Annotated in this window: 105 protein-coding genes, 1 tRNA gene and 1 pseudogene (1 of these 107 cut by a window edge); 57 read left to right on the top strand and 50 right to left on the bottom strand. The window is 69.2% G+C overall.

The features are described 5' to 3' along the window. Together pnp and rpsO are read right to left on the bottom strand one after the other, a co-directional pair. A protein-coding gene (gene pnp / locus E8D38_RS03190) for a polyribonucleotide nucleotidyltransferase (RefSeq protein ID WP_140626287.1) crosses the window boundary here: on the bottom strand, positions 1–457 show its 5' end (the start). The gene continues 1,685 nt to the left of window position 1, outside the view; only the first 457 of its 2,142 coding nucleotides appear in the window; its start codon is at positions 455–457; its stop codon lies off the left edge, out of view. A gap of 232 nt (positions 458–689) precedes the next feature. After that, positions 690–959 carry a 30S ribosomal protein S15 gene (gene rpsO / locus E8D38_RS03185; protein WP_140626286.1) on the bottom strand — a complete coding sequence of 90 codons (270 nt, stop codon included), beginning with the start codon at positions 957–959 and terminating at the stop codon, positions 690–692. Between the two features lie 267 nt (positions 960–1,226). Between rpsO and E8D38_RS03180 the strand changes: the two genes are divergently transcribed. Next, the gene (locus tag E8D38_RS03180; RefSeq protein ID WP_140626285.1) at positions 1,227–1,679 is read left to right on the top strand and encodes an Hsp20/alpha crystallin family protein; all 453 of its coding nucleotides are present in this window, start codon (positions 1,227–1,229) and stop codon (positions 1,677–1,679) included. A gap of 36 nt (positions 1,680–1,715) precedes the next feature. Here the strand turns inward: E8D38_RS03180 and tsaD are convergent, their stop codons facing one another. Further along, a complete protein-coding gene (tsaD, locus tag E8D38_RS03175; RefSeq protein WP_140626284.1) occupies positions 1,716–2,747 on the bottom strand; it encodes a tRNA (adenosine(37)-N6)-threonylcarbamoyltransferase complex transferase subunit TsaD in 1,032 nt (343 codons plus the stop codon). Positions 2,748–2,945: 198 nt separating this feature from the next. On the opposite strand from tsaD, the gene E8D38_RS03170 reads away from it, so the two are divergent. The 5 genes from E8D38_RS03170 (at position 2,946) to E8D38_RS03150 (ending at position 7,198) form a co-directional block, all read left to right on the top strand. Then, the gene (locus tag E8D38_RS03170; RefSeq protein ID WP_140626283.1) at positions 2,946–3,227 is read left to right on the top strand and encodes a hypothetical protein; all 282 of its coding nucleotides are present in this window, start codon (positions 2,946–2,948) and stop codon (positions 3,225–3,227) included. 110 nt (positions 3,228–3,337) lie between these two features. Beyond that, on the top strand, positions 3,338–3,970 hold the full coding sequence (locus E8D38_RS03165) for an ANTAR domain-containing response regulator (RefSeq protein ID WP_140626282.1): 633 nt from the start codon (positions 3,338–3,340) through the stop codon (positions 3,968–3,970). 259 nt (positions 3,971–4,229) lie between these two features. Further along, positions 4,230–5,453 (top strand): CmpA/NrtA family ABC transporter substrate-binding protein, encoded by a 1,224-nt coding sequence (locus tag E8D38_RS03160; protein ID WP_246099333.1) that lies wholly within the window; start codon positions 4,230–4,232, stop codon positions 5,451–5,453. Between the two features lie 18 nt (positions 5,454–5,471). Next, positions 5,472–6,380 carry a nitrate ABC transporter permease gene (gene ntrB / locus E8D38_RS03155; protein ID WP_140626280.1) on the top strand — a complete coding sequence of 303 codons (909 nt, stop codon included), beginning with the start codon at positions 5,472–5,474 and terminating at the stop codon, positions 6,378–6,380. Positions 6,381–6,397: 17 nt separating this feature from the next. Next, positions 6,398–7,198, top strand: coding sequence for an ABC transporter ATP-binding protein (locus E8D38_RS03150; protein WP_140626279.1), 801 nt, complete (start codon positions 6,398–6,400; stop codon positions 7,196–7,198). Positions 7,199–7,337: 139 nt separating this feature from the next. Here the strand turns inward: E8D38_RS03150 and lgt are convergent, their stop codons facing one another. After that, positions 7,338–8,135 (bottom strand): prolipoprotein diacylglyceryl transferase, encoded by a 798-nt coding sequence (gene lgt / locus E8D38_RS03145; RefSeq protein ID WP_140626278.1) that lies wholly within the window; start codon positions 8,133–8,135, stop codon positions 7,338–7,340. 44 nt (positions 8,136–8,179) lie between these two features. Next, on the bottom strand, positions 8,180–9,091 hold the full coding sequence (locus E8D38_RS03140) for a LysR family transcriptional regulator (RefSeq protein WP_140626277.1): 912 nt from the start codon (positions 9,089–9,091) through the stop codon (positions 8,180–8,182). Between the two features lie 92 nt (positions 9,092–9,183). On the opposite strand from E8D38_RS03140, the gene ilvD reads away from it, so the two are divergent. Next, the gene (ilvD, locus tag E8D38_RS03135) at positions 9,184–10,860 is read left to right on the top strand and encodes a dihydroxy-acid dehydratase (RefSeq protein WP_140626276.1); all 1,677 of its coding nucleotides are present in this window, start codon (positions 9,184–9,186) and stop codon (positions 10,858–10,860) included. A 58-nt stretch (positions 10,861–10,918) separates the two neighbouring features. Here ilvD and E8D38_RS03130 read toward each other — a convergent pair whose 3' ends face one another. Beyond that, positions 10,919–11,167 carry a TIGR04438 family Trp-rich protein gene (locus E8D38_RS03130; protein WP_140626275.1) on the bottom strand — a complete coding sequence of 83 codons (249 nt, stop codon included), beginning with the start codon at positions 11,165–11,167 and terminating at the stop codon, positions 10,919–10,921. Positions 11,168–11,276: 109 nt separating this feature from the next. Between E8D38_RS03130 and E8D38_RS03125 the strand changes: the two genes are divergently transcribed. After that, positions 11,277–11,579 carry a c-type cytochrome gene (locus E8D38_RS03125; RefSeq protein WP_140626274.1) on the top strand — a complete coding sequence of 101 codons (303 nt, stop codon included), beginning with the start codon at positions 11,277–11,279 and terminating at the stop codon, positions 11,577–11,579. A gap of 206 nt (positions 11,580–11,785) precedes the next feature. Here E8D38_RS03125 and acs read toward each other — a convergent pair whose 3' ends face one another. Further along, positions 11,786–13,762, bottom strand: a complete 1,977-nt coding sequence (gene acs, locus E8D38_RS03120; protein ID WP_140626273.1) for an acetate--CoA ligase — start codon at positions 13,760–13,762, stop codon at positions 11,786–11,788. 194 nt (positions 13,763–13,956) lie between these two features. Here acs and E8D38_RS03115 point away from each other — a divergent pair, with 194 nt between their 5' ends. Beyond that, positions 13,957–14,562, top strand: a complete 606-nt coding sequence (locus E8D38_RS03115; RefSeq protein ID WP_140626272.1) for a TIGR00645 family protein — start codon at positions 13,957–13,959, stop codon at positions 14,560–14,562. Between the two features lie 13 nt (positions 14,563–14,575). On the opposite strand, the gene E8D38_RS03110 is transcribed toward E8D38_RS03115, so the two are convergent. Both E8D38_RS03110 and nhaA read right to left on the bottom strand, forming a co-directional pair. Next, entirely contained in the window at positions 14,576–15,967 is a 1,392-nt protein-coding gene (locus E8D38_RS03110) for a CoA transferase (protein ID WP_140626271.1), read from the bottom strand. Next, a complete protein-coding gene (gene nhaA / locus E8D38_RS03105; RefSeq protein WP_246099332.1) occupies positions 15,964–17,118 on the bottom strand; it encodes a Na+/H+ antiporter NhaA in 1,155 nt (384 codons plus the stop codon). Before nhaA ends, E8D38_RS03110 begins: the two co-directional genes overlap by 4 nt. Before the next feature lie 143 nt (positions 17,119–17,261). On the opposite strand from nhaA, the gene E8D38_RS03100 reads away from it, so the two are divergent. After that, positions 17,262–18,791, top strand: a complete 1,530-nt coding sequence (locus E8D38_RS03100; protein WP_140626269.1) for a fumarate hydratase — start codon at positions 17,262–17,264, stop codon at positions 18,789–18,791. 48 nt (positions 18,792–18,839) lie between these two features. On the opposite strand, the gene E8D38_RS03095 is transcribed toward E8D38_RS03100, so the two are convergent. The 3 genes from E8D38_RS03095 to E8D38_RS03085 all read right to left on the bottom strand — a co-directional run bounded on the left by E8D38_RS03095 (position 18,840) and on the right by E8D38_RS03085 (position 23,526). Beyond that, a complete protein-coding gene (locus tag E8D38_RS03095; RefSeq protein WP_140626268.1) occupies positions 18,840–20,939 on the bottom strand; it encodes a lytic polysaccharide monooxygenase in 2,100 nt (699 codons plus the stop codon). A gap of 281 nt (positions 20,940–21,220) precedes the next feature. Then, positions 21,221–22,507 (bottom strand): mechanosensitive ion channel family protein, encoded by a 1,287-nt coding sequence (locus E8D38_RS03090; protein WP_140626267.1) that lies wholly within the window; start codon positions 22,505–22,507, stop codon positions 21,221–21,223. Between the two features lie 80 nt (positions 22,508–22,587). Then, positions 22,588–23,526, bottom strand: a complete 939-nt coding sequence (locus E8D38_RS03085; protein ID WP_140626266.1) for a histone deacetylase family protein — start codon at positions 23,524–23,526, stop codon at positions 22,588–22,590. Between the two features lie 55 nt (positions 23,527–23,581). Between E8D38_RS03085 and E8D38_RS03080 the strand changes: the two genes are divergently transcribed. Genes E8D38_RS03080 through mltB form a run of 4 tightly spaced genes read left to right on the top strand, consistent with a single transcriptional unit; the run spans position 23,582 to position 28,811 of the window. After that, the gene (locus E8D38_RS03080) at positions 23,582–24,508 is read left to right on the top strand and encodes an AAA family ATPase (protein ID WP_425462740.1); all 927 of its coding nucleotides are present in this window, start codon (positions 23,582–23,584) and stop codon (positions 24,506–24,508) included. A 14-nt stretch (positions 24,509–24,522) separates the two neighbouring features. After that, positions 24,523–25,521, top strand: coding sequence for a DUF58 domain-containing protein (locus E8D38_RS03075; protein ID WP_140626265.1), 999 nt, complete (start codon positions 24,523–24,525; stop codon positions 25,519–25,521). Further along, positions 25,518–27,641 carry a transglutaminase TgpA family protein gene (locus E8D38_RS03070; protein WP_140626264.1) on the top strand — a complete coding sequence of 708 codons (2,124 nt, stop codon included), beginning with the start codon at positions 25,518–25,520 and terminating at the stop codon, positions 27,639–27,641. Before E8D38_RS03075 ends, E8D38_RS03070 begins: the two co-directional genes overlap by 4 nt. Positions 27,642–27,674: 33 nt before the next feature. Continuing rightward, positions 27,675–28,811: a lytic murein transglycosylase B gene (gene mltB, locus E8D38_RS03065; protein WP_140626263.1), complete on the top strand. Its 1,137-nt coding sequence runs from the start codon at positions 27,675–27,677 to the stop codon at positions 28,809–28,811. Here the strand turns inward: mltB and trhA are convergent, their stop codons facing one another. The 8 genes from trhA to E8D38_RS03025 form a co-directional block, all read right to left on the bottom strand. Further along, a complete protein-coding gene (trhA, locus tag E8D38_RS03060; protein ID WP_140626262.1) occupies positions 28,812–29,474 on the bottom strand; it encodes a PAQR family membrane homeostasis protein TrhA in 663 nt (220 codons plus the stop codon). It abuts the gene before it with no gap. Between the two features lie 31 nt (positions 29,475–29,505). Further along, positions 29,506–30,300, bottom strand: coding sequence for a transglutaminase family protein (locus E8D38_RS03055; RefSeq protein WP_140626261.1), 795 nt, complete (start codon positions 30,298–30,300; stop codon positions 29,506–29,508). 11 nt (positions 30,301–30,311) lie between these two features. Further along, positions 30,312–31,274: an alpha-E domain-containing protein gene (locus tag E8D38_RS03050; RefSeq protein ID WP_140626260.1), complete on the bottom strand. Its 963-nt coding sequence runs from the start codon at positions 31,272–31,274 to the stop codon at positions 30,312–30,314. Positions 31,275–31,276: 2 nt separating this feature from the next. Then, a complete protein-coding gene (locus E8D38_RS03045) occupies positions 31,277–32,710 on the bottom strand; it encodes a circularly permuted type 2 ATP-grasp protein (RefSeq protein WP_140626259.1) in 1,434 nt (477 codons plus the stop codon). Between the two features lie 58 nt (positions 32,711–32,768). Beyond that, positions 32,769–33,731, bottom strand: a complete 963-nt coding sequence (locus tag E8D38_RS03040; RefSeq protein ID WP_140626258.1) for a transglutaminase family protein — start codon at positions 33,729–33,731, stop codon at positions 32,769–32,771. Further along, positions 33,697–36,318 carry a circularly permuted type 2 ATP-grasp protein gene (locus E8D38_RS03035; protein ID WP_140626257.1) on the bottom strand — a complete coding sequence of 874 codons (2,622 nt, stop codon included), beginning with the start codon at positions 36,316–36,318 and terminating at the stop codon, positions 33,697–33,699. The genes E8D38_RS03040 and E8D38_RS03035 overlap by 35 nt, the downstream gene beginning before the upstream one ends. Positions 36,319–36,333: 15 nt before the next feature. Then, positions 36,334–39,729 carry a transglutaminase family protein gene (locus E8D38_RS03030; RefSeq protein ID WP_140626256.1) on the bottom strand — a complete coding sequence of 1,132 codons (3,396 nt, stop codon included), beginning with the start codon at positions 39,727–39,729 and terminating at the stop codon, positions 36,334–36,336. Positions 39,730–39,849: 120 nt separating this feature from the next. After that, positions 39,850–41,982: a glycoside hydrolase family 52 protein gene (locus E8D38_RS03025; protein WP_181178907.1), complete on the bottom strand. Its 2,133-nt coding sequence runs from the start codon at positions 41,980–41,982 to the stop codon at positions 39,850–39,852. 128 nt (positions 41,983–42,110) lie between these two features. Between E8D38_RS03025 and E8D38_RS03020 the strand changes: the two genes are divergently transcribed. Beyond that, entirely contained in the window at positions 42,111–43,001 is an 891-nt protein-coding gene (locus E8D38_RS03020) for a helix-turn-helix domain-containing protein (protein ID WP_181178906.1), read from the top strand. A gap of 9 nt (positions 43,002–43,010) precedes the next feature. Here the strand turns inward: E8D38_RS03020 and E8D38_RS03015 are convergent, their stop codons facing one another. Then, on the bottom strand, positions 43,011–43,475 hold the full coding sequence (locus tag E8D38_RS03015) for an Lrp/AsnC family transcriptional regulator (RefSeq protein ID WP_219851629.1): 465 nt from the start codon (positions 43,473–43,475) through the stop codon (positions 43,011–43,013). 118 nt (positions 43,476–43,593) lie between these two features. Here E8D38_RS03015 and E8D38_RS03010 point away from each other — a divergent pair, with 118 nt between their 5' ends. After that, a complete protein-coding gene (locus E8D38_RS03010; RefSeq protein ID WP_140626252.1) occupies positions 43,594–44,580 on the top strand; it encodes a threonine ammonia-lyase in 987 nt (328 codons plus the stop codon). A gap of 25 nt (positions 44,581–44,605) precedes the next feature. Beyond that, positions 44,606–44,974: a VOC family protein gene (locus E8D38_RS03005; protein ID WP_140626251.1), complete on the top strand. Its 369-nt coding sequence runs from the start codon at positions 44,606–44,608 to the stop codon at positions 44,972–44,974. Between the two features lie 9 nt (positions 44,975–44,983). Here E8D38_RS03005 and E8D38_RS03000 read toward each other — a convergent pair whose 3' ends face one another. After that, positions 44,984–47,416, bottom strand: a complete 2,433-nt coding sequence (locus tag E8D38_RS03000) for a DNA internalization-related competence protein ComEC/Rec2 (protein WP_246099330.1) — start codon at positions 47,414–47,416, stop codon at positions 44,984–44,986. A gap of 151 nt (positions 47,417–47,567) precedes the next feature. Between E8D38_RS03000 and E8D38_RS02995 the strand changes: the two genes are divergently transcribed. The 7 genes from E8D38_RS02995 to E8D38_RS02965 all read left to right on the top strand — a co-directional run bounded on the left by E8D38_RS02995 (position 47,568) and on the right by E8D38_RS02965 (position 54,274). Further along, the gene (locus E8D38_RS02995; RefSeq protein ID WP_140626249.1) at positions 47,568–48,032 is read left to right on the top strand and encodes a RidA family protein; all 465 of its coding nucleotides are present in this window, start codon (positions 47,568–47,570) and stop codon (positions 48,030–48,032) included. Further along, entirely contained in the window at positions 48,029–48,517 is a 489-nt protein-coding gene (locus E8D38_RS02990) for a disulfide bond formation protein B (protein WP_140626248.1), read from the top strand. Before E8D38_RS02995 ends, E8D38_RS02990 begins: the two co-directional genes overlap by 4 nt. 131 nt (positions 48,518–48,648) lie before the next feature. After that, complete coding sequence (gene pabB, locus E8D38_RS02985) at positions 48,649–50,412, top strand: aminodeoxychorismate synthase component I (RefSeq protein ID WP_140626247.1); 1,764 nt, start codon at positions 48,649–48,651, stop codon at positions 50,410–50,412. A 64-nt stretch (positions 50,413–50,476) separates the two neighbouring features. Then, a complete protein-coding gene (locus E8D38_RS02980; RefSeq protein WP_140626246.1) occupies positions 50,477–50,857 on the top strand; it encodes a hypothetical protein in 381 nt (126 codons plus the stop codon). Positions 50,858–50,971: 114 nt separating this feature from the next. Continuing rightward, positions 50,972–51,355 carry a hypothetical protein gene (locus E8D38_RS02975; RefSeq protein ID WP_140626245.1) on the top strand — a complete coding sequence of 128 codons (384 nt, stop codon included), beginning with the start codon at positions 50,972–50,974 and terminating at the stop codon, positions 51,353–51,355. Positions 51,356–51,480: 125 nt separating this feature from the next. Continuing rightward, complete coding sequence (locus E8D38_RS02970) at positions 51,481–53,049, top strand: methyl-accepting chemotaxis protein (protein WP_140626244.1); 1,569 nt, start codon at positions 51,481–51,483, stop codon at positions 53,047–53,049. A gap of 52 nt (positions 53,050–53,101) precedes the next feature. After that, on the top strand, positions 53,102–54,274 hold the full coding sequence (locus E8D38_RS02965; protein WP_140626243.1) for an NAD(P)/FAD-dependent oxidoreductase: 1,173 nt from the start codon (positions 53,102–53,104) through the stop codon (positions 54,272–54,274). Here the strand turns inward: E8D38_RS02965 and E8D38_RS02960 are convergent. The 9 genes from E8D38_RS02960 to E8D38_RS02920 all read right to left on the bottom strand — a co-directional run bounded on the left by E8D38_RS02960 (position 54,267) and on the right by E8D38_RS02920 (position 64,366). Beyond that, positions 54,267–54,629, bottom strand: coding sequence for a cytochrome C oxidase subunit IV family protein (locus E8D38_RS02960; RefSeq protein WP_181178905.1), 363 nt, complete (start codon positions 54,627–54,629; stop codon positions 54,267–54,269). The two genes, E8D38_RS02965 and E8D38_RS02960, sit on opposite strands and share 8 nt — an antisense overlap. A gap of 11 nt (positions 54,630–54,640) precedes the next feature. Then, complete coding sequence (locus tag E8D38_RS02955; RefSeq protein WP_140626242.1) at positions 54,641–55,333, bottom strand: heme-copper oxidase subunit III family protein; 693 nt, start codon at positions 55,331–55,333, stop codon at positions 54,641–54,643. Continuing rightward, positions 55,330–55,959 (bottom strand): cytochrome c oxidase subunit 3 family protein, encoded by a 630-nt coding sequence (locus E8D38_RS02950; protein WP_425462739.1) that lies wholly within the window; start codon positions 55,957–55,959, stop codon positions 55,330–55,332. The genes E8D38_RS02955 and E8D38_RS02950 overlap by 4 nt, the downstream gene beginning before the upstream one ends. After that, entirely contained in the window at positions 55,956–57,716 is a 1,761-nt protein-coding gene (locus E8D38_RS02945) for a cytochrome c oxidase subunit I (RefSeq protein ID WP_140626241.1), read from the bottom strand. Before E8D38_RS02945 ends, E8D38_RS02950 begins: the two co-directional genes overlap by 4 nt. Positions 57,717–57,727: 11 nt before the next feature. After that, positions 57,728–58,846 (bottom strand): cytochrome c oxidase subunit II, encoded by a 1,119-nt coding sequence (locus E8D38_RS02940; protein ID WP_140626240.1) that lies wholly within the window; start codon positions 58,844–58,846, stop codon positions 57,728–57,730. A gap of 51 nt (positions 58,847–58,897) precedes the next feature. After that, entirely contained in the window at positions 58,898–59,413 is a 516-nt protein-coding gene (locus E8D38_RS02935; RefSeq protein ID WP_140626239.1) for a hypothetical protein, read from the bottom strand. Positions 59,414–59,508: 95 nt separating this feature from the next. Beyond that, positions 59,509–61,842, bottom strand: coding sequence for a DNA topoisomerase IV subunit A (gene parC / locus E8D38_RS02930; protein WP_140626238.1), 2,334 nt, complete (start codon positions 61,840–61,842; stop codon positions 59,509–59,511). Positions 61,843–61,854: 12 nt separating this feature from the next. After that, entirely contained in the window at positions 61,855–62,379 is a 525-nt protein-coding gene (locus E8D38_RS02925; protein ID WP_140626237.1) for a GNAT family N-acetyltransferase, read from the bottom strand. A gap of 1 nt (position 62,380) precedes the next feature. Then, a complete protein-coding gene (locus tag E8D38_RS02920) occupies positions 62,381–64,366 on the bottom strand; it encodes a DNA topoisomerase IV subunit B (protein WP_140626236.1) in 1,986 nt (661 codons plus the stop codon). 110 nt (positions 64,367–64,476) lie between these two features. Between E8D38_RS02920 and E8D38_RS02915 the strand changes: the two genes are divergently transcribed. The 7 genes from E8D38_RS02915 (at position 64,477) to E8D38_RS02890 (ending at position 70,161) form a co-directional block, all read left to right on the top strand. After that, positions 64,477–65,706, top strand: coding sequence for an MFS transporter (locus E8D38_RS02915; protein ID WP_140626235.1), 1,230 nt, complete (start codon positions 64,477–64,479; stop codon positions 65,704–65,706). A gap of 7 nt (positions 65,707–65,713) precedes the next feature. Continuing rightward, positions 65,714–65,848, top strand: a complete 135-nt coding sequence (locus E8D38_RS29255; protein WP_281286078.1) for a hypothetical protein — start codon at positions 65,714–65,716, stop codon at positions 65,846–65,848. Next, positions 65,849–66,655 carry an SDR family oxidoreductase gene (locus E8D38_RS02910; protein WP_140626234.1) on the top strand — a complete coding sequence of 269 codons (807 nt, stop codon included), beginning with the start codon at positions 65,849–65,851 and terminating at the stop codon, positions 66,653–66,655. Next, on the top strand, positions 66,652–67,203 hold the full coding sequence (locus E8D38_RS02905; protein WP_140626233.1) for a class I SAM-dependent methyltransferase: 552 nt from the start codon (positions 66,652–66,654) through the stop codon (positions 67,201–67,203). The genes E8D38_RS02910 and E8D38_RS02905 overlap by 4 nt, the downstream gene beginning before the upstream one ends. A gap of 62 nt (positions 67,204–67,265) precedes the next feature. Next, a complete protein-coding gene (dapA, locus tag E8D38_RS02900; RefSeq protein WP_140626232.1) occupies positions 67,266–68,147 on the top strand; it encodes a 4-hydroxy-tetrahydrodipicolinate synthase in 882 nt (293 codons plus the stop codon). 74 nt (positions 68,148–68,221) lie between these two features. Beyond that, positions 68,222–69,349 carry an outer membrane protein assembly factor BamC gene (bamC, locus tag E8D38_RS02895; RefSeq protein ID WP_246099329.1) on the top strand — a complete coding sequence of 376 codons (1,128 nt, stop codon included), beginning with the start codon at positions 68,222–68,224 and terminating at the stop codon, positions 69,347–69,349. Positions 69,350–69,390: 41 nt separating this feature from the next. Next, positions 69,391–70,161, top strand: coding sequence for an MBL fold metallo-hydrolase (locus tag E8D38_RS02890; RefSeq protein WP_140626376.1), 771 nt, complete (start codon positions 69,391–69,393; stop codon positions 70,159–70,161). Between the two features lie 81 nt (positions 70,162–70,242). Here the strand turns inward: E8D38_RS02890 and E8D38_RS02885 are convergent, their stop codons facing one another. From E8D38_RS02885 to E8D38_RS02875, 3 genes are all read right to left on the bottom strand, one after another. Beyond that, the gene (locus E8D38_RS02885) at positions 70,243–70,473 is read right to left on the bottom strand and encodes a hypothetical protein (RefSeq protein WP_140626375.1); all 231 of its coding nucleotides are present in this window, start codon (positions 70,471–70,473) and stop codon (positions 70,243–70,245) included. 143 nt (positions 70,474–70,616) lie between these two features. Then, a complete protein-coding gene (locus E8D38_RS02880) occupies positions 70,617–71,120 on the bottom strand; it encodes a DUF7931 domain-containing protein (protein ID WP_140626231.1) in 504 nt (167 codons plus the stop codon). Then, entirely contained in the window at positions 71,113–72,288 is a 1,176-nt protein-coding gene (locus E8D38_RS02875; RefSeq protein ID WP_140626230.1) for a cupin domain-containing protein, read from the bottom strand. Before E8D38_RS02875 ends, E8D38_RS02880 begins: the two co-directional genes overlap by 8 nt. A 48-nt stretch (positions 72,289–72,336) precedes the next feature. Here E8D38_RS02875 and E8D38_RS02870 point away from each other — a divergent pair, with 48 nt between their 5' ends. After that, positions 72,337–72,858, top strand: a complete 522-nt coding sequence (locus E8D38_RS02870) for an FKBP-type peptidyl-prolyl cis-trans isomerase (protein ID WP_140626229.1) — start codon at positions 72,337–72,339, stop codon at positions 72,856–72,858. Positions 72,859–72,886: 28 nt separating this feature from the next. On the opposite strand, the gene dut is transcribed toward E8D38_RS02870, so the two are convergent. From dut to E8D38_RS02840, 6 genes are read right to left on the bottom strand one after another with little or no spacing between them, the layout of a single operon-like run. Continuing rightward, positions 72,887–73,336 carry a dUTP diphosphatase gene (gene dut, locus E8D38_RS02865; protein WP_140626228.1) on the bottom strand — a complete coding sequence of 150 codons (450 nt, stop codon included), beginning with the start codon at positions 73,334–73,336 and terminating at the stop codon, positions 72,887–72,889. Positions 73,337–73,388: 52 nt separating this feature from the next. Beyond that, positions 73,389–74,621 carry a bifunctional phosphopantothenoylcysteine decarboxylase/phosphopantothenate--cysteine ligase CoaBC gene (coaBC, locus tag E8D38_RS02860; RefSeq protein ID WP_140626227.1) on the bottom strand — a complete coding sequence of 411 codons (1,233 nt, stop codon included), beginning with the start codon at positions 74,619–74,621 and terminating at the stop codon, positions 73,389–73,391. 2 nt (positions 74,622–74,623) lie between these two features. Then, entirely contained in the window at positions 74,624–75,745 is a 1,122-nt protein-coding gene (locus E8D38_RS02855; protein ID WP_140626226.1) for a transglutaminase-like domain-containing protein, read from the bottom strand. Positions 75,746–75,783: 38 nt separating this feature from the next. Continuing rightward, positions 75,784–76,332 carry a TlpA family protein disulfide reductase gene (locus tag E8D38_RS02850; protein ID WP_181178903.1) on the bottom strand — a complete coding sequence of 183 codons (549 nt, stop codon included), beginning with the start codon at positions 76,330–76,332 and terminating at the stop codon, positions 75,784–75,786. A gap of 21 nt (positions 76,333–76,353) precedes the next feature. Then, a complete protein-coding gene (locus E8D38_RS02845) occupies positions 76,354–77,202 on the bottom strand; it encodes a dienelactone hydrolase family protein (RefSeq protein WP_140626224.1) in 849 nt (282 codons plus the stop codon). Next, the gene (locus tag E8D38_RS02840) at positions 77,199–77,720 is read right to left on the bottom strand and encodes a GNAT family N-acetyltransferase (protein WP_140626223.1); all 522 of its coding nucleotides are present in this window, start codon (positions 77,718–77,720) and stop codon (positions 77,199–77,201) included. The genes E8D38_RS02845 and E8D38_RS02840 overlap by 4 nt, the downstream gene beginning before the upstream one ends. 342 nt (positions 77,721–78,062) lie before the next feature. Here E8D38_RS02840 and E8D38_RS02835 point away from each other — a divergent pair, with 342 nt between their 5' ends. From E8D38_RS02835 to E8D38_RS02780, 12 genes are all read left to right on the top strand, one after another. Further along, complete coding sequence (locus E8D38_RS02835; protein WP_140626222.1) at positions 78,063–78,353, top strand: RebB family R body protein; 291 nt, start codon at positions 78,063–78,065, stop codon at positions 78,351–78,353. A 65-nt stretch (positions 78,354–78,418) separates the two neighbouring features. Then, a complete protein-coding gene (locus E8D38_RS02830; protein ID WP_140626221.1) occupies positions 78,419–78,688 on the top strand; it encodes a RebB family R body protein in 270 nt (89 codons plus the stop codon). 37 nt (positions 78,689–78,725) lie between these two features. Then, positions 78,726–78,992 carry a RebB family R body protein gene (locus E8D38_RS02825; protein ID WP_140626220.1) on the top strand — a complete coding sequence of 89 codons (267 nt, stop codon included), beginning with the start codon at positions 78,726–78,728 and terminating at the stop codon, positions 78,990–78,992. A 61-nt stretch (positions 78,993–79,053) separates the two neighbouring features. Further along, positions 79,054–79,326: a RebB family R body protein gene (locus E8D38_RS02820; protein ID WP_140626219.1), complete on the top strand. Its 273-nt coding sequence runs from the start codon at positions 79,054–79,056 to the stop codon at positions 79,324–79,326. A gap of 38 nt (positions 79,327–79,364) precedes the next feature. Next, positions 79,365–79,601 carry a RebB family R body protein gene (locus tag E8D38_RS28770; protein ID WP_246099328.1) on the top strand — a complete coding sequence of 79 codons (237 nt, stop codon included), beginning with the start codon at positions 79,365–79,367 and terminating at the stop codon, positions 79,599–79,601. Further along, on the top strand, positions 79,598–80,188 hold the full coding sequence (locus E8D38_RS29250) for a RebB family R body protein (protein ID WP_140626218.1): 591 nt from the start codon (positions 79,598–79,600) through the stop codon (positions 80,186–80,188). Before E8D38_RS28770 ends, E8D38_RS29250 begins: the two co-directional genes overlap by 4 nt. Positions 80,189–80,212: 24 nt before the next feature. Then, a complete protein-coding gene (locus tag E8D38_RS02805; RefSeq protein WP_140626217.1) occupies positions 80,213–80,560 on the top strand; it encodes a hypothetical protein in 348 nt (115 codons plus the stop codon). A gap of 28 nt (positions 80,561–80,588) precedes the next feature. Continuing rightward, a complete protein-coding gene (locus tag E8D38_RS02800) occupies positions 80,589–81,689 on the top strand; it encodes a hypothetical protein (protein WP_140626216.1) in 1,101 nt (366 codons plus the stop codon). Then, positions 81,686–82,096: a hypothetical protein gene (locus E8D38_RS02795; RefSeq protein ID WP_181178902.1), complete on the top strand. Its 411-nt coding sequence runs from the start codon at positions 81,686–81,688 to the stop codon at positions 82,094–82,096. The genes E8D38_RS02800 and E8D38_RS02795 overlap by 4 nt, the downstream gene beginning before the upstream one ends. A gap of 76 nt (positions 82,097–82,172) precedes the next feature. Then, positions 82,173–84,047 (top strand): hypothetical protein, encoded by a 1,875-nt coding sequence (locus E8D38_RS02790; protein WP_246099327.1) that lies wholly within the window; start codon positions 82,173–82,175, stop codon positions 84,045–84,047. Between the two features lie 61 nt (positions 84,048–84,108). Further along, the gene (locus E8D38_RS02785; protein WP_140626215.1) at positions 84,109–84,372 is read left to right on the top strand and encodes a hypothetical protein; all 264 of its coding nucleotides are present in this window, start codon (positions 84,109–84,111) and stop codon (positions 84,370–84,372) included. Next, positions 84,372–85,136 (top strand): glycoside hydrolase family 25 protein, encoded by a 765-nt coding sequence (locus E8D38_RS02780; RefSeq protein WP_140626214.1) that lies wholly within the window; start codon positions 84,372–84,374, stop codon positions 85,134–85,136. Before E8D38_RS02785 ends, E8D38_RS02780 begins: the two co-directional genes overlap by 1 nt. 1 nt (position 85,137) lies before the next feature. Here E8D38_RS02780 and E8D38_RS02775 read toward each other — a convergent pair whose 3' ends face one another. The 4 genes from E8D38_RS02775 to E8D38_RS02760 form a co-directional block, all read right to left on the bottom strand. After that, entirely contained in the window at positions 85,138–86,472 is a 1,335-nt protein-coding gene (locus tag E8D38_RS02775; protein ID WP_246099326.1) for a helix-turn-helix domain-containing protein, read from the bottom strand. 559 nt (positions 86,473–87,031) lie between these two features. Then, positions 87,032–87,649 (bottom strand): NMCC_0638 family (lipo)protein, encoded by a 618-nt coding sequence (locus E8D38_RS02770; RefSeq protein ID WP_140626212.1) that lies wholly within the window; start codon positions 87,647–87,649, stop codon positions 87,032–87,034. Positions 87,650–87,674: 25 nt separating this feature from the next. Beyond that, on the bottom strand, positions 87,675–90,302 hold the full coding sequence (gene alaS, locus E8D38_RS02765) for an alanine--tRNA ligase (protein WP_140626211.1): 2,628 nt from the start codon (positions 90,300–90,302) through the stop codon (positions 87,675–87,677). 108 nt (positions 90,303–90,410) lie between these two features. Next, on the bottom strand, positions 90,411–91,826 hold the full coding sequence (locus E8D38_RS02760) for an aminotransferase-like domain-containing protein (protein ID WP_140626210.1): 1,416 nt from the start codon (positions 91,824–91,826) through the stop codon (positions 90,411–90,413). A gap of 156 nt (positions 91,827–91,982) precedes the next feature. On the opposite strand from E8D38_RS02760, the gene gabT reads away from it, so the two are divergent. The 8 genes from gabT (at position 91,983) to E8D38_RS02720 (ending at position 101,270) form a co-directional block, all read left to right on the top strand. Then, positions 91,983–93,278, top strand: coding sequence for a 4-aminobutyrate--2-oxoglutarate transaminase (gene gabT, locus E8D38_RS02755; RefSeq protein WP_140626209.1), 1,296 nt, complete (start codon positions 91,983–91,985; stop codon positions 93,276–93,278). Continuing rightward, the gene (locus tag E8D38_RS02750) at positions 93,278–94,417 is read left to right on the top strand and encodes an ABC transporter ATP-binding protein (RefSeq protein ID WP_140626371.1); all 1,140 of its coding nucleotides are present in this window, start codon (positions 93,278–93,280) and stop codon (positions 94,415–94,417) included. Before gabT ends, E8D38_RS02750 begins: the two co-directional genes overlap by 1 nt. 39 nt (positions 94,418–94,456) lie before the next feature. Beyond that, positions 94,457–95,482 (top strand): ABC transporter substrate-binding protein, encoded by a 1,026-nt coding sequence (locus E8D38_RS02745; protein WP_140626208.1) that lies wholly within the window; start codon positions 94,457–94,459, stop codon positions 95,480–95,482. Between the two features lie 159 nt (positions 95,483–95,641). Continuing rightward, entirely contained in the window at positions 95,642–96,901 is a 1,260-nt protein-coding gene (locus tag E8D38_RS02740; RefSeq protein ID WP_246099325.1) for an ABC transporter permease, read from the top strand. Positions 96,902–96,908: 7 nt separating this feature from the next. Next, positions 96,909–97,733, top strand: coding sequence for an ABC transporter permease (locus E8D38_RS02735; protein ID WP_140626207.1), 825 nt, complete (start codon positions 96,909–96,911; stop codon positions 97,731–97,733). A 6-nt stretch (positions 97,734–97,739) separates the two neighbouring features. Then, positions 97,740–98,696, top strand: coding sequence for an agmatinase (speB, locus tag E8D38_RS02730; protein ID WP_140626206.1), 957 nt, complete (start codon positions 97,740–97,742; stop codon positions 98,694–98,696). A gap of 107 nt (positions 98,697–98,803) precedes the next feature. Next, positions 98,804–100,282: an NAD-dependent succinate-semialdehyde dehydrogenase gene (locus E8D38_RS02725; protein ID WP_140626205.1), complete on the top strand. Its 1,479-nt coding sequence runs from the start codon at positions 98,804–98,806 to the stop codon at positions 100,280–100,282. A 70-nt stretch (positions 100,283–100,352) separates the two neighbouring features. Then, positions 100,353–101,270, top strand: coding sequence for an aspartyl/asparaginyl beta-hydroxylase domain-containing protein (locus E8D38_RS02720; protein WP_140626204.1), 918 nt, complete (start codon positions 100,353–100,355; stop codon positions 101,268–101,270). A gap of 34 nt (positions 101,271–101,304) precedes the next feature. On the opposite strand, the gene E8D38_RS02715 is transcribed toward E8D38_RS02720, so the two are convergent. The 6 genes and pseudogenes from E8D38_RS02715 to E8D38_RS02690 form a co-directional block, all read right to left on the bottom strand. Then, entirely contained in the window at positions 101,305–101,616 is a 312-nt protein-coding gene (locus tag E8D38_RS02715) for a hypothetical protein (protein WP_140626203.1), read from the bottom strand. 3 nt (positions 101,617–101,619) lie between these two features. Beyond that, positions 101,620–102,837: a hypothetical protein gene (locus E8D38_RS02710; RefSeq protein WP_140626202.1), complete on the bottom strand. Its 1,218-nt coding sequence runs from the start codon at positions 102,835–102,837 to the stop codon at positions 101,620–101,622. Between the two features lie 126 nt (positions 102,838–102,963). Beyond that, complete coding sequence (locus E8D38_RS02705) at positions 102,964–104,538, bottom strand: phospholipase D-like domain-containing protein (RefSeq protein WP_140626201.1); 1,575 nt, start codon at positions 104,536–104,538, stop codon at positions 102,964–102,966. 124 nt (positions 104,539–104,662) lie between these two features. Next, positions 104,663–105,799 carry a DNA alkylation repair protein gene (locus tag E8D38_RS02700; RefSeq protein ID WP_140626200.1) on the bottom strand — a complete coding sequence of 379 codons (1,137 nt, stop codon included), beginning with the start codon at positions 105,797–105,799 and terminating at the stop codon, positions 104,663–104,665. A gap of 18 nt (positions 105,800–105,817) precedes the next feature. Beyond that, positions 105,818–105,931 (bottom strand): annotated as a pseudogene (locus tag E8D38_RS02695) (DUF2164 family protein); the annotation flags it as partial. 66 nt (positions 105,932–105,997) lie between these two features. After that, on the bottom strand, positions 105,998–107,641 hold the full coding sequence (locus tag E8D38_RS02690; RefSeq protein ID WP_140626198.1) for a M28 family metallopeptidase: 1,644 nt from the start codon (positions 107,639–107,641) through the stop codon (positions 105,998–106,000). A gap of 178 nt (positions 107,642–107,819) precedes the next feature. On the opposite strand from E8D38_RS02690, the gene E8D38_RS02685 reads away from it, so the two are divergent. The 5 genes from E8D38_RS02685 (at position 107,820) to E8D38_RS02665 (ending at position 112,454) form a co-directional block, all read left to right on the top strand. Continuing rightward, positions 107,820–107,893: transfer RNA gene (locus E8D38_RS02685), tRNA-Gly, on the top strand. A 70-nt stretch (positions 107,894–107,963) separates the two neighbouring features. Continuing rightward, on the top strand, positions 107,964–108,671 hold the full coding sequence (gene trmB / locus E8D38_RS02680) for a tRNA (guanosine(46)-N7)-methyltransferase TrmB (protein WP_140626197.1): 708 nt from the start codon (positions 107,964–107,966) through the stop codon (positions 108,669–108,671). Between the two features lie 228 nt (positions 108,672–108,899). Then, the gene (adh, locus tag E8D38_RS02675) at positions 108,900–110,420 is read left to right on the top strand and encodes an aldehyde dehydrogenase (protein ID WP_140626196.1); all 1,521 of its coding nucleotides are present in this window, start codon (positions 108,900–108,902) and stop codon (positions 110,418–110,420) included. A 118-nt stretch (positions 110,421–110,538) separates the two neighbouring features. Continuing rightward, positions 110,539–110,922, top strand: coding sequence for a DUF779 domain-containing protein (locus E8D38_RS02670; protein ID WP_140626195.1), 384 nt, complete (start codon positions 110,539–110,541; stop codon positions 110,920–110,922). Between the two features lie 83 nt (positions 110,923–111,005). Further along, positions 111,006–112,454, top strand: a complete 1,449-nt coding sequence (locus E8D38_RS02665) for a methyl-accepting chemotaxis protein (RefSeq protein WP_140626194.1) — start codon at positions 111,006–111,008, stop codon at positions 112,452–112,454. The last annotated feature ends 287 nt before the right edge of the window (positions 112,455–112,741 follow it).

Here is a 112,741-nt window from a genome sequence, read left to right as displayed (position 1 = left end):
CGCCGATCGGGCCATTGAACGGGATGCCAGAGACGGCCAGCGCGGCGCTCGAGGCGATGAGCGCGGCGATGTCGGCCTCGACCTCGGGGTTGAGCGACAGCACGTGCACGACCACCTGCACTTCATTGAAGAAGCCGTCCGGGAAGAGCGGGCGGATCGGGCGGTCGATCAGACGGGAGGTCAGCGTCTCGAGTTCGCTCGGGCGGCCTTCACGCTTGAAGAAGCTGCCGGGGATCTTGCCGGCGGCGTAGGTCTTCTCGATGTAGTCGACCGTCAGCGGAAAGAAGTCCTGGCCGGGCTTGGCGTTCTTGGCGGCCACCACGGTGGCGAGCACCACGGTGTCCTCGATGTTGACCAGCACCGCACCGGTCGCCTGGCGAGCGATCTCGCCGGTTTCCATCGTGACGGTGTGCTGGCCCCACTGGAAGGTCTTGGTGACTTTGTTGAACATGCTCATGGGTGTCTCCAGTTCAGCGTGCGTTCTGGCCGCACGGCTATGAAACGCACGCGTTGGGCCGCGTGCTTGGCCTGGAGCCCGGCACCTGAGCGGTATGCCATTCCAGCGCAACTGCCGCGTTCAGCGGCGCTGGAATGACACTGCCACACTCGCATCGTGTCCGGCTCCAAAAACAAAGAGCCTGTGCTGGACGCTGGTCGCTCCAGACAGGCTCTTCGTCATCTCGGCGACCTTACTTGCGCAGGCCCAGTTTCTGGATCAGCGCGGTGTAGCGGTCGGCATCCTTGTTCTTCAGGTAGTCCAGCAGCTTGCGGCGGCGGCTCACCATCTTGAGCAGGCCGCGGCGGCCATGGTGGTCCTTCAGGTGGGCCTTGAAGTGCGGGGTCAGCTCGTTGATGCGAGCGGTCAGCAGGGCCACCTGCACTTCGGGGGAGCCGGTGTCTCCAGTGCTGCGGGCGTTGGACTTGACGATCTCGGCGGTGTTGATGTCGGCGACGGACATGATGTGTCGATTTCCTATGTCGTGAAACCGGCACGGCCGCTTGGAGGACGTGAACGGTTTCGTTTTCACTTGCGGTCGCGGGTGAAACCTACCCGCGCCGTGCCTGTTTCGAGCCCCCTGGTCGGAAGCCGAAGCCGCGGATTATAGACCGAGTGCGGCCCGAGGCCGGCAGCCCCCACCCGCCCCTTGAAATGAAAACGGCCGCTCTCAATTCGAGCCGCATGGGGCGCTGCGAGCGTGCAGACCCCGCAAATCGTGGAGTCCGACATGTTCCTGATCCCCGCCACCCGCCGCGGCCATGGCCGCACCCTCTATGTGAACGGCGCGCTCGACCGACTGTTCGACGATGCCCTGGCCCATGCTTTCGGCCAGCGCGCACCCGCCCGCACCGCAGCCCGCACCCCTGCCCTCGACCTGAGCGAAACCGACACCGCCTACACGGTGACGGTGGACCTCCCCGGCGTGACCAAGGACGACGTGAAGGTGTCCGTCGACGGCCGCCAGGTCACCCTGGAAGCGCAAGCACAGGCCCCCCAGGAAAGGAAGGAAGGCGAGCGCACCGTCCACCGCGAGCGCTCCACCGTCAGCTATTCGCGCAGCTTCACGCTGCCCGTCGAAGTGGACGACGCAGCCTCCCAGGCGAAGCTCGACAACGGCGTGCTGACGCTGACACTGGCCAAGAAGGTGGCACCGGCCGCCTCGCGCATCACCGTCAACTGAGTTGAGCCGCGCCAACGCACCGCCCCTGCCCTTTCTTCAGGCGGTGCCGAGCTCCCAGCGCGGCTTCACGTCGAAGGCGTAGTCGCGCCGGGCCTCGGCCCGGCCCGACTCCAGCCGCATGGCCGCGGCGAGCGCGATCATGGCGCCGTTGTCGGTGCACAGGTGCAGCTCCGGGTAGTGCACGCGCACGCCGCGCTTGCGGCATTCGGCATCGAGCCGATCGCGCAGCGCCCGGTTCGCCCCCACCCCCCCTGCAACCACCAGCCGCTTCAGTCCGCTCGCCTTGAGCGCAGCCAGCGACTTGGCCACGAGCACATCGACGATCGCCGCCTGGGTGGCGGCGGCCAGGTCTGCCCTTGATTGCTCGCAGACATTGGGGCCCAGCTTGCCGAGCTGCACCCTCACCGCCGTCTTGAGGCCGGCAAACGAGAAGTCCAGCTTGCCGCTGTGGAGCAGCGGCCTGGGCAGGGCGAACGACGCGGCGTCGCCGAATTCGGCCAGCCGCGCCAGCGCCGGTCCGCCCGGGTAGCCCAGGCCGAGCAGCTTGGCCGACTTGTCGAAAGCCTCGCCCGCGGCGTCGTCGATGGTTTCGCCCAGCAGCTCATAGGCACCGACGCCGTCCACCCGCATCAGCTGGGTGTGGCCGCCGGATACGAGCAGCGCAATGAACGGGAACTCCGGCGGATCAGCCGACAGGAAGGGCGACAGCAGGTGGCCCTCGAGGTGGTGCACGCCGACGACCGGCCGGTCGAGGGCGGCGCCGAGCGCGCAGGCCACCCCCGCGCCCACCAGCAGCGCACCGGCCAGGCCCGGCCCGCGGGTGTAGGCCACCACCTCCACCGCATCCAGCGGCAGCCCGGCCGCGCCGAGCACCTGCTGCGCCAGCGGCAGCACGCGGCGGATGTGGTCACGCGACGCCAGCTCGGGCACCACGCCGCCATAGGCCTGGTGCATGTCGATCTGGCTGTGCAATGCATGGGCGAGCAGGCGCGGCACCGGTTGGTCGCCGGCCTTGACCAGGGCCACCCCGGTTTCGTCGCAGGAGGATTCGATGCCGAGCACGTACATGAGGCCCGCAGTGTAGCCACCGGGTCCCGGCCACCTCTTTCTGTCGCTCGCCCATCGTTGCGTGCCAAAAGTGTTGGTGAATACCCGAAAAAAACTCCGACCCCCCTTCCGCTTGTCACAAACTGGTACTACTCTGCGCCCGAAATGGGAAAACTGGCCAACAGGCCATCCCCAGACAACAAGAAAGTCGTTGGAGCCATGAAGGCCTACAAACTCATGGGCTGGCCGGACCTGCCGGCTGCCTATCACCGCACCGCCTACCGGCGCATGCTGCACGAGATGTCGCAGCGGCACGTGTCGGTCGTCCAGCTCATGCATGCCAGCGGACTCGCCCGGAACATGGTGAAGGAGTTCGTCGACATGCTGAGCGAGCACGGCGTGCTCGACGAACGCGGCACGGCGGAGCCCGACTCGCTGTTCGGCAGCCTCATGCCGCTGGGCTGGATCCGCCGCGCGCGCAACACCGTCGACCCGAACTGAATCGTGCGGCAGGCTGCGCCTGCACCAACAACGAGCAAGGGCCCCGAGCGGGCCCTTGTGCATTTGTGCACGGTTGCGGGCATTGGCGCAGATGTTGCTGCGCCAGTCGCATGACCCCGGTCCTTGCCCTGCGCATCGTCATCGTTGCACCAGATTCGCTCGCGCCCGACCCCGCGGACACGCAAGCGTGGTGGGAGGCGGAGCGTTCGCGCAGCCTGCGCATCGGCCTGCTCGAGAACGGCTACAACATCGTGGCGGTGCTGCCGGTCGACGCCTTCCTGCCCGACCGCATCTCGCAGATCCAGCCCGACATGATCATCGTCGACGCCGAAAGCCAGGCGCGCGACACGCTGGAGCATGTGGTCATGGCCACGCGGGAAGAGCGCCGCCCCATCGTGCTGTTCACCGACGACGACGACACCAGCCATGTGAAGGACGCCATCGCCGCAGGCGTGACGGCCTATGTGGTCGCCGGCCTGGCCTCGGACCGCGTGAAGCCGGTGCTCGAAGTGGCCATGGCCCGCTTCCAGCACGAGGAGACGATGCGCCGCGAACTCGCGGATGCACGCACGCAGCTCACCGAGCGCAAGGTGATCGATCGGGCCAAGGGCCTGCTGATGACCCGCAACGGGCTCAGCGAGGAAGAGGCGTATGCCCGGCTGCGCAAGACCGCCATGGACCGCGGCCTGCGACTGGCCGACGTGGCGCAGCGCCTGATCGACGTGGCCGACGTGCTCATGTGAGCTCACGCGGGGTGCGCCCGGGCATGCACATCTTTTGTGCGCAGCCGCACCGGATTCACTGGCACACCTCTTGCTCGCCTAGCGCCCAGGGATCAACGGCGATCCCTACCCCAAGAGCTCCTCGACGTTGAGGGCTCTTCGACAACGGCGTCTTCGCCCCGCTGCCTTCGCAGCGGGAGCGACGACGCCGTTTTTCATTGGTTCACGGGTGCTACTGGAGAGAGAGCAGATGTCCACCGAGTTCAAACCGAAGGCCAACATGGGACGCCGCAAATTGATCAAAGCCACTGCCGCCGTGGGCGCCACCAGCATGGTGCCGGGCCTGCATACCGCCGTCTGGGCTGCCGGGTCCGACAAGCCCGAGAAGGAAGAGGTCCGGATCGGCTTCATCCCGCTGACCGACTGCGCCTCGGTGGTGATGGCCTCGGTGCTCGGCATCGACAAGAAGTACGGCATCAAGATCGTGCCGACCAAGGAAGCCTCCTGGGCCGGCGTGCGCGACAAGCTGGTCAACGGCGAGCTCGACATGGCGCATGTGCTGTGGGGCCTCATCTATGGCGTGCAGCTCGGCGTGGGCGGCCCGAAGAAGGACATGGCCATCCTGATGAACCTCAACCACAACGGCCAGGCCATCACGCTGTCGAAGAAGCTGTCCGACAAGGGCGCGGTGGACGGCCCCAGCCTCGCCAAGCTGATGGCCACCGACAAGCGCGACTACACCTTCGCGCAGACCTTCCCCACCGGCACGCACGCCATGTGGCTGTACTACTGGCTCGCGACCTACGGCGTGAACCCGATGAAGGACGCCAAGGTCATCACCGTGCCGCCGCCGCAGATGGTGGCCAACATGCGGGTGGGCAACATGGACGGCTACTGCGTCGGCGAACCCTGGGGCCACCGGGCCATCGCCGACGGCATCGGCATCACCGCAGTCACCACCCAGGACATCTGGAAGGACCACCCCGAGAAGGCCCTGGGCACCACGTCCGAGTTCGTGAAGAAGTACCCCAACACCGCGCGCGCGGTGGTGGCGGCCATCCTCGAAGCGAGCAAGTGGATCGACGCCGGCCTGCAGAACAAGCTGAAGATGGCCGAGACGGTGGCCGACAAGGCCTACGTCAACACCAGCGTGGACGTGATCAACCAGCGCATCCTGGGTCGCTACCAGAACGGCCTGGGCAAGACCTGGGACGACCCGAACCACATGAAGTTCTACAACGACGGCCTGGTGAACTTCCCGTACCTCAGCGACGGCATGTGGTTCCTCACCCAGCACAAGCGCTGGGGCCTGCTGAAGGACCATCCCGACTACCTGGGCGTGGCAAAGCAGGTCAACCAGATCGAGATCTACAAGCAGGGCGCGGCCCTGGCCAAGGTCAACGTGCCCAAGGAGCCGATGCGCAGCAGCAAGCTGATCGACGGCACCGTGTGGGACGGCAAGGACCCGGCCAAGTACGCCGACGGCTTCAAGGCCAAGGTCTGACGCGAAAGGAGCACTGCCATGGTGAGCGCTGTCTTCCACAATCCCACCGGCGCGTCGGCCCCCGACACGCCGGCACGGCCCGCTGCCACCTCCGCACGCGCGGCTGCACCTGCTGCCGCGCCGGCGCAGGCCAGGCCCGCCCGCTCGCCGATCGACTGGCGCGCGGTGTCGCTCAAGGTGCTGCCGCCCATCTTCGGTCTCGCCCTGCTGATCGGCATCTGGGCGCTGCTCACGATGAGCGGTGCCAGCGGGTTTCCCACGCCGGCTGCCACCTTCGATGCCGCCGTCAAGCTCTTTGGCGATCCGTTCTACCGCAACGGGCCGAACGACCAGGGCATCGGCTGGAACGTGCTGAACTCGCTGCAGCGGGTGGGCCTGGGCTTCGGCCTGGCCGCGCTGGTCGGCATCCCGATGGGCTTCATGATCGGCCGCTTCGCCGTGCTCAACAGCATGGTGTCGCCGCTCATCAGCCTGTTGCGGCCGGTGTCGCCGCTGGCCTGGCTGCCCATCGGCCTCATGGTGTTCAAGTCGGCCAACCCGGCCGCCATCTGGACCATCTTCATCTGCTCCATCTGGCCGATGATCATCAACACCGCGGTGGGCGTGCAGCGGGTGCCGCAGGACTACCTCAACGTGGCGCGCGTGCTCAACCTGAACGAATGGAAGGTCATCACCAAGATCCTCTTCCCTGCGGTGCTGCCCTACATGCTGACCGGCGTGCGCCTGTCGGTGGGCACGGCCTGGCTGGTGATCGTGGCGGCCGAGATGCTGACCGGCGGCGTCGGCATCGGCTTCTGGGTGTGGGACGAGTGGAACAACCTCAACGTCGCCCACATCATCATCGCCATCTTCGTAATCGGCATCGTCGGCCTGCTGCTCGAGCAGCTGCTGATGGCGGTGGCCCGGCGTTTCTCGTTCGAAGACTGATGAAGGACCTGCCCATCATGAAAAACTTCATCGCCGTCCAGCGCACCGAGATGGTGTTCACCACCAAGAAGGGGCGTTTCCACGCACTGCGCGACATCAACCTGCAGGTCGCGCGCGGCGAGTTCGTCACGCTGATCGGCCATTCGGGTTGCGGCAAGTCCACGCTGCTGAACCTCATCGCCGGCCTGCTGACGCCCACCGAGGGCGGGCTGCTGTGCGACAACAAGGAGATCGCTGCCCCCGGCCCCGAGCGCGCGGTGGTCTTCCAGAACCACTCCCTGCTGCCCTGGCTCACCTGCTTCGAGAACGTCTACCTCGCGGTGGAGCGTGTGTTCGGCCATGTGGAACCCAAGGCACGGCTGAAGGAGCGCACCCAGGAAGCACTGGCCCTGGTGAACATGGCACATGCGGCCGGCAAGCGCCCGCACGAGGTCTCGGGCGGCATGAAGCAGCGGGTGGGCATTGCGCGCGCCCTGGCCATGGAGCCCAAGGTGCTGCTGATGGACGAGCCATTCGGCGCCCTCGACGCGCTGACCCGCGCCCACCTGCAGGACGAGCTGCTCAAGATCGTGGCCCGCACCAAGAGCACGGTGGTGATGGTCACCCACGACGTCGACGAGGCGGTGCTGCTGTCCGACCGCATCGTGATGATGACCAACGGGCCGGCCGCCACCATCGGCGAGATCCTGGAGGTGAACCTGCCGCGCCCGCGCAACCGGGTGGCGCTGGCCGAGGACCCGCAGTACGTGCACTGCCGCAAGGAGGTGCTGGACTTCCTTTACACCCGGCACGGCCACGTCGAGAAGGAAGCGGCCTGAGCGGCCCGCGCCACGAAGTGGCATGGGCCTTGCATCGGAGCAAGGCGTGACTGTTGTCAGTCACCTATCTCCTCAGTAGGGCCCAGCCCTTTGTCCAGCCTCCCGGCCGCAAGACCGGGAGGTTTTCTTTTGCACCCCTTCAGTGCGCTCGGCGGCCGGCCCACCACCAGATCGCAACGCCCAGCAGCACCATCGGCACGCACAGCCACTGGCCCATGCTCATGTTCAGCGCCAGCAGCCCCAGGAAGCTGTCGGGCTCGCGGAAGTACTCGGCAATGAAGCGGAAGCTGCCGTAGCCCACCAGGAAGGCACCCGACACCTGGCCGGTCGCACGCGGCTTGCGCGCATACAGCCACAGCAGCACGAACAGCAGCAGCCCCTCGAGCGCGAACTGGTACAGCGGCGACGGATGGCGCGGGATGTCGGTGCCCGACTGCGGATAGACCATCGCCCAGGGCAGCGACGGATCGGCCGCCCGCCCCCACAGCTCGCCGTTGATGAAGTTGCCGATGCGGCCGCTGGCAAGGCCGGTGGGCACGCACGGTGCGATCAGGTCGGTCACCTCGAAGAAGCGCCGGCCCTTGAAGTGCGCATAGAGCGCCATGGCAGCCATCACGCCCAACAGGCCGCCGTGAAACGCCATGCCGCCCTTCCACACCGCGAAGATCTCCAGCGGGTGGCTGGCGTAGTAGCCGGGCTTGTAGAAGAGCACGTAGCCGAGACGCCCGCCGATCACCACGCCGAGCACGCCGAAGAACAGCAGGTCCTCGACGTCGCGGCGCGTCCAGCCGGCCTGGGCATGCTGCGGCTGCCTGACCCGCAACGACGCGAGCCAGAGGAAAAGGCCAAAGGCGACCAGGTAGGTCAGCCCGTACCAGTGGATGGCCAGCGGGCCGAGCTTGATGGCGATGGGGTCGAACTGGGGATGGACGAGCATGGTGTGGCAAGACGCGATGAGCGCCGAACGATACCCGAGTCTTCTCAACGTTCGGGCTGGGCGCGAATGAAGTCGATGAAGCGCTGCAGTGCAGGCGGTGCAGGCTCGCGCCACACCAGGCTGGTTTCGCAGCGCGGCGCGCCCCCCGCCAGTGACGCAGGCAGCGGCCGGTAGGTGACGCCGGTGCGCTGCAGCTCGGTCACCACCTCCGGCACCCAGGCCAGGCCCAGCCCCGCCGACACGAGGTTGACGATGGTCTGCATCTGGATCGCCTCCTGGGCGATGGCCGGCGCGGCGCCATGGTGGTGGTAGAAGGCCAGCACCGCGTCGTACAGCGACGCGGCAATGCCGCGCGGAAAGATCACCAGCGGCTCGGCCAGCAGTGCCTTCAGTGACAGACGCGTCGCCGAGGCGAGCGGGTGCGCCTCGGGCAGGGCCAGCACCAGCGGTTCGCGCCTCACCAGCAGCCGCTCATAGCCCGGCGGGGCCATGCCCGGTGCATGGAGCACGAAGCCGGCGTCGATCTCGCCGGCCTCGAAGGCCGCCAGCTGCACGTCGGTGGTGGCTTCGCGCAGCGCCACGTTGACGCGCGGCTCGGCTTCGCGAAAGGCGCGCAGCCAGCGCGGCAGCGGGTCGAACCCGACGGTGGAGACGAACGCCAGCCGCAGCCGGCCCACCTCGCCTTCCCCCGCGGCTCGGGCCAGCGCCGGCAGGGCGTCTGCCTGGGCGAGCAACGCCTTCACCGGCACCACCAGGGCCGCACCGGCCGGCGTCAGCGCCACGGCGCGGCGCGTGCGCTCGAACAGCATCACGCCCAGCCGGCGCTCCAGCTGCTGGATGGCCTGCGTGAGCGGCGGCTGCGTCATGTGCAGCCGCTGTGCCGCGCGGCCGTAGTGCAGCGTCTCGGCCAGCACGAGAAACTGGCGCCAGGCTCGCAGGTCGATCGACTCATTCATTCGACAAGCGTATCAAACCACCATCAAACATATATTGGACTCGCATCTGCAGGTTGCCGATACTTCGCTGGCGAATCAACAAAGGAACCCCGATGAGCTTCAACCGCCGCTCCAGGAACATCACCGAGGGCGTGGCCCGCGCGCCCAACCGCTCCATGTACTACGGCATGGGCTACAAGGACGAAGACTTCGGCAAACCGATGATCGGGGTGGCCAATGGCCACTCCACCATCACGCCTTGCAACTCCGGCCTGCAGCGCCTGGCCGATGCGGCGGTCGAAGGCCTGAAGGCCGCGGGCGCCAACCCGCAGATCTTCGGCACGCCCACCATCAGCGACGGCATGGCCATGGGCACCGAGGGCATGAAGTACTCGCTGGTCTCACGCGAGGTCATCGCTGACTGCGTGGAAACCTGCGTCGGCGGCCAGTGGATGGACGGCGTGATCGTCATCGGCGGTTGCGACAAGAACATGCCCGGCGGCATGATGGGCATGCTGCGCGCCAACGTGCCGAGCCTGTACGTCTACGGCGGCACCATCCTGCCGGGCAAGTACAAGGGCCAGGACCTCAACATCGTCAGCGTGTTCGAGGCCGTGGGCCAGTTCACCGCCGGCAAGATGAGCGAAGAGGACTTCTGCGAGATCGAGCACCGCGCCATTCCCGGCAGCGGCTCGTGCGGCGGCATGTACACCGCCAACACGATGAGCTCCTCGTTCGAGGCCCTGGGCATGAGCCTGCCCTACTCGTCGACCATGGCCAACGTGGAAGACGAGGTGGTCGCCAACGTGAAGCAGGCCGCGGCCGTGCTGGTGGAGGCGGTGAAGAAGGACCTGAAGCCCCGTGACATCGTCACCAAGGAAGCCATCGAGAACGCGGTGGCGGTGATCATGGCCACCGGCGGCTCCACCAATGCAGTGCTGCATTTCCTGGCGATCGCCCATGCCGCCGGCGTCGAGTGGACCATCGACGACTTCGAGCGCGTGCGCCGCCGCACCCCGGTGCTGTGCGACCTCAAGCCCAGCGGCAAGTACCTGGCCATAGACCTGCACCGCGCCGGCGGCATTCCGCAGGTGATGAAGGTGCTGCTCAAGGCCGGCCTGCTGCACGGCGACTGCATGACCATCACCGGCAAGACGGTGGCCGAGAACCTGGCCGGCGTGCCGGACGCCCCCCGCGCCGACCAGGACGTGATCCGCCCGATCGACAAGCCCCTCTACGCCGAAGGCCACCTCGCCATCCTGCGCGGCAACCTGGCCACCGAAGGCTGCGTGGCCAAGATCACCGGCCTCAAGAACCCGGTGATCACAGGGCCGGCACGCGTGTTCGACGACGAGCAGTCGGCACTCGCCGCCATCATGGCCGGCCAGATCAAGGCCGGCGACGTGATGGTGCTGCGCTACCTGGGCCCCAAGGGCGGCCCGGGCATGCCGGAGATGCTGGCGCCCACCGGTGCGCTCATCGGCCAGGGGCTCGGCGAAAGCGTGGGCCTCATCACCGACGGCCGCTTCTCCGGCGGCACCTGGGGCATGGTGGTCGGGCACGTGGCCCCCGAGGCCTATGAAGGCGGCACCATCGCGCTGGTGCAGGAGGGTGACTCGATCACCATCGACGCGCACCAGTTGCTGCTGCAGCTCAACGTGGCCGACGACGAACTCGCCAGGCGCCGCACGGCCTGGAAGGCACCGGCCCCGCGCTACACCCGCGGCGTGCTGGCCAAGTTCGCGAAGAATGCCTCGAGCGCCAGTTCAGGGGCTGTTCTCGACAAGTGAGGCCATCGAGGCCCATGAAAAAAGGTCCCGCGAGGGACCTTTTTTCATGGGCGCGGCTTCAGCGCTTCTTGCGCTTGCGCGGCTCCATGCCCAGCGCGGCCATCTGGCTCTTGCGGCGTTCCGCCCGCTTGGCGTCCATCTTTTCCATCTGGCGCCGCTTGGTGAAGCCGGTGGCATCGGCCCAGGCCCACCACACCACCGCGGCCCCGAACGGGGCCAGGATCCACAACCATGACCACGCGCCCACCGGCCCGAAGTCGGTCATCTTCATCAGCAGAAGCAGCACACCCAGAACAACGAACCACATGACATCAGGACCCTTGGAATTGGCGAATCCGCACGGATGTGCCAGTCAACCCGCCTCACTAGAATGCGTTGAGACTGTAAACGAACCCCCCACGATCCGAAAGGAACCCATGAAACGCCTGCTCGCCCTCCTCGTCGCAGCGATGACTGTCGGCCCCGTGCTCGCCAATGCAGACCTCGCCCAGAAGAAGAATTGCATGGCCTGCCATGCCGTCGACAAGAAGCTGGTCGGCCCCTCGTACAAGGACGTGGCCGCCAAGTACGCCGGCCAGAAGGATGCCGCTGCCAAGCTGACCCAGAAGGTCATGAAGGGCGGCGTGGGCGCATGGGGCCAGGTGCCGATGCCCGCCAACCCGCAGGTCTCGGAAGCCGAAGCCAAGCAACTGGTGCAGTGGGTGCTGAGCCAGAAGTAAGCCCGCCCGGCATCAAGCTGAAGACACAAGGCCCGCCGTCGAGCGGGCCTTGTTCTTTTGCCGCGGCTCGGGGCTTGATCAGTTGGTCTGAGCCAACTGATCCAGGATCGCCGGGTTCTGGTGAACACATCACGTCGCACCGCGACATGAGTGCTCCCCGTCCCCGGCGCTGCGGCGCTCGCGCCGCGCCCCCTGCGGGGGCAGGATCAGTTGGTCTGAGCCAACTGATCCAGGATCGCCGGGTTCTCCAGGGTGGAGGTGTCCTGGGTGATCTGCTCGCCCTTGGCGATGGAACGCAGCAGGCGCCGCATGATCTTGCCGCTGCGCGTCTTGGGCAGGTTGTCGCCGAAGCGGATGTCCTTCGGCTTGGCGATCGGTCCGATCTCCTTGGCCACCCAGTTGCGCAGCTCGGCGGCGATCTTCCTTGCCTCTTCGCCGGTGGGGCGCGGGCGCTTGAGCACCACGAAGGCACAGATCGCCTCGCCCGTGGTCTCGTCGGGCCGGCCCACCACGGCGGCCTCGGCCACCAGCTCGGTGCAGCTCACCAGGGCCGACTCGATCTCCATCGTGCCCATGCGGTGTCCGCTCACGTTGAGCACGTCGTCGATGCGGCCGGTGATGGTGAAGTAGCCGCGCTCGGCGTCGCGGCTGGCGCCGTCGCCCGCCAGGTAGTAGCCCTTGAGTTCGGGCGGGTAGTAGCTCTTCTTGAAGCGCTCGGGGTCGCCCCAGATCGTGCGGATCATGCTGGGCCACGGCTTCTTGACGACGAGGATGCCGCCCTGGCCGTTCGGCACGTCATGGCCGGTCTCGTCGACGATGGCCGCGGTGATGCCGGGGAAGGGCAGCGTGCATGAGCCCGGCACCAGCGGCGTGGCACCCGGCAGCGGCGTGATCATGTGGCCGCCGGTTTCGGTCTGCCACCAGGTGTCGACGATCGGGCAGCGGCCGCCGCCGATGTTCTGGTGGTACCACTCCCAGGCCGCCGGGTTGATGGGCTCGCCCACCGAGCCGAGCAGGCGCAGGCTGGACAGGTCGTAGTTCTTCGGGTGCACCGCGGGGTTGGTCTCGGCCGCCTTGATGAGCGAGCGGATGGCCGTGGGCGCGGTGTAGAAGATCGTGACCTTGTGGTCCTGGATCATCTTCCAGAAGCGGCCGGCGTCCGGATAGGTGGGAATGCCCTCGAACACCACCTCGGTGCCGCCCAGCGCGAGCGGCCCATAGGTGATGTAGGTGTGGCCGGTGACCCAGCCGATGTCGGCCGTGCACCAGAAGACGTCGTCGTCCTTCAGGTCGAAGGTCCACTTGGTGGTGAGCGCCGCATGCAGCAGGTAGCCGCCGGTGGCGTGCTGCACGCCCTTGGGCTTGCCGGTCGAGCCCGAGGTGTAGAGCAGGAACAGCGGGTGTTCCGCTTCCACCCATTCGGGCTCGCAGGTGGCCGGCTGGCTGGCCACCACCTCGTGCAGCCACTTGTCGTGCGCGCTGTTCCAGGCCACCTTGCCGCCGGTGCGCTGGTAGACGATGACGTTCCTGATGGAGTCGCAGCCGCCCAGCGACAGCGCCTCGTCGACGATGGACTTCAGCGGCAGTGCCTTGCCGCCGCGCATCTGCTCGTCGGCGGTGATGACCATCACCGCGCCGGCGTCCTCGATGCGGTCGCGCAGCGACTGGGCAGAGAAGCCGCCGAACACCACCGAGTGGGTGGCCCCGATGCGGGCGCAGGCCTGCATGGCCACCACGCCTTCCACCGACATGGGCATGTAGATGACGACGCGGTCGCCCTTCTTCACGCCCTGCGCCTTCAGCGCATTGGCCAGCTGGCTGGTGCGCGAGAGCAGCTCCTTGTAGCTGACCCGGCTGACCTTGCCGTCGTCGGTCTCGAAGATGATGGCCGTCTTGTCGCCCAGGCCGCGCTCGACGTTGCGGTCGAGGCAGTTGTACGAGACGTTGAGCTTGCCGTCCTCGAACCACTTGAAGAACGGCGCATCGGACTCGTTGAGCACCTTGGTGAAGGGCTGCTTCCAGGTGAGGAACTCGCGCGCGAGCCGCGCCCAGTAGCCCTGGTAGTCGGCTTCGGCCTCGGCCTCGAGCTTCTTGTAGGCCTCCATGCCCGAGACATGGGCGCCTTTCACGGCGGCCTCGGGCGGCGAGTAGAGCTTGAGCTCGTGGGCGTCTTGGGTGGACATGCTGTCTCCTCAGTAGTGGCGAATTGAGAATCTGGACGCTCGAATTGCCCTGCACCTTAGAAAGGCGCTCTTACGAACCCCTTACTGTGGCAGCGCGCGGGCGAGCTGTCACTGGGGCCGCGCCCTTTGCCGGCCGGGCCTCCCGAGGCTTCTAGAATCCGCCGGTTCCGTTTGTGCCACCTCAAAGACCCAAGATGTCCCAGCCCGCCCCCCACGGCAGCGCCCGCCTGCGCCTGCTCCCCAACCTGATCTTCAGCAGCCGCTGGCTGCAGCTGCCGCTGTACCTGGGGCTGATCCTGGCGCAGTGCGTCTACGTGTTCCATTTCTGGGTCGAGCTGGTGCACCTCATCGAGGCCGCATTCGGCGACAGACAGGCGCTCGACATCCTCATCAAGAGCATCGGCTACGCCAGCGAGGCGGAGCCCAAGCTCAACGAGACGGTGATCATGCTGGTGGTCCTGGGCCTCATCGACGTGGTGATGATCTCCAACCTGCTGATCATGGTGATCGTGGGCGGCTACGAGACCTTCGTGTCGCGCATGGACCTCGAAGGCCACCCCGACCAGCCCGAATGGCTGAGCCACGTGAACGCCTCGGTGCTCAAGGTGAAGCTGGCCACCGCCATCATCGGCATCAGCTCGATCCACCTGCTCAAGACCTTCATCAACGCCTCCAACTACAGCGACAAGGTGCTGCTCTGGCAGACGGCCATCCACATCGCCTTCCTGCTGTCGGCCATGGCCATCGCCGCCACCGACCGCATCCTGGCCGGCGGCGCCAAGGCCTCCAACGGCCACTGAGCCGTGCAACGCGCTACGACCAGCGCGCAGCGTGCGTGCCCAGCGGCACGGCCGGGCGGTCCCAGCCCGGCGGCGTGACGTCCAGGCGCCCGGAGTGCCGCACCGCCTGCAGCCGGCCGAAGCCCGAGTCGCTGTGCTCCATCAGGTCCAGCACGTCCGCCAGCGTCGGGTCGGCCGCGGCAGGCCCGTCGGGCAGGCGCCCCAGGCTGCGCAGCCAATGCCCCGTCTGCGCAAGCGAGACCCGCACATGCCAGCTGCCGCCTTCTCGGGCACGGCGCAGCAAGGCCAGCTGCACAGCCAGTGCCAGCAGGTAGCCCGTCCCATGGTCGAGCGCCTGCGCGGGCAGCGGCCTGGGCTCGGCCACGCCGGCCGCCTGCGCCTCTGCCACGTTGAACCCGCTGGCGGTCTGCACCAGCGAGTCGAAGCCGCGGCGCCCGGCCCACGGCCCGACGTGGCCGTAGGCAGACAGGCTCGCGCACACGATGCCTGGCCGCAGACGGGCCAGCTCCGGCGGTGAGAAGCCCAGCGCGGCCAGCCCGCCCGGCCGGTACCCCTGCACGAACACGTCGGTCCCGCGCACCAGGGCGGCCAGCGCTTCGCGCCCCTGCGCGTCTCGCAGGTCGAGCTGCGCCGAGCGCTTGCCGCGCCCGGTGTCGATGACCAGCGACGCGATCGACGGCAGGCGCGGCGATGTGACCAGCATGACGTCGGCGCCTTGCGCGGCCAGTGCGCGGCCGCAGACCGGGCCCGCGATGACGCGGGTGAGGTCGAGCACCCTGAGCCCGTGCAGCGGGCGCGCGCCCGCCGGCAGCGCCGGCCACTTCGGCACGGGGGCCTCGCCGATGCGCTCGATCTCCAGTACCGGCAGCGCGGCCACCGCCCGGCCCTGAGGATGGGCGTCCCATTGCTCGAAGCTGCGCAGCGCCGTCACCACCAGCCCGGCTTCCGCGGCGGCGGTTTCGAAGTCCCCGGCCTTCCAGCCCTCGAGGGTGGCCGCCACCGCGGCGCGCTCGTTCGCGCAGCCGAGCAGGCGCAGCACGCCGTCGCGGTGATGGGCGAAGTTGGTGTGCAGGCGCACCCAGCCGTCCGCCGTGCGGTAGATCCCGGCGATGCGGTCCCAGGGATCCGGGGCCGGCGCACCGTTGACCTGCAAGTAGCGCTCGCTGCGGAATTCGATCTCCGCGTGGCGCATGTCTACCCGGACCCGCTGCTCGGGCCCGCCGCGCGCGCGGCCGATTTCTCGCGCGGCCAGCGTGGTGGCCGCGATGCAGGCCTGTGCCGCCGTGCCGACGGCAAACGACGAAGGCAGCACCGGCCCGAGGCCGGTCAGCTCGACAGCTTCCAGGGCCCGTGCCTCGCCGCCCTGCCCCAGCCACAGTTCGCGCAGCGCCGCCAGCGCCGTCATGCCTTGCCCCTGCCGCGCCACAGGATCATCGTGCCGAGCACGCCGGCCACGATGGAGCCGCCCAGCACGCCGAGCTTGAGCTGGGTTTCGTACAGCGGGCCTTGCCCGTCGAACGCCAGGCCGCCGATGAACAGGCTCATCGTGAAGCCGATGCCGCACAGCACGCACACGCCGAACAGCTGCATCCAGCTTGCGCCGCCGGGTGGCGCAGCCCATCCAAGGCGCACCAGCAGCCACGAGGTGCCGAACACGCCGATGGCCTTGCCGGCCACCAGGCCGACGGCAATGCCCAGCGGCAGCGGCGACAGCAGCGTCTGCAGCGACACGCCGGCCAGCGACACGCCGGCATTGGCGAATGCGAACATGGGCAGCACCAGGAAGGCGACCCACGGGTGCAGGCCGTGCTCGAGCGCCTCGAGCGGCGAGTCGCCGTGCTCGTCGCGCAGCGGGATCGCCAGCGCCGTGACCACGCCGGCCAGGGTGGCATGCACGCCCGACTTCAGCACGCACAGCCACATAACCAGGCCCACCACGATGTAAAGGTCCGCCCGCATCACCTTCTGCCGGTTCAGCACGGCCAGCAGCAGGCCGGCGAGGCCGGCGCCCAGCAGCATCGTCCCCGAAAGCTGGTGCGTGTAGAACAGCGCGATCACGACGATGGCGCCCAGGTCGTCGATGATGGCTACCGCGGTGAGGAACACCTTCAGCGATGCCGGCACGCGCGAGCCCAGCAGCATGACGATGCCGATGGCGAAGGCGATGTCGGTCGCCGCCGGGATGGCCCAGCCGCGCAGGGCCACCGGGTCGCCGGCGTTGATGGCCGCATACAGGAGCGCCGGCACCACCATGCCGCCCAGCGCCGCCGCCGCCGGCAGCACCGCCTGCGCACGCGAGGCGAGCTCCCCCTCGACGAACTCGCGCTTGATCTCCAGGCCCACGAGGAAGAAGAACACCGCCATCCAGAGGTCGTTGACCCACAGGATGAGCGGCTTGGCGAGCACCAGCGTTTCTGCGCCGATGCGCACTTCGCCGGGGAAGGTGAGGAAGCTCTGGTACCAGCCGCCGAGCGTTGAATTGCTCACGACCAGCGCCAGCACCGCGGCCATGGCGAGCACGATGCCGCCGGCGGACTCGCTGGCGAAAAAGCGCATGAAGGCGCTGTCCGGGTGTTTGTGTGGGTACCCCTCAGCCATGCGTCAGCCTCCCTTCACTAAAATCGCATTCTTGCCCGGATCGGCGTGCGGCCTTCGCACACACAGGGCAAGCCCCACGAGTCCGCTGCGAGAACCTCCTCATGACGACCACGACGATCCGCTACAACGACCTGGTGGAAAGCGTTGCCGCTGCCCTGCAGTACATCAGCTACTACCACCCCGCCGACTACATCGCCCACCTGGCCCGCGCCTACGAGCGCGAGGAAAGCGCCGCCGCCAAGGACGCGATCGCGCAGATCCTCACCAACTCGAAGATGAGCGCCGAAGGCAAGCGCCCGATCTGCCAGGACACCGGCATCGTCAACGTGTTCCTGAAGATCGGCATGGACGTGAAGTGGGAAGGCTTCGCCGGCTCCATCGCCGACGCGGTGAACGAAGGCGTGCGCCAGGGCTACCTCAACCCCGACAACAAGCTGCGCGCCTCGGTGCTCGACGACCCGCACTTCCTGCGCAAGAACACCAAGGACAACACGCCCGCCGTCATCCACATGGAAGTCGTGCCGGGCAACACGGTCGACGTGACCGTGGCCGCCAAGGGCGGCGGCTCCGAGAACAAGAGCAAGTTCGTGATGATGAACCCGAGCGACTCCCTGGTGGACTGGGTGCTCAAGACGGTGCCCACCATGGGCGCCGGCTGGTGCCCGCCGGGCATGCTGGGCATCGGCATCGGCGGCACCGCCGAGAAGGCGATGCTGCTGGCCAAGGAGTCGTTGATGGAAGACATCGACATGTACGAACTTCTGCAGCGCGGCCCGCAGAACAAGCTCGAGGAGCTGCGCATCGAGCTGTACGAGAAGGTCAACGCGCTGGGCATCGGCGCGCAGGGCCTGGGCGGCCTCACCACCGTGCTCGACATCAAGATCAAGACCTACCCGACGCATGCCGCATCCAAGCCGGTGGCGATGATCCCGAACTGCGCGGCCACCCGCCATGCGCACTTCGTGCTCGACGGTTCGGGCCCGGCCTACCTCGAGCCGCCCAGCCTCGACCTCTGGCCCGACGTGCACTGGGCGCCCGACTACAACAAGAGCAAGCGCGTCGACCTCAACACGCTCACGCGCGAGGAAGTGGCGAGCTGGAAGCCCGGCGACACGCTGCTGCTCAACGGCAAGATGCTCACCGGCCGCGATGCCGCGCACAAGCGCATCCAGGACATGCTGGCCAAGGGCGAGAAGCTGCCGGTGGACTTCACCAACCGCGTGATCTACTACGTCGGTCCGGTGGACCCGGTGCGCGACGAAGTGATGGGACCGGCCGGCCCCACCACCGCCACCCGCATGGACAAGTTCACCGACATGATGCTCAGCGCCACCGGCCTGATCGCGATGATCGGCAAGGCCGAGCGCGGCCCGGTGGCCATCGAGGCGATCAAGAAGCACAAGAGCGCCTACCTCATGGCGGTGGGCGGCGCGGCCTATCTCGTGTCCAAGGCGATCAAGGGCGCCAAGGTGGTCGGCTTCGAAGACCTCGGCATGGAAGCCATCTACGAATTCGACGTGACCGACATGCCGGTCACGGTGGCGGTGGACGCAGGCGGCACCTCGGCCCACGTCACCGGCCCGAAGGAGTGGCAGGCGAAGATCGGCAAGATCCCGCTCGTGGCGGCCTGAAGCCGGGGCACACGCCCCGGCTTCGCGCTCCCAACGCGTCGTCGTCGATCAGCGGAAGTCCGCCGACTGCAGGGCCGGGTCGTCGGTCAGGCCGAACGAGTTGGCCACCCGCCGGCCGATGGCCCCGGGCGAGGCCAGCGCGGCGCTGCCGCAGCTGCCGTTGGCCGGCTTCAGGATGGACCACAGCATCGCGCCGTCACGCGGGTTCTCGACCGGCGAGGTCGCCAGCACCGCGCCGGTGTAGCGCTCCACCGAGTACGGCAGGTTCAGGTTGTTGTTGTACTGGTCCAGCAGGATCACCGAGCCGGTGCACTGGGCGTCCGCGTTGTTGACCACCAGCTGCGCGCCGGCCCAGCCTTCCGGCGCAGGCTGCAGGCCGACCGAGACGATGGTGTGGGCGGGGAACAGCGCGCGGTACTGGTGGTAGGCCACCACGCCGTCATAGTGCTCGAAGCGGGCGTCGTAGGTCATGATGTTGACCAGGTCGAACATGTTGGCCACTGCCGGGTAGCGCATCTTCAGCAGCCGCTCGCGACCGGCCGCCCCGCCCCAGTACGACACGTTGCCCGCGCAGGCCGGGTCGGCCGCGGTGGCTGCGGTGCAGTCGGCGCCGGTGGACCAGGCCGCCAGCGACAGGGTGCGGCCGCCGCCTGCGAGGTTCACCGCGTTGCGCAGCGCCTTGGTCACGTTGGCCAGCGTCTCCATGCTCTCGAGCTCGTAGTCGTTGTCGAGCCCGTCGAAGCCGAGGTCGCGCTGGATCTGCGCCAAGGCATTGGTGATCGGCCCGCCGCCGGCCGCACCTTCGGCCGCCAGCGCGCCCCAGTTGTTGTAGGTCGCGCCGCCCACCGCCAGGATCACCTTGATGTTGCGCTGGTGCAGCACGTCGATCGCAGCCTTGATGTCCTGCGGCGTGGCGGTGAAGTTGAGGCCTGTGCCCGACCAGCTGTTGGCGGCCAGCCCGGCCCACGAGAAGTCGGGCTGGGCGAACGACGCCATCACATGGGTGTAGTTGGCCGGGATGCGGGCGAACTTGCTTTCGCGGAACACCTGGTTCGCCGTCTTGCCGGCGGCGCTGAACCAGCTGTCGCTCCAGCTCGGGTAGTAGCCCACGTAGACGCGCCGGTTCTGCACCGCCTTCAGCGCGGCCGGGTCGGTGAGCGTGCCGCCGGGTGATGGGGTGGGAGCCGGGGTGGGTGCAGGTGTTGGTGCCGGCGTGGGCGCAGGCGTCGGTGCGGGCGTCGGGGCCGGCGTGGGCGACGGGTTGCCCGCGGCGAGCTTCCACAGTGTGGGCGTGGTGGCAGGCGTCCAGCCCGCCCCGACCCAGGCGGTGTGCGCCTGGATGCATTCGTAGACCTTGCCGCCGTAGGTCACGCGCTGGCCGACGGAGTAGCTCGTGCCTTCCTGCCATGCGGGCGCGCCGGGTTGTGGTGCCGGCGTGGGCCCGGGCGTCGGGGCCGGGGTGGGTGCCGGCGTCGGTGCCGGCGTGGGTGCAGGGGTGGGAGCCGGCGTCGGCGTGGTGCCGGTGCCGCTCACGATCACGTCGCTGCACGAGTAGAAGGCTTCGGGGCTGTCGGCCCGCTGCCACACCATGTAGATCACGTGGCGACCGCTGCGGTCGGCGGGCACCCGCACGTTGAGGTTGTACTTGCGGTCGGAGGTGAGCGGCACGCCCGGGATGCTGGCGATCTTGTCGAGCTGGCTCCAGGCGATGGGAGCGCCTGGGTTCCACCCGTTGCGCGTCATGTAGACGTCGAAGTAGCGCGTCGAATGCGCGGCGGTGGCCCGGTAGCGCATGTTGAGGATGCCGCCGTTGGCCGCCGGGTTGATGGTGGTGGCCGGCCAGTCGCTGCGCGCCTGCGAGAAGCCGACGTACTTGTCGCGCCCGCCGGAGCACAGCATGCCGTCGCGGACCACCGCCTGGTGGTTGCCGTTGGCCTGGCCCTGGTTCACCTCGTTCCAGTCGTAGAAGGGCTGCGTGCCGCCCATGTTCCTGGCGGTGACGCAGGCGGCCGAGCGCGGGTTCTCCGGCCCCTCGAGGAAGCAGCCGTACACACGATCGACCGGGAATTCCATCGCGCCATGCGCGAACGCCCCCGAACATGCCCCCCAGGCCGCCAGCGAGACGGCGGTCAAACGACCCAGCTTCATAGGTTGGTCCTCACTGAATGACTTCTCGACACATCGCAGCGTGTCGGGCCGCGACGACCCGACATGGGCCGCCAAGCTCCGGGCAACGGCACCCCGAAGGCGGGCGCAGTCTAGTGAGGGCGAACGGGCGTTCGGAGGGCTTGCTTGCGCGGCGCCCAACTTGTTACGAGTTGGAGCCTATTGCAACACTCCTGGTACCAAGTGGTATGCATCCACGCTCGAATGGCGCACGCCTCGCCATAGCGGAAATGACAGCGCCACCCCGGTGCATACCAGTTGAATCAAGCGGCCGGCGCTGAAACATTGCGAAGCACACGCTGGGGGTACGGAATCTCGACCCCCTCCGCTTCGAGCGTGCGCAGGATCGCCAGGTTGACCTCCGAGCGGGCGCTCGACAGGCCGTTCTCCGGGTCCCGGATCCAGAACCACACGGTGAGCTCCAGCCCGCTGTCGGCAAAGGCGGTGAGGTGCACCGAAGGCCCCGGATCGGGCATCACACGCGGCACCCGGCCGATCTCGGCCAGGAGCTTCTGGCTGATGGCCGGCACATCGGTGCCGTAGGCCACCTGCACAGTGGTCGACAGCATCAGCGACGAGTCGGCCAGCGAGGCGTTTTCGATGCGCTGGGTGATGAGCAGCTCATTGGGCACGATGGACTCGCGGCCGTTGGCCGCGCGCACCACGGTGTAGCGCGTGTTGATGTCGGTGATGCGTCCCTCGAAGTTGTCGACCTTCACCAGGTCGCCGATGCGCAGCGAGCGCTCGGCCAGGATCACGAAGCCGCTCACGTAGTTGGACGCGAGCTTCTGCAGGCCGAAGCCGAGCCCCACACCCACCGCGCCGCCCAGCACGCTCAGGGCCGTGAGGTCGATGCCGGCAGCCGACAGCGCCACCAGCAGGCCGACGAAAAGCAGCAGCGCGCGGGTGGCGTTGGCCGCGATCTTGCGCAGCGACAGGTTGTCGGTGGCCCCCTTGAGCAGTTGCGCCTCGATGGCGGCCGAGATCCACAGCGACACCACCAGCACGACGATGGCGCTCAGCGACCCCTCGATGAGATTGCGCAGCGAGATGCGGGTGGTCCCCATCTTCCAGCTGATGCCGTCGAGCTCGGCCATCAGCAGGGGCAGCACGCCGGTGAGCCACAGCACCACGGTGATCCATGCCAGCCACGACACGCTGCGCTCGACCACCCGCATGACCTTGGAGCCCGGGAAGGCCGCCGTGAGCACGCGCACGACGAGGCGGATAACCATCAGCGACAGCAGGATCGGCATGGCGAGCCGGAACACTGCGATCGGCACCACGCCATGCAGCACGCGGCTGGCCACGAAGGCGAGCACGAAGGCCAGCACCGGGAACAGCACGCCGCCGACCACCCCTTCGCCGAACCACACCGAACCCGGCTTGGGGTTCGGCCCCCGCAGCAGGCGCACGATGGCCCAGGCCGCGCCCAGGCAGCCGGCCAGCACGGCGAGTTCGATGAAGGCGGTGGGCTGGGTGAGCGAATCGAGCAGGCGGCTGAGCTCCTGCGGGCTCAGGTGGGGAGTGTCTGCGCTGGGTGTTGCCATGTTGATGTCGAAAATAGGCCGTGGCGGTTCGCCCCGAAGGCCGAACGGCCGGATTCTTGCGCGGGTTGGTGCCGCCGGGTTCAGGCCACGCCGGCAAGCACCCGCAGGTGCGCGCCGACGCTGCGCGCAAGAGCGCCCAGGTTGTAGCCGCCCTCCAGGCAGGACACGACACGGCCGTTCGCATGGCGCTCGGCCACGTCGACGATGCGGCGCGTGATCCATTCGTAGTCGGCCTCGACGAGGCCGAGCTGGCCCAGGTCGTCGTCGCGGTGCGCGTCGAAGCCGGCCGACACGAAGATCATCTGCGGCTTGAAGGCTTCGAGCCGCGGCATCCACATGGCCTCGATCAGCTCGCGGATCTCCATGCCGCGCGTGTACGGCGGGATCGGCAGGTTGATCATGTTCTCGCCCTTGGGCACAGCACCGGAGCCGGGGTACAGCGGATGCTGGAAGAAGCTCACCATCAGCACGCGGTCATCGTTCGCGATGATGTCTTCGGTGCCGTTGCCGTGATGCACGTCGAAGTCGACGATGGCCACCCGCTTCAGGCCGCGCACGTCGAGCGCATGCCGCGCCGCGATGGCCACGTTGTTGAAGAAGCAGAAGCCCATGGCCGCGCTGCGGGTGGCGTGGTGGCCCGGCGGGCGCACTGCGCAGAAGGCGTTGTGCACCTCGCCGTCGATCACCGCGTCGGTGGCCGCCACCGCCGCGCCGGCGGCGCGCACCGCGGCCCGCCAGCTGTGCCGGCAGACCATGGTGTCGGGGTCGAGGGCGCGCGGCTGGCCGCCTTCCTGCACCTGCAGCATGAAGTCCTTCAGCTCGGCGACGTAGCCGCCCGTGTGCGCCAGCGCCACGTCGGACAGGTCGACCTCCGGCGCGTCGCAGCGCTGCAGCGCCACGTCGAGGCCGGTGCCGATGAGGTGGTCCTCGATCGCGTCGAGGCGCTGCGGGCATTCGGGATGGCCGGCACCCATGTCGTGCAGGCGGCAATCGGGGTGGCTGTAGAAGGCGGTGGCCATGCCGTTCCCTTGTCTTCCTCTTTGGTGCTTCGACTTTGAGCTAAGGTGCGGGCCTATGACGACACCGCTGCACACCCAACTCAAACAACTCGTTGATCAGATTAGCACGATCATCGTCGGCAAACGCCGGCAGATCGAGGACAGCGTGGCCTGCCTGCTGGCCGGCGGCCACCTGCTCATCGAAGACGTGCCGGGTGTGGGCAAGACGACCCTGGCCCATGCGCTGGCGGTGTCGCTGGGACTCAAGTTCTCGCGCGTGCAGTTCACTGCCGACCTCATGCCCAGCGACCTCATCGGCGTGAGCATCTACGAGCGCGGCAAGGAAGCCTTCGTCTTCCACGGCGGTCCGGTCTTCGCGCAGGTGCTGCTGGCCGACGAGATCAACCGCGCGGGGCCCAAGACGCAGAGCGCCCTGCTCGAGGCGATGGAGGAACACCAGGTCACCGTCGAAGGCGAGACGCGCAAGCTGCCCGAACCGTTTTTCGTGATCGCCACGCAGAACCCGACCGACCAGCTGGGCACCTACCCGCTGCCGGAGAGCCAGCTCGACCGCTTCCTGATGTGCATCACGCTGGGTTACCCCGACCGCCTGTCCGAGCGCGCGCTGCTGGCCGGCCGCGACCGGCGCGAGGCGATCCACGACTTGCGTCCGGTGATGTCCGCGGCAGAGCTGCAGGCAGTGCAGCGTGCCGTGCTGAACATCCACGCTTCCGAGCCGCTGCTGGACTACCTGCAGGCACTCATCGCCGCCACCCGGTCGGGTCATTGGTTCGTCGAGGGGCTGAGCCCGCGTGCCGGGATCGCGGTACTGCGTGCCGCCCGGGCGCGCGCGCTGCTCGATGCACGCGAATACGTGGCCCCCGACGACATCCAGGCCATCCTGCCGCAGGCCATCGCCCACCGGCTCGTGCCGGTGGCCGGTGCCGGCCGCGGCCGGCTGGAGCAGGTGCGGGCCATGATCGAAGCCACGCCACTGCCCTGAAGACGCAAGCTGCCATGCAACTGGCCCTGCCCCATCCGGCGCGTGCGGTGCGAGCACGCTGGCGCAACTGGTGGGAAGCGCGCCTGCCGCGCACCGACACCCTCACGCTCACCCAGCGCAATGTCTACATCCTGCCCACGCGCGCAGGGCTGATGTTCGGCGTCACGCTGCTGGTGCTGCTGGTGGCTTCCATCAACTACCAGCTCAACCTCGGCTATGTGCTCACCTTCCTGCTTGCAGGGGCTGGCGTGGTGTCGATGCACGTGACGCACGGCACCCTGCGCGGCCTCACGCTGCACCTGCGGCCAGCTGCGGCGGTATTCGCGGGCGACGCCGCGGTCCTGGAGGTGTCATTGCGCAGCACGACGAACCGGCCTCGATACGGCATCGGGATGCGCGTCGACGGCGAAGGCCAGGCCCGCGCGTGGAGCTGGAGTGACGTGCCCTCCGGTGGCCATGCCACCACTCACGTGAGCTTCGTGCCGCCGCGACGCGGCCGGCATCCCGTGCCCACACTGAAAGCCGAAACCCGCTTTCCGCTCGGCCTGTTCCGCGCCTGGACGAACTGGCGGCCGGTGGCCCAGGTGCTGGTCTACCCCAAACCGGAGCGTCCCGCGCCCCCGGTGCCGGCCGCTCGCGCCATGCCGGGCGGCCCCACCCTGGCGCGCAGCCAGGATGGTGGAGAAGTCGAAGGCGTGCGCGGCTATCGTCGCGGCGATCCGATGAAGCTCGTGGTGTGGAAGAAGGCCGCAAGGGCCCTGGAGACCGGCGGAGAACTCGTGACGCGCGACACCGCCTCGTCGGCACGGCTCGAGCTGTGGCTGGACTGGCAGCACACCGTGGGCCTCGCGCCGGAGGACCGCCTGTCGCGATTGACCGCCTGGGTGCTGGCGGCCGATCGTGCCGGCGCCGCCTACGGACTGCGGTTGCCCGGAAGCGAGCTTGCGCCCGACCATGGCGAGCAGCACCGCCGGGCTTGCCTCGAACTGCTGGCGACCTGGGGCCTGAGATGAAGACGCCCCTCACCCTGGCCGGCAGGTTCGCCGCACGGCTCGGCCATCTGCCGCGCGAAGCGCGCGACACCCTGTTCCTGCTGGCCGTGATCGCATGGACGCTGCTGCCGCACGCCGGCCGGTTGCCGCTGTGGTGTTCGCTGCTGGCAGGCTCCGTCCTTTTGTGGCGCACGCAGCTCGCCTTGAACAATGCCGCCCTGCCCGGCCGCTGGTGGCTGGCGATCGTCCTGGCGGCGGCCGCGGTGCTCACGTTCTGGAGCCACCGCACGTTGCTGGGCAAGGAGGCCGGTGTCACGCTGATCGTGGTGCTCACCGCGTTGAAGACGCTGGAACTCAGGGCAAGGCGCGATGCCTTCGTCATCTTCTTCCTGGGCTTTTTTCTGATCCTCACCCACTTCCTGTATTCGCAGTCGATGCTCACCGCGGCGGCGATGCTGATCTCTATCTGGGGCCTGCTCACCGCACTGGTGCTGGCCCACATGCCGGTGGGCCAGCCGGCGCTCAAGCAGGCCGGCACGCTGGCCGCCAAGGCGGCCCTGCTGGGCGCCCCGCTGATGGTGCTGCTGTTCGTGCTGTTTCCGCGGGTCGGGCCCCTGTGGGGCGTGCCGCAGGATGCCTCGGGCCGTACCGGGCTTTCGAACGAAATGCGTTTCGGCACCGTCAACGAGCTGGCCACGGACGACCGGGTCGCCATGGTGCTGCAGTTCCCCGCCGGCCGCGCACCGTCGATCCAGTCTCTGTACTTTCGCGGACCGGTGTTCGGGCAGTTCGACGGCAAGGAGTGGCGCCCGGTCGACGCGCATTTCAGTTCTCGCGACAGCAGCGCGCGCGCGCCGGTGCAGCTGCTGGGCACACCGACGAGCTACGAGGCCGTCATCGAGCCCCAGCGCTCGGCCATCCTGCCGCTGCTCGACCTGACACCCGAGGCGCCGACCATCGAGGGCGGGCCGGACAATCTGCGAGCCCTCAGGCGTGATGACCTGCAGTGGCTCACCAACCGCGCGATCACCGAGCGCCTTCGCGTAAGCGCCAGAGCCTGGACTGATTTCCGCCACGGCCCGTTGCAACCCGAACCCGGGCTGGCCACGTTCCTCGACCTGCCGGCCAATTTCAACCCTCGCACGCTCGCCTGGGCAAAGGCCCTGCGGGCGGAGCCGCGCCTGGCGAACGCCGACGCGCGCGGCCTCGCAGGCGCGGTGATGCAGCACATCCGCACCGCCGGCTTCAGCTACACCCTCACGCCCGGCCTCTACGGCGAGGACGGCAGCCCTGACCTGATCGACGAGTTCTGGCTCGACCGCAAGCTCGGCTTCTGCGAACATTTCGCGGCTGCCTTCGTGGTGGTGATGCGCGCCATGGACGTACCCGCTCGCGTCGTCACCGGCTACCAGGGTGCAGAGATCAACCCCTTCGACGGGACCTACGTCGTGCGCAACAGCTTCGCGCATGCCTGGGCCGAATACTGGCAGCGGGGCGTGGGCTGGCAACGCGCCGACCCCACCGCCGCCGTGGCGCCCGACCGCGTCGAACGCGCACGCAATCTGCGACCGCCCCCCGGGCTGGTGGCCAGCGCCATCGGCACCATGAACCCCGCCTTGCTGCAGCAGATGCGCGAGTTCTGGGAAGCGGTCAACAACCAGTGGAACCGCTGGGTGCTCAGCTACTCGCGCGGCTCGCAACTCGGCCTGCTGAAGCAGCTCGGGTTCGAATCGCCCAGTTGGTCCGACCTGGCACACCTGCTGATCGGTGCGCTCGCGGCGCTGAGCCTCGCCGGAGCCGCCTGGGCATGGTGGGACCAGCGGCGCATGGACCCCTGGCTGCGCGCCTACGGGCAGGTGCGCAGGGCACTGGAACGGTCCGCCGGCCTTCAAGCGCCGCCCCATCTGCCGCCACGCGGCCTGGCTGCCGAAGTGCTGCGGGTGCATGGCGCCAGCGGCAACGACCTGGCGCATGCGCTGCAGGCATTCGAAGGCCTGCGTTACGGTCCGCAGCCGGCGGGCCGCAGCGCCCGGGAGACCGCTACACTGGCCCGCAGCCTCGCACGCGGCATTGCTGTCCTGGCCGGCAAATTGCCAGCTCTGGAAGAGCCGCCATCGCAGGCGGCCGTTGCTCCGCGCTGAAGACCACGTTCCCCCTTAGCTCGCTCCGTCCCGATGTCTCCGCTCACGCGTTTGCGCCTTGCGCTCGTCCTCGGCCTGGCTGCGGCACTGACCGCCCCAGTGCTGACGCAGGCAGCCCCAAAGAAGCAGCCACGCCACAAGGTGCAAAGCGACCAGGCGCCCGACGTGGTGACCTACGGACGGCGCGACGACGTGATGGCTCTGGCGCGCCACATCGCCGAACGGCAGAACCTCGAGGTGCAGTGGGTGAGCGACACGCTGGCGCAGGCGCGCTACCTGCCGAATGTGGCCAAGCTCATCATGCCGCCGCCGGCGGGCACTGCAAAGGACTGGTCGGCCTACCGCGCACGCTTCATCGAGCCGACGCGGCTGCGTGCCGGCGTCGAGTTCTGGCGCGACAACGAACGCTGGCTGCGGGCGGCCGAAGAAAAGTACGGCGTGCCCGCGGACATCGTGGTCGGCATCGTCGGCGTCGAGACGCTGTACGGGCGCCACATGGGCGGCTTCCGCGTCATCGATGCGCTGGCCACGCTGAGCTTCGACTTCCCCACCGGCCGCAAGGACCGCAGCCCGTTCTTCCGCGATGAACTGGAGCAGTTCTTCGTGCTGTGCCACAAGGGTGGCATCGACCCGCTCTCGCTGAAGGGCTCGTATGCCGGCGCACTGGGCATGCCGCAATTCATGCCCAGCTCCTGGAACAAGTACGCGGTGGACTTCGACGGCGACGGCCGTGTGGACCTGCATGCGAGCAGCGCCGACGTGATCGGCTCGGTGGCGCACTACCTGGCCGAGTTCGGCTGGCAGCGCGGCATGCCCACCCACTACGAGGTTGCCGCGCCGGTCGAGGTGGTCGACCGTGCCGTGCTGCTGGTGCCGGACATCGTGCCCAGCTTCACGCCAGCGCAATTTGCTGAACGAGGCGCCGCGCTGCCCGAGGCCGCGCGGCAGCACAACGGCCTGCTCGCGCTGGTGGAGCTGCAGAACGGCGACGCCGCGCCCAGCTACGTGGCGGGCACCGCGAACTTCTACGCGGTGACGCGCTACAACTGGTCGAGCTACTACGCGCTCGCGGTCATCGAGCTCGGCCGTGCGGTGGCGAACATCGTCGCCGCCACGGTGCCGGAACCCCAGCAACAGCCACCGCAGCCGCAGCAGCCGCCTTCGTCGTAGTCACACCGGATACCACAGCACCGCAAGGAAGTGGCAGGTGCTGCCCGCCATCACGAACAGGTGCCAGACCAGGTGGCCGAAGCGCAGCTTCGAATCGAGCATGAAGAACACCACGCCGATGGTGTAGGCCACGCCCCCGCCGAGCAGCCAGAACAGGCCCGAAGGCGGCATGCGCTGCAGGATGGGGTAGGCCGCGACCAGCACCAGCCAGCCCATCGCCACGTACAGCCCGGTCGACAGCAGCGGATGCGTCAGGCGGTTCATCGCCTTCATGGCCGCACCGATCATCGCCAGGCCCCACACCAGTCCGAAGGCAGCCGCCCCCCAGGCCTCGTGCAGAGCGCCGAGCGCGAACGGCGTGTAGCTGCCGGCCATGAACAGGAAGATCGCGATGTGGTCGAGCCGCACCCAGAGCTTCTTGGCCCGGCCGGGGGGCAGCGCGTGGTAGCACATGGAGCACAGGTACAGCAGCACCATGGTGGCGGAGAACACGCTCACGCCGATGAGCTGGGAGGTGTTGCCGTTGCGGGCGTTCGTGGCCACCAGGAGGATGGGCACGGCGGCCAATGCGGCCAGGAAGCCGAGCCCGTGGCTCACGCTGTTGGCGACCTCTTCGACTTCACTCTGAGGACGCTCTTCGATCTCAAGTTCCAGGGCAGTCATGACGGCCTCCTGCTCCACAGGAGGCCACCGACTACACAGGTCGAATGTCCACCTGCACTTCCATCGTCTCACTGCCCCCACCCATGCGCACTCCCTTGATCGGGGGGCAGGCCGCGTAGTCGGGTCCCACCGCCAGGCGCACGTGGCGTTCGTCCATCAGGCATTGATGCGTGATGTCGATGCTCAGCCAGCGCCCGGCCTGCGGGTCCACGCACACATCGGCCCATGCGTGGCTCGCGAGCTCGGGCGCATCGGCGGCGTAGAAATACCCGCTCACATAACGCGCCGGCACGCCGTGCGTACGGCAGGCCGCAATGAAGACGTGTGCCTGATCCTGGCAAACACCATGCCCCCAGTCGAAGGCCTCGAGCGCCGTGGTGCCCACGTCGGTCTTGCCGGGCCGATAGCTCACCTGCTCGTTGACCGCTCCCGCGAGCGACATCAGCGTGGCCTCGTTCACCCCCTTGTCGAGGTGATGGGCTGCGAACTCCGCAAGGCGCTGGTGGCCTTCTGCCAGCGGCGTGGGCCGCAGGTAGAGCCAGGGCGACAACGCACCCGGGGCGTCGGTCACGCCGGCATCCGCATGCGTCTCGACCACGCCATAAGCCCGCACCGTGCCTCGCATCATCGGCCGCTTGATGGTGTAGGTATGCGCGAGGTTGCCGTAGCCATCGACCGACTCGAACAGCGTACCCGGCGCCTGAACGTGCCATTGCTGCACGGTCTGCTGCGCAGACTTCTGGGGCGTGAGGCGCAGCGTCTGGATCGCATGCTGCACCACGTGGCTGTAGCCGTAGTGGGTGCTGTGCTCGATGCGCAGACGCATCTCGCTCCCTTTCAGGCGTTCACGGGCACCAGGAAGTCACGGCTGATGCCGAGACCGAGGTCACCCACTCGATCGAGAAACTGCGTGAGGAAAGCATGCAGGCCGGTGGCAAGAATTTCGTCGATGCGGCCGAAGCGCAGGTCGGCGCGCAACCGGCCCGCCCGCCGCAGCGTCTCATGGCTCTGGTCGTTGGCCACCATGCGCAGGTTGTCGACCACCTCGTTCATGCAGGCGGCCAGCGAACGCGGCATGTCCGGCCGCAGGATGAGCAGCTCGGCCACGCGTTCGGGGCGGATGACGTTGCGGTAGACCTTGCGATAGACCTCGAAGCCCGACACCGACCGCAGGATGGCCGACCAGTGATAGAAGTCCACCTCCTGCTGGTCGCGCGGCTGGCCGGCGCCGAAGAACTCGCTCTGTGCCGAGTGGAACTTCACGTCGAGCAGGCGCGCGGTGTTGTCGGCCCGCTCGAGGAAGGTGCCGATGCGCAGGAAGTGGAAGGCCTCGTCCTGGAGCATGGTGCCCAGGGTGACGCCGCGCGACAGGTGGGAGCGGAATTTCACCCATTCGAAGAACTCGCCGGGGTCGCGCTGCAGCGTGCCCGACTTGAGCATGCGGTTGAACTCGAGCCAGGTCTGGTTCTGCATCTCCCAGACTTCGGTGGTGAGTGCGCCGCGCACGGCTCGTGCGTTCTCTCGCGCGGAGCGCAGGCAGGTGACGATGCTCGACGAGTTGTCCTCGTCGCTCACCATGAAGTCCATCACCGTGCGCGCGTTCACCGTATCGTGCCGCTTGTGGAACTCGTGCAGCAGCTCCGAGATGCTCAACAGGCCCCGCCAGCCCTGCTCCGCCGCCGCGGCCGACTGGGGCAGCAGCGCGGTCTGGTAGTTGACGTCGAGCATGCGCGCTGTGTTCTCGGCCCGTTCCATGTACCGAGCCATCCAGAACAAGTGATCTGCAGTCCGCGACAGCATCGTCATGCCTCCAGCACCCAGGTGTCTTTCGTGCCGCCGCCCTGGCTGCTGTTGACCACCAGGGAGCCTTCCTTCAAGGCCACGCGTGTCAACCCGCCGGGCACCATCTGCACCGTCTTGCCCGACAGCACGAAGGGCCGCAGGTCGATGTGGCGCGGCGCGATGCCGCTTTCCACGAAGGTGGGGCAGGTGGACAGGCTCAGCGTGGGCTGCGCGATGTAGTTGCTCGGGTTGAGCAGGAGCTGCTCGCGGAAGGCGGCGATCTCGTCCTTGGTGGCCGCCGGCCCCACCAGCATGCCGTAGCCGCCCGCGCCGTGCACTTCCTTGACCACCAGTTCGGGCAGGTGCGCGAGCACGTACTTGAGGTCCTCGGGCTCGCGGCACAGGTGCGTCGGCACGTTGTGCAGGATGGGCTTTTCGCCGAGGTAGAACTCGATCATCTTCGGCACGTACGGGTAGATCGACTTGTCGTCGGCCACCCCGGTGCCGATGGCGTTGCACAACGCCACGTTGCCGGCGCGGTACACGCTCAGCAGGCCCGCGCAGCCGAGCGTCGAATCGGGCCGGAACACCAGCGGGTCGAGGAAATCGTCGTCCACCCGGCGGTAGATCACGTCCACCCGCTTCGGGCCCTGCGTGGTGCGCATGTAGAGGTAGTTGTCGCGCACGAAGAGGTCCTGCCCCTCCACCAGCTCCACGCCCATCTGCTGGGCGAGGAAGGCGTGCTCGAAATAGGCCGAGTTGTACATGCCGGGCGTGAGCACCACCACGGTGGGCTCGTTCACGCCGGCCGGCGCCACGGCGCGCAGCGTTTCGAGCAGCAGGTCGGGATAGTGCGCCACCGGGGCCACGCGGTGCTCGCCGAAGAGGTCGGGGAACAGCCGCATCATCATCTTGCGGTTCTCGAGCATGTAGCTCACGCCGCTGGGCACCCGCAGGTTGTCCTCGAGCACGTAGTAGCTGCCGGAGCCGTCGGGGTTGGCGGCGCGCACGATGTCGATGCCGGCGATGTGCGAGTAGATGTTGCCCGGCACGTCCACGCCCATCATCTCGGGCCGGAACTGGGCGTTCTTGAACACCTGCTCCGCCGGCACCAGACCTGCCTTGATGATCTCCTGGTCGTGGTAGACGTCGTGGATGAAGCGGTTGAGCGCAGTGACCCGCTGGCGCAGGCCGCGCTCCATCTCCCGCCATTCGTGCGACGGGATGATGCGCGGGATCAGGTCGAACGGAATGAGGCGCTCGGTGCCTGCGCCGTCTTCGTCTTTCGTGCCGTAGACGGCGAAGGTGATGCCGACGCGACGGAAGATCATCTCGGCTTCGTCGCGCCGGATCCTCATCATCTCGCGCGGCTGGCGTGCGAGCCAGCGGTCGTACTGGCTGTAGTGGTCACGCACCCGAGTGCTGCTGGCGTGCATCTCGTCGTACGGCTGCATCAGCTTCCCCTTTCGTTGCACTGCCTATGCAGGGATTGTGCCAATTTGGGGCTTCGGCTCATACCCATTGCGGCACCGACTCCGTGCTCACCCGCACCGTGAGCGTGTGCTGCCCGCCGCCGCGGATCACGCCCTTCAGGGGCGTCACGTCGCCGTAGTCGCGCCCGACTGCCAATCGCACATGCGAGGTCCCCGGCACGCAGTCGTTCGTCGGGTCGAGGTCGAGCCAGCCGCCGGAGGCCAACGCGCCGGGTGCGTACACCGACACCCAGGCATGCGAGGCGTCGGCTCCCTGCAGGCGCGGCTGCCCGGGCGGCGGTTCGGTGAGCAGGTAGCCGCTCACGTAGCGCGCGGCCAGCCCCAGGCTGCGCAGGCAGCCGATCATCACGTGGGCGAAGTCCTGGCAGACGCCGCGCTTCTGCATGAAGGCCTGCAGGACCGGGGTGTTGACCTGGGTGCTCTGCGGTTCATAGCGGAAGTCGCGATGCACCCGCTGCATCAGCTCGATGGCCGCCTCGGCCACCGGCCGGCCCGGCCAGAACGAAGGCTTGGCATAGGCGTGGAGCTCCCGGTGCAGCGGCGCCATCGGCGACGGGAACACGAACTCGGCGGCCGGTTCGTAGCGCTCCCCGGCAATGAAGCGCAGCCGCTCGCGCAGCAGTTCCCAGGCGGGCGATGCCGCCGGGCGCAGGGCCGCATGGCGGGCCGCCACCCGCACCAGGCTGCGGGCCCGCACGCACAGCGACTCGTGCGGCATGGTGATGCTGAAGAAGCCGCGGCTGTTGCCGAAGGTGTCGCGCCCGGTGGTGTGGTGACCGGGCGCGGGCTCGACCTGCATCTCGAACACCTCGACGCGCTGGTGCTCGTCTTCGAGCGGCCGCAGGAAGGTCATGTGGTGGGCCAGCTCCACCGGGCTGGTGTACTGGTAGCGGGTCTCGTGCTCCACCCGCAGCAGCACCGGCCCAGGCGCCGTGCCCGCCGCGGCCTCAGGCGCTGAGGTGCTGCTCGTATCCATCGGCATGGGCGAAGTAGCGGCGGCCGACTTCGTCGGACAGTCGCGCGCCGGCCTCCATGAGGCGCTCGCACAGGGCGAGGATGCGGTCGTCGTGTGCGTCGCCGCTGGGCGCGCGCGGATCGGTCTCGCGATCACGCCGGCCCTGCAGTTCGTCGAGCGTGGCGCCGGCGCCTTCCTGCGGCAGCAGCGCCAGCAGCCCCTCGACCGGGCCGCCGGCCTGCGGCAGCTTGCGCAGCTCGGCACGCAGGCGGCGCAGCACGCAGGCCAGCGCGCGGGGGTTCGATTCGTCCATCACCACCAGGTCGACCAGTGCCAGCAGGTCCTGGCGGCGCTGGTAGCGAGCCCGGAAGGTGATGGTGCTGTCGAACAGGGACAGCAGCATGTCGAAGCCCTGCACGCCGTACACCGCGCGGCCGGCAAAGAAGGCCTGCAGCGTGCTGGCCATGCCCACCAGCCGTTCGGTCAGGCGGCCCACCGTGAGCAGCCGCCAGCCGTCGTCGCGCGTCATGCGGTCGGTCTGCGCGCCGGTCACCGCGGCCAGCTGGTCGGCCAGGTGTTCGAGCGCTTCCTGCAGCTCGGCGGCGGCAAAGCCGGCGCCGCCAGGGACTTCCGAAGCCGCGACCCAGGCCATGCGCGCCTCGAAGTCTTCGCCCATCTTGCGCACGAGGCGCCAGTGCTCGGGCGAGAGCCGGTCGCGCAGGGCGCCGGCGGCGCGCTCCAGCGACGCGAGGTTGAAGGCGATGCTGCGCTCGCCCTGCGCGTCGGCCAGCGCGGCGACCACCGCACGCTCGAAGATGCGCGGCGCCTGCGTCAGGCTGGGCGAACCGAAGGGCGCGAGGCCGGTGTTGCGCGCGAGCTCCGTCACGGCGTCGAGCAGGGCCTCGGGTGTGTCGTCGTCTTCATCGACGAGCGTCGAGGTGGCCAGGGTCAGGCGCACCAGCTGCTCGGTGCGCTCGGTGTAGCGGCCCATCCAGAACAGGTTCTCGGCGGTGCGGCTGGACACCGGCCGGGCACGGCCCGCCAGGTCGTCGATGCGCAGGCGCTGCTGCAGCATCGAGAAGGTGTCGACCGGGCCGTCGGTCATGACCCAGGTGTCGAGGCTGCTGCCGCCGTGCTGCATCGACACCACGTCGGGGTCGTGCTGCGCGATGCGGGTCATGCCGCCGGGCAGCACCTTCCAGCCGCCCTGGGCGTCGGCGATGGCATAGACGCGCAACATGGCCGTGCGCGGCAGGAACTGGCCCGCGGCCCACCAGGGCGTCTGGGAAAACGGCAGATAGCCGCGCAGGGTGTAGGCGTCGGGATCGGCCTCGATGCGCCGGCGCCACTCGGCGCGCGTGGCTTCGTTCAGGGGCGCACCGATGCCCGGGTCCACGCCGCGCCCGGTGGCACGCGGATAGGTGGCTCGAACCACGCCCACCTGGCCTGAATCGCGGGCTGCATCCCAGGCGGCCCGCTCGCCGCACCACCAGGTCGGCAGGCCCGGCAGGGAGAGCGGCGCGCCGAGCAGACGCTCGGCGACGGCCGGCAGGAAACCCTGCACCGCGGGCGACTCCAGGAAGCCGGCGCCCAGCGCATTGGTCACCACCACCCGTCCGGCACGGATCACCTGCAGCAGCCCCGGCACGCCCAGCGTCGAATCGGCGCGCAGCTCCAGCGGGTCGCAGTAGTCGTCGTCGAGCCTGCGCAGCAGGCCATGCACCGGCTCCAGCCCCTGCACCGTCTTGAGGTAAAGCCGGTCGTCGCGCACCGTGAGGTCGCCGCCTTCGACCAGCGGCAGGCCCAGGTAGCGCGCGAGGTAGGCATGCTCGAAATACGTCTCGCTGTAGGGGCCTGGCGTCAGCAGCGCGAGGCGCGGCGCATGGCCGTCGGCGCAGGGCGTGGCCAGTTGCTGCAGCGTGTCGAGCAGGCGGCGGTAGCCCGAGGCCAGGTGCTGCACCCGCAGCTCGCGGAAGGCTTCGGGGAACAGGCGCGAGGTGATGAGCCGGTTTTCCATCACGTAGCCCAGGCCAGAGGGCGACTGGGTGCGCTGGCCCACCACCCACCAGCTGGCGTCGGGTCCGCGTGCCAGGTCGAAGGCCACGATGTGCAGGTGCTGGCCGCCCACCGGCACCACGCCCTGCAGCGCACGCAGGTAGCCGGGGTGCCCCTGCACCAGGGCGCTGGGCAGCAGGCCTTCGTGCAGCAGCTGCTGCGGCCCGTACACGTCGGCCAGCACCGCCTGCAGCAGCTCGGCGCGCTGCGCCACGCCGGCTTCTATGTGCCGCCAGTCGGCTGGCTCGATGAGGAAGGGCAGCAGCCCCAGCGACCACGGCCGCGTGGGGCCGCCGCTGTCGGAGAAGACGTTGTAGGTGACGCCGTTCTCGTGGATCTGCCGCTCGATCTGCGCATGGCGCCGCTCCATGCTGCCGAGCCCCTCGGGCCCGAGCAGGCTCACGAATTCGCGCCAGGCCGGACGCAGCGCCAGGCCGCTCGCGTCGATCAGCTCGTCGTAGTGGCCGGCGTCGGCCGCCTTGGCCGCATGCAGCACGGCATGCGCTGCGGCATCGGCAAAGCTGGCGGTGGTGTCGAATTCGAGAGTGGACTGCTGCATCCCGTGCGCCGGTGATCAGGAAACATGGCGCAGGTCGACGGTGAAGGGGAACTCCTGGCTGGGCACGGCATGCTGCACCTGCAGCTGCCCCGGGGTGTGACCCAGCTTGAAGAAGCGCGCCAAGCGTCGGCTCTCCGCCTCATAGGCATTGACCGGGAAGGTGTCGTAGTTGCGCCCGCCCGGGTGCGAAACATGATAGCGGCAGCCCCCGATCGAACGCTGCAGCCAGGTGTCGACCACGTCGAAGGTGAGCGGCGCATGCACGCCGATGGTGGGGTGCAGCGCCGAGGCCGGCTGCCAGGCGCGAAAGCGCACGCCGGCCACGTGTTCGGCCACGCGGCCGGTGGGCTGCAGCGCCAGCGCCTGGCCGTTCACCGTGACCACATGGCGGTTGCCGTTGAGCCCGCTGGCCTTGACCTCCAGCCGCTCGAGCGACGAATCCACATAGCGCACCGTGCCCCCGGCCGCGCCCTCCTCGCCCATCACGTGCCAGGGCTCCAGCGCGTTGCGCAGCGTCAGGTGGATGCCCGCGACGCTGACCTCGCCCACCATCGGGAAGCGGAACTCGAAGTGCGGCGCGAACCAGGCTTCCTCGAAGGCAAAGCCGGCGCGCCCCAGCTCGGCCAGCACGTCGTGGAAGTCCATCTGCACGAAGGTGGGCAGCAGGAAGCGATCGTGCAGCCCGGTGCCCCAGCGGGTGAGCCGGGTGGCGCCACGGCCGGTATAGGGCTCGCGCCAGAACCAGGCCACCAGCGCGCGCAGCAGCAGCTGCTGCACCAGGCTCATGCGGGCATGCGGCGGCATCTCGAAGGCCCGCAGCTCCAGCAGGCCCAGGCGGCCGGTGGGACCGTCGGGCGAATACAGCTTGTCGATGCAGAACTCGGCGCGGTGGGTGTTGCCGCTCACGTCGATGAGCAGGTTGCGCAGCGTGCGGTCGATGACCCAGGGCGGCGTTTCGGCGGTGAGGCCGGCCTGCCGCTCGATCTCGCGCAACGCGATCTCGACCTCGTAGACCTGGTCGTCACGCGCCTCGTCGATGCGCGGCGCCTGGCTGGTGGGGCCGATGAACAGGCCCGAGAACAGGTAGCTCAGCGACGGATGGTTGTGCCAGTAGGTGAGCAGGCTGGCCAGCAGGTCGGGCCGGCGCAGGAACGGGCTGTTGCCCGGCGTGGCGCCGCCCAGCACGAAGTGGTTGCCGCCGCCGGTGCCGGTGTGGCGGCCGTCGACCATGAACTTCTCGCTGGACAGCCGCGACTCGTGCGCGGCCTGGTACAGGAACTCGGTGTGGTCCACGAGTTCGTCCCAGTTCGAGGCCGGGTGGATGTTGACCTCGATGACGCCCGGGTCCGGCGTCACCTGCAGCATCTTCAGCCGCGGGTCGCGCGGCGGCGGATAGCCTTCGAGCACGATCTTCAGGCCCAGCTCGGCGGTGGTGGACTCCACCGCGGCCAGCAGGTCGAGGTAGTCGTCGAGCTCGGCGAGCGGCGGCATGAAGACGTAGAGCACGCCGTCGCGCGACTCGACGCACATGGCGGTGCGGGTGATCCAGGATGCCGACTCGTGGCGCTGCGGCTTGTCGTCCGCCGCGCGAAGCCCGGGCGAGACCGGCGAATGGCCGGCGGCGGGCACGCCGATGCGGCCGCGCCAGTCGGTGCTCGGGGCGCCCTTGGGCGGCGCATAGCCGGCGTACTGGCTGCGGATCTCGGCCGCGGGCCGCAGGCGGTCGCGCGGCGCGTACGGGTCCTGCTCGATCTGGTAGGGCCGGTCGGCCTCGTTCACCCAGGGCAGCGAATCGAGCGGCAGCCGGTAGCCCATCGGCGAATCGCCTGGAAAGAGGTACATGCGCTCGTCGCGGAAGAACCACGGGCCGGTGACCCAGGCCGGTCCGTTCAGGCCGACGGACCATTCGCGCTTGAGGGGCAGCATGTAGCCCACCACCTTGTCGAGCCCCTGGGAGAACACGCGGCGCAGGCGCTCGCGTTCCAGCTCGTCGTCGAGCCGGGCGTCGAACGGATCCACGTTGACCGGCAGCCTGCGCTCGCGCCACAGGTAGTACCAGGTGTCTTCATAACCGGGCTGGATGTACTGCGGCCCCAGGCCCAGCTTGCCGGTCAGCGTGTGGATGAAGCGCTGTGCGTCGCGCTCGGTGCAGCCGCCGGGTTCGCGCTCGTCGGCAAACAGGCCGGGGTCATGCCAGCAGGGTTCGCCGTCGGTGCGCCAGCAGACCGACAGCGCCCAGCGCGGCAACTGCTCGCCCGGGTACCACTTGCCCTGGCCGAAGTGCAGGAAGCCGCCCTCGCCGTACTTGCTGCGCAGCTTCTGCACCAGCTCGGTGGCGTAGCCGCGCTTGGTAGGGCCGAGCGCGGCAGTGTTCCATTCGGCGCCTTCGCGGTCTTCCACCGACACGAAGGTGGGCTCGCCGCCCATCGTGAGGCGCACGTCCATCGCATCGAGTTCGTGGTCCACGGCGTGGCCCAGCTCGAGGACCTGCGCCCACTGCTCTTCGGTGTAGGGCTTCGTGACGCGCGGCGACTCGTAGACGCGGGTGACCGACATCTCGTGGCCGAACTCGACCTCGGACTCGTCCACCGCACCGGTGACCGGCGCCGCGCTCGAAGGCTCCGGCGTGCAGGCCACCGGGATGTGGCCCTCGCCGGCCAGCAGGCCGGAGGTGGGGTCCAGCCCGATCCAGCCGGCCCCCGGCAGGTAGACCTCGCACCAGGCATGCAGGTCGGTGAAGTCGGACTCCGCGCCCGAAGGACCGTCGAGCGCCTTCACGTCGGGCTTGAGCTGGATGAGATAGCCCGACACGAAACGCGCCGCGAGCCCCAGGTGGCGCAACGCCTGCACCAGCAGCCAGCCGGTGTCGCGGCAGGAGCCCGCGGCCAGCTCGAGAGTCTGCTCCGGTGTCTGCACGCCCGGCTCCATGCGGATGAGGTAGCGGATGTCCTTCTGAAGCCGCTGGTTGAGGCCCACCAGGAAGTCGATCGTGCGCACCTGCTCGCGCGGGATGCTTTCGACGAAGGCGGCGAAACGCGGCGTGAGCGGATCGCAGGCCAGGTAGGGCGCGAGGTCGTGCGCCAGCGCCTTTTCGTAGGTGAACGGATAGTTCTCGGCGCTGGGCTCGAGAAAGAAGTCGAACGGGTTGTAGACCGACATCTCGGCCACCAGGTCGACGGTGATCTTGAACTCGGTGGTCTTGTCGGGAAAGACCAGGCGCGCGAGGTAGTTGGAGAACGGGTCCTGCTGCCAGTTGATGAAGTGCTCGCCCGGCTCGATGCGCAGCGAATACGACAGGATGGGCGTGCGGCAATGCGGCGCGGGGCGCAGTCGCACCACCTGGGGCGACAGCCCGACGCGGCGGTCGTAGCGGTAGTGCGTGACGTGGTTCAGCGCGACATGGATGGCCACGAGTTCCTCCTCTGAGCCGTGGTGAGCCCCCCGCTCGATGCAAGACCCGGGCCATCATGCCATCGGATCCGCCACGGGACCACCATGCCGCCCACCCGCGGCGCCAGAGGAGGAACGCGCTCAACCCTGCGGGCGCTCCTCGGTCAGCCACACGTTGCTGCTCACGCCGCGCGGGTAGTAGCGGGCCGCGAATGCGATGCCGTTGTCCACCTGCTCGGTCCAGCAGTGCACGCTGTGCTCCGGGTGCATCTGCCAGCGCGCATGGGCCTCGTCGGCCCGGGCGCCGAGCGCGCCCAGGTCCATGCGCAGGATCTCCCGCGCCACGAACTGGCACACGTACACCTTGGCCGGGAAGGTGTTGCTGCTGGTCGAGGTGATGCGCCAGCCGCCGTCCGGGAAGAGGCAGGTGTCCTCGCGCAGCACCTGGTCGGCCATGTGGCGCTTCAAGGCAGCCAGGTAGGCCGCGTATTCGCCGTCGAGGGCCAGCGCATCGCGGCAGCCGCCGAACCACGCATAGGCCAGGCCCTCGATCACCGGCAGGATCACCGCATCGCCCGAGCCTTGCAGCAGCGCCGGGATGCGGCCGTCGGCCCCCGCGCTGGCCGCCACCGTGGCGGCGGCCCGCTGCGCGAGGCGTTGCGCACGCCGGGCGTCCGCCTGCCGGTCGACCTGCAGGAACAGCCGCTGCAGCACCAGGCCCGCCGCGAATGCCTTGCCGCCGATGTAGGTGTTGCCGCTGGCCTGGCCGAGCGAGGCATCGAGGCAGTCGTAGGTGGTGATCTCGCGGCCGCCCGCGCAGCGGCTGCTGTCGGCGCGCGGCACGCCGATGCGCTGCCGGTCGTCGGGGTGGTCGCGCTGCTCGAGGCTGAACAGGCAGCGCTCCAGCAGTTCGGCCCGCTGCCCGAGCCAGGCGAGGTCCTGCGAGCTGTGCACATAGATGCCGGCGCACAGCACCCAGTTCAGCAATTCCTCGGTGCTCATGTACGAGAACACGCCAGTCAGCCCGGCCAGCTCGTAGGCCGAATGCCCGGGTGCTGCGAAGTGGCCGTGCGCACCCATGTCGTGGTTGAACGCGATGCCGCCGGGCGCGGTTTCGCCGCTCGAAGCGAAGTGCAGCGTGTCCTCGTAGGCATGGCGCCGCGCGTACTGCTCCAGCAGGTTGCGGATCACCCAGGGGTGGTGCTGCGACTCGTACAGCGCATGGTCGGCCGCGAGGTCGAGGGTGTTGATCATGTTGTATTCGCCCTCGTTCACCACCCACAGCGGCGCACCCTCGTGCTCGAGCATCTGGGTGGAATAGAGATACGAACGGGTGGTGTGGGCCACGGTGAACTGCTGCGCGTCGCTCAGCGCACGCGCCTGCAGCTCGCTGTCGGCGCGCCGGCAGGCGGACACCGCCTCTTCGAAGTCGGACAGCGCATAGGCCCCCACCGATTCCACCGAGTCGAACCAGCGGGTGTAGTAGTAGCGCGCCGGCAGCCCCGAGGTCACCACGCCCGGGCGGTGGAAGCACCAGGCCAGGCGCAGCGTGCGGCGCTCGCCCGCCGGCACCTCGAACACCAGCGCGCCCCAGGGGCCGAGCATGGCCTTGCGGTTGAGCTCGGCGTGCGGGTCGTCGATGGATCCCAACGGATGAAAACCGATGAAGGAACGCGCGCCGGGCGCATCGGTCAGGAGGCCCATGTGCAGCCCGTCGCCCACGCCGACCACCCCGCCGTCCGCGCACAGGTGGCGCAGGCCGCGCACCGGGTCGATGCGGGTGAAGCCCACCACCAGCCGGCGCGTGTGCCGGCCCTGGCGGTTGTCCACCTCCACCTCCGCCCGCACTGCCGGCACGAGCGCCCGCCGGGCCGCAAGCTCCTCCTGCGGCCGCAGGCGCTCGAGGTCCGGAATGCGGCGCACCGGCGTGAACAGCGAGAACCGCAGGTCACCCGCGCGCCAGGTGTCGGTGGCGAGCTGGAAGTCGCGGCTCACCGCGGCTGGCGGCAGCAGCTGCACGCGGGCCGTCGCCGCAGCCGCCTCTTCGTTGGCGAACCGCTTGCGCTCGGCGTCATGCGGCAGCTCGGTGAAAGGCAGGGCCTCGAACACCCCCGGTTGTGCGCTCGACTCGAGCGCGACGAGGACCGACTGACCGGGCGCACGGCACAGCTCCAGGTCCATGCCGCCTTTCGGGCCGGGAAAGCCGAGCGTGAGGCTGGCATGGGCACCGATCGGCGCATGCTGGGTGTTAAAGAACGGGTTGGGCAAAGGCATGGTGCGAACACGGGTTGGACGATGAAAAATTCTTGGCCTGCCGTCGGGCGCTGGCCATGCCCCAACGCATGCCGCAGTTGCCCAAATGCTGGATGATGGCGCCCCCATCCCCCCGCCCAGGAGACCCCGTGTCCGAGCAGTTCCCCTTGCCGATGCGCCAGATGCAGCCGGAGCTGCGAACCGCGCTGATGCTCACCGGCGCCCACACCGCGCGCGTGCCGGCCGGCTGGAGCTACCCGCGGCACGACCACCCGTACTTCGAGGTGGGCCTGCTGCTGCAGGGCGAGCAGCACACCCGGCTCACCGGCCGCAGCCTGCAGCAGCGCGAGGGCGACCTGCTGTTCATCACGCCGTTCGAGGCCCATTCGTCGAGCACGCCGGTCGCCTCGAGCTTCTACTGCCTGCATTTCGACATCGACGACCTGGAGCTGCGACGGCTGCTCTGCCTGATCGGCACCCGGGTGTTCGACAGCGGTGACCCCATGCTCGAGCAGATCGCGCCGGTGCTGCGCCGCATGGGCCAGGGCGATGCGGCCGTGCCGGCGGCGTCGCTGGCGTGGCGACTCGAGATCAGCGCGTCGCTGTTCAAGCTGCTGGCGGTGCTGGCGGCCAGCCATGAGCAGCATGTCCGGGCCGCAGCAGCGCTGCCGCAGGCAGCCCTGCAGACCGCCGAGCGGCTGGCGGCATGGATCGAACGCGAGGTCGATCTCGGCCAGGAAACCTCCATCGCCTCGGCGATCCGCCGGCTGGGATACACGCCCAGCTACGGCAATGCGCTGTTCCGGCAGGTCTACGGCGTTTCAGCCCAGCACCACCGATCGATGCGCAAGCTGCGGCGAGCTCGCCTGCTGCTGCTCGACGCGGGCCTGAGCATCGGCCAGGTGAGTGAACGCCTGGGCTATTCGAGCGTGGCCCACTTCAGCCGGCAGTTCAAGCGCTGGTCGGGCATCTCGCCGCAGGCATTTCGCCAGCAGGCGGGTGCGGCCGAGGTGGCGGAGGCTGCGGCCGAAGGACGCTGAACGAGCCGCTCAGCCGGCCGGGATCGCCAGCGGGCCGGCACGCCGGGCGGCGTCGAGCACCACGTGGGTGGTGAAGCTGCGCACGTTGGGGTCATGCAGCAGGCAGGCTTCGCAGAAAGCCTCGTAGGCCGGCAACCCGGTCGCCACCACCACCAGCACATAGTCCACCGCGCCGGCCACACCGTAGACCTGCTGCACCTCGGGCCGCTCCTTCATGCGGCGCTGGAAGGCCAGCGTCTGCGGCGCCGATTCGTCGATCAGGTCCACATGCACGATGGCGGTGAAGGTCAGGCCCAGCTGCCGGCAGTCGAGCTGGGCCGTCTCGGCCACGATCACCCCGGTCTCGCGCAGACGCTTGAGCCGCCGCTGCACCGCCGCGGCCGACAAGCCGACCTGGGCGCCGATCTGTTCGGCAGGTGTTCGTGTGTCGCGCTGGTAGAGGTCGAGGATGCGGCGGTCGAGGGTGTCGAGCATTGCTGGGGTGTCGGGTCGTTCGCGGGGCCGCATGGGCGGCATCTGGAATGCGGCTTGGCCGCACGCCGGCACCGGCGTTCGCGGCCGGGCGCACCGGCCAGGACCGCACACTGCCGGCATGGCCACCAGCAAGCTTATCGAAACAACGACTCACCGCCTGTCGCCGGACCGCATCGAACGTGCGGCGGTCACCATCGACCCGGTGTTTCGCGACACGCCGCAGTTCGAATGCGAACCGCTGTCGCAGGCACTGGGCGCATCGCTTGCGCTCAAGGTCGAGACGATGAATCCGCTGCGCTCGTTCAAGGGCCGCGGCGCGGACTTCTTCATGCATGAAAACGCGCGGCAACTGGCCGGCCGGACGCTGGTGTGCGCCACCGCCGGCAACTGGGGCCAGGCCATGGCCTGGGTGTGCCGCAGGCGCGGCTGGCCGCTGGTGGTCTACAGCGCCACCAACGCCAACCCGCTGAAGGTCGAGCGCATGCGGGCGATGGGTGCCGAGGTGCGGCTGTTCAGCGACGACTTCGACACTGCGAAGGAAGAAGCCCGCCGCTTCTGTGCCGACAGCGGCGCGGTGATGGTGGAAGACGGCCGCGAAGCCGCCATTGCCGAAGGCGCCGGGACGATCGCGCTCGAGATGCTGAGGACGGGCGACGCCTTCGATGCGGTGCTGGTGCCCCTGGGCAACGGCGCCCTGCTCACCGGCATGGGCCGCTGGATCAAGTCGCACGCCCCGGCCACCCGGGTGATCGGCGTGTGCGCCGAAGGTGCCGACGCCATGGCCGTGTCATGGCGCGAAGGACGGCTGATCGACCGGCCTTCGGTGAGCACCATCGCCGACGGCATTGCGGTGCGCCGCCCGGTGCCCGAAGCCCTTGCCGACATGCAGGGCACGGTGGACGAGGTGCTGCTGGTGAGCGAGGCCGCCATCGAGCGGGCGATGCGGCTGGTCTTCGGCACCGCCGGCCTGCTGGTCGAGCCGGCCGGCGTGGCGGGCGTGGCGGCCCTGCTCGAACACCCGGAAGGGCTGCGTTCGCAACGCCTGGCCACCGTGCTGTGCGGCAGCAACCTGACGGCGGAGCAGGCCGCACGCTGGCTCGTCTGACGAACACACATCGAGGAGAGAGAACGTGATCGACCATGTTTCGCTGGGCACGACCCGCTATGCCGAGGCCACCGCCTTCTATCGCGCCGCACTCGAGCCGCTGGGCCTCGCGCTGCTGCGCGACACCGGCGCCGAGGCTGCGTTCGGCACCGAGTCGCACTGGTCGTTTTTCCTGTACCCGGCGCCAGCGCCGGTCACCGCCCCCGGCACCCACCTCGCCTTCGGCGCACCGTCCCGCGCGGCGGTCACGGCCGCCCATGAAGTCGCGCTGGCGGCCGGCGGGCAGGACATCTTCACGCCCCGCCTGCGGCCCGACATCAGCCCGACCTACTTCGGCGCGATGTTCCATGACCTCGACGGGCACCGCATCGAGATCGCGACGAACGCGGGCTGAAGCGGTGTCCTACGGCGCCCCTTCATCGTCCGCCGCATCGAACGCCTGCGCCTCGTGATGCCAATAGCGCCGCACCGCATCGCGCCAGCAGCCCTGCCGCTCGGTCGGCCATTGCCAGGCGCCGCATGAGGCGCTTTGCACCACCCGGATGCCGCGCGCCCGGTAGCGGGCCAGCACCTCGGCCGCCGGGTGGCCGAAGCGGTTGCGGTAGCCGGCCTGCACGACGGCGGTGTGCGGCATCACGGCGTCGAGGAAGGCATCGGTCGACGACGTCTTGCTGCCGTGGTGCGGCACCAGCAGCAGGTCGCTGCGCAGGGCCTCGCGTCCGGATGCCACCAGCGCGGCTTCCTGCTCGCGCTCGATGTCTCCGGCCAGCAGCGCGCTGGCCTGCTGCGTGCTCACCCGCAGCACGCAGCTCAGGCCGTTGGGCTTGAGGCCGGCGCGTGCATAGTCGGCCGGCCGCGGGTGCAGCACCTCGAAGCCGACGCCGTCCCAGACCCAGCGCTGCCCCGCCTCGCAGCGGGTCGCAGGCACGCCGGCCGCCCGCAGCGGATGCGCGTCTTCGAGCGAACTCCACAGGCTCGCGGCGCCCACCGCCTGCAGCAGCGAGGCGGCGCCGCCCACATGGTCGGTGTCGCGGTGGCTCAGCATCAGCCGGTCCAGCCGCGCCTCGCCCAGGCCCCGCAGCAGCGGCACCAGCACGCGCTCGCCGGCATCGCTCTCGCGCGAATACTGCGGGCCGGTGTCGTACAGCAGCGTGTGTCCGGCCGTGCGCACCAGCACCGCGGTACCCTGCCCCACGTCGGCGGCCAGCAGGTCGAAACTGCCGGGCGCGGGGCGCGGCACCGTGGGGGCGAGCAGGGGCAACAGCAGCGGCCCTGCCAGAAGGCGCAGGCGCCATGGCAGCGGCGCCACCAGCAGCACCGCCGCGCCCAACCCGCTCACCATGGCCCACAGCGGCGCGGCGGGCACCGTCCAGGTGGCCCAGGGCCACGCCGCCAGCCACGCCAGCACGCCTCCCAGCCACTGCACCAGCACCGCGCCGAACGACCACAACGGCGGCATCAGCGCCCCGGCCAGGGCCAGCGGCGTGACTGCCAGCGTGACCAGCGGAATGGCCAGCAGGTTCGCCGCGAAGCCGATCAGCGACACCTGCTGGAAGAACACCAGCGTCAGCGGCGCCAGGCCCACGGTGGCGATCACCTGGGTGCGCAGGCCCCCATGCGCCGCTCGCAGGGCGGCGGCAGCCCAACGCTGGCGGCGCGATGCGCCCTCCACCGCGGGCGTTTCGCCAGCCGGCGTGTCGGCGCCGCCGCTGGCCAGCAGCAAACCCACCGCCGCGAACGACAACCAGAACCCCGGCTGCAGCAGCGCCCACGGATCGGCCAGCGTCACCGCCACCGCGCTCATGCCCCACACCAGCGGCCAGGGCCAGCGCCGGCCCAGGCTGCCGGCCGCGGTGACCACCGCCAGCATGCACACCGTGCGCTGCGCCGGCACGCCCCAGCCGGATAGCAGCGCGTAGACGATCGCCGCGGCCAGGCCGATCCAGCGCCCGGCGGTCGCCGCAGGCAGCCGCAGCGCAAGGCGGGTGGAGCGCCGCCAGCACCATGCCGCGAGGCCGCCGGCCAGCCAGGCGAACATCGTCACGTGCAGGCCGCTGATGCTCATGAGGTGGGCCACGCCGGTGTTGCGGAACACCTCCCAGTCGTCGCGCTCGATGGCCCCCTGGTCGCCGATGGCCAGCGCCGCCAGCACGCCGGCCGCATGCGGGTCGGCCACCCGGCGCTCGATTGCGTCGCGCACCTGCTGGCGCCAGCGGTCGAGCCGATGGCCGGCCTGCTCGTCGAGCCGCTCGGGCGCGGCGCCGCGGTTGTCGCGCACGTAGCCGGTCGCCCGGATGCCCTGCTCGAACAGCCACAGCTCGTAGTCGAAGCCGTGCGGGTTGAGGTTGCCGTGCGGCTGGCGCAAGCGCACGGTGAAGCGCCAGCGCTGGCCGGCACGCAGCGTGGCCTGCGGCAGGCCTTGCAGGCTGCTCCCGCGCTGCGGGGCGTACCACCCCAGCGAGACCAGCGGAGGTACCGCCACCGGCTGGCCGCCGTGGCTGGCGCTCTCCATCTCGAAGCGGAACCGCACGCCGTCGGCATGGAACTGCGGCAGGCTCGCCACCACGCCCACGACTTGGAGGTCCAGGCCTTCGACGGCCGCAGGCAGCGCCTGCCCCAGCCGCTCGGCCGCGCGCCAGCCGGTGGCACCGAAACCGAGGAGCAGCGCCGCCATGGCGCCGAGCAGCGCAAGGGCTGCCGGCCGCGGGCGCAAGCCCCAGGCCACGCAGGTCAGCATCACGGCGGAGGCGCACAGCGCTGCGTACGCGGCCTGCGGCCACAGCGCCTGCTGCTGCAGCTGGGCCGCCGTGCCGGCCAGCAAAGCCAGCGCGGCCATCCAGGCCGTCCTTCCCTGCCCTGCTTGCATCCCGCCCTCTTGTTCTTGGAAGGGCCTAGTGTGCCGGAGCCGCACACGGCCCTGCGTGTAGGATCGCTGCTCCCTCTTCCACCCTCGTCCTGCGCCTGTCGCGGCGCATGGAGTCCATGCCATGTCGAAGATCGAAGCCACCCTCAAGGAACTCGGCATCACCCTGCCGCCCGTCGCCATTCCGGCTGCCGCCTACGTGCCCTTCGTGCGCACCGGCAACCTGGTGTTCCTGTCGGGCCACATCGCCAAGAAGGACGGCAAGCCCTGGGTCGGCCAGCTCGGCAAGGACATCGACACCGAGACCGGCAAGCAGGCGGCACGCGCGGTGGCCGTCGACCTGCTGGGCACCTTGCACGCAGCGGCCGGCGGGCTCGACAACGTGGCGCGCATCGTCAAGCTGATGAGCCTGGTGAACAGCACGCCCGCCTACACCGAGCAGCACCTGGTGACCAACGGCGCCTCCGAGCTCATGGCCCAGGTGTTCGGCGCCGAGGTGGGTGCACATGCGCGCAGCGCCTTCGGCGTGGCGCAGGTGCCGCTGGGCGCCTGCGTCGAGATCGAGCTGATCGCCGAACTCAAGCAATGAACGGTCTCGTGAGGAGACCCGCGCTGGCGCTCGGTCTGATCGGCCTGCTGAGCCTGGCGGCCGTGGGCGCGGCGCTGGTGTCGCAGCATGTCTTCGGCATGAAGCCCTGCCCCTGGTGCATCCTGCAGCGACTGGTGTTCGCGGTGATCGGCGTGGTGTGCCTCGCGGGCGCAGTGCTGCGGGCGCGGCCGGCAGTGGCCGGCGCCGGCTTCGTGGCGCTGGTGCTGGCCGCCCTGGGCGCTGTTGCGGCGCTGTACCAGCATTTCGTCGCGGCCCGTTCGGCCTCGTGCAACCTCACGCTGGCCGACCGCATCGTGAGCGGCACCCGGCTCGACGCGCTGCTGCCCGAAGTGTTCGAGGTGCGAGCCTCCTGCGCCGAGGCCGCCGTCGACCTGCTCGGCCTGCCGTACGAGTTCTGGAGCCTGGCGCTCTTCCTGGTCATCGCGGTGGCACTCGTGATGCTGGTGTTGCGCCGCAAGGCCTGAGTCGAGGTTCCTGGCGCCATGACACACCCCGTGTCAACCTGGACATCACGGGCCGAGCGCCGGGCCGCTCCCAAGCCGGCCCGCATCCCCCCGGGGGATCGGCCGGCGTACCCGCCGGACGAGGGGCAGGCATGAGCGCTCCCCAGTTCACCGCACTGATCGATGTTCCGGCGCAGCCGGCAGCGCCGCAGCAGCGGCTGCGCCGGGCCTTCCGCGCGCCGCGCGAATGGCTGGTGGCGCGTTCGCCCGGTGAGGTCAAGCCCATGCTCGACGCCGCCGAGGCCCATGCTCGCGGCGGCCGCTGGTGCGTGGGCTATGTGCGCTACGAAGCCGCCGCTGCGTTCGACCCGGCCCTCGTCACGCATGGCGCACACGGGCCGCTCGCCTGCTTCGCGGTGTTCGACACGGCCGAGGACTGGCCGGCCGATCGCGGGGATGCCCATGCCTTCGACCCCTGGCAGCAGACGCTTGGCGACGAGCAGTTCGCTCACGACGTCGAGCGCATCCGCGACTGGATCGCCGCCGGCGACGTCTACCAGGTGAACCACACGACGCGCCTGCGAAGCCGCCTGCGCGGCGATGCGCTCGCCGCCTTCCGCGCGCTGCACCGGGGCCAACCCCGCGGGTACGGCGTGTACCTGGCCCATGAAGACGCGCAGGTCCTCAGCGTGTCGCCGGAGCTGTTCTTCGACTGGCGCGACGGTTTCGTGACCACGCAGCCGATGAAGGGCACTGCCGCGCGCGGCGGCACGCCGGCCGAGGACGAGGCCGCCGCGGCCGCGTTGAAGGCCAGCGAAAAGGAGCGCGCCGAGAACCTGATGATCGTGGACCTGCTGCGCAACGACCTGTCGCGCGTCGCCACGCTCGGCTCGGTGCGGGTGCCCGCACTGTTCGACCTGCAGGCGCTGCCCACCGTGTGGCAGATGACCTCGACCGTCACCGCCACCTCCCGCCCGGGAACCACGCTCGCGCAGCTATTCGGCGCGCTGTTCCCCTGCGGCTCGGTGACCGGCGCGCCCAAGGTGCGCGCCATGCAGCTGATCCGTGCGCTGGAGCCCACGCCGCGCGGCGTGTACTGCGGCGCGGTGGGCGTGCTGCAGCCGGGCGGTACGGCCACCTTCAACGTGGCCATCCGCACGGTCGAGCTGACCCGGCAGCCCGGCGAGGCCTGGCAGGCGGCCTGCGGCGTGGGCAGCGCCATCACCGCCGACTCGCAGGTCGCCGCCGAAGCCGACGAGTGGCGGCACAAGCAGCGGTTCCTCGAACGTGCGGCGGTGCCCTTCGAGCTGCTCGAATCACTGCGGCTGCAGGACGGCCAGGTTTGGCTGCTCGACGAGCACCTGGAGCGGCTGCGCCGAGGCGCGGCCCACTTCGGCCATACGCTGAACGAGACGCACGTGCTGACCACGCTGGCGGAGCTCGCCACCGCGCACCCGCGCGGCGCGCACAAGCTGCGCCTGCTGGTCGATGCCTTCGGCGCCGTGCGCGGCGAGGCAGCGCCGCTGCAGCCCACCGCCGTGCCGCTGCGCGCCTGGCTCGCACGCACGCCCATCGACGCCCGCAGCGAATTCCTGCGGCACAAGACCACGCGCCGCGAGGCCTATGCCGCATTCGCTCCGCCTGCCGGCTGTTTCGACACGCTGCTTTGGAACACCGAAGGCGAGCTGACGGAGTTCGTGAACGGCAACCTCGCCCTGTGCCTGCGCGGCCGCTGGCTGACGCCGGCAGCCGCCGCCGGCCTGCTGCCCGGCACCTACCGCGCGCGGCTGCTTGCACAGGGCGTGCTGCAGGAGGCGCGGCTGACGCGGGACGACCTGCGGCAGGCCGAAGCGGGCGCCTTCTTCAACAGCGTACGCGGCTGGCTGCCGCTGGATCTCGGGGTCTTGCGGGCATGACAAGCCGGCGGGCGCGGGAGTAAGCTGAAGCTCCTGTTGACGACCTTTGGGGGACGTTGTTGCCATGACACCCCTGCACCCGTACTGGAGCCGCTGGATGGAACTCGCCAGCCAGGCGCCCGAGGAAGTGGCCCGCCGCGTGGACCTGATGACGCGCGCGCCCGGCTCGTCGCTGTCGCTGGCCGACTCGCAGCGCGTGATGTTCGAAAACTGGGCCAGCGCCAGCGAGGCCTGGTGGTCCTGGTGGAAGGCTGCCCATGCGATGCACTGGCCCAGCATGCCGTGGCCACCGGCCGGGGTGGTGGCCGCGCCGCAGCCGACGCCTGCCGGCGAGCCGCCGGCCAGCGAGCGCAAGCCCAGGGCATCGGCCGAAGCGGTGGCGGCCGACCACGCTCCGCCGGTACGGCGCAGCAAGGCCGGCGCCAAGCACCCGCGGCATCGCTGACAGCCTGTCACCTGTGCCCAGCGTCGCGAGGGGAATTGCGAAGCCTCCGCGCGGGTTCACGCGGCCATGCGCCTAAGCTGGCCCCTCCGTTCCGTTCTGTACCGGAGCCGCGTGATGCTCAAACTCTGGCAGCGATACCTGACCCATCACTGGGACATCGCCACCCATGCACCCCAGGTGATCACCCACCGCCTGGCGCAGATGGCCCACAAGCCCACCGCCAGCAAGACGCTGGTGGAGTCGCAGCGCATGGTGTGGGAGAAATGGGCGGCCGCCAACGAATCCTGGCTGGCCTTCTGGACCTCGATGCACAAGTCGGCGCGCTGGCCGGTGCCGGGCCACCCGATGCGGCCGATGAGCCCGGCCAAGGTGCATGCCCAGGCGCAGCGGGCGGCGGTACAGACCCTGCGCGCCGCCGGCCTGGCGTTGCATCCGGTGAGCCGGCGCGTCAAGGCCAACTCCAAGCGCCTGGGCGGCGTGGGCACGAAAAAGCGCTGAGCTTCACGAAAAGCCGCTCGAAGCGGCTCAACTGACCGCGCTTGCTGCCGATATTCCGTCGATCGGGGACTGCCCGGCGTCGCGAGACTCCGGGCACCGCTGCCTCGCCTGCCGGAGACCTGTCAATGCGCATTCCGTCCTTCAAGTCGATGTCGATCGCCACGCGGTTGACCCTGGGTTTCGTGAGCGTGCTGGTGCTGCTGGCCGGCGTGGCCGCCACCAGCAACGTGGCCATGCGCACGGTCAGCGGCCAGATGCAGCAGATCGTGGAGGTGAACAACCTCAAGATCGAACTGGCCAGCGGCATGCTCAACAGCATCAACCAGATCGGCCTGCACACCCGCACCGTGGCGCTGCTGTACGACGCCAAGCTGATCCAGCAGGAATCGGGCGCGGCCGAGGCGGCAGCGGCCGCCTACCTGAAGGCCGAGGGAGAACTCAAGTCGGTGCTCGAGGGCAAGGGCTCCACCGACACCGAACGGCAGCTGCTGGCCGACATCGCCACGCAGGCCGCAAAGGCACTGCCGGCGCTGAAGTCGGTGGTCGAAAAGGGCGTGGCGAGCGACAACGTGGCGGCGGTGCAGATCCTCACCGAAACGGCCGGGCCGGTGGAGAAGGCGTGGCGCGCCAAGGTCACCGAGTTCGCCGCGCTGCAGACGCGGCTCATAGACGAGGCCACCGCTACGGCGGCAGCCACCAAGAGCAAGGCCACCGCTGCCGAGCTGGCCCTGGTGCTGGCCGCGCTGGCCGCCGGCTCGCTGATCGCCTGGCGCATCACGCGCGGGGTCACCCGGCCGCTCGGTCGTGCGGTGGCGGTCGCCGAACGCATTGCCGAGGGCGACCTCACCTCTGAAGTGCAGGCCGAACACGACGACGAGACCGGCCGCCTGCTGCAGGCCATCGCCACCATGCAGGAACGGCTGAGCGCCCTGGTGGGCAACATCCGGCAGACGGCCGATTCGATCCAGACTGCCAGCTCCGAAGTGGCCTCGGGCAACCAGGACCTGAGCCACCGCACCGAACAGGCCGCCTCGAACCTCCAGCAGACGGCCAGCTCGATGGAGCAGCTCACCGGCACGGTGAAGCAGAGCGCCGATGCCGCCCGCCAGGCCAACCAGCTGGCCTCCTCGGCCGCCGAAGTGGCGGCGCGCGGCGGCACGGTGGTCTCGGAGGTGGTGACGACGATGGACCAGATCACCACCAGCTCGAAGAAGATCGCCGACATCATCGGGGTGATCGACGGCATCGCCTTCCAGACCAACATCCTGGCGCTCAATGCGGCGGTGGAAGCGGCACGCGCGGGCGAACAGGGCCGCGGCTTCGCGGTGGTGGCCGGCGAAGTGCGCAGCCTGGCCGGGCGCTCGGCCGAAGCGGCGAAGGAGATCAAGAGCCTGATCGGCGCGAGCGTCGAGCGGGTGGAGACCGGCTCGCGCCTGGTGGCCGACGCCGGCACGACGATGCAGGAGATCGTGGGCTCGGTGCAGCGCGTGTCCGACATCATTGCCGAGATCACCGCGTCGGCCGCCGAACAGAGCGAGGGCATCGGCCAGGTCAACACGGCCGTCGGCCAGCTCGACCAGATGACGCAGCAGAACGCCGCGCTGGTGGAGCAAGGCGCGGCCGCGGCCGAGAGCCTGAAGGAACAGGCGGCGCGCCTGGCGCAGATGGTCGGCACGTTCCGGGTCCACGCCTGACCGCGGCGGGCCCGGTGAACGACCCGGGCGCCGTCTCCTAAGATGCGCGGCCATGCGCATCCTCATCATCGGCGGCGGCGCCATCGGCTCGGCCACCGCCCTCTTCCTCAAGCGCCTGGGCGGCGCCCGGGTCGACGTGCAGGTCGTCGAGCGCGACAGCACCTACGCCCGCGCGTCGTCGGCCCTGTCGGCCGGCTCCATCCGGCAGCAGTTCTCGACGCCACTCAACATCGCGATGTCGCGCTTCGGCTTCGAGGTGATCGGCAGCGCAGCGGACGAATGGCTCTCGGTGGACGGCGAGCCGGTCGAGCTGGACTTCGTGCCTTCGGGCTACCTCTTCCTGGCCACCGAAGGCGGCAAGGCCACCCTCGCAGCCAACCATGCAGTGCAGACCCGTGCCGGTGCCGACGTGCTGTGGCTCGAACCGGGCGCGCTGGCCCCCCGGTTTCCCTGGCTCTCGGCCGAGGGGCTGGCAGCGGCGACGCTGGGCCTGTCGCATGAGGGCTGGTTCGACGGCTATTCCTTCGCGCGCGCGCTGCGCCGCAAGGCGGTGTCGCTCGGTGCGCAATACCGCCAGGCGGCGGTGACCGGCCTGCGGCGCAGCGGCGACCGGCTCACTTCGGCACAGCTGGACGACGGCACCGTCCTCGAGGCCGACGCCTTCGTCAACGCCGCAGGTCCCTGGGCGCGCGAAGCGGCATCGATGTGCGGCGTCGAGGTGCCAGTGTTCGCGCGCCGCCGCACCGTGTTTGCGCTCGGCTGCCCCACGCCCCTGCCGCGCACGCCGCTGGTCATCGACCCGAGCGGCGTGTGGTTCCGCAGTGAAGGTGCGGGCTTCATCGCCGGCTGGTCGCCCGGCGCCGGCCAGGAAGACCCCGACGACCTGCCGCTCGATGCCGATCTCACCCTTTTCGAGGACGTGCTGTGGCCGGCCCTGGCCGCACGCGTGCCGGCCTTCGAGGCGCTGCGCGTGCAGCGCGCCTGGGCGGGCTACTACGAGGTGAACCCGTTCGACCACAACGCATGGATCGGACCGCACCCGGACATCGCGAACTTCGTGCAGGCCAACGGCTTCTCGGGCCACGGGCTGCAGCATGCGCCGGCCGCCGGGCGCGGCGTGGCCGAGTGGCTGCTGCACGGGCGCTACGAAGCACTGGACCTGTCGCCTCTGCACATGGACCGCTGGCGGCGCAATGCGCCCTACCTGGAGCGCAACGTCATCTGAAGAACAGCAGCCGCGTCAGGAAGGTGTAGTCGGCCTCGGCCCACATCAGCCCCACCAGCACCAGCAGCGCCAGCGGCGGCACCAGGATGGCGTAGACGAGCGACAGCCGCTCCCAGGCCATGTGCATGAACACCGCGACGATGAGGCCGGCCTTCAGCAGCATGAAGACGATGATGAGGCTCCAGCGCAGCAGGCCCTGGAAGTGGAAGTAGTCCACCAGATAGGACAGCGTGCTGAGCACGAACAGCAGCAGCCAGATCTTGAGGTACAGCCCGACCGGGTGCTGCTGGTGCTGCTCGGCCTGTTCTTCGTGCTGCGCGGCGCCGGAGGCTTGCGTGGTGACCGAATGGTTCATGGCGATGCACCTCACCACAGGTAGAAGAACGCGAAGATGAACACCCACACCAGGTCGACGAAGTGCCAGTACAGGCCGGCGATCTCGACGATCTGGTAGTTGCCTGTCTTTTCGTAGTCGCCGCGCCAGACCTTCCATGCCACGACCAGCAGGTAGATGACCCCGCAGGTCACGTGCAGGCCGTGGAAGCCGGTGATCATGAAGAAGGTCGAGCCGAACTGGGCCGCCCCCATCGGGTTGCCCCAGGGCCGCACGCCCTCCATGATGAGCTTCGACCATTCGAAAGCCTGCATGGCCACGAACACCTCGCCGAAGGCGGCAGTCGCCACCATCAGCGCGGCGGCGTTGGCCCGGTCGCGGCGATAGGCGCAGTTGACCGCCATGGCCATCGTGCCGCTGCTGGTGATGAGCACGAAGGTCATGATGGCGATGAGCAGCAGCGGCACGTTGCTGCCGCCCACGTGCAGCGCAAACACCTCGCTCGGGTTGGGCCAGGGCACCGTGGTGGCGGACCGCACCGACATGTAGCCGGTCAGGAAGGTGCCGAAGATGAAGGTGTCGCTGAGCAGGAAGATCCACATCATCGCCTTGCCCCACGAGACGTGGAAGGCCTGCTGGTCGGACGACCAGTCGGCGATCAGGCCTCTGAGGCCGGGCGCGGGGGCGATCTGCGCTGCGGGCGGCACGGGCATGGTTGCGCTCATTTCGGGACCTCCGTGCCGCAGATGTAGGCCACGATCTCGGGCGTGAGCCAGCCCAGTGCTGCGAACAGCACCGCCCACACGGCCAGCAGGAAGTGCCAGTAGCGCGCGCACAGCGCGATGGCGCGCCCGGTGCCGTCGCTATCGGGCTGGAAGCGGCGCAGCGTTTTGCCCCAGGCCGCCAGCCCTCCGAGGACGTGCAGCCCGTGCATCGCGGTGAGCAGGTAGAAGAAGCTCGCGGAGGGGTTGCCGGAGGGGCTGACCCGCGCCGACTGCAGCGCCTGCCAGGCCCACAGCTGCACGCAGACGAAGGCCAGCGCGCACAGGCCTCCGGCGAGCAGCAGCGCGCGGGCACCGCTCCACCGGCTCTGACGGGCGGCGCGGCCGGCCAGGTGCAGCAGCGCGCTGCCTGCCACCAGCACCGCGCTGCTCAGCCACAGCTGCCAAGGCATGGCGATCTGCACCCAGTCGCCGCTTTGCATGCGCATCGCGTAGGCGGTGATGAACAGCGCGAACAGTGCGCTCGCCACGCCGATGAAGGCCCACAGGCCGATGCTGCCGGCGTGCGGCGCCGGACGCAGCGCTGCGCCGATCGGTGGCGGCATGCCGACGGTGGTGGTGGTGTTCATGCCGGCACCCCCTTGCCCGCATGCTGTTCCTCGGGCTCGTGGCCACCCGCTTCGGGCGGTGCGTTCTGCGCGACGAAGTCGTCCTTCGCATCGGGCATGTTGTAGGCGTAGGCCCAGCGGTACACCACCGGCATCCGCTCGCCCCAGTTGCCGTGGCCCGGCGGCGTGTCAGGCGTGAACCACTCCAGCGACGCGGCACGCCAGGGGTTGGGGTCGGCCACCCTGCCGCGCCACACGCTCGATATGAGGTTCCACAGGAACACCAGCTGCATCGCGCCGACGATGAGGGCGACCACGGTGATGAACTGGTTGAGCGCATGCGCCGACGCCGGGATGAACTGGTAGTTGTCGAAGGTGTGGTAACGCCTGGGCATGCCGAGCACGCCCAGGTAGTGCATCGGGAAGAAGATCGCGTAGGTGCCGATGAAGGTGGTCCAGAAGTGCAGCTGGCCCAACCGTTCGTCGAACATGCGGCCGGTGATCTTGGGATACCAGTGGTAGATCGCGCCGAACACCACCAGCAGCGGCGCCACGCCCATGACCATGTGGAAGTGCGCCACGACGAAATAGGTGCCCGACAGCGGAATGTCCACGCTCACGTTGCCGAGGAACAGGCCCGTCAGCCCGCCCGACAGGAAGGTCAGCATGAAGGCCAGCGTGAAGAGCATGGGCACCGACAGGTGGATGTCGCCGCGCCACAGCGTGAGCACCCAGTTGTAGACCTTGATGGCCGTGGGCACCGCGATGATGAGCGTGCTGGTGGCGAAGAAGAAGCCGAACCAGGGGTTCATGCCGGCCACGAACATGTGGTGGGCCCACACCACGAAGCTGAGGCCGCCGATCACCACGATGGCCCACACCATGGTGCGGTAGCCGAAGATGGCCTTGCGCGCATGCACGCTGATGAGGTCGGACACGATGCCGAAGGCCGGCAGCGCGACGATGTAGACCTCCGGATGCCCGAAGAACCAGAACAGGTGCTGGAAGAGCAGCGGGCTGCCGCCCTTGTAGTCGGTCACCTGCCCCATCGACACCAGCGCCGGCATGAAGAAGCTGGTGCCCAGCGTCTTGTCGAGCAGCATCATCACGCCCGAGACGAACAGCGCCGGGAACGCCAGCAGCGCGAGGATGGTGGCCACGAAGATGCCCCACACGGTGAGCGGCATGCGCAGCAGCGTCATGCCTTCGCAGCGTGCCTGCAGCACGGTGGTCACGTAGTTGAGGCCGCCCATCGTGGTGGCGACGATGAAGATCACCAGCGACACGAGCATGAGGATGATGCCCCAGTCATGACCGGGCGTTCCGGGCAATATCGCCTGCGGCGGATACAGCGTCCAGCCCGCGCCGGTGGGCCCGCCCGGCGCGAAGAAGCTCGCCAGCAGCACCACCACCGACAGCAGGTAGACCCAGTAGCTCAGCATGTTCATGAACGGGAACACCATGTCCCGCGCGCCGATCATGAGCGGGATCATGTAGTTGCCGAAGCCGCCGAGGAACAGCGCCGTGAGCAGGTAGATCACCATGATCATCCCGTGCATGGTCACGTACTGGTAGTAGCGCTCGGCATTGATGAACTCGAACGAGCCGGGGTAGCCGAGCTGCAGCCGCATCAGGTTCGACAGCACCAGCCCGATGAGGCCGACGAAGATGGCGGTGCCCGCGTACTGCACGGCGATCACCTTGTGGTCCTGGCTCCAGACGTACCTGGTCCAGAAGCTTTGCGGGCCGTGGTCGTGCGCGTGTTCAGCGTAGGCCATGCGTGGATCCCTCACTGTGTGGGGCCGCCGAGCGACTTGATGTAGGCGGTGACGGCGGCCACGTCGGCATCGCTCATGTTCGACGGCGGCATGATGGCCGGGAAGCCCTTGACGACCTCGGCGTTGGGCTGCCGGATGGCACGTGCGAGATAGGCCTCGTCGACCGCCACGCTGGAGCCGTCGGCCAGCGATTCGGTCTTGCCGAAGAGGCCCTTCCAGGTGGGCCCCGCACTCGCGGAGCCATCGATGGAGTGGCAGGCCACGCAGCCATTGGACTGTGCGAGCTCGCGCCCGTGTGCCGCCGCGGAGCCGGCTTCCGGCGCTGCCTTGCGCGCGGCCGCCAGCGACTGCGCGAAGGTGGGCTGCTTCTTCACCCAGGCATTGAACTCGGGCTCGTCGACCACCATCACGTAGCCGTGCATGTTGGGATGCCCCACCCCGCACAGCTGCGCGCACATCGCTTCGAAGCGGCCCTTCTGCGTGGGCGTGAACCAGAACGAACTCACCATGCCGGGCACGATGTTCATGCGCGCGCGGAAGTTGGGCACGAAGAAGTCGTGCAGCACGTCGTGCGAACGCGCCACCACCTTGACCGGGCGGTTCAGAGGCAGATAGACCTCGTTGCCCAGCACGACGACGTTGTCCTGCGCAGCCGGGTCGTCCGGGTCGAGCCCGAGCGGGTTGCTCGCGTTGACGAAGCGTGCATCGCTGCCGCCCAGCTTGCCGGACTCGCCCGGCAGGCGGAAGCGCCATTGCCACTGGTTGCCCACCACTTCGAGCACCATCGCGTCCTTGGGCGGGCGCACGTAGTCGGCATACACCACCAGGCCGGGCGCCAGCAGCAGCACGATGCCCACGGTGGTGACGCCGATCAGCCCGTACTCGAGCTTGCGGTTGTCGGGCGTGTAGTCGGCACGCTGGCCGTCGGCGCGGTGCCGGAAGCGCACCAGCGTGTAGACGACGAACAGGTTGATGACGACGAAGAAGATGCCGGTGATGACGATGGTGATCGTAAGCGTGTCGTCCATCTGCCCCCAGTTGGAGGCGAGCGGCGTGAGCCACCACGGGCTGACGAAGTGGAACAGCACCGAGGCGACGACGATCAAGACGAGCGCGATGGCAATGGCCATACCACTCCCTTCTCGTGATCGGGCCCGCCTCAGGCTGCGCGGGCCCGTGGGCTACGCACGATCCGCGGGTTCTTCGCGTTCGAACTTCCAGTACAGCCCCGCGGCGATGATGCCGAACAGCACATGGACGATGAAGGTCGCCCAGCCTCGCAGATCCTGGAGCCAGCTCCATTGGAAGATCTGCACCATGCCGTAGAAGTTGACGAGGTACAGCACGGCGCCGAACATCGCGCCGGCCAGCATGGCCACGCCCAGGCTCGAATCGCAATGGAACGGCGCCAGCACCACCGCCGCCAGCAGCACCGCGAACACGATGCCGAGCACATAGTGGGTGATGAGCGCCACCGCCATGACGGTGATCGCGCTGCTGGTGGGTTGCAGGGCGTCGGGGCCCATCGCCAGGGCGGCGATCATGCGGGACAGGTCGAGCGGGTGGCCGTCGATGGTGGTGGCCCAGAAGAGCTCCAGCACCATCACCGCGGCGCCCGCGGCAAAGCCTGCCACCGTCGCCGCGAGCCAGTCCGGCAGGCGGCGTTCCCAGTCATGCGGATGCATGCGCAGTTCCATGGTCACCTCCATGAGAGCGACTTGGCGCGCCGAGTGTAGACCTCGCGCTGCTGCGTGCAAAGCGGGGCAGTCCGGGGGGATACCCCCGGCTGCTGTCAGACAGGGACTACACGGTGCGGCTTCATGCCGGCGTCGAGCACCTTGCCCTTGCGCGCGCGCTTGCCGGCGTAGACCGCCAGCCCGGCGCCCTTGAGCTCTTCGTCCTTGGGCTTGCCGCCGCGCCCCGTGCCGTAGACCTTGATGGCGGAGGCCGCCGTCGTCACCGACACCAGCGGGTCCTTGGCGTCCACGTCCATCAGCGTGAGGCCGCGCCCGCCGTTGGGCTGCAGCTTCAACTCGTCGAGCGCAAACACCAGCAGCCGTCCCGACAGGCTCAGGCAGGCCACCTGCTTGTGCTCCGGGCCCACCGGCGCAGGCGGCAGCAGCTTGTCGCCGGCCTCGAGGCTCAGGAAGCTCTTGCCGCCTTTCTGGCGGCTTTGCATGTCGCCCAGCTTGGCCAGCAGGCCGAAGCCGCCGGTGTTGGACAGCAGCAGCGTGGTGTCGGCCGGCCCGGCCACGTAGTGCGCGATGGTGGTGCCGCTTTCGAGTTCGACCATCGTGGTGAGCGGCTGTCCGTCGCCGCGCGCGCCGGGCAGGCTGGCCACCGGCACGCTGTAGACGCGGCCGTTCGAGCCGAAGGCCAGCAGCATGTCGACGGTGCGGCATTCGAAGGTGCCGTACAGGCCGTCGCCGGCCTTGAAGGCGAACGAGGCGGCATCGTGGCCGTGGCCGGTGCGGGCGCGCACCCAGCCCTTCTGGCTCACCACCACCGTCACCGGTTCGTCGACGATCTTCACCTCGACCACGGCCTTCTTCTCGGCCTGGATCAGCGTGCGGCGCTCGTCGCCGAACTGCTTCGCATCGGCCTCGATCTCCTTGACCACCGTCCGCTTGAGGCTTGCCGGGCTGCCGAGGATGTCCTCGAGCCTGCCCTGCTCGGCACGCAGCTCCTTCAGCTCCTGCTCGATCTTGATGGCCTCGAGCCGCGCCAGCTGGCGCAGCCGGATTTCCAGGATGTCGTCGGCCTGCCGCTCGCTGAGCTTGAAGCGCTCGATCAGCGCGGCCTTGGGCTCGTCCGCATTGCGGATGATGCGGATGACCTCGTCGATGTTGAGCAGCACCAGCTGCCGGCCCTCGAGCACATGGATGCGGTCGAGCACCTTGGTGAGGCGGTGCTGCGTGCGCCGCTGCACGATGCCCAGGCGGAAGTCGATCCACTCGGCCAGCACCTGGCGCAGGCTCTTCTGCGTGGGCCGGCCGTCGGCGCCCACCATGGTGAGGTTGACCGGCGCAGAGCTTTCGAGGCTGGTCTGCGCCAGCAGCGTGTTGATGAGCTCCTGCTGACCGATGGTGCGGCTCTTGGGCTCGAACACGAGGCGCACCGGCGCGTCCTTGTTCGACTCGTCGCGCGCTGCGTCGAGCACCGACAGCACCGTGGCCTTCAGCTGCGTCTGCTCGGCGGTGAGCGCCTTCTTGCCGGCCTTGATCTTCGGGTTGGTGAGTTCCTCGATCTCCTCGAGCACCTTCTGGGCGCTGGTGCCGGGCGGCAGCTCGGTGACCACCAACTGCCACTGGCCGCGCGCCAGGTCCTCGATCTTCCAGCGCGCACGCACCTTCAGGCTGCCGCGACCGCTGGCATAGGCCTCGCGGATGTCGGCCTCGGCACTGATGATCTGGCCGCCGCCGGGGAAGTCGGGGCCGGGCAGCAGCTCGAACAGCTCGTCGTCGGTGAGCTTGTCGTTCTTCAGCAGGGCCACCGCCGCGGCCGCCACCTCGCGCAGGTTGTGGCTCGGCACTTCGGTGGCCAGGCCCACGGCGATGCCGGAGGCGCCGTTGAGCAGCACGAACGGCAGGCGCGCCGGCAGCTGCCGGGGCTCCTCGGTGGAGCCGTCGTAGTTGGGCACGAAGTCGACCGTGCCTTCGTCGATCTCGTCGAGCAGCAGCCGGGCGATCGGCGCGAGCCGGGCCTCGGTGTAGCGCATCGCGGCCGCGCCGTCGCCGTCGCGGCTGCCGAAGTTGCCCTGCCCGTCGATGAGCGGGTAGCGCTGAGAGAAGTCCTGCGCCATGCGCACCAGCGCGTCGTACGCGGCCTGGTCGCCGTGCGGGTGGAAGCGGCCCAGCACGTCGCCCACCACCCGGGCGCTCTTCACCGCCTTGGGTCCGGCCGCCGTGGTGAACGACAGCCCCATGCGGTCCATCGCGTACAGGATGCGGCGCTGAACCGGCTTCTGGCCGTCGCACACGTCGGGCAGCGCACGGCCCTTCACCACCGACAGCGCATATTCGAGATAGGCGCGTTCGGCGTAGTGGGCCAGCGTCAGTGAATCGGCGCTGCTGCCGTCGCCGCCGTCACCGGTGTTGTCGTTGAAGTCGATCGTCGTCTGGTCCATTGCCATTGCAGTTCAAAGTTCTTCGCCCAGCGCCACGCGGGCCTGGTATTCACGGTCGAGCATGGACATCACGATCAGCGAGTCCCAGCCGTCGCCTGCGCGCACGCTTTCGCGCAGCCGCCCTTCCTCGACGAACCCTTCGCTGGCATACAGCGCCTGGGCCCGCGTGTTGAGCGTCTTCACGTCGAGCCAGAAGCGATGCGCGTGGAGGTCGCGAAAGGCCATCTGCTTGAGCAGCCGCACGCAGGCGCGGCCCAGGCCCCGCCCCTTGGGCTGCAGCACGATGCGCTTCAACTCCACCGAGGCGTTCGGGTTGCGGCAGCCCTGCAGGATCACGAAGCCGGCCGGCTCGGTGCCCGCGCCGGCCTCGACGATGAAATGGCGGAAGTCCGGGAAGCGCACCGCCCCCTCGTGCTGGGTGCGCTCCCACGGCGTGATGAACGGGCGGTTCTGCTGGTCCTGCTCGACCGAGGTCACGAAGTCGAGGTCGGAGAGCATGGTGGGCCGCAGCCGCACCTGTGACGCGACGACCGCCATGTCAGACGTCCACCTCGACCGCGTCGCCGTGGATTTCCATCAGCTCGCGGCGCGATGCCGCCTCGCCCTTGCCCATGAGCTTGTTGAACGAGCCTTCGGTCGCACCGAAGTCCAGCGCGCCGTAGGCCACCTGCAGCAGGCGGCGGGTGTCCGGATTCAGGGTGGTGTCCCAAAGCTGCTCGGCGTTCATTTCGCCCAGGCCCTTGAAGCGGCTGATCGTCCAGGAGCCTTCGCGGGCGCCTTCCTTGCGCAGCTTGTCCAGCGTGGCGGTGAGCTCGCCTTCGTCGAGCGCATAGATCTTGGCCGCGGGCTTCTTGCCGCGCGCCGGCGCATCCACCCGGAACAGCGGCGGCTTGGCCACGTAGACGTGGCCCTTTTCGATGAGCTTGGGGAAATGGCGGAAGAACAGGGTGAGCAGCAGCACCTGGATGTGCGAGCCGTCCACGTCGGCGTCCGACAGGATGCAGACCTTGCCGTAGCGCAGGCCCGACATGTCGGGCTCGTCGCCCGGGCCGTGCGGGTCCACCCCCACCGCCACCGCGATGTCGTGGATCTCGTTGTTGGCGAACAGGCGGTCGCGCTCCACCTCCCACGAATTGAGCACCTTGCCGCGCAGCGGCAGGATGGCCTGGGTTTCCTTGTCGCGGCCCATCTTGGCGCTGCCGCCGGCCGAGTCGCCTTCCACCAGGAACAGCTCGTTGAGCGACACGTCGCGGCTTTCGCAGTCGGTCAGCTTGCCGGGCAGCACCGCCACGCCGGAGCCCTTCTTCTTCTCGACCTTCTGGCCGGCCTTCTGCCGCGCCTGGGCCTGTCTGATCACCAGCTCGGCCAGCTTGCGGCCCTGGTCCACATGCTGGTTGAGCCACAGCTCCAGCGCCGGCTTCACATAGGTGGACACGAGCCGCAGCGCGTCGCGGCTGTTCAGCCGCTCCTTGGTCTGCCCCTGGAACTGCGGGTCCAGCACCTTGGCGCTCAGCACGAAGTTGGCGCGTGAGAACACGTCTTCGGGCATCAGCTTCACGCCCTTGGGCAGCAGGCTGTGCATGTCGATGAATCCCTTCACCGCGCCGAACAGGCCGTCCTTCAGGCCCGCCTCGTGGGTGCCGCCGGCCACGGTGGGGATGAGGTTCACATAGCTTTCGCGCACCGCATTGCCTTCCTCGGTGAAGGCCACGCACCAGGCCGCGCCCTCGCCTTCGGCGAAGTTCTCGGTCTCGCCTTCCTCGGCATAGTGCTCGCCTTCGAACAGCGGGATCACCGGGTCGGCCACCAGCGTCTGCATCAGGTAGTCGCGCAGGCCGCCCTTGTAGAGCCAGGTCTGGGTCTCGCCGGACTTCTCGTGCGTGAGCGTGACCGTCACGCCGGGCATCAGCACCGCCTTGCTACGCAGCAGGTGCACCAGCTCGTTGCGGGGCAGCTCGGCGCTTTCGAAATACTTCGCGTCGGGCCACACGCGCACGCTGGTGCCCTGCTTGCGGTCTTCTGCCGTGGCGCGGCGCTTGGTGAGCGGCTCGATCACGTCGCCGCCGCTGAACACCAGCTGCGCCACCTGCCCCTCGCGGAACACCGTGACCTGCAGCCGCTTCGCCAGCGCATTGGTCACCGACACGCCCACGCCGTGCAGGCCGCCCGAGAAGCTGTAGGCACCGCCGGCGCCCTTGTCGAACTTGCCGCCGGCATGCAGCCGGGTGTAGACGATCTCCAGCACCGGCACCTTCTCTTCGGGGTGCAGGCCGAACGGGATGCCGCGGCCGTCGTCGTCCACGCTCACCGAGCCGTCGGTGTGCTGCGTCACCGCGATGCGCTTGCCATGACCGGCCAGCGCCTCGTCGGCCGCGTTGTCGATCACTTCCTGAATGATGTGCAGCGGGTTGTCGGTTCGGGTGTACATGCCCGGCCGCTGCTTCACAGGCTCCAGGCCCTTGAGCACGCGGATCGACGCCTCGCCGTACGAAGCCGTTGAACTGGGTTTGTTGCTGCTTGCCATGGCGGCGGATTCTAGGAGCCTGTTCGCCGCCCCCCGTACGGCCGGCCGGCGCGGCGAGTCGAGTCGCCCCACGCCAACTGGGGCTTGAAGCCCGCCGTTACATTCCGCCGATGACTTCGACCCCCACCCCCGCCACGCCTGCCCGGCTGTCGATGACCCAGGTGCTGCTGTGCGGCGCCTTCATCGTCACCCTGTCGATGGGCATCCGCCACGGTTTCGGACTCTGGCTGCAGCCGATCACGATGGAGCGCGGCTGGAGCCGCGAGACCTTCGCGTTCGCCATCGCGGTGCAGAACCTCATGTGGGGCATCAGCGGCCCCTTCGCCGGCATGCTGGCCGACCGCTTCGGCGCCTTCAAGGTGCTGGTCGCGGGCAGCGTGCTGTATGCCGTGGGCCTGGTGCTGATGGGGCTGGCGACCTCGGGCCTCGCCTTCACCGGCAGCGCGGGGCTGCTGCTGGGCATGGCGCAGGCCGGCACCACCTATGCGGTCATCTACGGCGTGATCGGCCGCAACGTGGCTCCCGAGAAGCGCTCGTGGGCCATGGGCGTGGCCGCGGCGGCCGGCTCGTTCGGCCAGTTCCTCATGGTGCCGGTCGAGAACTGGCTGATCGACAGCATGGGCTGGCAGCAGGCACTGTTCATCCTGGGCTGCCTGGCCCTGGCCATCGCGCCGCTCGCCCTCGGCCTCAGGGAGCCGCGTGCGGCGGCCGGCGCCCATGGCCACCACCAGAGCATCGGGCAGGCGCTGCGCGAAGCCTTCGCCTACCCCAGCTTCCAGTTGCTGATGGCGGGCTACTTCGTCTGCGGCTTCCAGGTGGTGTTCATCGGCGTGCACATGCCGAGCTACCTGAAGGACAAGGGGCTCACGCCGGACGTGGCGACCACCGCGCTCGCGCTGATCGGCCTGTTCAACGTGTTCGGCACCTACGCCGCCGGCGTGCTGGGCCAGCGGCTCGCCAAGCGCCACATCCTGAGCGCCATCTACCTGCTGCGCTCGATCGCCATCGTGGCCTTCCTGCTGGCGCCGCTCACGCCCATGAGCGTGTACATCTTCTCGTCGGTGATGGGCGTGCTGTGGCTGTCCACCGTGCCGCCCACCAATGCCGTGGTGGCGCAGATCTTCGGGGTGCAGTACCTGTCGATGCTGGGCGGCTTCGTGTTCTTCAGCCACCAGATCGGCAGCTTCCTCGGGGTGTGGCTGGGCGGCAAGCTGTACGACACGACCGGCAGCTACGACATCGTCTGGTACATCGCCATCGCGCTGGGCGTGTTCGCGGCGCTGGTGAACCTGCCGGTGCGGGAAACCGCCATCCAGCGCACCGCGCCGGTCGCGGCATGATCGGGCGATGAACATCCCCTCCCTCGCAAAGCACGTCGCGGCCTGGGCTGCCGTCGGGCTGGCCCTGGGCGCGGTGTTCTTCGCCTACCTGCAGCCCGCGCTGTTGGTGGACCTCGCCAACCGCGTTTGGAGCTGCTTCTAGATGAATGTGATGGTGATCACCGGTGCCTCCGACGGCATCGGTGCCGAACTGGCGCGCGAACTCGCCCGCCGGCACCAGGACCAGCTGGCCCTGGTGCTGGCCGCCCGCAGCGCCGACAAGCTGGAACAGGTGGCCGCCGACTGCCGCGCACATGGCAGCCAGGTCCTGGCGCAGCGGACCGACGTGTCGGTGCAGGACGACTGCAAGGCGCTGATCGACGCGGCATTCAGCCGCTTCGACCGCATCGACGTGCTGGTCAACAACGCCGGCATGTCGGCCCATGCGCTACTCGAGGACGTGGCCGACCTGGCCTGGTACGAGCAGCTCATGCGCATCAATCTCTGGGGCAGCGTGTGGTGCACCCATGCGGCACTGCCCTACCTCAAGGCCAGCAAGGGTCGCATCGTCGCGGTGTCCAGCCTGGCGGGGCTGATCGGTGTGCCCGGCCGCACGGCCTACTGCGCGACCAAGTTCGCCATGACCGGCTTCTTCGAGGCGCTGCGCGTCGAACTCGCCTCCCATGGCGTAGGAGTCACCATCGCCTATCCCGGCGTGGTGGCCACCGAGATCCGCTACCGGGGCTTCAACGCCGGCGGCCAGCCTGCCGGCAAGAGCGGGCTCGACGAGTCGGACGCCATGTCGGTCGAGGAATGCGTGCGGCTCATCATCGAAGGCATGGAGCGTCGACAGCGCGATGTCGTCATGAGCACCAAGGGCAAGCTCGGCCGCTGGCTCAAGCTGCTGGTGCCGCAACGCGTCGACGCGATGGCGCTGGCCGCGCTCAACAAGGAGGCGCGCCCGCAATGAACGGGCCGCATGCAGGGCAGCGGCCCTCGCCGTGGGTGGAGCGCTGGGCCGGGCTGCTGCCGAAGGACGCGCCGGTGCTCGACCTGGCTTGCGGCTGGGGCCGCCACACGCGCTGGCTGGCCGAGCGCGGCTGCCGCGTCACCGCGGTGGACCGCGACGCCGAGGCGGTGGCCGGGCTGCGGAGCGTGGCCGAGGTGGTGCTGGCCGACATCGAGGAAGGGCCCTGGCCGCTCGACGGTCGCCAGTTCGACGGCGTGGTCGTCACCAACTACCTGTGGCGGCCGCTGATGCCCCAGGTGGTGGCCAGCGTGGCCCCCGGCGGCGTGCTGATCTACGAGACCTTCGCCGTGGGCAACGAAACGGTGGGCCGTCCGTCGCGCCCGGACTTCCTGCTGCAGCCTGGCGAGCTGCTGGAGGCGGTGGCCGGCCGCCTGCGCGTGCTGGCCTACGAGGACGGTTTCATCGCCTCGCCGGACCGCTTCGTCCAGCGCATCGCGGCCGTGCGGGAGCTGTCGGCGAACCGTTCGCCGGTGCGTTATCCGCTGTGAACCGCGCCCAGGGGCTGCACCAGCCCGGCTGAGTAGAATCCACCGATTCCGAGGAAGTCCCGATGAAACCGATTGTTGGCAGCATCGTCGCGTTGATCACGCCGATGCAGGAAGACGGCAGCGTCGACTACGGCGCCCTGCGCCGGTTGATCGACTGGCACATCGCCGAAGGCACCGATTGCATCGGCGTGGTGGGCACCACCGGCGAGTCGCCCACCGTCACCGTCGAAGAGCAGTGCGAGATCATCCGCGTGGCCGTGGAGCAGGCCGCCGGCCGCGTGCCCATCATGGCCGGCGCCGGCGCCAATTCGACCCGTGAAGCCATCGAGCTCAGCCGCTACGCCAAGGGCGTGGGCGCCGACTGCACGCTGCAGGTCGTGCCCTACTACAACAAGCCCACACAGGAAGGCATCTACCAGCACTTCAGGTCGATCGCCGAGGCGGTGGACATCCCGGTGGTGCTGTACAACGTGCCCGGCCGCACGGTCGCCGACATGCAGCACGACACCGTGCTGCGCCTGGCGCAGGTGCCCGGGATCATCGGCATCAAGGAAGCCACCGGCAACCTCGACCGCGCCGCCTGGCTCATCCGGCAGGCGCCCAAGGGCTTCTCCATCTATTCGGGCGACGACCCGACGGCCATCGCCCTGATGCTGCTGGGCGGCCACGGCAATGTGAGCGTGACCGCCAACGTGGCGCCCCGCGCCATGCACGAGCTGTGCATGGCGGCCATCGCGGGCAACGCCGCGGCGGCGCGCGAGATCCACATGAAACTTCTGCCGCTGCACAAGCATCTGTTCACCGAGCCCAACCCCATCCCGGTGAAATGGGCCATGGCCCGGCTGGGCCGGTGCGGCGGCACGGTCCGCCTGCCGCTGACCGCTCCGGTCGCAGCCACGCAGGCTGCACTCGAGCAGGCCCTGAAAGACGCGGGCCTGCTCTGAACGGCTCCAGCGGTGCGGCCCGGGCTGCACCGCCGTCAATTGCCCCTGCCTCCTGCCCTACGGAGAACCCTACCGTGCGACGTTTCCCTCGCTCTCGCCTTTCCAACCGCCTGCTGCCGGTGGCCGTGTCCGCTGCCATGCTGGCGGGCTGCTCGTCCGTCAACGAAACCCTGCAGGGCGACAAGGTCGACTATCGCAGTGCTGGCTCCAAGACAGTCTCGCTCGACGTTCCTCCCGACCTGACGCAACTGTCGCGCGACCCGAAGTACCAGATGCCCGCGAGCGGCTCTGTGAGTGCGAGCACTTTCCAGTCCGGAGCCACCGGATCGGCGAGCACGGCAACCGCCAGCACGGTGGCACCGCAGGCGATCGGGGACGTCAGGATCGAGCGGGCAGGCGCCCAGCGCTGGCTGGTGGTGGGCCAGCCTCCCGAAAAGCTGTGGCCGCAGTTGCAGGAGTTCTGGAAGGAGCGCGGCTTCACCCTGACGACCGACAGCCCCGAGTCCGGCATCATGGAAACCGACTGGGCCGAGAACCGCGCGAAGCTGCCGCAAGACTTCATTCGTCGCAGCCTGGGTCGAGTGCTCGACTCCCTGTACGACACCGGCTTTCGTGACCGCTTCCGCACGCGTGTGGAGCGCACGGCCGACGGCAGCGAGATCTACCTGAGCCATCGAGGCATGGAAGAGGTCTACGCCGGCTCCCAGAAGGACAGCACCACCTGGCAGCTGCGCCCGGCCGACGCGCAGCTCGAATCGGAAATGCTGTCGCGGCTGATGCTGAAGCTCGGCGTCAAGGAAGAAGCCGCCAAGACGGCACTGGCCACGCCCGCGCCGCAACCCAAGGCCCGGGTGCTGGCCGACCAGCCCGGCGCGGCCCTGCAGCTCGATGACGGCTTCGATCGCGCTTGGCGCCGGGTTGGCCTGTCGCTCGATCGCAGCGGCTTCACCGTCGAGGATCGCGATCGCGCATCGGGCCTCTACTACGTGCGCTACGTCGACCCGAACCCGGCCAAGAAGGATGAAGGCTTCTTCGGCAACCTGTTCGGCAGCAAGGAGTCGGCGGCGCCCACGCGCTACCGCATCGCACTCAAGTCCCAGGGCGATGCGACCACCGTGGCCGTGCTGAACTCGCAGGGCTCGCCCGAGTCGGGCAACGCCGCCCAGCGCATCGTGCAGCTGCTCGTCGACGACCTGAAGTGACATGACGCCCGCTGCGCGGCGCGGCAAGGCCTGACATGGCGCTGCGCTTCTGCAGCCTCGGCAGCGGCAGCAGCGGCAACGCCACGCTGATCGAGGCCCGCGATGGCCCGACCACTACGCGGGTGCTGGTGGACTGCGGCTTCTCGCTCAAGGAACTCGAGCTTCGCCTCAACCGCATCGGCCTGGGCGCCGCCGACCTGGACGCCGTGTTCGTGACCCACGAGCATGGCGACCATGTGGGCTGCGCCCTTCCGCTGGCACGCCGGCATGCGCTCGAGGTGTGGATGAGCCGGGGCACCTGGCACGCGATCGGCGAACCGGATGCGGGAGACCGCCTGCGCTTCGCGCGCGATGGCGAACCCGTGGCCATAGGCGCGTTGGAGCTGAGACCCTACACGGTGCCGCACGATGCGCACGAGCCGCTGCAGCTCACCGCCACGGACGGCCAGGCCGTGCTGGGCGTGCTGACCGATGCCGGCTCGTCGACCACCCACCTGCTGGAGGCCCTGCAAGGGGTCAACGGCCTGCTGCTCGAATGCAACCACGACCGCGAGCGGCTCGCGGCGTCGAGCTACCCGCCCATGCTGAAGGCGCGTATCGCCGGCAGGCACGGCCATCTGGCCAACGACACGGCGGCGCAGATCCTCGGCGCGCTGCTGCACGGCGGCCTGCGCCACGTGGTGGCGGCCCACCTGAGCGAACAGAACAACACGCCCGAGCTCGCCTGTGCGGCACTCGCCCCGGTGCTCGGCAGCCGCGAGATTGTTGTCGCCGATCAGCGACTTGGCTTCGGATGGCTCAGCCTGGACTGAGCTGGTCAGGAAACGGACTCAGGAAACGGACGCAAAAAAGCCGCCTCGAGGGCGGCTTTCTCGTCAACCGGTAAAGGCTGATTACTTCGATGCAGCAGCGGCGGCAGCGGAAGCAGCAGCGTCGGCGGCAGCGGTCGCAGCGGTAGCAGCAGCGGAAGCAGCGTCGGCCACGGCAGAAGCGGCGGCAGGAGCGGAAGCCTCAACAGCCGGGGCGGGAGCCGGAGCGGCTGCAGCAGGAGCTTCTTCCTTCTTGCCACAGGCAGCCAGAGCAACGGCAGCAACCAGGGAAGCCAGCACAAGCGACTTTTTCATCATCTTTTTCCCTCAACAAAGAGTTCGAACAATTACCGGTAATTGACGGGCCCTCTTGCAGAAGGGTCCCAACGGAAAGGCCAGGAACGCTCGAGCATTCCCAGTCCAGCCCGCGATTATACGTGCCAATCCTCTTGCGCTAATCACAGTCCCAGTGTTGTGACCGGGAAGGCTTCTGTCGAACGTTGTGCGATGGCGTCAATCCACTCCTGGCAGCGGGCGAGGTCCGAACCCTCTCGATAGATGCGGCCGCGATAGAGGTCGTCTAGACGACGCACACCAACGCAGCCGGGCGCGAACAGCAGGCTCGGCATCTGCGGTACCTCATCTTCATGCACGGTGCGGCATTCGACGATGTGCGACCAATGCACACGCCACTCGAGCCAGCGCGCATGCCGCCTCACCACCTCGTCGAAGGTGCCTGCGAGCACCACGAGCTTGCGGTGTGCGTAAGCCCACTGCGTGAGCGACTCCACCACCGAGCGCTCGCCGAGCGGCCATTCCGCAAAGTCGCGATCGCACAGCCACAGTTCTCGCCCACCGTGCGCAGCCACTTCGACAAAGGCGTCACGCAAGGCCTGCTGGAAGGCGCCGCGCGATTCGAAGACCTGCGTACCTTGCGGCTCCGCATTCACCTCATCACTCATCGTCGTGCTCCTCGGGCTGCAACCAGCCGTCCTCACACCATTGCGACAGCAACTCGCGCGCGCCTTCGCTCGCGCCGTCCACCTCGCGCGCCGTGAGGCGCCGCCGGTCTGCGAGACGCTGCATCAGCCGGGCATCGCGCCCCCCTGCCCGCCAGGAATCGCCGTTCACGTACACGTGGCCGGCGTCGTACATCATGCGCGTGCGCGCATCGAGATGCACTCCCTGCCCGTCACCCAAGGGCTCGCGCAGCTCGAACCAGATCTGGGCCTTGGGTTCGGTGAGGTACTCGCCGAGCGCCACGCGCAGCGCCTGCGGGTCGCGCAGGGCGGCCTGCACCGCCTCGGCGGCGAACTGCACCAGCGTGTCGGGAATGCGGCCGGGCGTGCCGGTGGCCTCCTGCTGCGCGTCGCGGTAGAGCATGGCCGCCTGGTCGGTGTCCACCGCATCGGCGCAGCGCACGAGCAGCTCGCGCGCCAGCTCGCTGCGCATCGGCGCTCGAAAGCCGATCGAGCAGGTCATGCATTCACCGCCTTCGGCCACACCGTCGTGCGCCCAGCGCGGCGGCAGGTAGAGCATGTCGCCCGGCTCCAGCAGCCACTCCTCTTCGGCTTCGAAGTTGCTCAGGATCTTGAGCGGCACGTCGGGCTCGAGGCTCGGGTCCTCGAGCCGGCCGATGCGCCAGCGCCGCTTGCCGTGCACCTGCAGCAGGAACACGTCGTACGAATCGAAGTGCGGGCCGACACCGCCGCCTTCGGTCGCGAACGAGATCATCAGGTCGTCGAGCCGCGCCTCCGGCACGAAACGGAAGCGATCGAGCAGCGCGCGTGCCGAAGCGACATGCAGGTCCAGGCCTTGCACGAGCAGCGTCCACGCCGCCCGGTTCAACGGCGGCAAGGCACGCCGCGCGAAGGGACCATGCCTGAGCGACCAGCCCGCACTCCCCTTGCCGCGCGGCAGTTGCTCAATCAGCCGGCACTCGACGCCCTCCCGGCCCGCCAGCGCAAACAGTTCGCTGCGGGACACCGGTGCCTGCACGCCCGGCATGGCCTGCCGGATCAGCAGCGGCTTCTTCTGCCAGTGCTTCTTCATGAAGCGGCGTGGCGACAGCCCGCCCAACAGCGGGGCGGCCGCATCGACGTCGATGACCATGCTGGAATGAGTTTTCATGCGGCACATTTTGCCGGGGCGCCGCAGCGTTCATGCGATGATCGCCCGATGCAGATTTCAGCCCCCTGTGTCGTCAGCCTGACGTGGCGACTCCAAGATGCCCAGGGCCAGCTCATCGACGAGCTGGTCGATCCCGTCGAGTTCTTCTACGGCGGCGACGACCTCCTGGCCAAGGTGGAAGAAGCGCTGCTGGGCCAGAGCGAGGGTTTCGAGGCCGACCTGCACCTCGAGCCCGAGCATGCCTTCGGCGACTACGACGCCAACCTGGTGTTCTTCGAGGCACGCGACGTGTTCACCGGCCACATCGAGCCGGGCATGCAGTTCGACGGCCCGCCCGAGGGCGCCACCACCGCCGGTCTCCCGGCCGATGCGATCTACACCATCACCGAGGTGTACGACTCGCATGTGGTGCTCGACGGCAACCACCCGTTGGCCGGCATTGCGCTGAACCTGGCGCTCAAGGTGCGAGCGGTGCGAGAGGCCACCGAAGAGGAAGTGCAAGCCGGCTCGGTGGCCGAGCCGACCTTCACCGTGCTCAACACGGTGCCGACCTCACAGGACCTGCACTGAACGCCTGCACCGAGCGCGATGGCGCCGCTCAGTGCTTGCCGGTCGATCCGAACCCGCCCTCGCCGCGATGCGAGGCGTCGAAGTCGTCCACGCGGCGGAAGCTCGCCTGCACCACCGGCACGATGACCAGTTGCGCGATGCGCTCCATCGGCTGGATGGTGAAGGTGGACACGCCGCGGTTCCAGCAGCTCACCATCAGCTGGCCCTGGTAGTCGGAGTCGATCAACCCCACCAGGTTGCCCAGCACGATGCCGTGCTTGTGGCCCAGTCCTGAGCGCGGCAGGATCAGCGCGGCCAGGCCCGCATCGCCGATGTGGATGGCCAGCCCGGTCGGGATGAGCGTGGTCTGCCCCGGCTCCAGCACGACGGGTGCGTCGAGACAGGCGCGCAGGTCGAGGCCGGCGCTGCCGGGCGTGGCATAGGTGGGGATCTGCTCGGCCATGCGCGGGTCGAGCACCTTCAGATCGATCTCTGTCATTCGAAGTCAGTCTGTGCCCTCTCCCATTGGGAGAGGGTTGGGGTGAGGGCAGTCATGCGGTGCGGTTGGAAATGCGGCGCGCGATCTCGGCCACCAGGGCCCGCGCGAGGGTGAGCTTGTCGGCGGCACTGCCGTCGGCGGGCAAGGACTGCTCGCCGTGCGCGTCCACCAGCAGCAGCGCATTGTCGTCGCGGCCGAAGGTGGCAGGCCCCAGGTTGCCCACCACCAGCGGCAGGCGCTTGCGTTCGAGCTTGGCGCGCGCATGCGCCGCCAGGTTTTCGCTCTCGGCGGCAAAGCCCACGCAGTACGGCGGCTGCGGCAACGCGGCCACCGACGCGAGGATGTCCGGGTTCTCGGTCAGCTCGAAGGTCGGCGCGAGCTTCTTGCCGTCTTTCTTGATCTTGTGTTCCGACAGCGAGGCCGGCCGCCAGTCGGCCACCGCGGCGGTGGCGATGAACACCTCGTGGCGCTGCGCGGCCGGCAGCGTGACGTCGAACATCTGCTGCGCGGTGCGCACGTCGATGCGCGACACGCCGCGCGGCGTCGGCAGGTGCACCGGCCCGGCCACGAGCGTGACCTGGGCGCCGGCTTCGCGGGCCGCCCGCGCCAGCGCGAAGCCCATCTTGCCGCTGGACAGGTTGGTGATGCCGCGCACCGGGTCGATCGGCTCGAAAGTCGGGCCGGCGGTGATGAGCACGCGCTGGCCGGCCAGGGCCTTGGGCTGGAAGAAGGCAACGATGTCCTCCAGCAGTTCCACGGGCTCGAGCATGCGGCCGTCGCCCACCTCGCCGCAGGCCTGGTCGCCGCTGCCCACGCCCAGCACGAGGGCACCGTCGGACCGCACCGTCGCCAGGTTGCGCTGCGTGGCCGGGTGGGCCCACATCTCGCGGTTCATGGCCGGCGCCAGCAGCAGCGGGCAGCGCTCGATGGGCCGAGCCAGGCACAGCAGCGACAGCAGGTCGCCGGCCCGGCCCTGCGCGAGCTGCGCGATCAGGTCGGCACTGGCCGGCGCGACGACGATCGCATCGGCATCGCGCGACAGGTTGATGTGCGCCATGTTGTTGGGCTCGGCCGCGTCCCACTGGCTGGTCACCACCCGCTGGTTCGACAGCGCCTGCATCGTCACGGGCGTGATGAACTGCATGGCGGCCTCGGTCATCACCACCTGCACCGAGGCGCCGGCCTTGGTGAGCAGGCGCACCAGCTCGGCCGACTTGTAGCAGGCGATGCCGCCGGAAAGACCGAGGACGATGCGCTTGCCGGCGAGGTCAGGACGATCGCTCATGGTCACGCCGCCGTGATCTCTCGGGCGGTGATGGTGTACTTGAAGTTGTCCGGGTCCAGCGGGTCGTAGCGCCCCTGGGCGCTTTCGGCCTGCGGGTACATCAGGAAGCCCAGCCTGCCGCCCGACGACCCCGGCAGCATCACGTCATGCGCGGTGTTGTAGCCCAGCCAGTTGCCCTCCCAGCCGCCGAACAGCGCCTTGCGCACCGGAGCCACCACCGGATGGTCGGCATCCTTGATCCAGTCGCCGGTCTCCAGGCGCATCACCTTGCCGACGTCGGCCGGATCCATGGCCACCCAGCCGTACTCGCGCAGGAACACTTCGGCGCGACAGTGCTGCGCGCTCTTCAGGTTGGCCGGGTTGCCGCCCAGCTCGCGGTAGCCGAAGGCGCTGGGCACGAGGCGGATGCCGTACACGTCGCGCGCCGGCACGCCGGCGGCGCGGCACAGGCCGACGAACAGGCCGTTGATGTCGCCGCACTTGCCGCCGAAGTTCTGCGTCTCCAGCATGCTCTTGATGTCGCCAATGCCGCAGCCGCGCACCTTGGGTTCGCGGTAGGTGTTGGCAACGATCCAGTCGTAGATGCTGCGCGCCTTGTCGAGGTCGGTGCGGGCTCCCTTGGTGACCTGCAGCGCGGTGTCGCGCACGATGCCGTCGGTGGGCATGAGTTCGGTCGGGGCGAGCCATGCCTTCAGCGCGGCCGGGTCTTCCTTCGCAGCAGCGCGCGCCGACCAGTCGACCGAGCGGCTCATCGTCTGCACACGGCTGGTGAGCTGCACCACCGGGTCGGGCTGGTCGGCATCGAACTCGGCCAGCAGCATCCGGGCGCCGTACTTCTGGTCGGACACCAGCTTCATGCTGCGCGCGTTGCCCGACCAGCTGCTTTCGAGCGACCGCTGCCAGGCAGTGTCGACGGCCGGCACCGGCAGCCACACACGGCTCGCGCCCATGGCCTGGCGCAGCTCCACGCTGGTGGTGATCTCGAAGGTGCGCCACACCCCGGGTTGCGGCTCGAAGCGGCGCGTCGCGGCAGCTTGCGCATGGCCCGCGAACGACATGCCCGACAGCGCGATGGCCTTGGTGGTGGTCTTCAGCAGGGCGCGACGTGACATGTGGTAGGTCATGGCCGGTCTCCTAAGGTCTGGTCTCGAACTGGCGCGGATTATCGCGAGGCCGCCGGCGAGGCGGCCAGCAAGGGGTTGAGCAGCCGCTCGCCCTGCTGCCCCGCCCAGTCGAGCTCGCCGATCACGCTGATCGCCGGCCGGCCGTCACGCCCGATCAGCACGGTGGTCGGGAAGATGCGCGAAGTCCAGGTCTTGGCGGCTTCGCCGTTGCGGTCGAGCAGCACCGGATACGACACCGGCACGCCTTGCAGGAAGCGCCTGACCTTGACCTCATGCTCCTGGTAGTTGACGCCCAGCACCACCAGGTCGCCGCGCGCGGCGTGTGTTTCGGCCAGCCAGCTCAGCGTGGGAATCTCGGTGACGCAGGGTTCGCACCAGCTGGCCCAGAAGTTGAGGACGACCACCTTGCCGCGCAGGGGTGCCAGGCTCCAGCGCCGGCCTTCCAGGTCGTCGAGCGCCAGCGGCGGCGCCGGCTTGCGGGCCGGCCAGGGGCGCTCGATCGTGCTCGCGCGGCCGGGCAGCGGCAACGAAAGGGCGGCCGCCATGGCCAGCCAGCTGCGCCGGGAAGAACACTCTTTCAGACTCATGCTCGCCATTGTCGGGGGCACTCACTGCAGTTGCTCGCGCAGGAAGGCCAGCAGCCGCTCGCGCGAAGCCACCCGCGCGATCGGGTCGCCGCCCACGTGCACGCCCTGCCCCGGCGACACGCCATTGGGCACGTCGCGGCGCAGCCGCAGCTTCGCTTCGCTGTCGAAGCCGTGGTAGGCACCGGCATACACCTCGACCTGCACCTTTGCCCCCGCACGCTGGGCCAGGTCCAGGCAGGGCTGCGCGCCGGTCCAGTCGTCCTTTTCGCCGAGCAGCAGGAGCAGCGGCACCAGCGGGCGGTAGCCGCGGCCGAGCTCGAAGCTGCAGCCGGGATAGAAGGCCACCGCCGCACGGGGATTCACCGGTGACTGCGTCACCTCGCGGAGCCCTGCATTGGTGGCGGCCAGCACGGTGCTGCCGCCGTTGGACCAGCCCACCAGCGCCAGGCGTTCGGCATCGACCTCCGGCCGGGCCGCCAGCCATCGCAGCGCGCCGAGCGCATCGCGCCGTCGGTGCCCCTGCTTCACCGAGGCCGTGCCGGAGCGCTGCGTGCAGGTCTCGCGTTCGCCGCGCGATCCGAGCGAATCGATCACCAGCGCATGCCAGCCCTGCACCCGCATCCATGCGGCGTAGTCGGCCAGGCGATCCGACAGCTCGCCGTCACGCCCGTGCGGCCCGCCGCAGCCGTGCAGCAGCACCACGGCGGGACGGCGGCCGGTGCCGTCCACCGCGAACCAGTAGCCCGCCAGCTTCAGCGGCGCGCCGGCCCGCAGGTCCAGGCTGGGCACCTCGACCCGCTGCTGGGCGCAGGCGGCCGCCCAGGCGCAGCCTGCCAGCGCCAGCCCGGCGAACCAGCGACGCCATGTCATGGAAAGGCCGGCGGGTTGGGATGCAGCCGGGCCATCGCCAGCGCATCGACATACCGGCCCGCCCGCATGGCATAGGCGCGGTGCGTGCCTTCGACTTCGAAACCGAACTTGCGATACAGCGCAATGGCCGGCTCGTTGTCGCTGTAGACGGTGAGCTCCAGCCGCAGCACCTGTGCCCAGTGGTCGGCGTATTCGCACATGGCCTGCATCAGCGCCGATCCCACGCCCTGGTTCTGCGCCTGCCCGGCCACCGAGATGCCCAGCATCATCGCGTGGCGCCGCCGCAGTTGCGGCCCCACCGGGTGCAGGCCGCAGGTGCCGACCACCTCGCCCTGGCGCTCGGCCACCAGCAGCACGTCGTGCCGGCCCGTCACGCAGGTTTCGGTGAGCCACTGGCGCACCCGCTCCTCGTCGGGAAAGGGCACCTGCATCAGGCCCGGGAAGACATCGGGTGCGGCGACGATGTGGGCCCAGGCGGCGGCATCCTTGGGCGACGCACGGCGGACGGAAATGCTCATGTGCGGGCTCTCCTTGTGCCGCAACACTCTATCGCTTCGGCCGCTGCCGTCGCTTCCACTGCATTTCGTCGATTCGTACCGGTTCCGTCCCGGCGGGCGCGCGTGACGAGCCGGATCGCCCCCGCCGAATCGACCGTCGATTCCCCCGACCCCTGCCGCAGCCGCCGGCCGCCTTGCGCGAAACGGCCTGTTTTTTCGTGAGCTGCACCGATCGCCTTTCGGATCGCCTGCCTAGCATGACCTCACGGTTCGTCGCCGGCCTCACCAGCCCAGACCGGACCGGCAAGCGTCCCGCAGTCGATCCGGCCGCCTCGGGGGCGGTCAGGCACTCAAGGAGAAAACATGGCATTTCCGACAGCAGTCAACGACCAGATCACCGACTCCGTCACCCAGGCCAACACCAAGGTGCTGGGCGACGCGCCGGCGATCGCCATGGGCAACCTCTACCAGGCCACCGCGCAGGCCCTGGCCAACGCCGCCCACAACGCCACCAACGCGCAGCAGCAGAGCTACGTGACCGCGCAGTCGGCCACCACGATGGGCGTGGCCACGCTGTACTCGATCGACACCGCCTCCACCGGCGTCGCCACCAAGGACATCCTGAGCACCGGCGTCAAGGGCCTGGGGCCCTGAAGCATGTGCCCGGCCTGCAGGCCCGACCCGCGACGACGTAGACAACCACTCAGGAGGACACCGACATGGCATTTCCAACTGCCGTCAACAACCAGATCACCGACTCGATCACCCAGGCCAACACCAAGGTGCTGGGCGATGCGCCGGCCATCGCGATGGGCAACCTCTACCAGGCCACGGCGCAGGCCCTGGCCAACGCAGCCCACAACGCCACCAACGCGCAGCAGCAGAGCTACGTGACCGCACAGTCGTCCACCACGATGGGCGTGGCCACGCTGTATTCGATCGACACCGCCTCCACCGGCGTCGCCACGAAGACGGTGCTGGGCAGCTGACACCGCCGACCGCCTTTAACGCCAAGGAGCTGAGCACATGGCTTTCCCCACCGCCGTCAACAACCAGATCACCGACTCCGTGACGCAGGCCAACGTCCAGGTGCTCGGGACGTCGCCGGCCATCGCCATGGGCAACCTGTACCAGGCCACGGCACAGGCCCTCGCCAACGCGGCGCACAACGCCACGCTGGCGCAGCAGCAGATGTACGTCACCGCGCAGGCAGCGACCACGATGGGCGTGTCGCTGCTGTATTCGCTCGACACCGGCGCCACCGGTGCCGCCACCAAGAAGATTCTTGGCTGACGGCCCCCCGCGCTGACCCTTCGCCCTGCCGATCCACCACCACCCGCTAGGAGCAGACACCATGGCATTCCCGACCGCCGTCAACAGCCAGATCACCGACTCGATCACCCAGGCCAACACCAAGGTGCTGGGCGACGCGCCCGCCGTCGCGATGGGCAACCTGTTCGTCGCCACCAGCCAGGCCCTGTCGAACGCGGCGCACAACGCCACCAACAACCAGCAGCAGTCCTACGTGACGATGCAGGCCTCCACCACCCAGGGCGTGTCGACCCTGCTGTCCGTGGACACCGCCTCCACCGGCGTGGCGACCACCGAGATCCTCGGCCTGAAGTAAGCCGACGCTAGCGCGCACCCCGACCCGGGAGCCGCCGATTGCCGCGTCCCCCGGCCACCGCCCGGCTCGCCGGCCCGGCCGGTTCGGGCTCGGTGGTGGCCCTGGGCCAAGCCCCGGCATTCGCCATGGGCATGACCTATGTCGCGATGGCCGACAGCCTCGGCCTCGCGATGGAGAACGCGGTCGCCTGCCAGCAGCGAGGGCAGGTACTCGCCGAAGCCTCCGTGGCCCAGGTTCTTGCTTTGATCATCACCAAGGGAGCGGCCAGTTCATGACAGACGACAGCACCGTGAACAGCCAGATCGTCGACGCCGTCAGCAGCGTCGTGACGCTGGCCTCCGGCCAATCGCCCGCGCAGGCGCTCGGCATGCTCGACGCCGTGCTGCTCGAAACGCTGGGCATGGCGATGCACAACGCGGTCAACCGGCAGCAAAGCGCCGGCATGATCAGCTCGGCCGCCGTGACGGCAGCGTGCGCGAAGATGCTGTCCGCGCCTTTCCCCGTCGTTCCGCCGCCCACACCGGCCCCCAGCCCGGCACCGGTGGTGAACCCGCTGCCCGGCCCGGCGCCCGAGCCGCCGCCGCCGGCAGCCGTGATCGCCGCGGCCATGGCCGAGGGGCAGACGGCGATCCAGGTGCTGCAGGCCCAGGCCTCAGGCTCCACGCAGGACGCTGCCACGGCGCAGGCCGACCTGAAGCTGCTCGCACAGGCCGCTTCCGCTGCACCGGAGCCCGCGCCGGCCCCCACGCCAGCACCTGCCCCGACGCCTCCGGCGCCAGCGCCAGCCCCCACTCCCGTGCCCAGCCCGACACCAGCCCCGGACCCCGGCCCCGTGCCCTCGCCGGCGCCGTCAGGCGGTTGAGATCACGACACCCAAGGAGCGGTCATGGACCCGAGCAAGGTCAACCCACAGGTCATCGACGTCATCAACCAGGTCCAGCTCGCCACGATGAGCCCGCAGGTCGTGCTCACCAGCGGCGCGGGCAAGGCCTACCAGTCGGTGGCCCAGTCCACCGCCATCGCGGTGCAGGACGCGACCGACGCGCTGCGCAACATCTCGACCATCGCCACCACCGCCGTCGGCGTGGCGATGGCGCAGTACCTCGCCACCGGCGATCAGAAGTACGCCAACGCCATCAGCAAGGCGCAGGAGCTGATGCAGGGCGCCACCGACGACTACGCCAAGATCGGCACCGCCGCCGCCTCGGTGCTCAAGGGCTTCCCGGCGGGTTGACCCACGCGACCACAGGAGAACCATCGCCATGACGATCTCCGTCGCCGGCCGGCCCATCCCGCAGGCCGCATCCCTCTCCGAGCTGTGCCGGCTGGTGCTGGCGTTCATCGACGGCGGGCAGGAATGGCTCGCCTGGGCACTGGCCGCGCCGGCCGCGCGCTACGACTTCGCAGACGAGACCACCCTGGTCGCCCAGGTGCAGCAGGGCCTGCATGCATCGCCCCTCGCGCTGCTGCCCGTGCTCACGCTGCTGGTGAGCCCCGTGAAGCTGATGACGCTGGGCTTGGCCGACCTGCGGGCGCTCGCCAAGGCCGAAAGCGGCGACACCAGCACCGTCGTCGCGGCGCAGATGCAGCGCGTGCTGGCAGACCACCGCCTGCTCCCCCAGGCGGACCTGGCCGCCGTCGACTCCTGGCTCGCCGGCCTCGGCGTCGACCATGCACCGCTGTTCCAGGCCATGGGTCTGACAGAGCGCGTCGCGTTGTGCGAGCTCATGCGCGGCCCGAACGACCCGGATGCAGCGCCCGCCGACGGCCTTGACCAGGAGGCAGCAGCCTTCGCCATCCAGCAGGCCCGAACGCCGCTCGAATACGTCGACTACGTGCGCTTCTATCAGGCGCTGGCTGCCCAGCCCGGGACCTCGGCGCAAACGCCCGAGGCCCGCGCCAATCAGGCGACGCAAACGATGCAAGGCCTGCTGCCCCTGTTCTTCGGCGCGCTCGACTGCCCGCAGCTGAGCGGCCTGCCCTCGCCCGGCGAGGTATCGCAGACCGTGAGCGGCTGGCTCACCAGCGGCCGGCGCGTCGGTTTCTCCCGCCTGTCGGAAGGCCTGCAGCAGTTCGTGCGGCACACGTCCTACCACAACGAAACCGGCGCTGCCGCGCAGCGCCTGGTCGAGCTGTACATCGGCTCTGCACAGTCGTTTCTCGCCGCGGCCAGGCCTCGCCTGAGCCGCATGGGCCAGGACGGCGCCACCTGCACCTACACCCTCGAAGCCGGCAACCAGCAGGCCGAGCTGCAACTGGGCGCCAACGGCGTGATCTCGCTGCGCAGCTACGGGCTGCAACCGTCGGCGACCGCCGTGCAGGCCCCCACACCGCCCGCCATGCCCCAGGAGACTGCGTCATGACCCAAAGCCCCGCGCCGCCCCCGAAGACACCACCCGCGCCCGCCCCATCGGAGGCGAAGCCACCGTCACCGCCTGCCAAGCCGCTGTCGCCGGTGGACGTGGCCAACCAACTGGCCCAACAGGCCATGCAAACGGCCCAGCAGCAAGTCGATGCGGCCATCAGCGCCACCGGCAGCGCCGTACGACAAGCCGTCGACGCGACCGCCCAGGCAGACCTCGGCCAAGCGGCGACCCAGGCCGTCTCGCAAACCGAGCAGGCATTGAGCGCCAGCGAGGCGGCCGTGGTGACAGCCGTGCAGCAGGCCGGGCAGGCGCAGGAGCAGGCGGTGGCTGCAGCCCAGCAGCAGGCGGAGGCGGCGATCGCGGCAGCAGTGGCCGGCACGGGAACGCCTGGCACCTCGAAGTAGGCAGGCGCCGCCCCAAGTTTTCGTACCCCCAGGGGCACACACGAGGCACGCCCCGGCGCAAGGTCCAGGAGCACGCATGGAAACTTCCGACCAGAAGGCTGCACGCCGCGCGATGAGCGGCTGGCTGACCAAGCAGATCAACAACGTGGCCGACCCGGGTGGCCTGGAAACGCCGGCGATCCGCATCCAGGTGCTGGACGCGCTGCAGGAGATCGACAACCGCATCACCGAACTGAACCAGACCCTGCAGGACAAGTACTACGTCGTCGCAGGCCGGGACCTGGTGAAGTTCTACATGAAGGGCGGCAACGCCTTCGAATGCGTGCGCGACCCCAACGGCGCCGCGGCCATGCAAAACGGCGGCGGCACGTCCGACTGGGACACGCAGATCGTCATCGATCCCTGGGCGCCGGTGCCGCTGCAGGGTGTCATCTATGGCCTGGTGGAGGAACTGGTGACGGATGCGCTGGTCCAGGCCGGCGTGAACATCGCGCTGGTGGCCGGCGACTTTGCCAACGGCACGGTGACGCGCTGGCTCGCACAGCGCGCAAACCTGGACGGCAAGAACTACTCGGCCTATGTGCTCAGCTACGACGACCCGCAGTCGGTGCGGCGGGTGTTCGACCAGCAGCGGCTGGGGCTGTGGACCAATGATCGCCGCCCGGTCTCGGCGCCGGACATCCCGAACCCGGAACGCATTCCCGGCATCCTGCTCAACGACGCGATCCGACCGTTCGTGCTGCACCGGCTCGGCTACACCTGGCACGCCGCGCTCGATCCGGAGCCACCGGTCCAGCCGAACATGGGAGAGATCGCCAGGCCCCTGCTGATGGAGTTGATCGACGTGACGCTGCCGCGCCGCGACACGATCGAGGCAGTGGCCGTGTGGGAGGAGCTGGCGCAGCGCCAGATCACCGTCACCCGGCAGCCCGTCGGCGTGAACCAGCCGGGCCCCGACCTCGTGTACCTGCCGCTGCCGGACATCATGTACCACCTGCGCGAGATCGCCACGATGCTGTGCGAGATCGCCGACGACAGCTCGCGCCACCCCGACAAGCTCGAGAAGCGCTTTTCACGTTTCAAGGTCATCTGGGACGGCAGCAACCAGGCGCAGCAGCAGAACATCCTTCACGCGCTCAGTGCGATGGCCGGCGTTGCCGACATCACGGGGGGCCCGCCCCAGCACGTGGCCACGGTCACCGCCGCGATCAACCGGTACGGCGGCAACCAGGCCCAGGCCATCCTCGGGGACGGCGACCCGGCATACGCCTTGGCACGCAACCTGATGGATCGCATTGCCGATGGTGCGGTGGCCCAGAACGGCGACTTCACCCAGGACGGCCACGTCAGCGGCACGCAACTCAACCGCTTCGCCCAGGCGCGGACGCAGCTGCGGCAATGGCTCACCCAGACACTTGCGAGACTGCCCAGCTCCGTCGCTGCAGGTCCGCGCGCCGCGGCATTCAGCGACGACCTCGTGCTGATGCGCGTACTGGAGCAGGACGAATACCTCGCACCGCAGGAGATCGGCTTTTCGGGCGTGCTGAAAGCCGCAGTGCTTCGCGTGGACACGCAACTGCAGGTGGACGCCCTGTGCGAGCTGTTCCGCACGCAGCTCGATCCGCGCTATGCCGGCCAGGCAGGCGCCGGGCTCTCGACCTCGGTGCGCTTTCGCACCTACAGCGTGCCGCGGACGACCGGCATCACCTACGAGATGACGATGGTGGTGTTCGACAAGGGCAAGGCCACCACCTACCTCTCCGCCACCACCGCCAGGCCCGGCGAAGCGCCGTTCCGGCGCGACGCGGTCGATCCCGACGTGGCGTTCGCCTCGCTGCCGGAGATCGCCGCGCAACGCAAGGTCGCTGCCGCGCTGATCGAGGACTACCTGATCCGCACGGTGATCTCGCGGCAATACGAGGCGCTGAAGACGCTGCTGCCCGTGGTGTGAGCCCAGGCCCACGCCCTTTGCCACCTCCAACCCAACCTCAACCCAAGCGAAGGGAGCCTTCATGACACAAGTGACTCTGCAACTGACCGGTGGCTCGGAACAGGAAAACCTCCAGGCCATCACCATCGGCTCGGCCCGCTGGGGCGTGAACGGCCTGAACTGGGGCAGCAGCGCCAACCTCGACGAAAGCGACCCCACGGTCACCTCCTACTACCAGGGCGCCCAACCGCAGGCCGAGCAGTTCGTCGAGATCGGTGACGACCCGGTGACCTTCCAGGTCACGGCGAACGGCCCCGGGCAGACCACGCTGAGCGAAGCGTCGTGATGCTTGTGCCCGCGAGCCGCAGCGCCTGCACGAAGGCGCTGCAAGCCGCGGCCTGGCTGGCGTGCGCAGTGCTCGCGGCCTGCGACCGGCCAGTGCCTCCCGGCCCCGCCCCGAGCGCGCCCGCGCCCACGGCCGCCGCGAGCCGGGCCGCTGTCACGCCACCCATCGGCGGCGTGGACCTCTCCAACTGGCAGGGCAAAGTCGACTTCGCCCAGCTCAAAGGCGCCGGCACCGACTACGTCTTCATCAAGGCAAGCCAGGGCAGCACGGTGGCTGACCCCGACTACCGCGCCAACATCCAGGCCGCCCGCGCGGCCGGGCTGGCGGCGGGCAGCTACCACTACTACGTGACGAGCGACACGCCGCAGGCGCAGTTCGCGAACTTCTCGGCCCAGGTGAGCAGCCTGCAGCCGGGAGACCTGCCGCCGGTGGTGGACATCGAGAAGCTCAACGGCAATTCGTCGGCCGAACTCGCCGCGGCCCTGAAGCAGTTCCTGGGGCTCGTCGAGCAGCGATACGGGGTCAAGCCCATCATCTACTCGGGCGAGTCCTTCGCGAACCAGTACCTGTCGGGCTTCTCGGCCTACCCGCTGTGGCTGGCCGAGTACAGCCGCGCCGCCCAGCCGCAGTTGCCGCTGGACTGGACGACGTGGACCTTCTGGCAATACAGCCGGGCCGGCCGCGTGGCGGGTGTCGAAGGCGTGGTGGACCTCGACCGGTTCAACGGCACGGCCGAGCAGTTCGAAGCGGTGCGGATCCGCTGACTCAACCCGCTTCCGTGCGGCGGTACTCGCGCGGGCTGATGCCGATGATCCGCCGGAAGCTCTTTTCGAAGTGGCTCAGGTCGTTGAAGCCCACGCTCAAGGCGACGTCGGTGATGCGCTGGTGCTTGTCCGCCGCCAGCAGCTGCCGCGCGCGTTCGATGCGGATGCGCTGGAGCAGCGACTTGAAGGTCGTCTTCAGCACGCTGCGGAACAGGAAGTTCAGGTGCGATGGGCTCACGTGCGCCTGTTGCGCCAGCTGCCCCTGCACGACGGCTTCCGCATGGTGTTCGCCGAGGTAGAGCAGCGCCTTGCGCAGGCCGTCGTGCAGTTTGCCGAGCTCCTGCTGGTTGCCCGTCATCGCGCACCGCACCCAGTGGTCCGGCGCCGAAGCCGTGACCTTTGGCCGCGAGGGCACAGGTGGCGGTGGAGCAGGCCGCGGCGTGGCAGCTCGCCGCTCTGCGGCCATGTGCGGCGCGTGGTGCAGCATGTCGACATAGCGGATCGGGCGCCCCTTCGTCATCACGGCCAGGCGCGCGATCACCCGCTCCAGCTCGAACAAGTTCTCCGGCCAGGCGTGGGCGCGGCAGAGTTCGATCAGGTCGCTGGTCAGCAGCACACCGGGATCGAAGCCCTGGCGCTCGATGGCGGCAGCGACCAATGCCTCGATGTCGTCCCGGCGCTCGCGCAGCGGCGGCACGCGAATGGACAGGAAGTCGAGTTCGGCCAGCAGCGCCCGCGAGAAACGACCGTCCCCCGCCTGCACGCGCAGGTCCGCAGTGCAGGTCGCAACGACACGCAGCTCGCGCGTCTCGGGCACGCTGAGCCATTGGCACAGGCGCGAGTGCATGTGCTGTGGAAGCTGCCCCTGCAGGGCGGCGGGCAGCTCGTCGATGCCGTTGAAGAACAGCGTGCCGCCGCGGGCCTGCTCGAACCAGCTGGCCGGCGTACCCGCCGGATCGGCGCAATTCACTTCGATGAAAGGCCCTTCGGCACGCGGGCCGCAGCAATGGATGGCGGCCGCCAGCAGGGCCTTTTCGGTGCCGAACTCGCCCGTCAGCAACGCCGGCAGCGCACTCGCCGAAGCCATCTCGACGAAGGACTCCAGGCGAAACAGCCCCTCCGACGCGCCGACCAGCATCATGGGCCGCCCGAGGCGCTGACCGGTCCATCGCTGAATCGCATAGCGCTTGGCCAGCAGCGCGCAACGGTCTGCGAACTCTTCACACAGGGCCTCGTGCGCGTCCTGTGCAGCACGACCGCCGGGCCATGCAAGCTGCAGCTCGCCCAGCATCGCGGCGCCGTAGCGCAGCGGAAACACCGCCGGCTGCACCACCATCGAGGAATGACTGTTCCCGTTGCCGGCAGCGTGCTTCGCTGGAAGGGACCACCTGAATGCGCCGTTCGGCAAGCTGCCGGGCTGGGCATGGCCGTTGCGGGGCCGCGCGCCTGCGTCTTGCCAGTGCGCCACGAATGCACCGCCTGTGGATTCGAACGCCAGCGTGCCGATCTCGTGCAGCGCAAGAGCTCCGTGTGTCGCACCCGATCGGTCCGCGAGCGCTTCAAGCAGCCCACGCAGCAGTTCGGCCCATGACCGATGTGGCCGGTAGGCGTGGCGTATCAGCTCGGCGGTGAGCGCCGCGCGCGGCCGAGCACGGCGATCGACCCGACCGCCGACGGTATCCGTTTCAAGCACCATGGACTTGTTGTGATCCAAGCTGGCGCTACTGAGACACACCATGAAAGCAGCCGCCCCGCCGGGTTCGGCATGCCCAGAGCGGTCACCTCCCTGCGACCCATGGTGGCTCGATTCGTCGCCAACTCAGGCGCCGAAGAATAGGGGGCCGGCGACCACCATCCAACTGTCAAAGCTGACAGGTGCGGGGGCCTGCGACCTGTCAGCGTCGCGGCAGGCCGTCCGGATCGCGTTGCACCGCGGGCGGCAGGCGTTCCAGGTGCAGCGCCTGGGCGCCCGGCTGCTCGCCCAGCGTGGTGACCGCGCCCAACCCGTAGTCCTGGGAGCCGCCGACGCGGCGGTAGCGCCACTGCACCTGGCGCCGCCAGGCGCCGGCGCGCTCGATGGTGCGCTCCAGCGTCATCTCGGCCCTGGCCCCCTTGCCGACGAGCTGCGACACCGCCTGCTGGAAGGCCATGTGCAGCGCCGGCCCGGCGGTGCGTTCGGCCCACACGGTGCAGGGGCCGCCGGTCGCCGTGACCAGCCACACCGGCTGCCCGGGCATCGCCAGGGCCGTGCCCGGCTTGCCGGCCAGCAGCGGCTCGACGTTCGGCGACAGCACATCCAGCGGATCGAAGCCGTTCGAAACCGCCCAGTCCACCGCGGCGGTCTGGTCGCCTTCGGTGAGCACGCAGGCTTCGACGAAGACACGCGCCACCGCCTCGGGGGCCGGGGCCGGGCGCGGCGCTTCGCCGGCCAGCGGCACCAGCTGCGCCGCGGCCGGCAGGCACAGCAGCGCCAGGAAAAGCGCCCGCACGGGGCGCGCCAGGGCGGGCGTCATCGGCAGCGACCTGTGGCCGGCGCGCTCAAACGCGCTCGGCGACCCAGCCCTGCACCGAGGCCAGCGCCTGCGGCAGCCGGGTCGCGTCGGTGCCGCCGGCCATGGCCATGTCGGGCTTGCCGCCGCCCTTGCCGCCCACCTGCTGGGCCACGAAGTTGACCAGCTCGCCCGCCTTGACCTTGGCGATGCTGTCGTTCGTGACGCCGGCCGCCAGCTGCACCTTGCCGCCGTCCACCGCGGCCAGCACGATGGCCGCCGACTTGAGCTTGTCCTTGAGCTTGTCCATGGTCTCGCGCAGGGCCTTGGCATCGGCGCCCTGCAGCGTGGCGGCCAGCACCTTGATGCCCTTCACGTCCACGGCCTGCGCCAGCAGCTCGTCGCCCTGGGCCGAGGCCAGTTTGCCCTTGAGCGCGGCCAGCTCCTTCTCGAGCGAGCGCACCTGCTCCAGCACCGCGCTCACGCGGGCCGGCACCTCGGTCGGCGTGACCTTCAGCGCGCCGGCAACGCCGCCCACGGTGGACTCGAGCTGCTGCAGGTAGGCCAGCGCGTTGTCGCCGGTCACCGCCTCGACGCGGCGCACGCCGGCGGCCACGCCGCCTTCGGCCACGATCTTGAACAGGCCGATGTCGCCGGTGCGGTGCACGTGGGTGCCGCCGCACAGCTCGCGGCTGCTGCCGATGTCGAGCACGCGCACGCTGTCGCCGTATTTCTCGCCGAACAGCATCATCGCGCCCAGCTTCTGGGCGTCGTCGATCGGCATGACGCGGGCCTCGGTGCTGGCATTGGCCAGGATCTCGGCATTCACCTTGGCTTCCACCGCCCGGATCTGCTCGTCGGTCATCGGCGCGTTGTGGGCGAAGTCGAAGCGGGTGCGCTCGGCGTTGACCAGCGAGCCCTTCTGCTGCACGTGGGCGCCCAGCACTTCGCGCAGCGCCTTGTGCATCAGGTGGGTGGCGCTGTGGTTGCGCACGGTCTTGGCGCGCTGCTCGCCGTCCACCTTGGCGTTGATCGTGTCGCCGACGGAGACCGAGCCTTCGACCACGCGGCCGTGGTGGCCGAACACGTCGGCCTGCACCTTCTGCGTGTCTTCGACGATGAAGCGCGAGCTGTTGTTGCGCAGCTCGCCGGTGTCGCCCACCTGGCCGCCCGACTCGGCGTAGAAGGGCGTGTGGTCGAGCACGATCACCGCGTCGTCGCCGGACTTGGCGCTCTGCACGGGCGAGCCGTCCACGTACACCGCCGTGACCTTGGCGCCTTCGTGCGCGAGCTGCTCGTAGCCGTGGAAGGTGGTCGGCGCGCCGCTGTATTCGAGGCCGGCAGCCATCTTGAATTTGCCGGCCGCGCGGGCCTGCTCACGCTGGCGGTTCATGGCGGCATCGAAGCCGGCGGAGTCGACCGAGACGCCGCGTTCACGGCACACGTCGGCCGTCAGGTCGAGCGGGAAGCCGTAGGTGTCGTGCAGCTTGAAGGCCAGCTCGCCGTCGAGCACCCGAGTGCCGCCGGCCAGCGCGCCTTCGAGGATCTCCATGCCGTTGGCGATGGTGCGGAAGAAGCCCTCTTCCTCCTGCTTGAGCACCTCCATCGCGCGCTGCGCGTTCTGGCGCAGCTCGGGGTAGGCCTCGCCCATCTGCTCGACGAGCGCGGGCACCAGCGAATGGAAGAACGGCTTGCGCGCGCCCAGCTTGTAGCCGTGGCGGATGGCGCGGCGGGCGATGCGGCGCAGCACGTAGCCGCGGCCGGCGTTGCTCGGGATCACGCCGTCGACCACGGTGAAGGTGCAGGCGCGCAGGTGGTCGGCGATCACCTTCAGCGACGGCGACTCCTTGTCGCAGTCACCGGCGCCGGCCGCGTCGACCGCCTGCTTGGCCGCCGCCAGCAGCGCCACGAAGAGATCGATCTCGTAGTTGGAATGCACGTGCTGCAGCACCGCGGTGATGCGCTCCAGGCCCATGCCGGTGTCCACGCTCGGCTTGGGCAGCTTGTGCATGACCCCCGCCTCGTCGCGGTTGAACTGCATGAACACGTTGTTCCAGATCTCGATATAGCGGTCGCCGTCCTCGTCGGGGCTGCCCGGGGGGCCGCCGGGGATGCCTTCGCCGTGGTCGTAGAAGATCTCGGTGCACGGGCCGCAGGGGCCGGTGTCGCCCATCATCCAGAAGTTGTCGGAGGCGTAGCGCGCGCCCTTGTTGTCGCCGATGCGCACGATGCGCTCGGCCGGCACGCCCACTTCCTTGTGCCAGATGTCGTAGGCCTCGTCGTCCTCGGCATACACCGTGACCCACAGCTTCGCCGCCGGCAGCTTGAAGTGCACGGTCAGCAGCTCCCAGGCGTACTGGATGGCGTCGCGCTTGAAGTAGTCGCCGAAGCTGAAGTTGCCCAGCATCTCGAAGAAGGTGTGGTGGCGCGCGGTGTAGCCCACGTTCTCGAGGTCGTTGTGCTTGCCGCCGGCGCGGATGCACTTCTGCGCGGTGGTGGCGCGGTTGTAGGGCCGCTTGTCGAAGCCGAGGAAGACATCCTTGAACTGGTTCATCCCGGCGTTGGTGAACAGCAGCGTCGGGTCGTCGCCGGGCACCACCGGGCTCGAGGCCACGATGGTGTGTCCCTTGGACTCGAAGAACTTCAGGAAGGTGTTGCGGATCTCTGCGGCTTTCATCCGGTTCTCTCGTGGAGCGCGTGGTGGGTGTGCCGCAGGGGCGCGGCGTAACGGGCGATTATAGGAAGCGGCCCCTTCCCGCCGAGGCAGCCGGGAGTCCCCGGCCGCTCAGGCGGCGGCGCCTTGCGCATGCAGCTGGATCTGCGCGGCCAGGAAGCCGTAGAGCCGCTCGTCGTGGCTGAAGGCCACGTTGAAGCGCAGCCAGCCGGTCGGGTGCGGCGACACGAGGAAAAGCTCCCCGGGGCCCAGCATCACCCCTTCTGCCGCGGCCAGCCGCGACAGCTCGGCGCTGTCGGTCAGGTCAGGGTGGCGCGCCCACAGGTACAGCCCCGCCTTCGGCTCGTGGAACAGCTCGAAGCCCAGCGCCCCCAGCTTGGCGGCCACCTGGCCATGCGCTTGCGCCAGCCGGTCGCGCAGCGACTTCAGGTGCTTGCGCCAGCGGCCTTCGGTGAGCACGCCGAAGGCCAGGCGCTCGGTGAGGTCCGACGAGGTGAGGCCCGACACCATCTTGAGCTGGGCCAGGTTGTCCAGCAGCTCCGGCCGGGCCACCACGTAGCCCACCCGCAGGTTCGGCGAGATGGTCTTGGAATAGCTGCCGATGTGCACCACCCGCCGCAACTGGTCGAGGCTCGCGAGCGAGGGGCGCGGCTCCGGGTCGAGGTCGGCATAGAGGTCGTTCTCCACCAGCGTGAGGTCGTGGGCTTCGGCCAGCTGCAGCAGCCGGAACAGCTGCGCCAGCGGCGTGACCGAATTGGTTGGGCTCTGCAGCCGCGGCTGGGTGAAGAAGGCCTTGGGCTTGTGCTGCACCAGCAGCGCCTCCAGCGCCGGCAGGTCGTAGCCCTCGGGCAGGCGCGGCACGCCCACCGGGTGCGCGCCGAAAAAGCGCAGCATGAACATCTGGTTCGGGTAGCCGGGCTCGTCCACCAGCACCACGTCGCCCGGCTTCAGCAGCTGGCGGGCCACCAGGTCCAGCGCCTGGCTGGAGCCCTGGGTCAGCAGCACCTGCTCCGCGCCCACCGCGATCTGCCGTTCGGCCAGGGTCTCGGCGATCAGCAGCCGCAACGCCATGTGACCGTGCGGCAGGCCATAGCCGCCGAGTTCGACGCCGTCGGTCGCCAGGTGGCGCAGGCTGCGCCGCACGCCTTCCTCGAACAGCCAGTCCTGCGGCAGCCAGCCGCAACCGGCCTTCAGCGGCAGGTTGCGCGACTCGAAGATCTGCTGCAGGTACCAGCGCGCGTCGAAGCGGGGGTCGCTGCCCAGGCCCTCGCCCGCCGCCGGCGCGTCGCCCGCGCGCCGCTTCACGAAAAAGCCCGCGTTGGCGCGCGACACCAGCCAGCCCTGCGCGACCAGGCGGTCGTAGGCCTCCACCACGGTGAACACGCTCACGCCGTGCGAGGCCGCGAAGCTGCGGATCGACGGCAGCTTGGCCCCCGGCTTCAGGGCCTGCTCGGCAATCAAGCGGCGCAGGCCGTCGACGATCTGGGTGACCAGCGGGATCGGGGACGTGGGGTTGAGGGTAAACATCGCTCTCCGTGGGCACCAGCGTGGGGCGCCTTAGGGTCATCCCGTACAGGGGTTCCGGCCTGCACAGTGCACTGCAAGCGCCGGCGCCGTGTACATGGTATCGCCCGGGTCGGCCGCCTAGAGTGCATGGCATCGGACCACGGGAGACATGTCGCCATGCAACGCGAAGCCCAATTGACCAATGCCGCCCTCATGGCCCGCCGCCGCGCCGCCGTGCCGCGCGGGGTCGGCCAGGCGCACGAGATCTTTGCGAGCCGCGCCGGCAACGCCGAGCTGTGGGACGTCGAGGGGCGGCGCTACATCGACTTCGCCGGCGGCATCGCGGTGCTCAACACCGGCCACTGCCACCCGGGCGTGGTCGCCGCCGTCCGCGAGCAACTCGACCGCTACACCCACACCTGCTTCCAGGTGGTGGCCTACGAGCCCTACGTCGAGCTCGCCGAGCGGCTGAATGCGCTGGCCCCCGGCGCCTTCGACAAGAAGACGCTGTTCCTCACCACCGGCGCCGAGGCGGTGGAAAACGCGGTGAAGATCGCTCGCGCCTACACCCGCCGAGGCGGTGTCATCGCCTTCACCGGCGGCTATCACGGCCGCACGCTCATGACCCTGGGGCTGACCGGCAAGGTGGCGCCCTACAAGAGCGGCTTCGGCCCCTTCCCGGGCGAGGTGTTCCATGCGCTCTTCCCCAATACGCTGCACGGCGTGAGCGTGGACGACGCCCTGGCTTCGGTCGAAACCCTCCTGAAGAACGACATCGAGGCCGACCGGGTCGCCGCCTTCATCGTGGAGCCGGTGCAGGGCGAAGGCGGCTTCTACGTGGCTCCGCCCGAGTTCATCGCCGGCCTGAAGGCGCTGGCCGACCGCCACGGCATCCTGCTCATCGCCGACGAGGTGCAGACCGGCGCCGGCCGCACCGGCACCTGGTTCGCCAGCGAGCAGTGGCCGGTGGCGCCCGACCTCATCGCCACCGCCAAGTCGCTCGCCGGCGGCTTCCCGATCTCGGGGGTGGTCGGCCGCGCCGACGTGATGGACGCCCCCGGCCCCGGCGGGCTGGGCGGCACCTATGCCGGTTCGCCCATCGGCTGTGCCGCGGCGCTGGCGGTGCTCAAGGCCTTCGAAGACGAGAAGCTGCTGCAGCGCTCGCAGGCCATGGGCGAGGCGCTGAAGGCCGGCCTGCGGCGCCTGGCCGCCCGGGTGCCGGCCATCGTCGACGTGCGCGGGCTGGGCGCCATGGTCGCCATCGAGCTCGGCCGGGGCGGCGATGTGTCGCGACCCGATGCCGAGCTCACGCGGCGGGTGGTCGCCGAGGCGGCGCGCCGCGGGCTGATCCTGCTGTCCTGCGGCAGCTACGGCAACGTGATCCGCATCCTCGTGCCGCTGACCGCGCCCGACACGCTGCTGGCCGAGGGCCTGCAGATCCTCGAAGACAGCTTCGCCGCGGTGGCACGGTGATGGCCGCCAACGGGTCCGCCGCCGAAGCCGCCCTCGCCCCTGCCGCGCAGCCTGAACGCGAAGCCCTGGTGCGGTTCCGCGGGGTGCAGAAAACCTACGACGGCGTGCAGCTGGTCGTGCGCCACCTCGACCTCGACATCCGCGCCGGCGAGTTCCTCACGCTGCTCGGCCCTTCGGGCTCGGGCAAGACCACCACGCTGATGATGCTGGCGGGCTTCGAGTCGCCCACCGCGGGCGAGATCGAGCTGGCCGGCCGGCCCATCACGCGCACGCCGCCGCACCGGCGCCACTTCGGCATGGTGTTCCAGAACTACGCGCTGTTCCCCCACATGACGGTGGCGCAGAACGTGGCCTACCCCTTGAGCGTGCGCAAGGCGTCGAAGCAGGAGCAGGCCGAGCGCGTGGCACGCGCGCTCGACATGGTGCGGCTGCAGGGCATGGCCGATCGCCACCCGGCCCAGCTGTCCGGCGGCCAGCAGCAGCGCGTGGCCCTGGCGCGCGCACTGGTCTTCGAGCCGCAGCTCGTGCTGATGGACGAGCCCCTGGGCGCGCTGGACAAGCAGTTGCGCGAACACATGCAGATCGAGCTGAAGGAACTGCACCGCCAGCTGGGCGTGACCTTCGTGTACGTGACGCACGACCAGGGCGAGGCGCTCACCATGAGCGACCGGGTGGCGGTGTTCAACGACGGCGCCATCCAGCAGATCGATCCGGTGGAGCGCATGTACGAGACGCCCGCCAACCGCTTCGTCGCCGGCTTCATCGGCGACAGCACCTTCCTCAAGGGCACGGTGCGCGCCGCGGACGACGAACGCTGCGGCATCGTGCTGCCCGACGGGCGTGTGATCACCGGCGCCAACGTCAACGGCAGCGCCGTGGGTGCGCAGGTCGAGGCCGGCATCCGCCCCGAGCGCATCGTGCTGCACGCTGCCGCGCCCGCCGACCGCAGCAACGTGCTGCAGGCCCGCGTGAGCGGCGTCATCTACTACGGCGACCACCTGCGCCTGCTGTGCAGCCTGGGCGAAGGCCAGCCCGAGGCCACGGTGAAGCAGCCGCTGGCCGGCGCGCCCGCGCCGCGGCCGGGCGATGCCGTCTGGCTGGAACTGCCGCCCGAGCAGACGCGCATCTACGCGGTCTGACCCTCCCCTTTCCCCACCCGCCCTCCAAGGAGCCTGTCGATGAAAAAGAGCCTGCTGTTCTCCGCTGTCGCGATGCTCGCCCTGCCGGCACTTGCCCAGCAGCAGATCACCGTCGTGAACTTCGGCGGCGCCAACGCCAATGCGCAGAAGAAGGCCTACTACGAGCCGTTCGAGAAGACCGGCATCAAGGTGGTGCCGGTCGAATACAACGGTGAGCAGGCCAAGATCAAGGCCATGGTCGAGACCCGCAAGGTGACCTGGGACGTGGTGGAGGTCGAGTCGCCCGATGCCGCGCGCGGCTGCGACGAAGGCCTGTTCGAGAAGCTCGACTACAGCAGGATCGGCGACAAGGCCAGCTTCCTGCCCGCGGCGGTGACCGAATGCGGCATCGGCGTGTTCGTCTGGTCCACCGTGATGGCCTACAACGGCGACAAGCTGAAAGAAGGCCCCAGGAGCTGGGCCGACTTCTGGGACACGAAGAAGTTTCCCGGCAAGCGCGGCATGCGCAAGGGGGCCCGCTACAACCTCGAGTTCGCGCTCATGGCCGACGGCGTGAAGTCGGCCGACGTCTACAAGGTGCTCGCCACCAAGGACGGCGCGGAGCGCGCGTTCAGGAAGCTCACCGAACTGAAACCCAGCATCCAGTGGTGGGAGGCCGGGGCCCAGCCGCCGCAATTCCTGGTGGCCGGCGACGTGGCGCTGACCACCGTCTACAACGGCCGCATCGACGCCGCCAATCGCGAGGGCCGCAACCTCAGGATCAGCTGGACAGGCGGCATCTACGACCTCGACTACTGGGTCATCCCCAAGGGCACGCCCAACAAGGACGCCGCGCTCAAGTTCATCGCCTTCGCGAGCCAGCCCGACACCCAGGCCGAATACGCCCGGCACATCGCCTATGGCCCGACCAACAACAAGGCCCTGGCCAAGCTCGATGCCAAGGTGCTGAGCAACCTGCCCACCGCCCCCGCCAACTCGAAGGACGCGCTGCAGTTCAACCTCAAGTTCTGGGCCGACCAGGGCGAGGAGCTCGAGAAGCGCTTCGCCGCCTGGGCCACCCAGTAAGCCCATGAGACACCCTGTGTCACCCTCGGAGGATCGGCCGGCGTACCTGCCGGCCGAGGGGCGGACATCCTTCCGGGCCGCCGCGCCGGGCCGCCCCCAAGCAAGGCCCGCCCCCCTCCAGGAGGGGTGGCCGCCGCGCTCGGCGGACGGGGTGTCGTCATGACCACCCTGGCGCCTGCGCTTCCCGCCATGGCGAGCCCGCAGGGCTTGCGCCGCTCGCTGGCCCGCGCCGAGCGGCGGCGCAAGCTGCGCGCGCTGCTGCTCGTGCTGCCGTTGCTGCTGTTCCTGCTGCTCACCTTCATCGTGCCCATCGCGGCGCTGCTCAAGCGCGCGGTCGAGAACCCGGAGGTCGCCCATGCGCTGCCGCGCACCGTGGTGGCGCTGCAGGGCTGGGGGCGCAACGAAACGCCGGGGCCTGCCGCCTTCGCCGCCCTGGCCGCCCTGGCCGCCGACCTGGCGGCCCTGCCCGACCGCGCCGATGCCGGCGCACTCGCACGCCGGCTCAACAGCGACACGCCCGGCGCGCGCTCGCTGGTGCTCAATGCCTACAAGGCGCTGCCCCTCGAAGGCTCGCCTGCCGAAGTGAAGGCCCGGCTGCTGGAAGTGGACGAGCGCTGGAGCGAGCCGAAGTACTGGCAGGCGATCGCCAAGAACGGCTCGCGCTGGACGCCCGACTACCTGCTGGCCTCGCTGGACCTGCGGCGCAACGCGCAGGGAGAGGTCGAGCGGGTGGAGCCCGGGCAGCGCGCCTTCGGCGCGATCCTGGCGCGCACCTTCGGCATCAGCGCCGTGGTCACGCTGTGGTGCCTGCTGCTCGGCTATCCGCTGGCCTACTGGCTGAGCACGCTGCCGGCACGCCGCGCCAACGTGCTCATGACGCTGGTGCTGGTGCCGTTCTGGACCTCCATCCTGGTGCGCGTGGCCGCATGGATCGTGCTGCTGCAGTCCGAAGGGCTGGTCAACCGCGGCCTCATGGCGCTGGGCCTCACCAGCGAGCCGCTCGCGCTGCTCTTCAATCGCACCGGCGTGGTGATCGCCATGACGCACATCCTGCTGCCCTTCATGATCCTGCCGCTGTACAGCGTGATGAAGAGCGTGCCGCCCACCTACCTGCGCGCCGCGGTGTCGCTGGGCAGCGCGCCCCTGGCGGCCTTCTTCCGCGTCTACGTGCCGCAGACCTACCCCGGCATCGGCGCAGGGGCGCTGCTGGTGTTCATCCTCAGCATCGGCTACTACGTCACCCCCGCGCTGCTGGGCGGCGCCGACGACCAGATGCTGAGCTACTACATCGCGCAGTACACCAACGTGACCGTCAACTGGGGCATGGCCTGCGCGCTGGGCGCGGTGCTGCTGGTCGCCACGCTGGTGCTCTACGCGGTGTACCGCCGCGTCGTCAAGTCCGAACTCAGCCTGGGATGAACCGGCCATGAACAACAAGTGGGTGCCCGTCTTCCCTGCCTATGCCACGCCGCTGGACAAGCTCGGCTGGTGGGCGCTGCGCGCGGCCTGCGCGGGCGTGCTGCTGTTCCTGCTCGCGCCCATCCTCGTGATCATTCCGCTGTCGTTCAGCGAAAGCTCCTTCCTGGCCTATCCGATTCCGGCCTTTTCGCTGAAGTGGTACGAGAACCTCTTCACGTCGGCCGAGTGGGGCCGCGCCGCCCGCAACAGCTTCGTCGTCGCGCCAGCCGCCACCCTGCTGGCCACCGTGCTGGGCACCGCTGCCGCGGTGGGGCTGGCCCGCACGCAGTTCGCCTTCAAGGGGCTGCTGATGAGCGTGCTCATCGCGCCGATGGTGGTGCCCATCGTGGTGGTGGGCGTGAGCACCTACCTGTTCTTCGCCAACCTGGGCCTGGCCGACAGCTACACCGGCCTCGTCATCGTGCATGCCGCGCTCGGCGCACCCTTCGTGCTCACCACCGTGCTGGCCACGCTGCAGGGCTTCAACCACAACCTCGTGCGCGCCAGCCTGAGCCTCGGCGCCTCGCCGCTCACCACGTTCTTCCGGGTCACGCTGCCGGTCATCGCGCCGGGGGTCATCTCGGGTGCGCTGTTCGCCTTCGCCACCTCGTTCGACGAGGTGGTGGTCACGCTCTTCCTCGCCGGCCCCGAGCAGGTGACGCTGCCGCGCCAGATGTTCACCGGCATCCGCGAGAACATCTCGCCCACCATCGCCGCGGTGGCCACGCTGCTCATCGTCTTCACCACCAGCTTGCTGCTGGTGCTGGAATGGCTGCGCGGGCGCCGCCGCTGACCTGCCATGAAAACCGCCCAGCCCAACCAGCCGCAAAGCGGCAATGCGATGCCCCGCTTCGCGGGCCTGGCCACCATGATGCGGCTGCCCGCGGCGAGTTCGGCGCAAGGGCTCGACGCCGCCTTCATCGGCGTGCCTCTGGACATCGGCACCTCCAACCGCGCCGGCGCACGCTTCGGGCCGCGGCAGATCCGCGCCGAGTCCGCGCTGCTGCGGCCCTACAACATGGCCACCGGCGCGGCCCCGTTCGACAGCCTGCAGGTGGCCGACCTGGGGGACGTGCCCATCAACACCTATTCGCTCGACAAGTCGCTGGCCATCATCAGCGCCTTCTACGACGACGTGCTGGCCCACGGCTGCAGGCCGCTCACGCTGGGCGGCGACCACACCATCGCCCTGCCCATCCTGCGTTCGGTGGCTCGCCGGCACGGCCCGGTGGCGCTGGTGCACGTGGATGCCCATGCCGACATCAACGACGAGATGTTCGGCGAGCGATTCGCGCACGGCACGCCGTTCCGCCGCGCAGTCGAGGAAGGGCTGCTCGCTTGCGACAAGGTCTGGCAGATCGGCCTGCGCGGCACCGGCTATGCGGCCGACGACTTCGACTGGCCGCGCGCGCAGGGCTTCACCGTCGTGCAGGCCCACGAGGTGTGGTACCGCTCGCTCGCGCCGCTGATGGCACAGGTGCGCGAACGCCTCGGCCCGCAGCACCCGGTCTACATCAGCTTCGACATCGACGGCATCGACCCCAGCTTCGCGGGCGGCACCGGCACGCCGGAGATCGGCGGCCTGAGCGTGCCCCAGGCGCTGGAGATCGTGCGGGGCTGCCGCGGCCTCAACGTCGTCGGGGGCGACCTCGTCGAGGTGGCGCCGCCGTACGACCCCTCGGGCAACACGGCCCTGCTGGGAGCCAACCTCCTGTACGAGATGCTGTGCGTCATGCCCGGCGTGCCCTGCCGCTGAAAAGCAGCCTGCCCCGGGGCCTTGTCGGCCCCTGTCTGCGGCCCCGCCCCCGGCGCGGTAAATTCCCCGGCTGCCGCGCGCAGCCGAACCCACCATAGAGAGACCTCATGGACATGAAGACTTCCCCCCTGGCCGCACTGAAGGATCCGACCCTGCTCAAGACCGATGCCCTGGTCAACGGCGAATGGGTCGCGGGCAGCGCCCGTTTCGACGTGGTCGACCCGGCCACCGGGGCCAGGCTGGCCGACGTGGCCAACCTGGGGGCGGCCGATACCGAGGCGGCCATCGCTGCGGCCGACAAGGCCTGGCCGGCCTGGCGCGCCAAGACCGCCAAGGAGCGCGCCGCGGTGCTCATGAAGTGGTTCGCGCTGCTGAACCAGCATGCCGACGACCTCGGCCGCATCATGACGGCCGAACAGGGGAAGCCACTGGCCGAAGCGAGGGGTGAGGTCGTCTACGGCGCGAGCTTCATCGAATGGTTCGCCGAGGAGGCCAAGCGCGTCTACGGCGAGACCATCCCGACCACCGACAACAACAAGCGCTATCTGGTCATCAAGCAGGCCATCGGGGTGTGCGCGGCCATCACGCCGTGGAACTTCCCGATCGCGATGATCACCCGCAAGGTCGCGCCGGCCCTGGCCGCCGGCTGCCCGGTGGTGCTGAAGCCGGCCGAGCAGACGCCGCTGTCGGCCCTGGCCGTGGCCGAGCTGGCCCTGCGGGCCGGCATGCCGCCCGGCGTGCTGAACATCGTCACGGCCGACGGGCAGAACTCCATCGCGGTGGGCAAGGTGCTGTGCGCCAGCGACACGGTGCGGCACCTGTCGTTCACCGGTTCCACCGAGGTGGGCCGCATCCTGATGCAGCAGTGCGCCCCGACCATCAAGAAGCTGTCGCTCGAGCTGGGCGGCAATGCGCCCTTCATCGTGTTCGACGACGCCGACCTCGACAGTGCCGCCGAAGGCGCGCTCGCCAGCAAGTACCGCAACGCCGGCCAGACCTGCGTGTGCGCCAACCGCCTGTATGTGCAGGAAGGCGTGTACGACGCGTTCATCGCGAAGCTGGCCGAGAAGACCCGGTCCATCAAGGTCGGCAACGGCTTCGAGGCCGGGGTCAACCAGGGTCCGCTGATCGACGACACGGCCCTCGAAAAGGTGGAGCGCCACGTGGCCGACGCGCTCGCCAAGGGGGCGAAGCTGGTGACCGGCGGCAAGAAGCTGGGCGACCGCTTCTACGAGCCCACGGTGCTGGCTGATGCGAATTCAGAAATGCTGTGTTCGCGGGAAGAGACCTTCGGCCCGGTCGCGCCGGTGTTCAAATTCGCGACCGAGGCCGAAGCGGTGGCCCTGGCCAATGCCACCGAGTTCGGGCTCGCCAGCTACTTCTACAGCCGCGACGTCGGCCGCATCTTCCGCGTGGGAGAGGCGCTCGAGTACGGCATGGTCGGCATCAACACCGGCCTCATCTCGGTGGCCGAGGTGCCGTTCGGCGGGGTCAAGCAGTCGGGGCTCGGCCGCGAAGGCTCCCACCAGGGCATGGAAGACTACGTCGAGACGAAGTACCTGTGCCTGGGTGACATCAACAAATAGCAAGCAGCCAGCAAGCAGCAAGCAGCGCGGATCGGCGTCCGCACGAGGATGCTGGAGGAATGGAATACGTATGGAAGCATGGACGCTGGCACCGCGGCACTGGGTGCTGATCATCTTCATCGCCTCGGCGCTGTACGTGCACCTGCGCGGCAAGGTGCGCTTCGGCCTCGTGCGCGCTCTCACCGACTTCACCGTGCTGCTGGCCCCCTTCAACGCGTTGATGTACCTGTTCTCGCGCGCGCCGGCCACCGCCTACCTCGACCCGAAGCGGTTCAGGGAGCTCGAAGTGCTGCAGCAGAACTGGCAGGTGATCCGTGACGAGGCCCTGAAGCTCAACGACGAAGGCCACATCAAGGCCGCCTCGACCTACAACGACATCGGTTTCAACTCGTTCTTCCGCACCGGCTGGAAGCGCTTCTACCTCAAGTGGTATGGCAACGACCTCGCGTCGGCGCGCGCACTGTGCCCGAAGACGGTGGAGCTGCTGGCCGGCATCCCGACGGTGAAAGCCGCGATGTTCGCCTCGCTGCCGCCCGGCAGCCGGCTGGTGCGCCACCGCGATCCGTACGCCGGCTCGCTGCGCTACCACCTGGGTCTGGTGACGCCCAACTCGCCGGCCTGCTACATCGAGGTCGACGGCCAGCGCTACCACTGGAAGGACGGCGAGGCGGTGATGTTCGACGAGACCTACATCCACCATGCCGAGAACACCACCGACCACCAGCGGGTGATCCTGTTCTGCGACGTGGAGCGCCCGCTCTACCTGGCGCCGCTGCGCTGGTTCAACCGCCTGTTCGCCCGCGTGGTCATGACCGCCTCGGCCACGCAGAACGTCGAGGGCGAACCGGTGGGCGCGCTCAACAAGTTCTTCTTCCACTTCTACAAGGTCCGCGCTTCGGCGAAGGAGCTGAAGGCGAAGAACCGCACCGCCTACTACGTCGGCAAGTGGGCGCTGATCATCGGCGTGCTGTTCGCGATCTTCTATTGAACCCAGCCAGGGCGGGTTCAGGCGCTGGCTTCGATCACTTCAACGCCTGCACGACCTTGCCTTCATAGGTGGCCCGGCAGCTGGCCGGATCGCGCGGGTCCCAGTCCGTGTTGCCCTCGTTCAGCAACGCGCCGATGACGAGCTCCATGGCGAGTTCACGGTGTTCCATCACGGCTTCGCGGCGTGCTTCGGCCGCTTCTCGCAGCGCGCTCAGGCCGCCAGCCGGGGCTTTCGGCGCAGGCGCGGGTGCGGCCGCAGCAGCCAGCATCGATGCGACGCGAGACACGATCTGCTCGAGCTCATGGTGGAGCATGGCGCGCGGATCCGCAGCTTGATCGTCTTTCATGGCTCACCGGTAGTTGTTGTTGATCGCCGCCTGGTGCGCGGCTCGTTCGGCCGCCTGCTGCGCAGCAGCTTCTGCGGCAGAGGGCGCCGTGCCGCCCGCAGCGGCGCCGGAAGAGGCGTTCCCGGGCCGAAGCAGCTGCGGCATCGGCTCGGCAACGTGGTCGCGCGGCATGGGCCTGTCGTAGTCGAAATGGTTGTCGCGCTCCCACTTGTCGAGTGCACGCGCGAATTCCTGCGGATTCGTGTAGACCTTGCCTTGCGGGGCCGCCGTGGTGGCCGCCTCAGGCGTGGCTGCCTTCGGCGGGGAGTCCTTGCCGTCGGCAGCCGGGGGCTTGACCTGCGCCCGCGAGCCGGCCATCGCAGCCATGATCCCGGCGAGTTCTGCTTGAGCTTCGTTCAGGGGTTGCTTGCGGTTCAGCAGCGCAGACGCGGCATCACCAGCCGGGGCGGCAGGCATCGGCTGGGCGGCAGGCTTCGGCTGGGCAGCAGGCGCCGGCTGGGCAGCAGGCGTCGGCTGGGCTGCAGGCGTCGGTTGGGCAGCAGGCGTCGGTTGGGCTGCAGCCGAGCCTGGCTGGGGTGACGCAGGCGTGGACGTCTTGGCCTTGTCGAACCCGTTGTCCGCGACCCACTTGTCGAAGGCCGCGCTGAACCCGGGATCCTGCTCCAGGCGCGACAGGCCCGCCTGCGGTGCAGGCGCCGCGGCGGGCGCCTTGGGACTCTCGAACTTGTTGTCCGCGACCCACTTGTCGAAGGCCGCGCCGAAGCCGGGATCCTGCGCGATGGTTCGCGGCGGTTGCTGGGGCGCGGCCTCGAGCGCGAGCGGCGCAGGCATGGCGACCGCGGGGCGCTCGATCGGCGGCAGCTTCGCCCGCACGGGCGACAGCGCCGGATCGGCCGGCGTTGCAGCGCCGCCGGATGCACCGCTGCCCGCAGCAGGGCGGGCATGGGCACCGAACGTGGCCGCGGCCACCGAAGACGCCAGGTTCGTGACCGCCGACTTGACGTAGCCGACCGCCTCCTGCACGACCGCATCCGTGAGCCCGCGCAGCTTGGCACTGAGGATCTCGGCGGCATGGCCCGCCATCTTGCCCAGCAGGTTGAACCCGGTGCCGCCCGTGGCGTGACGGGTCCCGGTACTTGCCTGCGGGCTGCTCGTCGCGCCCGGTTTGATCGCCTCTGCACCCGTCAATTGACGCAGGTCGACGCGGCCTGAAATCTTCACTTGGCTCTCCTTTGCCTGGAGCCCCTGATCCGACAACGCTCGGGGCCCCAATGGCATGCATGCTGCAGGCAGGGCCCTGCCCGCTGGGCAGTGACGCGAACCCATGCACGGCGAAACGACGTACGCCTACAGCATCTCTTCAGGCGCGATCGGCGTCAGCAGCCACAGCAGCAGCCGCAGGCCCACGCCCGCCTGCGGGTCGCGCTCGAAGGTGACCGGCCCCTTGGCCGGGTCGTGATCGTCGATCCACTGCAGCCGGCCTTTGCCGCCGTTGCTGCCCAGGACCACCCGGTAGCTGCTGCGCTGGCTCACGTCGTCGTACAGCTTCACCAGTTGCTGGGCCAGCGGCGCGCTGCGCAGCACGAGTCCGATCTCACTGTTGAGGTTGGCCGAGCGCGGGTCCATGTTCATCGAGCCGACCAGCACCACGCTGCGGTCGATCACCAGCGCCTTCGCATGCAGGCTGGCCTGCGACGAGCCGAACGATCCGACCTTGCTGCGCAGCGTGCCGAGCTGCGGCCGCAGCTCGAAGAGCTCGACCCCCAGCTTCAGCAGCTCCGGGCGGTAGCGTGCATAGCCGATGTGAACCGCGGGCGCATCGGTGGCCGCCAGCGAGTTCGTCAGCACCCGCAGCTTCACGCCGCGGCGCTTGAGCTCACGGGCCAGCGCCATGCCCTGCTCGCCCGGCACGAAATACGGCGAGACGATGATCACCTCGCGACGCGCCGAGCGCAGCAGTTCCTCGATGTCGTCCGACACGGTTTCGGCGTCGCTGGGCTGGCCTTCGCTGGTGATCTTCGACGGCTTGTCGGCCAGCAGCGTGGCCGGCGCCCACACCAGCTTGAGTTCATTGCGCAGCAGCTCCTGCGTCAGCGTGCCGACCGGCGCCGGCGCAGCCGCCACCGGAGCGGCCGCAGCCGCCTCGCCTGCATGCACCGGCTCAGGCCCGCTGCACTTCGGCTCGCGCTTGACGAGGCTGCCGATCGGGTAGGCCAGGTCGTTGTTCCAGAAGCTGTCGAATGAGGCCGAGAGCTTGCGCACCACCGGCCCGGCCACCAGCAGGTCCAGGTCGAGGAAGTTGCTCTCCTTGCTCTGCACGAAATAAGCGTCGCCCAGGTTGCGGCCCCCGGTGACGGCCAGCGCGTTGTCGGCCACCAGCATCTTGTTGTGCATGCGCGCGCTGATGCGGGCAGCGTCGGTGGCGGAGGCGACGACACGGCTGATCGTGGAGAACCTCCCCATCGGGAACGGGTTGTACAGGCGCACCTCGATGTTGGCGTGGCGCTCCAGGCACAGCAGCAGGTCCTCCTCGCCGGAGGTGTTGAGGTCGTCCACCAGCACCCGCACCCGCACGCCGCGCTCGGCGGCCGCGAACACGCGCCGCAACAGTACACGTGACGACTCCTCGTCACGCACGATGTAGTACTGCAGGTCGAGCGAACGCTGCGCCCGGTCGACCAGCACCGCCAGCGCACCGAAGGCATCCTCGCCGGCCAGCAGCATTCGAAAGCCCGACACGGAAGGTCCTGGTGCGGCGGCCGCCACCTGCCGGCCCAGAGGGGTGGCCTGCGGCTCGGAAAAGGCCCGCACCGGCGGCTTGTCCACCGGCGGTGGCAGGCTCGCACAACCGGCCGAGGCCAGAAGGCCCAGCGGGGCCAGCACCGCCCGCGCAAACCACCACGCGAACTGGTTGGAGTCCATGCAGGCAATCTAGCCGCCTGCGCAAGACGGCGGCTGTAGGCCGAGGAGAAGAGGCGCTGTGCGACGGGGCCTGCACCGCCCCTCGGAGCTGTGCGGCAGAGAGGGTCCCGCGTCGGGTCTGCTCCTAGGTCAGCAGCTCGAAGCTCAACGAACCCAGCACCGCGCCGTTGACCAGCACCTGCGCCACATGCCGGCCCGGGTAGAGCCTGCGCGTGGTACGCGGCACGAAGTCGCGCCGGAACTCCATGCGCTGCGGCCGGCCCGGCAGCAGCTGCAGGTGGGCTCCCTTGAACACCTTGCAGCGATCGGCGCCCTCGCGCGCACCGGCATAGCGGATCGCATAGTCCACGCAGGCCAGCACCGGCTCCGCTGCCTGCGACTGCAGCTCGAACGACAGCGTGATGGTGTCGCCGATGCGCACCCGCCTGCTGCTGCACTTGAACTTCGACAGCTTCACGCTCGCCCCGACGTGGTAGCCCAGCAGCCCGAGCGCGCGCGCATCGCCATTCTTCACCAGCGTGCGCAACGCATGGCGCACCGTCTGCCGCCCCGCCTCGCCGGCGCCGGCGGCCCAGCGCTGCGCATGGTCGAGCGCGAGGTCCACGTCGAGGCGGCTCACGTCGTTCAGGTGGTTGGCGGCCGAACGCCGCACCACCTCCGACACGTCGGCAGCCAGCGGGCCGATGAGTGCGAGGCAGCGCTGCGGCTCCTGCTTCAAGGCGGCAACATGCCGCCCCCAGGGCAGCAGCGGCCGCGTGCCTTCCGAGGCCAGCCGCCTCACCCGCCAGTCGTCGTCATGCACACAGTGCTGCACCTGCGCGAGCGTGGCCTCGAGATGCCGCTCGAGGAAAGGCCGGATCGCGAACTCGGCAGTGAAGTGGCGCGTCAGCCGCTGCAGCGCCGGCAGCGCAACGTCGGGTTGCGCCAACCCCGCCAGCGCCACGAACTCCAGGAAGGGCGCCCGGCCGAATGCGGCGATGCCCTCGCCTTCCGGGCTGCGGGTGGGCGGCGGGCCCAGCGCCTTCTCGACGACGGCAAGCGCCGCCGCAAAATCCTGCGGCAGGGCCTGCTGCAGGACTTCGGCCACACGGCGCACCCGGGCCATCAGGCTCAACTCCTCGAAACCCCGCATGCAACCGGCAGTGAAGGCTGCGGCATCGAAACGCGGCGCGGCAGCCTTGACCTGCCGCGCGATGCCTTCCACGGTGGACAGCGAGAAGCCGTCCTTCAGCGCGTAGCTGCCTTCGGCGGTGGCGGCCATGCGTCTTCAGCGCGCCTTCAGCAGAGCGCCGGCGGCGATGTTGCCGATCGGCTCGTCCATGTTCTCGCGGAAATGGCGCTCGATGGAGGCGATGGCCTCGGTGCGGGCTTCCTTGCTGATCTCGATCCTCATGGCGGGCAGGCGCGCGAAAAGCGAAGCGGCAACGATACCGCAGCGCCTGCCCGTGCGCGCCGGTGCTCAGCGCTCCTGCGGCGGGTCGCGGTGGCCCTTCATCGGGCCGACCTTCTGCGCCGCCCGTTCACCCTTGAAGAAGCCCGGGCCGAGTTCGCCGTTGACGAAGAAGGTGCTCATCGAGAACATCAGCGTCGAATACGCCACCGCGTCCGAGTTCACGTCGAGTGCATAGGTCTTGACGTTGTCGTAGGTGTCGCAGGCCTGGTGGTAGCAGGGGTCGTAGGCCGTCCCCGCGGTGCCGCCCCAACGGGTGGCTTCCTCGGCCGTCTTCACGCCTTCGGCGCCGGTGAACAGGCCGCCCGACGGGATGCCCACCGCGATGAACGGCCCGTAGTCGGAACGGCCGGAGAAGTCGGTGCCCTTGTACGGGATGTGCCGCACCATGTAGTACAGCTCGAAGGCCTTCTCGATGTTGGCCGAGCCTTCCGGGCCGGGGCCCGCGCCCACCTGGTCGGAATCGTCGCCGTCGTAGATGAAGAACACGTGGTTGGGCGAGCCGATCATGTCGAAGTTGAGGTACAGCGCGATGCGCGAGCGCTCCTCGGCCAGCAGGTTGTTCACGTAGTAGGTCGAGCCGACCAGGCTGGACTCCTCGGCCCCCCACAGCGCGAAGCGCACCTTGTTGCGCGGCTTCACCTTGCCCATCTGCACCGCCGTCTCGAGGATGGCGGCCACGCCGGAGCCGTTGTCGTTGATGCCCGGGCCTTCATCCACCGAGTCGAGGTGGGCGCCGACCATCACCACGTTGTCGGCACGGCCCTCGCGGGACTCGGCCAGCACGTTGGCGGTGGTGGCGATGCCGCGGAAGGTGTCGGTCTTCAGGCGCAGGCGCAGGCCGGCGGTGGCGGCGAGCTCCCCACCGAGCGCCTGCGTGACCGAGGTGACCGGAACGTCCAGCGTGAAGTCCGGGCCGAGGGTGCCGTTCACATTGCCGGTGGCGTTGTTGTAGATCACCACGCCCACCGCCCCGGCATTCACCGCGTTGGTCGTCTTGGCGGCGAAGGTGCAGCCGCCGCGGCTCACCAGCGCGATGCGGCCCGCCGGAAAGCCGGCGAAGTCACTGGCCTCGCAGCCGGGCGTGGCGTCGGCGGCAGGACCCGGCAGGGCCGTCACGTCGGCCGTCACATCACCGCTGCCGGAGTAGCCGAGGATGGTGTTGACCAGCGGCGCGGCCGGCGCGGGCGACACCCGCTCCAGCACGCTGGGCGTCAAAGACACGAAGGTCTGGAACTGGAACTCCTGCCGGGTGACGAGGTAGCCCGCCTCGCGCAGCACCCGCTCGGCATAGGCCACCGACTGGTCGTAGCCCGGCGTGCCCGAGGCCCGTGTGCCGCCGTTGGCGTCGGCAATGGCCTGCAGGGCCGCCTGATGCCGGCGCACGCCGTCGAGCGTCACGCACTCGAGCAGCTTCTTGAAGTTGTCGTTGGCGCGCTGCCTGCAGGTCGCGGCCGAAGCGGTCGACTCGGCCGCCGCCTTGGTGAGCGGCTCCAGCCGGGCCTCGCCCTGCGCCGCCGCGTCGGGCTGCGCGCTGTTGTTGCTGCTGCTGCCGCCGCCGCACGATGCCAGCAGCATGGCAGCGCCTGCGATGGTTGAAACGCCCAGCCCCATGCGCAGCCTGCGCATGGGGTCTCGAAGCATGGTGTCCATGCCGTCCTCCGGATTGCCGAAACGCCCCTCCCGTTGCGTCTTGACGAGACCGCGGCAGCAACATCCTCCACAGCCAGGCGAAGAACCCCGCAAGTGTAGGCAGCGCGGTTGCGTTCTCAAACCGTTGATACGTCTGTTGCGGGGCGGCCGGCCCGATCGCGTAAACTCGCGGCCTGCTGCGGGTGTAGTTCAATGGCAGAACGGCAGCTTCCCAAGCTTCATACGAGGGTTCGATTCCCTTCACCCGCTCCAGCCGAACACCAGACAAAGGGCCCGCGCACGGGCCCTTTGTCGCTTGTGCCACAGCCTGTTGTCCCCCGCCATGAGCCCGACCGACCCGTCCGAGCAGCCACCGCCGCACCGCCCGATCCGCAGCTACGTGCTGCGCGCCGGCCGCATGGGCACCGGCCAGCAGCGGGCGCTGCAGGAGCTCGGCCCGCGCTATGTGCTGCCCTTCCGGGAAGAACAGCTGGACTACCCGGCCGTGTTCGGCCGCGAGGCGCCGGTGGTGTTCGAGATCGGCTTCGGCATGGGCGGCGCCACCGCCGAGATCGCCAAGACCCTGCCGGGCACCGACTTCATCGGCTGCGAGGTGCACGAGCCGGGCGTGGGCGCGCTGCTCAAGCGCATCGGCGACGACCACCTCACCAACCTGCGCATCGTGCAGCACGACGCCGTCGAGGTGCTCAGGCACATGGTGGCGCCCGGCTCGCTGGCCGGCGTGCACATCTTCTTTCCCGACCCGTGGCACAAGAAGCGCCACAACAAGCGGCGCCTCATCCAGCCGCCCTTCGTGGCCGAACTCGTGACGCGCATCAGGCCCGGCGGCTACCTCCATTGCGCCACCGACTGGGAGCCCTATGCCCAGCAGATGCTCGAGGTGCTGGGCGCCGAGCCGTCGCTGCGCAACACCGCGCCGGGCTATGCGCCCAAGCCGGCCTACCGGCCGCTCACCAAGTTCGAGCACCGCGGCCTGAAGCTGGGCCACGGCGTCTGGGACCTCGTGTTCGAGCGCCGCGCCGGGCTGTGACACAGCGCAGCAGCGCGCTGTCACAGCCACCGCTCCTTCCTGCAGCAACCGCCGCCCGGCGTGCGCCTGCGCGTCGGTACTAGCCCTCGCTCCCCCGCCCATTGCAAGGCCGCCGCCGGCCCGGCGCGCTCTGGCACGCCGCTGGCAACCCGCTCACGCAGCAGCCCTAACGCCCTGCCCCGCCGGTGCTGCCAGTGTGAGGGGCGCATCCGCAGGAGTGAGACAGACATGGACATGCTCGAACCCGGCCGCTTCGGCTTCGAAGTCAATTTCAAGAAGCGCTACGGCAACTTCATCAACGGCCAGTGGGTCGCGCCCGCGAAGGGCGAATACTTCGAGAACATCACGCCCGTCACCGGCAAGGCCTTCTGCGAGATCCCGCGCTCCAGCGCCGAGGACGTGGAACGCGCGCTCGACGCTGCGCATGCGGCCAAGGCGGCCTGGGCCCGCACCTCCACCACCGAGCGCGCCAACATCCTCAACCGCATCGCCGACCGGATGGAGCAGAACCTCGAGCTGCTCGCCACCGCCGAGACCTGGGACAACGGCAAGCCCATCCGCGAGACGATGGCAGCCGACGTGCCGCTGGCCATCGACCACTTCCGCTACTTCGCCGGCTGCATCCGCGCACAGGAAGGCTCGATCGGCGAGGTGGACCACAACACCTTCGCCTACCACCTGCACGAGCCGCTGGGCGTGGTGGGCCAGATCATTCCGTGGAACTTCCCGCTGCTGATGGCCGCCTGGAAGGTGGCGCCGGCGCTGGCGGCCGGCAACTGCATCGTGCTCAAGCCTGCGGAACAGACGCCCGCGTCCATCCTCGTGCTGATGGAAGTGATCGGCGACCTGCTGCCGCCGGGCGTGCTCAACGTCGTGAACGGCTTCGGCATCGAGGCCGGCAAGCCGCTGGCCACCAGCAGCCGCATCGCCAAGATCGCCTTCACCGGCGAGACCACGACCGGCCGGCTGATCATGCAGTACGCCAGCCAGAACATCATCCCGGTGACGCTGGAGCTGGGCGGCAAGTCGCCCAACATCTTCTTTGCCGACGTGTGTGCCAAGGACGACGGCTTCCTCGACAAGGCGGTCGAGGGCTTCGTGCTGTTCGCCCTCAACCAGGGCGAGGTCTGCACCTGCCCCAGCCGCGCGCTGGTCCACGAGTCGATCTACGACCAGTTCATGGAACGCGCGCTGAAGCGCGTGGCCGCCATCAAGCAGGGCAACCCGCTGGACAAGAGCACCATGATCGGCGCTCAGGCGAGCAGCGAGCAGATGGAAAAGATCATGAGCTACCTCGACCTCGGCAAGCAGGAAGGCGCGCAGTGCCTCATCGGCGGCGAGCGCAACCTGCTCGACGGCGCCTTGAAGGACGGCTACTACATCAAGCCCACCGTCTTCAAGGGCCACAACAAGATGCGCATCTTCCAGGAAGAGATCTTCGGCCCGGTGGTTTCGGTGACCACCTTCAAGGACGAGGACGAGGCGCTGGCCATTGCCAACGACACGCTCTACGGCCTGGGCGCCGGCGTGTGGAGCCGCGACATGAACACCGCCTTCCGGATGGGACGCGGCATCCAGGCCGGCCGTGTGTGGACCAACTGCTACCACGCCTATCCGGCGCATGCGGCCTTCGGCGGCTACAAGCAGTCGGGCATCGGCCGCGAGACGCACAAGATGATGCTCGACCACTACCAGCAGACCAAGAACCTGCTGGTGAGCTACAGCGAGCAGCCGCTGGGCTTCTTCTGACACCTCGGGATATGCGCGAGGGGCAGACACTCCAGCGGGCCGAGCGCCGGGCCGCTCCCAAGCCGGCCCGCATCCCCCCGGGGGATCGGCCGGCGTACCCGACGGACGAGGGGCAGACATGACCACCGACGTCCCCCAGGTCACTGCCACGGACGCCGCCCTTGCCCTCATCGCCACCCTCACGGCACGCCACGGGCCGGTGATGTTCCACCAGTCCGGCGGCTGCTGCGACGGCAGCGCGCCGATGTGCTACCCCGACGGCGAATTCAAGGTCGGCGACGGCGACCGGCTGCTCGGCCACATCGGCGGCATGCCGTTTTTCATCAGTGCGCCGCAGTACGAATACTGGTGCCACACCCAGCTCATCATCGACGTGGTGCCCGGCCGCGGCGGCATGTTCTCGCTCGAGGGGCCACTCGGGCAGCGCTTCCTCACCCGTTCGCGGCTGTATGAAGACGCCGAATGGCGGCAGCTCGTGCAGGCCGGCAAGGTTCAGGGTTAACCCTCATCGCTTCTTGATATCCCTCAAGTCGGCCGACGAACAGCCGACAAAGGCGACCAGCACAACAAACGCAGGGAGCCGTCATGTCCCCGACCACCGTGTCCAGCGCCGCCCCCGCGCTCGACCTGCAAAGCCTGCGCCGCGAAGCCGACCGCTGGATGCTGGCTGCACTCGCACTGGCCGCGCTCATGGCCGTTGCGCTGGGCGCCTGGCTAGGCCAGGCCTCGCTCGCGCTGGCGGGCGCCGCGACCGTGTTCCTGCCCGGCGTGGCGCTCTATGCGCTGGCGCGCGGCAGCCTGTTGGCGCGTTGCGGCTACCCGGTGCTGCTGATGGCTGCGGTAGCGCTGCACATCCAGCTTGGCGCCGGCCGCGTCGAGTTCCACTTCGGCGTGTTCGTGTCATTGGCCTTCCTGCTGCTCTACCGGGACTGGCTGCCGCTGGTGGTCGGCGCCGTGACCATCGCGGTGCACCACCTGGCCTTCGACCGGCTGCAGGCGCTGGGCTTTCCGGTCTACTGCATGACCCAGCCCGACTTCGCGCTGGTGTGGCTGCATGCCGGCTATGTGATCGTGCAGACCGGCTTCGAGATCGTGATCGGCTTGCGCATGCGGCGCGACGCCGTGCAGGCCCACGAGCTGCACCAGTTGGTGGGCCGGCTGCAGCAGGGAGAGCGCCTTGCACTCGATGCGCATGCCGGCGCCAGCGCGAGCTCTGCGGCGGCGGTGCTGCTGCAGGGTGCGCTCGGCCGCATCGCGCAGGCGATCGGCGACGTCGACCGCGCCAGCAACGCCATCGGCACAGCGGCGGTTCAGATCGCAGGCGGCCAGGGCGACCTCGCCCAGCGCACCGAGCAGGCGGCCAGCAGCCTGCAGCAGACGGTGAGCTCGGTACAGCAGATCACGGAGTCGGTGCGCCACAACGCCAGCTCGGCCCAGCAGGCGAACCAGCTCGCCGGCAGCGCCGCCCAGGCGGCCACCCGCGGCGGCGAGGTGGTGGCGCAGGTGGTGGGCCACATGAACGACATCGCCAGCTCGTCGCGCCAGATCGCCGAGATCACCGGCGTGATCGACGGCATCGCGTTCCAGACCAACATCCTCGCGCTCAATGCCGCGGTCGAGGCCGCCCGCGCCGGCGAGCACGGCCGGGGCTTTGCGGTGGTGGCCGGCGAAGTGCGCCAGCTTGCGCAGCGCAGCGCCCAGGCGGCCCGCGAGATCAAGGCGCTGATCCAGGCGTCGGTGCAGCGCATCAGCGACGGCGCGCAGCTGGTCGAGGTGGCCGGCAGCTCGATGGGCGAAATCGAAGCAGCGATCGGCCGTGTGACCACGCTGATCGCCGAGTTGAGCACGTCGGCCGGCGAGCAGTCGCAGCGCATCGCCGAGATCAACACCGCCATCGCCCGGCTCGACCAGATGACCCAGGGCAACGCCGCCCTGGTGCAGCAGTCCAGCGCCGCGTCGATGTCGCTGCGCGAGCAGGCGCAGCGGCTGGTGGAGGTGGTGAACGTGTTTTCTCTGCGGCGGGTCGCGGCCTAGCAGCCGTCGAGAGGCCGAATGAACGAGGGTTCCGGCCGCGGACACAGCCCCTCTTCGTTCGGGCGGAGCCTTGATAGCTCAGGGCGAACGAGGGGCTGTTGTTCGCGCGCGAGGCGCCGAATACCTTCACCGCGGAGGAACACATCTTCTCTGCGGTCCTCCGTGTCCTCCGCGCCTCCGCGGTGAATGAATCGGGGGTTCCGGCCATGGCGCACAGCCACTCTCCGTTCGGGCTGAGGTATCGAAGCCCTTCGACGCTTGATGGCGGCCCTTCGATACCTCAGGGC

The sequence above is a fragment of the Methylibium rhizosphaerae genome (assembly GCF_006386545.1).
GTDB classification, from domain to species: domain Bacteria; phylum Pseudomonadota; class Gammaproteobacteria; order Burkholderiales; family Burkholderiaceae_C; genus Pseudorivibacter; species Pseudorivibacter rhizosphaerae.
The sequence above is the reverse complement of the archived record's forward strand: the minus strand, read 5'-3'. Positions and strand labels throughout refer to the sequence as shown.

Coding starts and splice junctions, on each gene's coding strand:
- E8D38_RS03080 (WP_425462740.1), top strand. CDS start 23,582: ATGACGACACCGCTGCACACCCAACTCAAACAACTCGTTGATCAGATT.
- E8D38_RS03010 (WP_140626252.1), top strand. CDS start 43,594: ATGGCCACCAGCAAGCTTATCGAAACAACGACTCACCGCCTGTCGCCG.
- E8D38_RS03125 (WP_140626274.1), top strand. CDS start 11,277: ATGAAACGCCTGCTCGCCCTCCTCGTCGCAGCGATGACTGTCGGCCCC.
- E8D38_RS02960 (WP_181178905.1), bottom strand. CDS start 54,629: ATGAACCATTCGGTCACCACGCAAGCCTCCGGCGCCGCGCAGCACGAA.
- E8D38_RS03050 (WP_140626260.1), bottom strand. CDS start 31,274: ATGCTGTCGCGGACTGCAGATCACTTGTTCTGGATGGCTCGGTACATG.
- E8D38_RS02915 (WP_140626235.1), top strand. CDS start 64,477: ATGACTTCGACCCCCACCCCCGCCACGCCTGCCCGGCTGTCGATGACC.
- acs (WP_140626273.1), bottom strand. CDS start 13,762: ATGTCCACCCAAGACGCCCACGAGCTCAAGCTCTACTCGCCGCCCGAG.
- E8D38_RS03015 (WP_219851629.1), bottom strand. CDS start 43,475: ATGCTCGACACCCTCGACCGCCGCATCCTCGACCTCTACCAGCGCGAC.
- E8D38_RS02760 (WP_140626210.1), bottom strand. CDS start 91,826: ATGTTTACCCTCAACCCCACGTCCCCGATCCCGCTGGTCACCCAGATC.
- E8D38_RS03095 (WP_140626268.1), bottom strand. CDS start 20,939: ATGAAGCTGGGTCGTTTGACCGCCGTCTCGCTGGCGGCCTGGGGGGCA.
- E8D38_RS02905 (WP_140626233.1), top strand. CDS start 66,652: ATGAACGGGCCGCATGCAGGGCAGCGGCCCTCGCCGTGGGTGGAGCGC.
- E8D38_RS02790 (WP_246099327.1), top strand. CDS start 82,173: ATGGAAACTTCCGACCAGAAGGCTGCACGCCGCGCGATGAGCGGCTGG.
- E8D38_RS02785 (WP_140626215.1), top strand. CDS start 84,109: ATGACACAAGTGACTCTGCAACTGACCGGTGGCTCGGAACAGGAAAAC.
- E8D38_RS03115 (WP_140626272.1), top strand. CDS start 13,957: ATGTCCCAGCCCGCCCCCCACGGCAGCGCCCGCCTGCGCCTGCTCCCC.
- E8D38_RS03170 (WP_140626283.1), top strand. CDS start 2,946: ATGAAGGCCTACAAACTCATGGGCTGGCCGGACCTGCCGGCTGCCTAT.
- E8D38_RS03130 (WP_140626275.1), bottom strand. CDS start 11,167: ATGTGGTTCGTTGTTCTGGGTGTGCTGCTTCTGCTGATGAAGATGACC.
- E8D38_RS02825 (WP_140626220.1), top strand. CDS start 78,726: ATGGCTTTCCCCACCGCCGTCAACAACCAGATCACCGACTCCGTGACG.
- E8D38_RS02780 (WP_140626214.1), top strand. CDS start 84,372: ATGCTTGTGCCCGCGAGCCGCAGCGCCTGCACGAAGGCGCTGCAAGCC.
- lgt (WP_140626278.1), bottom strand. CDS start 8,135: ATGCTCGTCCATCCCCAGTTCGACCCCATCGCCATCAAGCTCGGCCCG.
- E8D38_RS02805 (WP_140626217.1), top strand. CDS start 80,213: ATGGACCCGAGCAAGGTCAACCCACAGGTCATCGACGTCATCAACCAG.
- E8D38_RS02735 (WP_140626207.1), top strand. CDS start 96,909: ATGAACAACAAGTGGGTGCCCGTCTTCCCTGCCTATGCCACGCCGCTG.
- E8D38_RS02855 (WP_140626226.1), bottom strand. CDS start 75,745: ATGACCTACCACATGTCACGTCGCGCCCTGCTGAAGACCACCACCAAG.
- E8D38_RS02795 (WP_181178902.1), top strand. CDS start 81,686: ATGACCCAAAGCCCCGCGCCGCCCCCGAAGACACCACCCGCGCCCGCC.
- dut (WP_140626228.1), bottom strand. CDS start 73,336: ATGACAGAGATCGATCTGAAGGTGCTCGACCCGCGCATGGCCGAGCAG.
- E8D38_RS02885 (WP_140626375.1), bottom strand. CDS start 70,473: ATGAAAAAGTCGCTTGTGCTGGCTTCCCTGGTTGCTGCCGTTGCTCTG.
- E8D38_RS02850 (WP_181178903.1), bottom strand. CDS start 76,332: ATGAGTCTGAAAGAGTGTTCTTCCCGGCGCAGCTGGCTGGCCATGGCG.
- E8D38_RS02875 (WP_140626230.1), bottom strand. CDS start 72,288: ATGAAAACTCATTCCAGCATGGTCATCGACGTCGATGCGGCCGCCCCG.
- E8D38_RS02720 (WP_140626204.1), top strand. CDS start 100,353: ATGGAAGCATGGACGCTGGCACCGCGGCACTGGGTGCTGATCATCTTC.
- tsaD (WP_140626284.1), bottom strand. CDS start 2,747: ATGTACGTGCTCGGCATCGAATCCTCCTGCGACGAAACCGGGGTGGCC.
- E8D38_RS03075 (WP_140626265.1), top strand. CDS start 24,523: ATGCAACTGGCCCTGCCCCATCCGGCGCGTGCGGTGCGAGCACGCTGG.
- E8D38_RS02910 (WP_140626234.1), top strand. CDS start 65,849: ATGAATGTGATGGTGATCACCGGTGCCTCCGACGGCATCGGTGCCGAA.
- E8D38_RS02740 (WP_246099325.1), top strand. CDS start 95,642: ATGACCACCCTGGCGCCTGCGCTTCCCGCCATGGCGAGCCCGCAGGGC.
- E8D38_RS02920 (WP_140626236.1), bottom strand. CDS start 64,366: ATGGCAAGCAGCAACAAACCCAGTTCAACGGCTTCGTACGGCGAGGCG.
- E8D38_RS02945 (WP_140626241.1), bottom strand. CDS start 57,716: ATGGCCTACGCTGAACACGCGCACGACCACGGCCCGCAAAGCTTCTGG.
- E8D38_RS02690 (WP_140626198.1), bottom strand. CDS start 107,641: ATGGACACCATGCTTCGAGACCCCATGCGCAGGCTGCGCATGGGGCTG.
- E8D38_RS29250 (WP_140626218.1), top strand. CDS start 79,598: ATGACAGACGACAGCACCGTGAACAGCCAGATCGTCGACGCCGTCAGC.
- E8D38_RS02990 (WP_140626248.1), top strand. CDS start 48,029: ATGAACGGTCTCGTGAGGAGACCCGCGCTGGCGCTCGGTCTGATCGGC.
- E8D38_RS02840 (WP_140626223.1), bottom strand. CDS start 77,720: ATGAGCATTTCCGTCCGCCGTGCGTCGCCCAAGGATGCCGCCGCCTGG.
- E8D38_RS02940 (WP_140626240.1), bottom strand. CDS start 58,846: ATGGCCATTGCCATCGCGCTCGTCTTGATCGTCGTCGCCTCGGTGCTG.
- E8D38_RS02715 (WP_140626203.1), bottom strand. CDS start 101,616: ATGAAAGACGATCAAGCTGCGGATCCGCGCGCCATGCTCCACCATGAG.
- E8D38_RS03035 (WP_140626257.1), bottom strand. CDS start 36,318: ATGCAGCAGTCCACTCTCGAATTCGACACCACCGCCAGCTTTGCCGAT.
- E8D38_RS03045 (WP_140626259.1), bottom strand. CDS start 32,710: ATGCAGCCGTACGACGAGATGCACGCCAGCAGCACTCGGGTGCGTGAC.
- E8D38_RS03160 (WP_246099333.1), top strand. CDS start 4,230: ATGGGACGCCGCAAATTGATCAAAGCCACTGCCGCCGTGGGCGCCACC.
- adh (WP_140626196.1), top strand. CDS start 108,900: ATGGACATGCTCGAACCCGGCCGCTTCGGCTTCGAAGTCAATTTCAAG.
- E8D38_RS02665 (WP_140626194.1), top strand. CDS start 111,006: ATGTCCCCGACCACCGTGTCCAGCGCCGCCCCCGCGCTCGACCTGCAA.
- E8D38_RS02970 (WP_140626244.1), top strand. CDS start 51,481: ATGCGCATTCCGTCCTTCAAGTCGATGTCGATCGCCACGCGGTTGACC.
- E8D38_RS03090 (WP_140626267.1), bottom strand. CDS start 22,507: ATGGCAACACCCAGCGCAGACACTCCCCACCTGAGCCCGCAGGAGCTC.
- E8D38_RS03070 (WP_140626264.1), top strand. CDS start 25,518: ATGAAGACGCCCCTCACCCTGGCCGGCAGGTTCGCCGCACGGCTCGGC.
- E8D38_RS03150 (WP_140626279.1), top strand. CDS start 6,398: ATGAAAAACTTCATCGCCGTCCAGCGCACCGAGATGGTGTTCACCACC.
- E8D38_RS02835 (WP_140626222.1), top strand. CDS start 78,063: ATGGCATTTCCGACAGCAGTCAACGACCAGATCACCGACTCCGTCACC.
- E8D38_RS02670 (WP_140626195.1), top strand. CDS start 110,539: ATGACCACCGACGTCCCCCAGGTCACTGCCACGGACGCCGCCCTTGCC.
- E8D38_RS02845 (WP_140626224.1), bottom strand. CDS start 77,202: ATGACATGGCGTCGCTGGTTCGCCGGGCTGGCGCTGGCAGGCTGCGCC.
- E8D38_RS02745 (WP_140626208.1), top strand. CDS start 94,457: ATGAAAAAGAGCCTGCTGTTCTCCGCTGTCGCGATGCTCGCCCTGCCG.
- E8D38_RS03165 (WP_140626282.1), top strand. CDS start 3,338: ATGACCCCGGTCCTTGCCCTGCGCATCGTCATCGTTGCACCAGATTCG.
- dapA (WP_140626232.1), top strand. CDS start 67,266: ATGAAACCGATTGTTGGCAGCATCGTCGCGTTGATCACGCCGATGCAG.
- E8D38_RS03180 (WP_140626285.1), top strand. CDS start 1,227: ATGTTCCTGATCCCCGCCACCCGCCGCGGCCATGGCCGCACCCTCTAT.
- trmB (WP_140626197.1), top strand. CDS start 107,964: ATGAGCCCGACCGACCCGTCCGAGCAGCCACCGCCGCACCGCCCGATC.
- E8D38_RS02965 (WP_140626243.1), top strand. CDS start 53,102: ATGCGCATCCTCATCATCGGCGGCGGCGCCATCGGCTCGGCCACCGCC.
- E8D38_RS03000 (WP_246099330.1), bottom strand. CDS start 47,416: ATGGCCGCGCTGGCTTTGCTGGCCGGCACGGCGGCCCAGCTGCAGCAG.
- E8D38_RS02935 (WP_140626239.1), bottom strand. CDS start 59,413: ATGGAACTGCGCATGCATCCGCATGACTGGGAACGCCGCCTGCCGGAC.
- E8D38_RS02925 (WP_140626237.1), bottom strand. CDS start 62,379: ATGGCGGTCGTCGCGTCACAGGTGCGGCTGCGGCCCACCATGCTCTCC.
- mltB (WP_140626263.1), top strand. CDS start 27,675: ATGTCTCCGCTCACGCGTTTGCGCCTTGCGCTCGTCCTCGGCCTGGCT.
- E8D38_RS03140 (WP_140626277.1), bottom strand. CDS start 9,091: ATGAATGAGTCGATCGACCTGCGAGCCTGGCGCCAGTTTCTCGTGCTG.
- E8D38_RS02725 (WP_140626205.1), top strand. CDS start 98,804: ATGGACATGAAGACTTCCCCCCTGGCCGCACTGAAGGATCCGACCCTG.
- parC (WP_140626238.1), bottom strand. CDS start 61,842: ATGGACCAGACGACGATCGACTTCAACGACAACACCGGTGACGGCGGC.
- E8D38_RS02975 (WP_140626245.1), top strand. CDS start 50,972: ATGCTCAAACTCTGGCAGCGATACCTGACCCATCACTGGGACATCGCC.
- speB (WP_140626206.1), top strand. CDS start 97,740: ATGAAAACCGCCCAGCCCAACCAGCCGCAAAGCGGCAATGCGATGCCC.
- nhaA (WP_246099332.1), bottom strand. CDS start 17,118: ATGCGCTTTTTCGCCAGCGAGTCCGCCGGCGGCATCGTGCTCGCCATG.
- E8D38_RS02820 (WP_140626219.1), top strand. CDS start 79,054: ATGGCATTCCCGACCGCCGTCAACAGCCAGATCACCGACTCGATCACC.
- E8D38_RS02980 (WP_140626246.1), top strand. CDS start 50,477: ATGACACCCCTGCACCCGTACTGGAGCCGCTGGATGGAACTCGCCAGC.
- E8D38_RS02880 (WP_140626231.1), bottom strand. CDS start 71,120: ATGAGTGATGAGGTGAATGCGGAGCCGCAAGGTACGCAGGTCTTCGAA.
- E8D38_RS03110 (WP_140626271.1), bottom strand. CDS start 15,967: ATGACGGCGCTGGCGGCGCTGCGCGAACTGTGGCTGGGGCAGGGCGGC.
- E8D38_RS02700 (WP_140626200.1), bottom strand. CDS start 105,799: ATGGCCGCCACCGCCGAAGGCAGCTACGCGCTGAAGGACGGCTTCTCG.
- pabB (WP_140626247.1), top strand. CDS start 48,649: ATGAGCGCTCCCCAGTTCACCGCACTGATCGATGTTCCGGCGCAGCCG.
- E8D38_RS03055 (WP_140626261.1), bottom strand. CDS start 30,300: ATGCGTCTGCGCATCGAGCACAGCACCCACTACGGCTACAGCCACGTG.
- E8D38_RS02950 (WP_425462739.1), bottom strand. CDS start 55,959: ATGAACACCACCACCACCGTCGGCATGCCGCCACCGATCGGCGCAGCG.
- E8D38_RS02995 (WP_140626249.1), top strand. CDS start 47,568: ATGTCGAAGATCGAAGCCACCCTCAAGGAACTCGGCATCACCCTGCCG.
- coaBC (WP_140626227.1), bottom strand. CDS start 74,621: ATGAGCGATCGTCCTGACCTCGCCGGCAAGCGCATCGTCCTCGGTCTT.
- alaS (WP_140626211.1), bottom strand. CDS start 90,302: ATGAAAGCCGCAGAGATCCGCAACACCTTCCTGAAGTTCTTCGAGTCC.
- gabT (WP_140626209.1), top strand. CDS start 91,983: ATGCAACGCGAAGCCCAATTGACCAATGCCGCCCTCATGGCCCGCCGC.
- E8D38_RS02870 (WP_140626229.1), top strand. CDS start 72,337: ATGCAGATTTCAGCCCCCTGTGTCGTCAGCCTGACGTGGCGACTCCAA.
- E8D38_RS02955 (WP_140626242.1), bottom strand. CDS start 55,333: ATGAGCGCAACCATGCCCGTGCCGCCCGCAGCGCAGATCGCCCCCGCG.
- E8D38_RS03085 (WP_140626266.1), bottom strand. CDS start 23,526: ATGGCCACCGCCTTCTACAGCCACCCCGATTGCCGCCTGCACGACATG.
- rpsO (WP_140626286.1), bottom strand. CDS start 959: ATGTCCGTCGCCGACATCAACACCGCCGAGATCGTCAAGTCCAACGCC.
- E8D38_RS02770 (WP_140626212.1), bottom strand. CDS start 87,649: ATGACGCCCGCCCTGGCGCGCCCCGTGCGGGCGCTTTTCCTGGCGCTG.
- E8D38_RS03100 (WP_140626269.1), top strand. CDS start 17,262: ATGACGACCACGACGATCCGCTACAACGACCTGGTGGAAAGCGTTGCC.
- E8D38_RS02750 (WP_140626371.1), top strand. CDS start 93,278: ATGGCCGCCAACGGGTCCGCCGCCGAAGCCGCCCTCGCCCCTGCCGCG.
- E8D38_RS03040 (WP_140626258.1), bottom strand. CDS start 33,731: ATGCCGATGGATACGAGCAGCACCTCAGCGCCTGAGGCCGCGGCGGGC.
- trhA (WP_140626262.1), bottom strand. CDS start 29,474: ATGACTGCCCTGGAACTTGAGATCGAAGAGCGTCCTCAGAGTGAAGTC.
- E8D38_RS03025 (WP_181178907.1), bottom strand. CDS start 41,982: ATGCCTTTGCCCAACCCGTTCTTTAACACCCAGCATGCGCCGATCGGT.
- E8D38_RS02705 (WP_140626201.1), bottom strand. CDS start 104,538: ATGGACTCCAACCAGTTCGCGTGGTGGTTTGCGCGGGCGGTGCTGGCC.
- ilvD (WP_140626276.1), top strand. CDS start 9,184: ATGAGCTTCAACCGCCGCTCCAGGAACATCACCGAGGGCGTGGCCCGC.
- E8D38_RS02775 (WP_246099326.1), bottom strand. CDS start 86,472: ATGGTGGTGCAGCCGGCGGTGTTTCCGCTGCGCTACGGCGCCGCGATG.
- E8D38_RS02800 (WP_140626216.1), top strand. CDS start 80,589: ATGACGATCTCCGTCGCCGGCCGGCCCATCCCGCAGGCCGCATCCCTC.
- E8D38_RS29255 (WP_281286078.1), top strand. CDS start 65,714: ATGAACATCCCCTCCCTCGCAAAGCACGTCGCGGCCTGGGCTGCCGTC.
- ntrB (WP_140626280.1), top strand. CDS start 5,472: ATGGTGAGCGCTGTCTTCCACAATCCCACCGGCGCGTCGGCCCCCGAC.
- E8D38_RS02830 (WP_140626221.1), top strand. CDS start 78,419: ATGGCATTTCCAACTGCCGTCAACAACCAGATCACCGACTCGATCACC.